Source organism: Agromyces sp. NPDC058126, from assembly GCF_042884595.1.
Lineage (GTDB): Bacteria > Actinomycetota > Actinomycetes > Actinomycetales > Microbacteriaceae > Agromyces.
The window spans coordinates 180,303-294,135 of the sequence record NZ_JBHVTS010000005.1 but is presented as its reverse complement, the minus strand read 5'-3'; the positions used below and the strand labels follow the sequence as shown (position 1 = coordinate 294,135).

The following is a 113,833-nucleotide window of genomic DNA, read 5'->3' as shown; positions in this document are numbered from 1 at the left end:
TTCCGGGCGAAGCGGGACGAGATCTCCCGGCAGATCACCGCGTTGGAGGACCGAGACACGTCGCGGTTCCTGTACGGGTCGCTCCAGCTCTACGGAACGGTGAACCCGCCGCTGGCCGCGGCCGCCGAGGAGCTGCTCGAGACCATCCCCCCGCAGGCGCCGAGCACCCAGACCGTCACGGCCGGGGCATTCGCCGACGCGGCCCGTGCGGAGTTCGAGCGCTACCGCGCCGTGTACCCGGAGTTCCCGGTCCGCGTCGAGGTACGCGACGACATCTCCGAGCTGATGGTGTCGTTCGGCCGCCTGCTCATCCCCGAGTCCGCCGCCTTCCGCGCCGACCGCGTCGAGCCTTTGCTGCACCACGAGGTCGGCACCCACGTGGTCACCTACCAGAACGGCGCCCGGCAGCCGCTGACGCTGTTGACCATCGGCCTGCCCGGCTACGACGAGACCCAGGAGGGCCTCGCCGTGCTCGCCGAGTACCTGACCGGCGGGCTGGACCCTCGGCGGCTGCGCGTGCTCGCGGCGCGAGTGGTCGCCGTCGGCGAGATGCTCGCCGGCGCCGGCTTCGTGGACATCTTCGAGTCGCTGCGCACCGACCACCGCATACCGGCACGGACCGCGTGGTCCATCGCCATCCGGGTCGTCGTCGGGGGCGGATCGGTCAAGGACGCGATCTACCTGCGCGGGATCACACGCATCCTCGACGCTCTCGCCGAGGGCAGCCGCCTCGAGGCCCTGCTCGTCGGCAAGCTCGCGCTGGACCACATCTCCCTCGTGCAGGACCTGCTCGACCGCGAGGTGCTCCACGCCCCGTGGGTTCGGCCGCGCTGGCTGGATGTGCCCGGCGCACAAGAACGACTGGAGCGGCTGCGGGAAGGCGCGAAGGTCACCGACCTCTACGAGGGAGGCATCGCAGCATGAGGATCGCATTCCTCGTCAACGACGTCGACACCGAGGTGGACGAGTACACGACCACCCGACTCGCTCGGGCCGCCGCCAGGGCCGGGCACGAGACCTGGTACATCGGCGTCGGCGACGTCGAGCTCGGCAGCAACGACGGGCTGTTCGCGGCCACGGCTCGCACCGCGACATGGAAGAGCGACGACACCCTCGCGAGCTTCATGGAGCGGATCAAGGCACGCGACGCCGAGCGGATCGTCGTGGACGAGCTGGATGCACTCGTCCTGCGCAACGAGTCGATCGACGATCTGCAGGAGCGCCCCTGGGCCAGCCCGATGGGCGTGGTGTTCGGGCAGATGATCGCGGAGCGAGGCGTGACGGTGGTCAACGACCCGAACACCCTCCATCGAGCGACCAGCAAGCTCTACCTGGAGGAGTTCCCCGAGAAGATCCGGCCACGGTCGCTGGTGACACGAGATCCGGAGGCGATCGAGCGGTTCGTCGACGAGGTCGGCCATTGCGTCGTCAAACCGCTGTACGGGGCCAAGGGCCGCAACGTCTTCATGATCGACGGCCCGGGAGAGACCAACCTCGCACAGATGACGGAGGCGGTATTCCAGGACGGCTACGCCATCATCCAGGAGTTCATCGACGGAGCGAAAGACGGCGATGCCCGGATCTTCCTGTTGGAGGGCCGCATCCTCGAGCGCGACGGCAGGCCGGCCGCATTCCGACGCGTGCCCTCCGGCAACGACCCGCGCGCCAACATCAGCACCGGCGGTCGGTCGGTGCCCCTGGAGGTCGGTGCGGCCGAGCTCGGCATCGTCGAGGCGATGGGCGACAAGCTCGTCGCCGACGGCATGTTCCTCGTGGGCATCGACGTGATCGGCAGCCAGGTGGTGGAGATCAACGCGGAGAGTCCCGGCGGGTTCCAGAGCATCGAGCGGCTCTACGACATCGACATCGCCGAGACCGTCATCGAAGCCCTGGAGCGCCGCGCGAGCCCGGGGTCCTGAGCCGGAGGCCGCGGACGCCCGATAATGAAGCATGTCCTCCTCCATCGAACGCCAGTCGAATCCGACTGCCTGGGCCGCGTTCTGGTTCGCGCTGGCCGGCCTCGTGCTCATGCCCATCCCGCTGTTCATCGGGCTGATCCTCGGCGGCGCCCTCTCGATCGTCGCCGCGATCCTCGCCGTGATCGGCCTCCTCAAGGGGCTCGCGCGGGGCGGCAAGGGCATCGCACCCGTCGTGTTCGCGGCGATCTTCATCGCGCTCACGTGGGGTGGCATCTCGGTCGGGGGCGGCACCGTCTGGTAGGTCGGCCTCAGTCGACGTGCGGCGGCCCCGCCGCCACCCGCTCGCGGGAGTACTGCTCGACGCGGTCGGCGGGCACCGACCAGTCGGTGTCGAGCCACCAGGTCGCCCCGGCCTCGGCCCATGGGCGCACCACGGCGGCGTCCGCGACCGGGTCGAGCCCCGCCGTGGTGCCCTCCTGCACCCAGTCGAACGGTTCGTCGGCGACGCCGAGCCGCTCGCGCTCGGCCTTGAGCCAGGCCATCGCCTCGGCGCCGATCTCGGGCGTGAAGAACTCGCGCTGCGCGTCAGGGCCGACCGCTCCCCCGCCGGGCGGGGCGAAGTTCGGCAGCCAGCCGTCGAGCCGCGCGACGCGACGCATCGACTTCGGCCGCGGCCAGACCCCGACGGCCCAGATCGGAATGCGCGGCTGCACTGGCGGCGGCGGCAGCATCATGTCTGCTCGGCGCACCGTGTAGTGCGGCCCGTCGTGCTCGAACGGCTCGCCGCGCCAGAGCTTCGGCAGCAGTTCGAGCGACTCGTCGAGCAGTTCGGCCCGCACGCGCCGGCCCGGGTCGTGCTCGAAGATCCAGAAGCGCTCTTCGGCCGTCTCGGGCACGCCGAGGCCGACCGAGAGCGTCACCCGCCCGCCCGAGAGCCGATCGACGGTCATCGTCTGGCCGGCGAGCTCCCACGGGCGGCGCCGCGGCACCGGCGTGAGCATCGTGCCGAGCCGGATCGACGAGGTGCGCATGGCCGCCGCGGCGAGCACCGACCACGGGTCGGTCGCCCAGATGCCCTCCCAGACGAAGAAGCCGTGCCAGCCGTGCTGCTCGGCGAGCTCGGCGAGTTCGACGGCGACCTCGGGATCACTGCCGGGGTAGATGAATCCGTAGCGCATGGCGGCGACGTTACGCCGGACGTCCGACAAGAGTGCTGAAATCCCGAGCCCCGCACGGTAAGGTAAGCCTAACCTGCCGAACTTCTCCACCCGAAGGACCGAAATGTCGAGCGTCTCCACCACCGTCGCCCCGAGCTCCGCCGCCCAGCACGACCAGGCCGAACCGCTCGACGTGGCCGCGCTCGTGCGCGCCGCCTCCGCCGACGACCACCGCGCCACCGAGTCGCGCGGCTTCATCACCGAGCTCATGGGCGGCGAGCTGACGCTCGACGACTACACCCGCTACCTCGCGCAGTTCGCCTGGGTCTACGAAGCACTCGAGGCACGAGGCATCCGCGACGGCGACCCCATCGTCTTCGACCCCGAGCTCGCCCGCATGGCGGCCATCGAGTCCGACCTCGCGGCGCTCGGCGCCGCCGACTGGCGCGAGACGCACCCGGCGCTGCCGGCCACCGCCGAGTACGCCGCGCACCTGCGCAGCCTCGCCGACGACGACGTGCGCTACCTCGCGCACCACTACACGCGCTACCTCGGCGACCTCTCCGGCGGCCAGGCCATCGCACGCCTCGTCGCACACCACTACGGCGCGACGCCCGAGCAGCTCGCGTTCTACCGCTTCGACATCGCCGCCGACGAGGGCGTCGTGCGATACAAGCGCGGCTACCGCGAGGCCATGAACGCCCTCGCGCTCGAGCCTGCACAGGTTGACGCGCTCATCGACGAGGTGCGCAACTCCTTCCGCCTGAACGGTGCCATCTTCGACGCACTCGCGGCCTGAGCCTCCGCCGCGCCCTGCACGGGCGGCGGCGATCACTCCACGGAGTGAGCGGAGGGTCATCCTGCAGTGGGATGCCGCGCCCAGCGCGCGCTCGGTAAACTGCAACGAAATCCCCCGCCGCCTGCTGACCACGCACGTGTCTCGAGACACGGCGGGTCCGACGACTGGAGCCACCGCACATGGTCCACACCGCACTCATCCCCTGGCTCGATCCTGAGACGATCATCGCCGGGGCGGGCCCCTGGGCCCTGCTCGTCGTGTGCGGCATCATCTTCGCCGAGACGGGCCTGCTCGTCGGCTTCCTGCTGCCGGGCGACACCCTGCTCGTCATCTCGGGCCTGCTCTCGCACCCGCTGCCCGGCTCACCCGACGGCGTCTTCGGCATCAGCGTGTGGTGGGTGGCGCTGCTCATCGGTCTCGCCGCCTTCCTCGGCGGCGAGGTGGGCTACTACATCGGGCACAAGGCCGGCCCGACGATCTTCGAGCGGAAGGAGTCAGGCCTGTTCAGCGTCAAGAACGTTGAACGCACCAACGCCTTCTTCGAGCGCTTCGGCGGCCTCACGATCATCCTCGCCCGCTTCGTGCCGATCGTGCGCACCTTCGCGCCGGTCGCCGCGGGCGTGGGTCACATGCCCAAGGGCAAGTACACCCTCTACAACTTCATCGGCGCGGTGCTCTGGGGCTTCGGCCTCACGATGTTCGGCTACGCGATCGGCTTCATCCCATTCGTCGCCGACCTCGTGAAGGAGTACATCGACCTGATCCTGCTCGCCGCCGTCGGCGGCACGGCGCTCGTCACGCTCTGGCACTACCTCAGCGAGCGCCGCAAGGCGAAGAAGGCGGCCGCCGCCGGTGAAGACGTCATCACCGACGAAGAGGAGGCCGAGCACCTCGTACTCGACGCCGACGTCTTCGAGCGCGGCCCCAAGCACGACGAGCACTGAGCGTCGAAGACTCGAGGATGCCCCGGGGCCGCCGTCTGCGGCAGCCCCGGGGCATCCGTCATCTCGGCCCGGCCCCGGCCGCCCCGCCGAGCGCCCGCCCGCCCGCCTCGGGCGCAGCACCAGGCGTGTTGCTCGGCGAGCTTCGACGGATCGCGGGAGGATCTGTGCACACACGCCGGGAGCCACCCCTTCCCTGACCGAGACCGATCGCGCAGTCCGTCGGCCCGGGAGTAGAGTGTGGCCGATCGCCGCATCCTGAGGAATGCTCGATGACGAGCGAAGGCGCGCGTTCGAGGAGGTCGGCGTGATGAGCGGTTTCCAGGATGTCGATCGGCGGGTCCTCCCGATTCCCGACCCACCCGTGCCCGACGTGGCCGTGGTGGACGCGAAGGACCCACGGGCGGTGTTCCCGGCGATCGAGCCGCTTCGACCGCCGGCCGGCGCACCGAACGTCCTCGTGATCCTCCTCGACGACGTCGGCTTCGGCGCGTCGTCGGCATTCGGCGGACCATGCCGGACACCGACTGCCGAGCGACTCGCAAGCGAGGGCCTGCGATTCAACCGCTTCCACACGACGGCGCTGTGCGCACCCACGCGGAGCGCCCTGCTGACCGGTCGGAATCACCACAATGCGGGCATGGGCTCGATCCCGGACCTCGCGACCTCGGCGCCCGGCTACAGCTCGGTGCGTCCCAAGTCGGTCGCACCGGTGGCCGAGACGCTGAGGATGAACGGCTACTCCACGGCGCAGTTCGGCAAGTGCCATGAGGTGCCGATGTGGGAGTCGAGTCCGATGGGGCCCTTCGACCACTGGCCCACGGGAAGCGGATTCGAGCACTTCTTCGGATTCATCGGCGGCGAGACGAACCAGTGGCTTCCGGCGCTGTGGGAGGGTACGACACCGGTGGAACCCGACAGAAGTCCGACCGAGGGGTATCACCTCACCGAGGACCTCACGGATCGCGCGATCGGATGGATCCGGGAACAGAAGTCGTTGATGCCCGACAAGCCGTTCTTCGTGTACTTCGCGCCAGGTGCCACCCATGCGCCGCACCACGTCCCGAAGGAGTGGGCCGACGCGTACCGCGGCGAGTTCGACGACGGCTGGGACGCCTTACGGGAACGGACCTTGCAGCGGCAGCGGGAACTCGGCGTCGTGCCGTCCGACTGCGAACTGACCGTCCGGCATGACGAGATCCCGGCGTGGGAGGCGACCCCGGAAGCGCTCCGGCCCGTGCTCTCCCGTCAAATGGAGGTGTACGCGGGCTTCCTGGAGCACACCGACCATCACGTCGGCCGACTCCTCGACGATCTCGACGATCTCGGTGTGCTCGACGACACGCTCGTGTTCTACATCGTCGGCGACAACGGGGCGAGCGGCGAGGGCACCCCGAACGGCACGTTCAACGAGCTGTTGGTCTTCAACGGCGCCTTCCAGCTGGAGACGCCCGAGTTCATGGCCGAGCGCATCGACGAGTTCGGCGGCCCCGAGGCGTTCAATCACTACGCCGTCGGATGGGCGCACGCCATGGACACCCCGTACCAGTGGACGAAGCAGGTCGCGTCGCACTGGGGCGGGACGAGAACCGGAATGATCGTGCGCTGGCCGAACGGGTTCGAGGCCAAGGACGAGGTGCGGAGCCAGTTCCACCACGTCATCGACGTCGCGCCGACGATCCTCGACGCGGCCGGGCTCCCGGAGCCCTCCTCGGTCAACGGGATCGCACAACTCCCGATGGACGGCGTGAGCATGCGCTACGCCTTCGACGACGGCGCCGCCGCCGACCAGCGGACGACCCAGTACTTCGAGATGTTCTGCAACCGAGGCCTCTACCACCACGGCTGGACGGCGGTCACCCGGCACTCGACACCGTGGGTGACCGCGCCGATGCCGGCGCTCGACGACGACGTCTGGGAGCTCTACGACACGGACGATTGGAGCCAGGCACGAGATCTCGCGGCGTCCCGTCCCGACAAGCTCGACGAGCTGAAGGCGCTCTGGCTCGAGATCGCCCGGAAGAACCACGTGCTCCCGTTGGACGATCGACGGATCGAGCGGTTCGACGCCGGCATGGCGGGCCGACCCCAACTGGTGCGAGGCAACCGGCAGATGCTCTCCGGCGGAATGCGGAGGTTGAGCGAAGGCTCCGTGCTGAACATCAAGAACGTCTCGCATGCGGTGACTGCGGAGGTCGACGTGCCGACGACAGGTGCGAACGGCGTCGTCATCGCACAGGGCGGGGCCTTCGGCGGATGGTCGCTGTATGCGGTCGACGGAACGCCGAGGTACTGCTACAACCTGATGGGCCTCCGGCGTTTCGTCATCTCAGCTTCCGAGACCCTCGCCCCGGGGGTGCGACAGCTCCGGGTGGAGTTCGACTACGACGGGGGCGGTCTCGGCAAGGGCGGCACCGTGCGCCTGTACCTCGACGGTGCGCCCGTCGGCGAGGGCAGGGTCGACGCGACCGTGCCGCTCATCTTCTCGGCCGACGAGACCGTCGACCTCGGGAGCGACACCGGTTCCCCGGTCAGCGTCGACTACACCAGCGCATCGAGCACATTCTCCGGCACTGTTCGATGGGTGCAGCTCGCCACCGGCAAGGACGCCGCGGACGTCGATCACCTGATCAGCGCCGACGAACGATACCGGATCTCCATCGCCCGCCAATGACCGATCCGCTCGTTCGAGCGGCGCGCCTCAGCAGTGCGAACCCTGCTCCTGTTCGGCGCGGCCGCCGGGCTCGAGCTGGAAGGTCGAGTGGGCGACGTCGAAGTGCTCGCTGAGGCATCCGCCGAGCTCGTCGAGCAGCGCACCCGTGCGCCCCGACTCGAAGACCTCGGGTTCGACCTCGACGTGCGCGGTGAACACCGGCTGCCCAGAGGTGATCTGCCACACGTGCACGTCGTGCACGGCGACCACGCCGGGGGTGCGGAGGATGTGCTCGCGGATCTCCGCGACATCCGTCTCGGCGGGCGCGCCCTCGCTGAGCACCCGCACGACGTCGCGCAGCAGTGACAGGGCGCGCGGCACGATGAGCACCGCGATGCCGAGCGAGGCGATCGGGTCGGCCGCGCTCCATCCGGTGAGCAGGATGACGATCGCGGCGACGATCACGAGTGCCGAGCCGATCGTGTCGCCGAGCACCTCGAGGTAGGCGCCGCGCAGGTTGATCGAGTCCTTCGCGCCGCCACGCAGCACGAGCATCGCGGCGATGTTCGCGGCCAGACCGACGACGGCGATGACGAGCATCAGGCCGCCCTGCACCTCGTGCGCCTCGCCCTCGGCCCCCGTCACGAGCCGGCCGATCGCACCGATCGTGACGCTCACCGCCACGACGATCAGGATGACGCCGTTGATGAGCGCGCCGAACACCTCGGCCCGCCGGAACCCGTAGGTCTGCCGGTCGGTCGCGGGCCGGGCCGCGACGAAGGCGGCGACGAGCGCGACGACGAGGCCGATGAGGTCGCTCGTCATGTGCCCGGCGTCGGCGAGCAGGGCCAGCGAACCGCTCACGATGCCGCCGACGACCTGCACCACGACGAATGCGCCGATGATCGCGATCGCGATCCAGAGTCGGGTGCGGTTCGCGGTCGCGGCGTGGTCGTGGGAGTGATCGTGTGCCATGTCCCTCCCAGCGTAGGTCGGGTGGAGGGCGGTTCGGGTCGATTCGCCCCAATCAGGAATGAGTCGCGTTCTCATCGGCATGGCAGCAGAAGCGGCCCGGCGAACGCGCTCCCGGGGTCGCGGCACCCGAGCCGCCGGCCCTAGGCTGCGGGGCATGCCGTCGCGTCGAACGCTCGCCATCGCCCTCGCCATCGGATGCCTCGCGGCCGCGCTCTCCGGATGCGCTGCGGACCCCGGCCCGAGCGTCGGGACTTCGACCGACGCGTCAGTCTCGACCGACCAGGCCGCCGCCGCGGCGCCGCAGTCGCCCTCTGAGCGCTGCGGCGACACCGGCATCGATTCCACCGCGATGTGGCTGCCCGTCGGCGATGCGCGCTTCGACGTCGGCGTCGCGGGCGAGGGCACGACCACCGCGATCTTCGCGCACCAGCGCAACCAGGACGAGTGCGGATTCTGGCCCTACGCCTCGACGCTCGCCGAGCAGGGCGTGCAGGTGGTGCTCGTGAACTCCTGCGGCTACGGCGAGACCGAGTGCCCCCGCGACGCGAACCACGTCGTCGACGCGGGCGCCGACGCGATCCTCGCCGCCGCCGACTGGGCGCGCGAGCAAGGCGCCGAACGCGTCGTCGTCGTGGGCGCCTCGATGGGCGGCACGGCGGCGATCGTCGCGGGCGGACGCGACGGCGGCACCGGCCTGCTCGACGGGGTCGTCGACTTGTCAGGACCGATCGCGTTCCGCGGCTACGACTCGATGGGCGACGCGCCCGACCTCACCGCGCCGCTCCTCCTCGCCGTCGCGCCCGGCGACACCTCGGTCGACGTCGGCGAGCTGCAGCAGCTCGCCGACGCGACCGCGAGCGACGACATCACCATCGTCGCCGATGGCGTGGGTCACGGATGGGCGATGCTCACCACGGGCACCGCGTTCAACGACTTCGCCGACCGGGTGGCGGCGTTCGTGACCGGGTGAGTGCGCGGACTACTCGGCCGCGGCCCCGACTCGTTCGGCGATCCGCTCGAGCTCGGGGATGAGCGCCTCGAAGGCGCGCGCCCGATGGCTGATCGCGTTCTTCTGCTCGGGGAGCAGCTCGGCCGCCGTGACCTCGTACCCCTCGGGCTCGAACACGGGGTCGTAGCCGAACCCGTGCGATCCGCGCGGCTCGTAGGCGAGCGCGCCGCGCCAGAGCCCCTCGGCGACGAACTCCTCGTCGGCCGGCTCACCGGCCGACGCCGCGCCGGTGAGCGCCGCGGGCACGACCACCGCGATCGTGCAGTGGAACGCCGCCCCGCGGTTCGGCCGGCGCACGTCGCCGAGCTGCGCGAGCAGCAGCTTCACGTTCTCGACGTCGCCCGCCGAGTGCCCGGCCCAGCGCGCCGAGAAGATGCCGGGCGCCCCGCCCATGACGTCGACCGCGATGCCCGAGTCGTCGGCGAGCGCGATGCGACCGGTGTGGGCCGCTGCCGCGCGCGCCTTGATGAGTGCGTTCGCGGCGAAGCTCGTGCCGTCCTCGACGGGCGAGGGTCCGTCGTAGGGCAGCACGGTGATGCCGGGCATCTGCTCGCCCAGGATGCGCTGGAACTCGGCGACCTTGTGCGCGTTGTGGGTCGCGAGCACGACCTCGAGCGCGGCGGCCTCGCCGGCGCCCGACGCCGCCACGCTCACTCCCCCGCCGCGAGCGACGCGGCGAGTGCGGCGCGCTGCAGCTCGGTGAGCGACGCGGTACCGGCGAGCGCGAGGTCGAGCAGCGAGTCGAGTTCGCGCCGGTCGAACGGCGCACCCTCGGCGGTGCCCTGCACCTCGACGAAGAGTCCGCGGCCGGTGGCGACGACGTTCATGTCGGTCTCGGCGCGCACGTCTTCGACGTAGGCGAGGTCGAGCATCGGCGTGCCGTCGATGATGCCGACCGAGACCGCCGAGACGGTGTCGATGAGCGGGGTCGACTTCTGGCCGATGAACTTCTGGCCGCGGGCCCACTCGATCGCGTCGGCCATCGCGACGTACGCGCCGGTGATCGCCGCCGTGCGGGTGCCGCCGTCGGCCTGCAGCACGTCGCAGTCGATCTGGAGGGTGTTCTCACCGAGCGCCTTCATGTCGACCACGGCGCGGAGGCTGCGGCCGATGAGGCGGCTGATCTCGTGCGTGCGTCCGCCGATGCGGCCCTTCACGCTCTCGCGGTCGTTGCGCGTGTTCGTCGCGCGCGGCAGCATCGCGTACTCGGCGGTGACCCAGCCCTTGCCCTTGCCGTTGAGCCAGCGCGGCACGCCGTTCGTGAAGCTCGCCGTGCAGAGCACCTTGGTGCCCCCGAACGAGATGAGCGCGCTGCCCTCGGCGTGGGCGCTCCAGCCGCGCTCGATGGTCACCTCGCGCAGCTGGTCGGGGGTGCGCCCGTCGGCACGGACGATCGCGGCGGCGGATGCCTCGGTCATAGGTTCTCCTGTCGAAGCTGTTCTCGGTCTGGGATGGTGACCGCACCCGTCTGCACGAGCTCGACGCTCGGGATCTCGGGGGCGATGAGTCGGTGGGCGAGGTCGAGGAAGGCGCTCGTCGAGCGGCCGGTCGCCTCGTAGCGGTAGCTCGGCGGCTCGGGAGCGCGGCGCTCCATGCCGCCGCTCACGAGCACGCGGTACACGTCGTTCGCGGTCTCGACATCGCTCGAGACGAGGGTGACCCCCTCGCCCATGACGTACGAGATGGCGCCCTTGAGGAACGGGTAGTGGGTGCAGCCGAGCACGAGGGTGTCGATGTCGGCCCGGCGCAGCGGCGCGAGGTACTCCTCGGCCACGGCGAGCAGCTCGTCGCCGGTCGTGACGCCGGCTTCGACGAACTCGACGAAGCGCGGGCAGGCCTGCGAGAAGAGCTCGAGGTGGGGCGCTGCCGCGAAGGCGTCGTCGTAGGCGCGCGACGAGACCGTGCCCTGGGTGCCGATGACGCCGACCCGGCCGGTCTTGGTCGCCGCGACGGCACGGCGCACCGCAGGCTGGATCACCTCGACGACGGGTACGTCGTACCGCTCGCGGGCGTCGCGCAGCATGGCCGCCGAGGCCGTGTTGCAGGCGATCACGAGCATCTTCACGCCCTGCGCGACGAGGTCGTCGAGCACGGCGAGGGCGTAGCCGCGGACGTCGGCGATCTTCTTCGGCCCGTAGGGCGAGTGCTCGAGATCGCCGATGTAGAGGATCGACTCGTTCGGCAGCTGGTCTTTGACGGCACGGGCGACGGTGAGTCCACCGACCCCCGAGTCGAAGATTCCGATCGGTGCATCCGTCACGAGGTTCAAGCTTAGGCGAGTCCGCGGCACGCGGTGGCGGCACACCGCCGCCGGAACCGGCCGCCCCAGTAGGCTCGAGTGCGTGACCGGCTCAGCTGCCCTCTTCACCGACCGCTACGAACTGACGATGGTCGATGCCGCCCTGCGCGACGGCACCGCCCACCGTGAGAGCCTCTTCGAGGCGTTCGCCAGACGCCTGCCCGACGGCCGCCGCTACGGCGTCGTCGCCGGCATCGGGCGCCTGCTCGAACTCGTGCAGCGCTTCCGCTTCGAGGATCCCGAGCTCCAGTGGCTCCAGGAGCACGACGTGGTGCGGCCGGCGACGATCGACTGGCTCTCCGACTACCGCTTCGCGGGCGACATCTGGGGGTACCGCGAGGGCGAGGCGTACTTCCCGGGCTCGCCGCTCCTGACCATCCAGGCGAGCTTCGCCGAGGCGGTCATGCTCGAGACCATCGTGCTCTCGACCCTCAACTACGACTCCTCGGTCGCGAGCGCCGCCGCCCGCATGGTCTCCGTGGCGCTCGGCCGCCCGATCTCGGAGATGGGCTCGCGCCGCACCAGCGAGCGCGCCGCGATCGCCGCCGCCCGCGCCGCGTACATCGCCGGTTTCGATGCGACGTCGAACCTCGAGGCGGGGCGCACCTGGGGCATCCCGACGATGGGCACCGCCGCGCACGCCTTCACCCTGCTGCACGACAGCGAGGAGGACGCGTTCCGCGCCCAGGTCGCGGCGTTCGGTCCGAAGACCACGCTGCTCGTCGACACCTACGACATCACCCGCGGCGTCGAGCTCGCCGTGAAGGTCGCCGGCCCCGAGCTCGGCGCCGTCCGCATCGACTCTGGCGACCTGCCCACCGTCGTCGCCGCGGTACGCGAACAGCTCGACGCGCTCGGCGCCGTCGACACGCGCATCACCGTCACGAGCGACCTCGACGAGTTCACGATCGCCGGGCTGTCGGGCGCCCCGGTCGACGCGTACGGCGTGGGCACGGCGGTCGTCACCGGATCCGGGTTCCCCGCGGCCGGCATGGTCTACAAGCTCGTCGCCCGACGCGACGATGCCGGCGCGTGGATCCCGGTCGCGAAGGCGTCGACCCAGAAGGCCAGTGTGGGCGGCCGCAAGAACGCGGCCCGCCGTCTCGACGCCACCCGCACCGCCCGCGAGGAGCTCGTGTTCGTCGGCGACGGCCCCGGCGGCGAGGCCGAGTTCGACGCCGGCGACAAGCTGCGCCCCTTGATGGTGCAGCTCGTCTCGAAGGGCGAGGTCGACCCGGCGTTCCTCGGCACCGCCGGCACCGCCGCCGCCCGCGCCCACCGCGCCGAGGTCATGCAGGAGCTGCCGATCGAGGCGTTCCGGCTCGGTCGCGGCGAGCCGGTGATCCCGACGACGTACCGCTGAGACGCGGGCCCACTCGGCGGAGCGTCGAGGCGGACTACTGCGACTTCATCCGCTCGTAGATCTCTTTGCAGCTCGGGCAGACCGGGAACTTCTCGGGGTCGCGGCCCGGGGTCCACTTCTTGCCGCAGAGCGCCTTCACGGGCTTGCCCGTGAGCGCCGACTCGAGGATCTTGTCCTTCTGGACGTAGTGCGAGAAGCGCTCGTGATCGCCCGGCTCGATGGCCTCTTCGTTGAGGAGCTTCTCGAGTTCGCGGTCGAGGACGTCGGTGCCGCCACCCGGCTGACCGGGGTCGGCGATGCTCGCGCGCACGGTGTGGATCATGCGCTCGATTCTACGCGTCGATCACAAGGTCGTCGCCGCCCCGCCACGACGCACGGCTCACGCGCGGATCGCGGCGGCGATCATCTCGGGCCCGCGGGCGTCGAACACGCGCCCGCCCCACCAGACGCCCACGACGAGCACCACGAGACCGAGCCCGACGCCGGAGGCGAAGGCGGCCGCGTGCCATCCGGGGTCGACGAGGATGCCGAGCGCGGCGAAGATCGCGGCCGGCGCTGCGACGAGCACCGAGGCGAACATCGTGAGCGACTGCACGAGCGCGGTGATGCCGCCCGTCGACTGCGGCTGCTGGAACGGGCTGTCGCCGGGCTTCACCGCCGGGTACGGGAACCGCGCCGAGGTGATCGAGCCGACGCCGAGGCCCGCGAGCAGCAGCGCCGTGCTCACGCCGAGCAGCGACGGCAGCAGCCGCCAGTCGTTCAGGACGAAGACCGTGACCGCGCTGCCGAGCCCGATCACGAGCACGCCGGCGACGAGCACCGGCACCAGTCGTCCGAGTCGGTCGGCGTTGCCGCGAACGCCCGAGGTGATGTGCAGCCAGATCGCGGTCGAGTCGTACGCGGTGTCGTTGTGCAGGCTCCAGCCGAGGAACAGGCACATCAGCGGCACCGGGATGAGCCCGAGGTACTGCATCGGCACCCCGGCGACGCCGAGCGGCACCATGACGAGCACGGGCACGATCGGCACCATCACGATCGACACCCAGTAGCGCGCGTCGCGGAACCAGTACGTGAAGCTGCGCGCCGCGACGGCACCGGTCGCGCCATGCGGCATCCGGTCGAACCAGCCGAGCCCGCGGTAGCTCTTCGCCGAGGCCTCGCGACCGGGGGTCACGAGCATCTTCGCGACGAGCGACTGCCAGGCGAGCCAGATCAGAGCGAGCGTGGCGACGGCGATCAGCAGTTCGAGGATGGCCGGCCCCCACGCGCCGGCGGCCGCGTCACCGGGCACCGCGAAGACGGCGCCGAACGGGGTCCAGCCGAGGATGTCGCCGAGGACGCCGAGGATCTCGAGCCCCGAGTTCGCCCAGTCGAGCGTGACGAGCACGACGATGATCGGCGACAGCATGACGATGAGCAGCAGGCCGATGACCCCCATCAGCTCACGTGAACGCCGCGTCGAGAGCAGGAACGAGGCGAGCGCCGTCGTCACCCGGGCGAGCAGCAGGCAGGTGGCGAAGGCGAGCGCCGCGGAGATGAGCGCGAGGAGCGTCTCGGCGACGCCGCGCGACCAGGTGACGACCGTGCCGAGGAGCACGATCGCGAGCACGAGCGCGGGGATGCCGATGAGCCCCGCGACCGCGAGCGACAAGGCCAGGGTGCGGTCGGGCAGGCCGAAGAAGGCGAATCGACGCGGGTCCATCGTGTCTTCCGTGCCGAACACGAGCGGGAACACGATGAAGCCGAGCACGGTCGCGGCGCCGGCGACCACCAGCACGTCGCGGATGACCGCCACGTCTTCAACCAGGCGCAGCCCGACGAGGGAGAGGAAGAGCAGCAGCGCGAGACCCAGTCCGTAGACGAGGCCGAGCACGATGCCGACCACTTGCCAGGTGCTGCGGCGGAAGATGTTCGCCAGCAGGCGCAGTTTCAGTCGGAGAAACTGTGCAACCATTCCATGCCTTCCGCTGCCTTGCGCCCGCCCGCGAGCTCGACGAATCGGTCTTCGAGGGTGTGGCCCGCACGAACCTCGTCGAGGGTGCCCGCCGCGAGCACCCGGCCGGCGACGATGATCGCGGCCGAGTCGCAGACGCGCTCGATCAGGTCCATGCCGTGGCTCGAGAGCACGACGGTGCCGCCGCCGGCGACGTAGCGCTCGAGGATCTCAGTGAGGTTCGCCGCCGACACCGGGTCGACCGACTCGAAGGGTTCGTCGAGCACGAGCAGTCGCGGCGAGTGGATCATGGCGCACGCGAGCGCGATCTTCTTGGTCATGCCCGCCGAGTAATCGGCGACGAGCCGGTCGACGGCGTCGTCGAGGCCGAAGGCCGAGATGAGGTCGGCGCTGCGCTCGCGCACGGTGCGGTTGTCGAGCCCGCGCAGCACGCCCGAGTAGTAGAGGAGCTGCGCGCCCGTCAGCCGGTCGAACAGCCGCAGTCGGTCGGGCAGCACGCCGGTCGCGCGCTTGGCGGCGTGCGGGTCGGCCCATGCGTCGATGTCGTGGATGCGGACGGTGCCGGCATCGGGCCGCAGGAGCCCCGTGATCATCGAGAGCGTCGTCGTCTTGCCGGCGCCGTTCGGCCCGACGATGCCGAAGAACGAGCCGGCGCGCACGTCGAGGCTGATGCCGTCGACGGCGGTGTTCTCGCCGAAGCGCTTCACGAGCCCGGTGATCGAGAGCACGTTCGGCGTGCCGGCCGCCGGCGCCGGGCGTGCGACGCGCAGGGTGCGCTTCTTGCGAGGGGCCGCATTCTTCTTCGCGGGGATCACGGCGACCGACTGCGCCGCGATGAGCGGTGCGGATGCCTCGATCGCCGACGTGTCGTCGACCGGCGTCGCGTCGGCCGGGGCCGGTTCGGTCACCGTCTCCGCCTCGACGGGCTCGGCCTCGACGACCGGCTCAGCCTCGACGACCGGCTCAGCCTCAGCCACCGGCTCAGCCTCGGCCAGCGGCTCAGCATCGGCCTCGACGGCCGGCTCGGCCTCGTCGGGCGTGGCGGTCTCGGCCTGCGCGGCCTCGCTCGCGGCGACTGCGGCCGCGGCGGCGCGGACCTCGGCGACCGGGGTGCGTCGATCGGTGGTGGTCTCGTCGATCTCGTCACGGCCGGGCTCGTCGCGCTCGGCGACGACGGGCGGCTCGCTCGTCGCCGCGGGGAGCGTCTGGTCGGCCGGCTTGCGCGGGGCCCGCTCGGCCGCCGTGGTCTCGGTGGTGATCGACGCGGCGACGCGCTGCTGCGCCTGGCGCTGCGCACTGGCCGCGGCGGTCGCCCGGCTGCGGTCGCCCGGCGTGCTCGCCAAGCTCTTCGCGGCCGAGTCGCGCGGCGTGCGCGCGGCCTTCGCTCCGGCGCCGCGCACCGTCCGCGCAGCAGAGGACGCGGCGTTCGACGCGCCGGTGCGCTTCGAGTCGACGGCGTCTGCGACGACACCCTGTTCTGCCGCCTCGGCCGCGGCGGCCGCCTTGTTCGCACGGCGGGTCGCGGCAGCCTTCTTCGCGGCGGCCGATCGGGCGGCCGCACGTTCGGCGGGCGTCATCGTCTTCGCGGATTTCGCGGTGCTCTTTCGGGCATTCGAAGCATCGCTGCTCGAGGCCCCCGGCACGGTTCCGCTCTTTCGAGGCGCCCCCGCACCGGTGCCTTCGGCAGCTTCGTCGTCGTGATCGGAGCGCGAAACGGAAGTCACCCAGCCAACCTACCAATGACCGCCCGTCCAGCGCGCCTCGAGGGCCGGATCGGCTGACTGTGGATTCCCTGTGCGTCATATCACGATCGCACTACGACCGGCGCCCTCGAATGGCGACGCGGGAGCGCCCCCGGATACGCTGGGTTGCGGCATAACGGCGTGTCCACATGTGAACTTCCGGATGAACTCCGGGCGAACTCCGTAGAACGAAGTCGCCCGGTGGGGGCATCCGACCCACCGAAGGAGATGCAGTGACCACCCAGATCGTGATTCTCGCGGCCGGCATGGGAAGCCGGCTCGGGCGATCCCTCCCCAAGCCCCTGACCGAACTCAGCGACGGCCGCACCATCATGCGCCAGCAGTTCGACAACGTCGAGCACGCGTTCGGCGCGAACGCCAACGTGACGATCGTCGTCGGCTACAAGCTCGAGCACATCATCGAGGCGTTCCCGCAGGCGTCCTTCGTCTACAACGAGGAGTACGACCAGACGAACACCTCGAAGTCGCTCATGCGCGCCCTCGCGGCCTCGCAGTCGGGCGGCGTCCTGTGGATGAACGGCGACGTCGTGTTCGACCCCGCCATCCTCGACCGCGCGCTCCCCTTCATCGCACGCGACCAGTCGTTCGTGACGGTGAACACGGCCAAGGTCTCCGACGAAGAGGTGAAGTACACGACGAGCGCCGAGGGCTACATCAAGGAGCTCTCGAAGACCGTCAAGGGCGGTCTCGGCGAGGCCGTCGGCATCAACTACATCTCCGGTCGCGACAAGGCCACGTTCCTCGCGCACCTGCAGCGGGTCGGCGACCAGGACTACTTCGAGCGCGGCCTCGAGCTCGCGATCGAGAACAACGGCCTCCTCGTCGAGCCGATGGACGTCTCCGACCTCTACGCGGTCGAGATCGACTTCGCCGAAGACCTGGAGCGTGCGAACCACTTCGTGTGACCTGCACTGCACAGCGCAAGAGTCGAAGGGCGGATGCCACGTGGCATCCGCCCTTCGTCGTCTCACCGCGCAGGCGCGCGACCGCGTCAGCGCAGCGTGCGCGCGACCCCCGCCCGCGACAGCGAGGCGGCGATGACCCTGCCCAGCCAGGTGAACAGCACCGGGCTGAGCGCGAACATGGCGATGTAGAGCACCCAGAACCACGGCGCGTAGTGCTCGGGGCCGAGGGCGATGAAGGTGCCCACGGCGAGGATGATGCCCGACCCGCCCGCGGCCACGTAGTAGAGCCAGGGCGACCAGTTCTTGTAGCGGGTGAGGAAGAAGGGCAGCTCGAGCAGCGCGCCGACGAGGAGGCCGGTGCCGAGGAAGCGCAGGATCCACTGCGGGGCGAAGGCCGCGCCGACGAGGCCGGCGATGAACCCGGTGAGGATGCCGACGCCGGGTCGCTTGAGGAGCGCCAGCGCGACCGCGCTCGGCAGGAAGTGCGTGCCGATCGTGATGCCGTACAGCATCGGCGCGATGCCGGCGATGAGGCCCGCGAAGTAACCCGAACCGGCGGCCACGAGCCCTCCCCCGACGCCGATCGCGGCACAGCTGAGAATGACGCGGGTGCTGGTGCGATGCACGGGGCGCTCGATTCCTTCCGGGTCGGGCTCGGCACGTCGCCACCCGTCTGCATCAAATCTACCCCGGAGAGCCATCTACGATGAGAGACGTGATGAGCACAGCATCGGTGTCGTACCGAGACGCGCATCCGCTGCAGCGGACGCCGCTCGCGCGATACCGGCATGCGCTGTGGCTGCTCACGACCCGCGACCTCAAGGTCCGCTACTCGACCTCGGCGCTCGGCTACGTCTGGTCGGTGCTCGACCCGCTCGTGATGGCGGGCATCTACTGGTTCGTCTTCACCCAGGTGTTCAACAAGGGCGTCGGCACCGATCCGTACATCGTGTTCCTGCTGTCGGCGCTCCTGCCGTGGATGTGGTTCAACGGCGCCGTCTCAGACTCGACCCGTGCGTTCCTGAAGGACGCGAAGCTCGTGCGCTCGACCATGATCCCCCGCACGATCTGGGTGAACCGCATCGTGCTGTCGAAGGGCATCGAGTTCCTGTTCGCGCTGCCCGTGCTCGCCCTCTTCGCGATCGTGTTCCGGGCCGAGCTCAACTGGCAGGTCGTCTACTTCCCGCTGGCGGTGCTGCTGCAGGCGGTGCTGACCGCCGGCGTCTGCCTCATCGTCGCCCCGCTGGTCGTGTTCTTCCGCGACCTCGAGCGGGCGGTGAAGCTCGTGCTCCGCTTCCTCTTCTACGCGACCCCGATCATCTACGCCTCGACCGACCTGCCCGAGGGCATGCAGTTCTGGGCGGCGTTCAACCCGCTGTCGGGCATCTTCTCGCTCTACCGCGCTGCGTTCTTCCCCGAACAGCTCATCTGGTTCGAAGTGGCCGTCGCCGCCGTGATGTCGCTCGGCTTCCTCGCCCTCGGGCTCTGGGTCTTCCGCCTGTCCGAACGACAGGTGCTGAAGGAGATCTGATGACCGAGGCATCCGTTCGCGATGACGTCGCCCAGGGCGGCGCCGAGTCGTTCGACATCCGGGTCGAGGGACTCGGCGTGCGTTTCCGCCGCAACCGCCGCGGCCGCCGCTCCTTCAAGGACCTCCTCGCCGGCCGCCGCCGCCGCACCCGGCCCGGCGAGTTCTGGGCGCTGCGCGACGTCTCGTTCGACGTGCGCCAGGGCGAGGCCATCGGCGTCGTGGGCCGCAACGGCCAGGGCAAGTCCACCCTGCTGAAGCTCGTCGCCGGGGTCATGCTGCCCGATGAGGGCTCGGTGACCGTCGCCGGCGGCGTCGCCCCGCTCATCGAGATTACGGGCGGATTCGTCGACGACCTCACCGTTCGCGACAACGTCTACTTGACCGCCGGCCTGCACGGCATGTCACGGGCGCAGATCGACGCGCGGTTCGACGAGATCATCGGCTTCGCCGAGATCGGCGACTTCCTCGACACGCCCTACAAGCACCTCTCGAGCGGCATGAAGGTGCGCATCGCGTTCGCCGTGATCTCACAGCTCGAAGAGCCGATCATGCTGGTCGACGAGGTGCTCGCCGTCGGCGACAAGGCGTTCCGCGAGAAGTGCTACGAGCGCATCGACGAGCTGCTCGCCGGCGGTCGCACGCTGTTCTTCGTCTCGCACAACGAACGCGACCTGCGCCGCTTCTGCACGCGCGGCCTGTACCTCGACAAGGGCGCGCTCACCTTCGACGGGCCGATCGGCGAGGTGCTCGAGCGATACAACCGCGACTACGGCACCGGCAAGTAGGGCCTACCCAGTCACGGCGTCTAGGATCGTCGCCATGTCCGACCGCGTGCATTCGATCACCTCGATGGGCCAGCACGACCCGCGCGAGGGCGCCGAGTCGCCGACCGGCGCCGACGCCGACGCGGGGCGCGCCCACGGCGTCGAACGCGCGATCGACCGCGCCCTCGCGATCCAGCGTCCGATCGTCGTCGCGCACCTCCGCAGCATCCGTCGCCGCTCGCCCGGCGCGACACCCGAGCAGCTCGTGCGCATCCTCGAGCGCCGATACCTCGCCGCGGTCACGACCGGCGGCGCCGCCGTCGGGGCGACCGCCGTCGTGCCCGGCATCGGCACCGGGGTCACGCTCGCCCTCTCGGGCGTCGAGACGGCGGGATTCCTCGAGGCGACCGCCCTGTTCGCGCAGTCCGTCGCCGAGGTGCACGGCATCCACGTCGAGAACCCCGAGCGCGCCAGGGCGCTCGTGATGACCCTCATGCTCGGCCAGGAGGGCAGCGACCTCGTGCGCCAGTTCGCCGGCCAGGCGACCGGGTCGGGCATCGCGCGCAACGCCTACTGGGGCGAGCTCATCACCAACAGCCTGCCGAAGGCCGTCATGGGCACCGTCGTCGACCGGCTGCGTTCGGTGTTCATCAAGCAGTTCGCAGTGAAGGGCGGCGTCGGCATCGTCGGCAAGGCGATCCCGTTCGGCATCGGCGCCGCGATCGGCGGCATCGGCAACCACGTGCTCGGCCGGCGCGTGCTGACGCAGTCGCGGCTGGCCTTCGGCGCGGCACCCGGCGTACTCCCGGCCGAGCTCGAGCCCCGCGGCGACGAGAACGTCGTCACGGCGACCGGCAAGCGGCTGGCGCGCACGGCCGGCGTGGTCGGCGGTGCCGTCGGACGGGCAGCGAAGCGCCCGTTCGCGAGGCTCACGGCCGGGCGCGAGGCGATCGACCCGGCCGGCCCGGGTGACGTCGACGACGGCACGGCCGCTGCCGCTGCCGCTGCCGCTGCCGACGAGACGGATGCCTCGCCGCCGACCGCGCCCTGAGACTCCCGCGCGGCGTCCGCGCCCGATCGGCCGATGCGCACGCGCGCTGCGCGAGCCGGTGGCTCGCTAGACGAGCTCCTCGTCGTCGGTCTCGCCCGTCTCGTCGTGCTCGTCGACCTCGCCGTCGCCGGCGTGCAGGGCCGCGAAACGATCCCACTCGGCCATGAGGTGGTCGATCGCCGCATGGAAGCGCGCCGTCGTGACGCCGGGCGTCGTGTCGCCGAAGTACCGCTCGACCCAGTAGCCCAGCCGAGCCAGCGCCTCGGCGTCGTGCGCGACCTCGTCGACCCGGGCGACGAGCGCCTCACCGTCTCCGGCGACGAGCCACTCGCACGCCTGCAGGTAGCCGCCCGTATCGATCTGGGCGGCGGGGTTCGCCGGGCGCGTGATCAGCAGCGGCTTGCCCGCCGCGAGCCGGTCGTAGACCATGGCCGAGATGTCGACGATCGCGACGTCCGCCGCGGCGAGCTGCCAGCCGAGCTTGGGGCCGTCGTCGAAGACGTGCTGCGCGCTCGGGTCGGCGGCGTTCGCCTGCTCGATCGCCTGGATGATGCGCTTGTTCGCGGCCGCGTAGGCCTCGTCGACGACGCCCGAGCGCGGGTGCGGCCGGTAGATGACCCGGTGCCGCCCGGTCGCGAGCAGGCCCTCGACGAGCGCAACGCCGTGCGAGGCGATCGAGCCGTAGGCGGCCGCGTCGCGGTCGCCCTCCCAGGTCGGCGCGTACAGCACGACCTCGCGCTCGTCGGGCGTGTACGGCAGCGGGGTGCCGTCGAGGTAGTGGTCGGCCTGCGGACGCCCGATCGGGATCGCCCGCTTGTCGAAGTCGTAGTCCCACAGCACCTTGTCGAGCCGGGTCCGTGCCGCGTCGCCCGCGATCAGGGCGTAGTCGTACGCCTTGAACTGGTTCGTGGTCATGTACATCTTGTCGGACTCGCCGTGGTTGATGAACACGTGCCAGCGGCGCCCGTAGCGCATCATCTGGAAGTTCTTCGCGTTCTGGTTCACGTAGAGGATGACGTGGAGGTCCTGCTCGTGGATCACCCGTTCGAGGTCGGCGACGCGACGCACGTACGCGACCGGCAGCGGCGACTCGTCGAGCAGCTTCAGCGCGGCGCCCGACGCTCGGCTGAGCACCAGCACGGGGTGCGTCTCGGCGAGTTCGGCGAGCGGCGCGTACCACTGGCGCAGTTGGTACAGGTTGACCTTGCCGTCGGCGAAGTACACGCCGATCTTGAATCGGTGCGGCTCGAGCGGCGCCCGCTCGGCGAGCTTCGCCTTCAGCGCGCGCTGCGCACGCCGCGACCACATGATGTCCTTGGCGAGCTTCACTGCGCGTCGCGCGTCTTTCCTCAATCCCACCGTCCAAGGGTAGCGAGGTCTGACTGAACGGATGCCGCAGGGCGGGCGCCGGCCCGAAGCGATCACCGATCGTGACGAACTGAGGTCAGACGACCGGCGGACGCCCCGCACGGGTCATCCGCCAGACGGTGCGCCACCGCATCGGACGACGCTCGCCGGGCGACTCACGCCACCCGGCCCGCCAGCCCGCGAACCAGGCCTTGAGCGCGGCGGGCTGCCGCACCCAGCGCAGCACCTGGATCGCCGTCCACGAGCCGACGTAGAACGGCACGAGGAGCGCCGGCAGGTTGCGGCGGGCGAGCCACACCCGGTTGCGGGCATTCAGGCGGAAGTAGTACGAGTGCCGCGCGGGGTCGATGACGGGGTGCGCGGCCTCGAGCGATCCCTCGTACCAGGCGATGCGCCCCGTGTCCCACACACGCCAGGCGAGCTCGATGCCCTCGTGCGCGTAGAAGAACGGGTCGGCCCAACCGCCGGCCTCGTCGAACGCGTCGCGCGGCATCAGCACCGCGCCCTCCCAGCACGAGAAGACCGGGCTCGAGTGCGCCGGGTCGCCCTTGCGGATGCGCGGGATCCAGCGGCGGGGCGACGTGAGACCCGTCGGATCGACGACGCGCGGCTGGACGAGCCCGAGCTCGGGGCGCTCACGGAGCAGGCGGACGCCGTCGACGAGGAACGTGGTGCTCGGCAGGAACGCGTCGTCGTCGAGGAAGAACAGCACCTCCCCCGACACGTCGGGCACGCCCGCGTTGCGGCCCGCGGGGATGCCGAGGTTCTCGGGCAGATGACGGGTGCGGACCGCCGCGGGCAGCGGGGGCTCGGCGGTCGCCGGATCGAAGCCGTTGCCGACGACCACGACGTCGGTCGCGACGCCCTGCTGCGCGAGCACGCTGCGGATGCCCCGCGCGAGCTCGTCGGGGCGCTTGCCCATCGTGAGCACCACCACACCGACGTGCGGAGCGGGGCTCACCTCAGGATCGGACACGACGGGACGCCATGATCGCGACGAAATGCCCGATCACGGCCAGCACGGCGAGCGGGAGGAGGGCGGCGACGACGACGCGGTCGACGAGCGGCTGCCCCGCGACGAGCCCGACGAGGGCGGCGGCGAAGGCGATGAGCGTGAGCTCGACCGAGTGGTACAGCCGGTGGAACGGCAGGAACCGGGCCGCCTTGCGCAGCTTCGCGACGAGGCCGCCGCGCGGCGCGGTCTCGCCGTGCGTGTCGGCGAGCTTCGCGAGCCCGGCGTTCGCACGGGCGACGTGCACCATGTCGTTGAGCGCCTTGTTGAGGACGATCACGAGGGCGAGGAGCGCACCGATCGTCGTCCAGAGGAAGTCGGCGGGGAACTCGAGCGGGTACGCGGCCGCACGGAGGCCGAGCGCGAGCGGGATCAGCGCCTCGGTCGTGTAGTGCCCGACCTTGTCGAGGAAGACGCCGGCCGGCGAGGAGGTGCGCCGCCAGCGGGCGACCTCGCCGTCGCAGCAGTCGACCAGCATCTGCAGCTGGCCCAGCACGACCGCGAGGAGCGCGCCCCAGATGCCCGGGATGAGGAGCGCGGCGGCCGTCGACCAGCCGACGAGGATCATGAGCCCCGTGACGCCGTTCGCCGAGATCGGCGTCTTCAGGAGCAGCCACGTCAGGTAGATCGAGAACCGGCGCAGGTACAGCGACGCCGTCCAGTGCTCGGCGTTGCGGCGACCGCGCACCTCGGGCGGCTGGGCGACGGCGCGCAGCTCGGCGATGCTCGCCGGCCGCACCGTCACCGGTCGGGCGTCAGACATCGTGCTCACCTTCCCGTGTGACGTGCGATGTTGCTGGTCAGCGAGAGATAGCCGAGCACGAAGCCGATGCCCCACGTGACATGTATGCACGGCAACACTACGAGAAACCATGCGGCCGTGCTCGCACCGCGCCCGCGTGCGGCCGAGAACGTGGCCACGGCGACGAACAACAGGTAGACGAGCGGCGCGACGAAGCCGAGGAGGAGCCACGGCGTCGCGCCGAGCAGCGCCTGCACGATGCCGCCGAGCCCGAGCAGGAGGCCGAGCGTCACGCCGACGACCATCGCGGGCGGGATGAAGTAGCGGATGCCGTTCGACGCGGGGAACCGCCGGGCGAGCTCGCCCCGCCAGAGCCCGGTCGAGAACATCTGCCGGGCGAGCCGGGCGACGCTCGATCGCGGGCGGTAGGTCACCGCGAGCTCGGGCGTGAACCAGACGGTGCCGCCCGTCTCGCGCAGGCGCCGGTTGAGCTCCCAGTCTTGGCCGCGCTTGATCGACTCGTCGAAGAGGCCGACGCGTTCGAGCGCCTCGCGCCGGAACACGCCCAGGTAGACCGTCTCTGCGGGCCCCTCGGCGCCGCCGATGTGGAACGCCGAGCCGCCGAGGCCGACCTTCGTCGTGTACGCGAGCGCGACGGCACGTTCGAACGGCGTCTCGCCGCGGGCGTCCATGATGCCGCCGACGTTGTCGGCGCCCGTGCGCTCGAGCGTCTCGACAGCGATGCGCGCGTAGTCGTGCGGCAGCATCGAGTGCGAGTCGACGCGAACGACGACCGGGTAGCGTGCGGCACGGATGCCGATGTTGAGCCCCGCGGGCGTCGACCCGACCGCGTTCTCGAGCACGTGGACGCGCTCGTCGCGCGACGCGAGATCGGTGACGAGCTCGTTCGTGCCGTCGATCGACGGGCCGAGGGCGATGAGCACCTCGACGGGACCCGAATAGTCTTGCGCGAGGATCGACTCGACCGCCTGGCGCACGTGCGCGACGTCGTTGAGCACGGGCATGACGTACGACACGCCGACGAGCGACGACGGGGTCGTCTCGGGGTGGTGCTCGGGCATGTTCCTCACTCGCGCTCGGGTCGATCGAGCCTAGCAGCCGTGCCCGCGCGGGCGGCATTCGCGGAGACGCCGAACGGGGCCGGATCGCATTCGATCCGGCCCCGCCTCGTGGCATCCGTGCCGTTCAGGCTCAGCCCTCGTACGTGTCGAGGGTGACCTCGACCGTCTGGGTCTCGCCGTCGCGGATGACCGTCAGCTCGGCCTTCGAACCGCCCGCGAGCGCTCGGACCTGCGCGGTGAGGTCGGTCTGATCGGTGATCGGCGTGCCGTTGAACTCGGTGACGACGTCGCCGACCTCGAGGCCGGCCTTCTCGGCCGCGCCGCCCGGGGTGACGTCGGTGATGAGCGCGCCGACGGTGGTGCTCTTCTCGTCGGACTCGGCCGAGGTGACCGTCGCGCCGAGCAGGCCGTGCGAGGCCGAGCCGTCCTCGATGATCTCGTTGGCGATGCGCTCGGCGAGGTTCGACGGCACGGCGAAGCCGACGCCGATGTTGCCCGCCTCGGCCGACTCGCCGGCCGAGAGGATCGCGACGTTCACGCCGATGAGCTTGCCCTGCGCGTCGAGCAGCGCGCCGCCCGAGTTGCCGGGGTTGATCGCCGCGTCGGTCTGGATGACCGGCAGCGAGACGCGTCCGGCGTTCGCGCTCGGCTGCTGGGTCTGGCCGCCGCCCTCCTCGGGGATGTCGAAGAAGAAGTCGAACGGGCTGTCGCCCTCGCCCTGCTGGCCGCTGTCGCCCTCACCCGATCCCTCGTCGCCCTGGGCGTCGTCGGGGGTCGCGGGCGCCGCCGAGGAGGCGACGTCGATCGAGCGGTTGAGCGCGCTCACGATGCCGTTCGTCACGGTGCCCGAGAGGCCGAGCGGTGCGCCGATCGCGATCGCGGTGTCGCCGACGTTGAGTTCGTCGGAGTCGGCGAACTCGAGCGGCGTGAGGCCCGAGGCGTCGACCAGCTTGATGACCGCGAGGTCGGAGAGCGGGTCGGTGCCGACGAGCTCGGCCTCGTAGAGGTGGCCGTCGTTCGTCTTCACCTGGATGGTCGGGTCTCCGGTCGCGCCGTCGAGGGTCACCACGTGGGTGTTCGTCAGCACGTAGCCGTCCTCGGAGAGGATGATGCCCGAACCGGTGCCGGCGCCCTCGTTGCCCGCGACCGAGATGGTCACGACGCTCGGGCTCGCCTTCGCGGCGACGGCGGTGACCGCGGTCACCTGGTCGGTGTCGTTCACGACGATGTTCTGCGCGGTGCCCGAGCTCGAGGTCGAGGTCGCGTTCTGGTTGTTCGAGACGAGGGCCGTGATGCCCGCACCCGAGGCGCCGCCGATGAGGGCGGCCGCGACGATCGCGGCGGCGACGCCGAGGCCGACGCGGCGCGGCTTCTGGGCCGGTGCGGCGGATGCCTCGGGGCCGGTGCCGTAGGGCGGCACGCCGGCGAGCGGGGTGGTCGGCTGGGTCGCGCCGGGCTGCGGGCCGCCGAAGGCCGGCGGGACCTGCCCGGGGACCGGCACGGTGGGTGCCGTCGCGGGGGCAGCGGGGGCGGGCGCTGCGGCCTGCTTGGTGTACTGCGGCGCGTGGTACGGCTGCGGGGCCTGACCCGGCTCGTAGACGGTCCCGGTCGCGGCCGGAGCCGGAGCCGCCGGGGCGGCGGGTGCCGGGGCGGCGGGTGCCGCCGGCGCAGCAGTGGGAGCCTCGGCAGCAGAAGCCGCAGCAGCAGGAGCCTCGACCGCGGAGGTCGCAGCGGCGGGTGCCGCAGCGGCGGGTGCCGCAGCGGCGGGTGCCGGGGCGGCGGGTGCGGCGGCGGCCGCGGGTGCGGCCGGGGCCGCAGCCTCGGGCGCCTCGGCGATGGTCTCGGTGGTGGCCGTTTCGGCGGCAGTGCTCGCGGCGGCGGTCGTCTCGGTGGTGCTGGCCTCGGGAGCCGTGGGCTCCGCGGTGACCTCGGCTTCGCGGGCCTCGCCCTGTGCGCCGTCAGTCGTGTCGGTCATGTCTGCTCCTTCCAAAGCGATGCCAGCATCCCGCGCCAAGCTGTGGACCGGATCGGCGGAGTCTATGACGTTGCTATCACCGAGCAGTGATTCGCCCGAACACCACGATCCGGGCGGCGACGCCCTGCGTCAGCGTACCGTCCAGGCCTTCGCGTACGGTGTGAGCATGAGCGACTTCTCCCCCGCGTCGGGCCTCAGTCCGTGGCAGCGCACGGCCGCCGGAGCGGGCCTGCTCGGCGCCGACGGACGGGTCGCGGCGACGATCTTCGCCGAGATGAGCGCCCTCGCGACGCGGACGGGTGCGATCAACCTCGGGCAGGGCTTCCCCGACGAGGACGGCCCCGCCGAGGTGCTCGAGGCGGCTCGCGCCGCGATCGCCGCGGGCGTGAACCAGTACCCGCCCGGGCTCGGCCATCCGGTGCTCCGCGAGGCGATCGCCGCCCACCAGGCCCACTGGTACGGGCTCGCGTTCGACGCGGCATCCGAGGTGCTCGTGACGGCGGGCGCGACCGAGGCGCTCGCCGCGACGCTGCTCGCCTTCGTCGACGCCGGCGACGAGGTCGTCACCTTCGAGCCCTACTACGACGCCTATGCGGCGCTCATCGCCCGGGCTGGCGGCGTGCACCGCACCGTGCCCCTGCACTGGGCGGCCGACGAAGGGGGCGACGGCGGGGCATCGTGGCAGGTCGATCTCGACGAGCTGCGCCGGGCGGTCACCGATCGCACGCGACTCATCATCGTCAACTCGCCGCACAACCCGACCGGCGCGGTCTTCGACGACGGGGTGCTCACCGCGATCGTCGAGCTCGCCGAGCGCCACGACGCGCTCATCGTGACCGACGAGGTCTACGAGCACCTCGCGTTCGACGCGCCCCACCGGCCGATCGCGACGCTGCCGGGGGCGCGCGAGCGCACGATCTCGATCTCCTCGGGCGGCAAGACCTTCTCGACCACCGGGTGGAAGGTGGGCTGGCTCACCGCTCCGGCGCCGCTCGTCACCGCCGTGCTCGCGGTCAAGCAGTACCTCACCTACGTCAACGGCGCGCCGTTCCAGCCGGCGATCGCGACCGGCCTGGGCCTGCCCGACGCCTTCTTCACGGGCGCGGCTGCGACCCTCGCCGCGAAGCGCGACGTGCTCACCGCGGGGCTCGTCGAGGCCGGGTTCACCGTCGCACGCCCGCAGGCGGGCTACTTCATCGTCGCGGATGCCACGCCGCTCGGCTTCTCGGACGCGGCCGAGCTGTGCCGGCGGCTGCCCGAGCTCGCGGGGGTCGTCGGCGTGCCGGTGTCGGCGTTCGTGCACGCCGACCGGCACGATGCCTACCGCAGCCTGGTGCGCTTCGCGTTCTGCAAGCGCATGCCCGTGCTCGCGGAGGCGTCGACGCGCCTCGCGGCGCTCGGCACCGCACCACGGCCGGTCGAGTAGCGAAGCGTATCGAGACCCGATCGGCGGTCAGCGCCGCACGACCCCGTAGCGACGCAACGAGAGCGCGGGGTTCGTGCGCCGCACCGCGGCGATCCGCTCGCGCGAGACCCACGCGACGGCGATGTCGGGCTGCTCGCCGAGCGTCGCGAGCTCGACCCCCATCGGGTCGACGACGAGGCTGCGCCCGACCGCGACCGGCGGCGTCTGGTCGGCTGCGGCGAGGTAGACCGTGTTCTCGATCGCACGCGCCAGCGCGAGCGTGCGCCAGTGGTGCTCCTTCAGCGGGCCGCGCACCCACTCGGCGGGCACGAGCACGAGGTCGGCACCGGCATCCACGATGACCCGGGTGACCTCGGGGAACCGCAGGTCGTAGCAGGTCTGCATGCCCACCGAGACGCCGTCGACCGTGAAGATCTCGGGCTCGTCGAGCGCCCCCGCGGCGACCCGGTCCGACTCGCGCTGCCCGAACGCGTCGTACAGGTGCTGCTTGCGGTAGCGGGCGACGAGACGCCCGCCGTCGTCCAGGGCGACAAGGGTGTTCGAGAAGCGCGCCTCATCACCGGGGATCCGCTCGAGCACGCCCGCGACGAGATGCACGCCGAGCTCGCCGGCGAGCGCACCGAGCGCGCGCACGAAGCCGTCGTCGAGCGGCTCGGCCGCGTCGGCCATCTCCTGCCCGAGCTCGGGCGTGAAGAACATCGAGTACTCGGGGAACACGACGAGCCGCGCTCCCCGCGCCACTGCGAGGCGGGCGAGCCGTTCGATCTCGCCGAGGTTCTCCGCGGCATCCGCGCGCGGTGCGAACTGCGCGATCGCGATCGCGAGTTCGTCGCCGTCGGATACCTCGCCGTGCTGCGCCTCGACCTCGAAGCCCCGTTCGCCCTCTGCCATGCCACCAGCGTAGGCCGCCGCCGCCGTGCCGGGTACGTGCGTTGCGACGCGGAGCACGGCCGCGGTCACTCGGCCGGCGCTCGTCGGTCTCAGCGGCGCGCGCGGCGCTCGACGACTCCCCTGAGCCGTTCGAGTGCCGGGAGCGCTGCGGCGAGCGCGTCGCGCTCGGCGGGTTCGAGCTCGGCGAGCGCGTCGCCGACGATCACCGCGCTCGCCTCGTCGAAGCGAACGAGCAGCTCGAGGGCCCGCGTCGTCGCGCGGACCTCGACGCGCCGGCCGTCGCCCGCCTGCGCGACCCGCTCGACGAGCCCGGCCGACTCCATCGACCTGAGGAGGTTGCTCACCGTCGAGCGGCTGAGGCCGAGCTGCTCGGCCAACTCGCCCGGCGAGGAGCGAACCCCGCCGGGAATCGCCCGCAGCACCTCGATCTGCGCATCCGGGATGTCGGGCAGCCCCTCGGCGGCGCGCGCCGCCGCGAGCAGCGCGCGCCGCAACGGCGAGACCACCAGATTGAGCCGCGCGAGCGCCGGTGTCGGCGTCGCTAGGGGTGCTGGGGTCTCGGGCTGGGTCACCGGCATCCGGTCAGTCTGCCACCGCGCCGTGCTCGACGGAGGCCGACAGCGAGGCGCGCTCGTTGAGCGTGGACGGGTGGAAGCCCGCGGTGCGCTTGTAGTCGTCGGCGATCTGCTGCAGCTCGTGGGCCGGGATCACGTCGTCGACGTCGGCGAAGCCGTCCGGTGCTCGGTCGTACGCGAGCTGCATGACCCGCTCGGGGCCGAGCTGCCGCGTCATCTCGAGCAGGCGCGCAGTCGCCGGCCGACGGACGGCGTCGTAGGCGTCGAGCGCCGTGCGGATCGCAGCGGTGGTCGCGTTCGAACCGGCGGACGCCTCGAGCGCGGCGATCTCGGTCGCGAGGTGGAAGGCGAGGGTACGCGCATCGAGAATCGCCTGGGATGCCCCGTTCGACCCGTTCGGGTACATCGCGTGCGCCGCATCGCCGAGCAGCACGGAGCTGCCGAAGCGCCAACCCGGCAGCGCCTCGCGATCGACCATCGGATACTCGAGGATCTGGTCGGCGGCGGCGATCGTCGCGGGCACGTCGAGCCAGTCGAACGTCCACGCGTCGAAGAGTTGGACGATGGGCGCCGGGTCGATCGGCTGGTTCCAGTCGGCGAGCTCGCTGGTGCCCTCGAGCGCGCGCCGCTCGGCGATGAAGTTGAGTCGGAGGGATCCGGGCGCATCACCGTCGGCCGGCGCGAGCGGGTAGGCGACGAACTTCTGCTCACCGTCGCCCGCCATGATCATCGTGCGCCCGTCGAGGTAGGAGGGCACCGTGGCCGTGCCCCGCCAGAGCACGAGTCCCGACCAGACGGGCGCGCCGTCCTCGGGGTACTCCTGTGCGCGGAGCGCAGAGTGGATGCCGTCGGCGGCGACGAGCACGTCGGCTGCGACCTCGAACTCCTCGCCGTTCGCCCGGGCGAAGCGCGCGTGCTCCTGGTGCTCGCCGTGCTCGACCGCGGTGAGACGGCTGTCGAGGCGGATGGCGCCGGCGCCGAGGCGGCGGCGGACCTCGTCGACGAGGAGCATCTGGAACTCGCCGCGGTGCACCGAGAGCTGCGGCCAGCTGTAGCCGGCGTCGGTGCCGCGCGGCTCGGACCAGATCGGCTGGCCGAACCGGTTGTAGTACGAGAGGCGACTCGGCTTCACCGCGATGCGCTCGACGGCCTCGGCGAGCCCGAGCTCGGTGAGTTCGCGCACCGCGTGCGGCAGGAGGTTGATGCCCACCCCGAGCGGGCGCAGCTCGCCGACGCGCTCGTAGACCTCGATGTCGGTGAACCCGGCCCGATGCAGGCTGAGCGCGGTGGCGAGTCCGCCGATGCCGGCCCCGGCGATGACGATCTTCAACATGTCCTCCTTGTCATGTTCGATCGGGTCGCGATCGACAGGGATAGTTTTGTCGCAAAACTATTTCTCGTCAAGGCCGACTTCGGAAGGGCCCACCGCGATCTGCCGCTTACGCCTCCTGACCGAAGAACGCGGCGATTCGCCGCTGCCAGGCTACGAGCACCCGAGGGGGTCGCGCGGGCCCATGGTTGCCGGCGCGAGCGGCGTCTGCGCGGTCGGGGCCGCCGGCCTGCGCGGAGCGACCATGGCGGGACTCGCCCTGATGGCCGGCCCCTCGTTCCGCATGGCCGGGAACACTACGGACCCGGTGGGTCGCTGCGTGCAGGGTGTCGATGAGCGGGCGCCTATCAGCCATCGTCGTCGTTCCTCTCCAGTAGCCTTCTCTATCACTGATAGGCAAGGACTCTATCACTGCTCGAGAGCTGATTCTCGATCGTTGATAGAGTGACCGCGGAGGTGCCCCGATGGCGTTGGACAGGCCGCAGATCGTCGCCGAGGCGATCGCATTGCTCGACGCCGACGGACTGGACGGCGTGACCTTGCGCAAGCTCGCAGCCAGGCTCGGCGTGCAGCAGCCGACGCTCTACTGGCACCTGCCCAACAAGGCCGCACTGATCACCGCGATCGCCGACGCCATCCTCGAGGAGCAGTTTCCCGAGATGCTGCCGCCGGGGCCCGAGGAGCCGTGGCAGAAGTGGCTGGTCGGCCTGGCCGTGCGGCTGCGCAGCGCCCTCCTGGCCCATCCCGACGGCGCGCGGATCATCTCGACCTCGCAGCTCTCCCTGAGAATGGCCGCGATCTCCGAACTCGCGATCAGCACGCTGGTGGATCGTGACGTCCCCCTGCGGCAGGCCCGCCTGATCGTCCTGACCGTGGAGCACTTCACCGTGGGGCACGTGCTCGAGGAGCAGAGCGGTCGCCCCGCCGCCGACGCCGTGCAGGACTTCGACCTCGAGGCCTTCACTCGAGCCCACCCCACCGTCGTCGCCGGGATCGCCGAGTACTTCCAGGACGGCCGTACGCCCGACGACCTGTTCCGCGACTGCCTCGGCGTGATCATCGACGGCGCGGCGGCGGCCGCCGGCCGCACGGCCTGAGCGCCTGGAGACCGGGCAGCAGTGCGGGGCCAGTCGCCTCCGTAACGCCCGCTTGGACGGGCCCGTTCCGCGTCGTGGGAGTGTTTTCGGGTTTGGGGTCCTTCATGTCATTGAGCGGCATCACTCGCGTTCAGTCGTGATGCATCCTCCCGGTTGAGGTGTCATTGCCACTCGGGCGTGCGCCTCGCCGGCGGCCGAGCCACCCCCTGTGACGGAACAAGGCGTAGGCAGCGAGATCGAGGACGATCATCGCGACACCCACCGCCAACCAGCCGAACTCCCACTGCACCAAGGGCAGGTTCTTGAAGTTCATGCCGTAGATTCCGCCGATCACAGTCGGGATGGCCAGCAGGGCGGCGAACGCGGAGATGGTGCGCATGTCCTGGTTCTGCCGGGTTGAGACATTGCTCTCGTGGCTCGTGACTGCCGCGTCGAGGGCGGCGTGCTCGGCGCCGGCGAGCTTGGCCACGCCGTCCAAGTCGTGCTCGAGGTGCGTGAAGTACGGGCCCAGCTCAGGGCCCATCAGGTCTTCGATCTCACCCCTGCACGACATGATCGCCTCGGAGAGGCCCGACACAGCACGGTCGATTCGCCCGATGCGTTGCCTGAGGCGATAGATGCGCCGGTAGTCCTCGTGTATCCGGCTGTCGAACACCTCCTCCTCGACCTCTTCGAGTTCGCGCTCGACCTCGGCGCCGAGCTCGACGAAGTCGCGCACGACCGCGTCGATGATGCGATAAACCGCCGAGATCGGCGAGGTGACCGGCACGAGACCGTCTGACCGAAGCAGTTCGTCGAGATCGCGGAGCTCGTCTGCAGGGCCCTGCTGGACGACCAGACAATCGCGGTCGTTGAAGACCACGACGATGTCCGAATGCGTGGCCGGATCGGTGCCACTCCAATTCACATCCCAGAGGGTGAGGTGGAGGTGCTCCGCGAGCCGCTCGAGCTTCGGCTCCTGTCGACCTTCAGCCAGGTCGTCGACGATCAAGGGGTGCAGGCCGAACTGCTCCGCGAGCCGCTCGAGCTCGCCCGCGTCGGGGTTGACGGATCTCGCCCAGACGCCGGAGTTCGTGCGCGTGTCAGTCATCGCCGACCTCGTCTCTGCACCCGCGGTGCCACCAGCCACGCTATGCGCGCACGCCGAGTCCGTACACGGGGTTGCCCTCGCCGCTCGATCGGGCTAGCCGGGGCATGACCCTCAGGTCACCGGTTCCGCTTCGTACGGGGCCACATGTCCCGCTCCAGCAGGTTGACCCAGCGCGCGGAAGGTCCAGCCTGCCTCCCGGTATGCGACGGCGTCGAGAGCGTGGCGCCCATCGACAATTCGACGACGGTTGACGAGTGCCCCGATCTCGTCGGGGTCGGCCCGGCCGAACTCCTCCCACTCGGTGAGGAGAGCGACGACGTCTGCATCGGTCACAGCTTCTCTCAGCGATCCGGCGTAGTCGAGGTCGGGGTAGGTGCGGTGGGCGTTCTCGTTCGCCTCAGGGTCGTAGACGACCACGATCGCACCCTCGAGCGCAAGCATGCGGGCCACGTCGAGTGCCGGGGCGTCGCGCACATCGTCCGAGTTCGGTTTGAACGCCGCACCGAGTGCCGCCACTCGCGCTCCTTGCAGGTCGCCGCCTGCGAGGTCCCGGACGAGGTCGACGAATCGGAGCCTGCGGCGCGTATTGATGTCGTCGATTTCGTGCAGGAACGCGACGGCTCGGCCCACGCCGAGCTCTTCGGCGCGGTGCGCGAACGCGCGGAGGTCCTTCGGTAGGCACCCACCGCCGAAGCCGAGGCCAGGTTTGAGGAATCGACCTCCGATACGTTCGTCGTACGAGAGGGCTTCGGCGAGCACGTCGACGTCGGCACCGGTGGCTTCGCAGACTTCCGCCATCGCGTTGATGTAGGAGATCTTCGTGGCGAGGAACGAGTTCGCTGCGACCTTGACGAGCTCTGCCGTGGCGAGGTCCGCCACGACGAGCGGCGTCCCGCGTCGAAGAATCGGGGCGTAGACCGCCCGGAGCTGGCGCTCCGCCCACCCTGATGCGACCCCGAAGACCAGTCGGTCGGGATGCAGGGTGTCGTCGACGGCGAAACCTTCGCGGAGGAACTCGGGGTTCCAGGCCAGTTCAAGGGCATCCCCGATCGGTGCTCGGGCCGTCACCATGGCGGTGAGGCGTTCGGCCGTGCCGATCGGCACGGTGGATTTGCCGACGAGGAGCGCTTTGCGATGGGCGCGGGAGGCGAGTGCCTCGAATGCGCGCTCGACGAAGGTCAGGTCGGCGGCGTTCGAGTCGATCGACTGGGGTGTCCCGACGCAGATGAAATGGACGTCGCCGAAGCGCACCGCTTGGTCGAAGTCGGTCGTGAACGCCAGTCGGCCTGCGTGGAGCATTTCAGAGAGCTGCTCTTGAAGTCCAGGTTCGAAGAAGGGCACATGGCCGGACGTCAGTTCGTCGATCTTCTCCTGGTCGACGTCGACGCCGAGCACGTCGAATCCGAGCGCGGCCATGCAGACGGCGTGGGTGGCGCCGAGGTATCCGACGCCGAGCACGGTGATCCTCGGATGGTCGACGACGGGGTCGAGCGTGGTCTCGGGACTTCGGGTGGTGAACATGTGTTCCTCCTCGGGTTGGTGCGCCGGTTCAGGTTCGTCGTGATGCGCGCAGGTCATTCCTCCTGGCATTCGACGTTGCTGAGTTCGGCGCCCGGCCCTGACACCGTGTTGTCACAGGTCAAGACGTTGGCGCGCTCGGGCTGGAGCGAGAACCCCAGTCCGGCGTCCGAGAGACTTGCGGCGTTGCCGCGAAAGATGTTGTTGGTTCCCCAGCCGTCCACGATCTCGTGCGTCTGGAACCCGTCGCCAGGCGACTGCTCGGCGGTGTTGCCCTCGATGAGCCAGCCGTTGCCCTTCACGTCGACCAAGGAATCGGCTTTGTGGATCGCCGCGCCGTCGAGGTTGTTGTCGCGAAGGATGCCGTCGGAGGTTCCCTCCTTGATGTCGACGCTTTCCGAGGTGGTATTCGAGATATCGTTGCCCTCGATCAGATTCCGGTCGCTGGGGTCGGGCTCACATTTGCTGATGTCGCACCAGTTCGATTCGGCGGTGCCGATGTAGATGCCCTCACCGAACTTCGGCTTCCGCAGGCCGGTGTCGCTGATCGTGTTGTCCAGCAGTTGGTTGTCGCTGCTTCCGGCGCGCAGGTGGATCCCCTCGTCGCCGATGTCGGAGACGTCGAGGCCGCGGATCACCGAGTCCGTGGTGGCATCCACCATCACGCCCTTCTGTCCGTTCTGCACGCTGAAGCCGTCGAGCACCCAGTGGGCGGCACCGTCGAGGTGGACGACGTAGCCGTCGTCGGTCGACGCTCCGTCGAGGATGCTGTCGGAAGTGCCGCACAGGGTGATCGGGGCCTCAGACTCTCCGTCGGCGGTCATCCGGAAGTGGCCTTCGTACCGGCCCGGCGCCAATTCGATGACATCGCCGGGTCGGGCGTTCTCGAGCGCGGTTCGAAGCTCGTCTTCGTCGCTCACGCTGATGTTCGCGTCGGCACACGCAGCGCCGCTGCGCGCCTGCGTCGCGGATCCATCCACCGCGCCGCCCCCGGCTCCTCCCGCTCCACCACGGTCGGCGGTCGCCCATCCGATCGAGACAGCAGCAGCGATGATCACCGCGACTCCGGCGGCTGCCATCGCGAAGAGCGCGGGCCGGCCGAACCGCGACGCTTTCCGCGCCGGGGCATGGGCCGCCGTTCGCGTGCACTTCATCGGGTACTCCCCCGCAGTTCGTCGACCGAGACGATCCCGGCTGTGAGCTCGGTGAGCGGGCGGCGTTCGGCCTCGCGGTTCGCGCGCCCGCGGTACTGGCGGAATCCGGCGACGATCGTCAACAGGAGCAGCGCGCCCAGCGCAGTCCAGACGATCGTCAGCGGCTGCGCGATCGCACGGACGACGGAGGTCGGCGTGACTCGTTGCTCCCACTGGTCGGCATCGTTGCGGGCGAAGTATCCGCCGGCTGCCGCATCGAGGAACGGCGCGCTGCCGTCTCCGGCGACCGTATTGCCGGTCACTCGTACGCCGGTCGCCGTCCCGGCCAGGGTGACGGCATGATTCGTGATCCCGGTGAACTCGTTGTTCTCGATCACCGCGGTCGCGTTCTCCACCCGAATGCCGGTGTCCACCGATTCGATTCGGTTGTCGTGAATGGTGCTCTCCACTCCTCCACGGACCGCGATCGCCTGCCTGGACTGACCGTCGAACCGATTTGCAGCGATGTTCACGCGAGAGGAACCATGGGCGAGGGCAATGCCCACGACGTTCCCGCTGAACTTCGAGTCAACGAGCGCGATGTCGTCACCCCCGTCGATCCTGATGCCGTATCCGGCATTGTTCCCGACGGTGCCGTCCTGTACGCGAATCTCGCCGGACTCGACAGCGGGCGAACCGGAGGCGCTCGGGCCCAGTGCCAGCGCCCGTGCGTCGATGGACACTCCGTTTCGGCCGTTCGTCGACGCCGTCACGTTCTTCAGCGCGATCCCCGAACAGGAACGCTCGATGACCAGTCCGTCGACCGCATTGCCAGTCGATGCCGAGGACTCGATCGTCGTTTCGGTGACGGAGCGGTTCAGGACGATGCCGTCGACCAGACTGTCCTGCACGCGAAGTCCGGTCATCGCGAGCTTGGTCGCCCTCGAGACGAAGAGCCCGAACGCGTTTCCGGTGAGGCCGACGTCGGCGACGGTACCGCTGACGGCGCCGGGCGGTGTCGCCCCCACAGTCAGCGCCGCGAGGTCCTCAGCGGAGAGCAGCGGCGTTCCCGAAGCTTCATCCTCCGAGCCTGCCGGCTCCCCGGGTGAGAGTGCCTCCGTTCCGGTGAGGGCGAGCCCGCCAGTCTCGCCGCTCCAGAACCCGAGATTCTGGAATGACGCGCCGTTCAGATCGACTGTCCCGCCAACGACGCGGATGTAGGCGCGCCCGTCGGAGGTGACCGTGTCAGGCGCTCCATTCGCCGGATCGAAGCTCGTGATTGTGACTGGTGCGTCGGCCGACCCCACGGCGATGAATGCGCCGCCGAGGGTGATGATCGAGATGAATCGATCGGGCGCGCTGACGAGCGAGACCACCCCGCCAGGCGTGCTCAGATCGAGGCCGGCGCCGGCGAGCGCCACGATGTTCTCATCGACGCGGGCGGATCCGTCATCGGCGACGGTGACACTCGCCGGTGAGATGGTCGCGAGCTCCGGCAACGTGTACGGGGCGTCTCGCGGCGGCAGCACGAGCGTCGGCGCCGGTGTCGTGGGCACCCGGTAGGGCCCGTCGAGCCAGGTCATCCTCGACGGCGCCGTGGCCGCGGCCCGTCGGACCAGGTCGAGTCGGCCGCGCTCGGCTGCCACGATCGTTGGCTCGCGCTCGGGATCGCCGGGATATGCCCGGCCCTGGGCTGGGTCGTCGGATGCGACGCCGTAACCCGCGGTCGTCTCTCGCCCGCCGGGTTGGTCGTTGAAGGCAATGCCTGCGGCGATCGCCACAGCGACGATCAGCACGCCGAGGGCGACGGTCGCGGTGAAAGTGCGGAGCGCGCTCATCGGACGGCCCCCTCACGCTGTCTCGCTTCGACGGGCGCGGAAGCTCGGCGCTCGATGGAGTCTGCCGCCTGCCCCTCGCCACCGACCTGGCCGGCGCGTCGAGTGAGCCAGCCCTGCTTGTTCATCGTGATGAACGCCAGCATCTTGATCGGCAGTGCGATGAAGATCACCGTGAGCGCCACGAGCGGAAGGAGCACGAGATCCTTTGGATTTCGCTTCAGGTGGGAGAAGCCGCGGATGCCTCGTCCGAGCAACAGCCAGGACGCCGCCGCCGCGATGCCCAACGGCGTCGGCTCGAGCCTGGCGAACAGGAGGTAGAACAGCGTCATACCCATGGTCACGGGCGTCAGGATGATCTGCAGCACGGTCACCTGCGTCACGAATGGCACTCGCCACAGCCACCCCGTAGCGGCCGCGGTCAGGTAGCAGCGGTAGGAGTTCCGGCTCCACCGGACACGCTGGCGGACGAAGGCACGCATCGTGTCAGGGAACATCGACAACGCGCGGGCGCTCGACTGGTGCACCGTCTTCCAGCCCGAGGCGATGATGAGCCAGGTGAGGCGGCCGTCGTCACCGGCGACGCAGCGGCGGCCGAGGAAGAACTCGTTCTCGAGTGCCTCCAGCACCGGCATCACCGCCGAACGCCGGTAGACCGCGGTACGGCCGGACAGGCAGGGAACCGCGCCCGCTCGTCCCATCGCCGGGACGTAGTCGTAGTACCGCAGATCGACGAGCCAATCCGCGATCCGGCGCCAGACGCTGGTACCGCGTTGGTAGACGTTCTGATGGGTTCCGACGCCGCCGACCTCAGGATCGACGAACGGCATCTGCACGTTTCGGAGCAGGCCCGCCGTCCATCGGGTGTCGGAGTCGGTGAGGACGAGCAGTTCGTGTCGCGCCAGGCGGATTCCTGCGCCCAGCGCCGAGCGCTTGCCCACGTGGTGGAAGAGGACCGGCCTGACCCGCGGATCGCCCAGCGCGACGATGCGGTCGTATGCCTCGAGGTCGTCGACATCGAGCACGATGATGATCTCGTCGGGCTGTTGCGATCGCCACGACTGGAGGCACTCCATCATGATGTCGGGGTCTTCATGGAAGGAGGGCACGACGACGGAGGTGCTCGCACGGTGATCACTCAGAATCGGGCCGGCCCTGTGCGAGAGCACGAACCGGTAGAGCCAGAGCGCCCACACGATGGTTCCCGCGATCGCGACCGGGAAGTAGGGCGAGAGCGAGTCGAAGAAGTCGTGGATGGCGCCCCAGTCGATCGTCGAGACGAACTGCTCGAACCAGTCGATGAGGTCGTCGATCGCAGATGCGCCACTCGCTCGATCGAACGCTGTGACCGGTACTTCGTCAATGTTCGTCACGGGGTTTCTCGCCTCCCGGTAAGCGATCGGATCGTCGATCCGATCACGGTTGAGCGTGAAACGGGTCCTCGACGCCGCATTGTGGTTTTCGGGTTCAGTGCGGTGCCGAATAAGTCATCAACGCTAGGCCGCGCTGGTCGCCGCTGCAGGGGGGTTGAGGCGGTGGGGGCGGCGACGTACCCTCAGGACACTCATCGGCTCGACCTCACCGACTGCCCCGGACCGATCCCCGCGGATTCTGCACGCACACGCCGGGCTACCCACTGTCCTCAACTGATCGAGAATCCCGTGCTGGTCTGCCCATTCGGAGGAGTTTCGAGCCGCCCGAGCTGAACGCGCTGGTGCCCATGGGTGCGGCCTTCGGGGACGGCCGGCACTGCGTGGACGATCTGGAATCGCCACCGTCGCGCTTCGAATCCAGACCTGAAACGGCTGGAAGGCGACTGGCAGCGAACTGGGACTTGCTGGGAAACGGGGACAACCCTCGGCCTTCTCGGCGGTCAGTTGCCCGCGGTAGCTCGGGCACACGAATTCGGCCCCGAGGATCCCGGCTGAGTCCTCCCACCGCACGAGGTCACGCCACGCCGAGATGACTGGGACGCCCAGCACCTCTCCGTCGTTCGCAACCCCCTCGCCACCGCGAGGGCGCGCGAGGATCATTGGGAGCATGCAAGCCCACCCAACCAACCACAGCGAGAACTCCCGAGAAGTCACCCAGCCCGTGTACCGGGTGAACTTCTGGGTTCAGCCGGCGGGCCTCGGATGGAACCTCGAGGCCTGGTACCTGACCGACTGCCCTTCCGTGCACGAGGCGATCGACTGGGCAGAGGCGAACGCGCACGCCCGACCGTACGAGCTCTTCGCCGAGAGCTCCGACAACGAACGCACCGAACCGCAAACGGCCCCGCTCGTTCGCCTCGCCGGCCGGAATCCCAATGACGGCCTGCCCGGCTTCTCCATCATCAAGGGACTCGACTGACCGCTCCTCATCTCGATGGGGCAGTGTCGAGTTGCTCCGGGATGCGTTCGCACCTCCCCGAGGGCGAGTACAGGTGCCGGCGCTGCAAGATGATCATGGTGGATTTCCGCTCTGAGAACGAGCGGGCCCGGGCATCGGTCGATCCACGGAAACCCGGGCCCAGCCCCCTGAGCAGGCTGGCCGTCGACTCTCTTCCTGGGGGAGGTTCCCCGCAGTCGGGTCGACTGCGGCCCGAGTCTTCGGCCAGCCTGCCGTCGGGACTCCCCTCGCCGCCCGACAGCACTATTGAACGTGGAGTGCCGCTCCTTCCGCGCCCCTTGACAACACGGCATCGGCGACACCGCCGATTCAGCCCGCTTTCGCCCTACCGAATCCATTCCGGGCGTATCGTCGGTGCATGGGGACTCTCTACTACGGCGATTCCCAGACGCCCATCGGGATCGAGGATCGGACCCTCGCGCACCTCAAGATAGTGCTCGTGACGAAGCTTCGCCGTGGTGAGAGCTTCACACTCTCCTGGCGACACAGCGACGACGAAGCACGGGGACGGTCGACGATCTGGCTGCATCCCACGATCCCGCTGAGATTCGTGTTCGACGAACCCGAACGGCCGGAGTTGAACGCGAAGTGGATCAACGAACTGATGCGATCCGCCAATTCGACCGGCGGAGTCCAGCTCATTCCCGAGCAACTCGATACGTCACCAATCGCGACCCTGCCCGAGCAGCCGGTCAGCGTCGGTGCCGATGTGCAGGAAGTCGCCGGATCCAAGCGCAAGGAGTAGAGCGGTCTCGGTCTGGGTGGTGGCATTTCGTGTTCATGCCGGAAGACCAGGTTGAGCGCCGATCGTCGAAGCTTCCGGAAATGCCGAAGGCCCGGAATCTGAACGATTCCGGGCCTTCATCTGTTGCGGGGGCAGGATTTGAACCTACGACCTCTGGGTTATGAGCCCAGCGAGCTACCGAGCTGCTCCACCCCGCGTCACAAGGAAGAGTCTACACGGCGTCGGGGGCCGCCCGAACCAGACGACGCTCGTGGGCATCGGGGCGAGGGTCACGGCGGGATCCGCGCGCGTACGCGTCACGTGGCGGAGCCGTCTCCGGGAAAGACAAAAGGCTCCTGATCGGGTGAAACACCTGATCAGGAGCCTTTCTTTGTTGCGGGGGCAGGATTTGAACCTACGACCTCTGGGTTATGAGCCCAGCGAGCTACCGAGCTGCTCCACCCCGCGGCACAAGAGAAAACATTAGCACGGGATGCCGCCTCGGTCCAATCGAGCCACTCTCCAGACCTGCCGATGGTCGCACCGAACCTCGCCCGACGATCGACCCGCCGAACGTGCACCATGTGCACACTCCCGCGATTCCGTTGGAGATCTCCACAGCCAGCAACGGGCTTCGCTCGTGGCATCCGCGAACCTTTGTTAAGACTCTTTCTTTTCAATCGCCGGGCTTGGTACCGTCACGCAACCGCCGTGACCGCGGCGACCGGGACCACGATCGATGAGGATTCCATGTCACCACTCCCCCTGCTCCGCGGGGCGGCCGTCGCCGTCGCCGCCACCGCGCTCATCGCCACCGCCGCGACCGCGCCCGCCGCCGCCCATCCGCACCATCAGCCCGAGGGGCCGAGCGAGATCAACGGCTACCGCAGCGTCGGCTACCTGATGGCCGACACCCCGATCACGCGCGACTTCCAGATCGCCGACCTGCTGAAGAACGGTGCCATCGAAGACGTCACGCACATCAACTACGCCTTCGGCAACGTCACCGAGAACCTCGTCTGCGAGATCACCGACGTGCCGGGTGAGGGCGACGCGTACAACGACTACCTCCGCCTCGTCTCACCGCAGGACTCGGTCGACGGCAAGCGCGACCAGAAGAACAAGCACCAGCGCCTCGCCGGCAACTTCAACCAGCTGAAGAAGCTCAAGCAGGTGAGCCCCGACACCAAGGTGCTCGTCTCGCTCGGCGGCTGGACCTGGTCCGACCACTTCTCGGCCGCCGCGGCGACCGCCGAGAGCCGCGAGAAGCTCGTCACCTCGTGCCTCGACATCTACCTCAAGGGCAACCTGCCGAAGGTCGGCGGACTCGGCGGCGAGGGGGTCGCCGCCGGCATCTTCGACGGCATCGACGTCGACTGGGAGTGGCCGGTCAACGGCGGGGAGACCGCCAACGCCTCCCCCGCCGACCGCGAGAACTTCCTCGCGCTGATGGAGGAGTTCCGCCGCCAGCTCGACGAGTACGGCGCCGAGACCGGTGAGGACTACCTGCTCACGGCATTCGCGCCCGCCGGCGGGTGGAACACGAACGCCGGCGGATGGACCGACCCGCGCCTGTTCGAGGTCGTCGACTTCCTGAACATCCAGGGCTACGACTACGCCGGCGGATGGACCGGCAACACCGGCCACCAGGGCAACCTCCACCCCGACGGCACCAACAACTGGGGCCTCGCGCTCGACAACGCCGTCGGCCTCTACACCGCCGCCGGAGCCCGGCCCGACCAGCTGAACATCGGCATCCCCGCCTACGGCCAGGGCTGGACGAACGTCACCGTCGGCGACCGCGCCGGCTGGACGCCCGACCCCGCCGTGACGTCGATCGGCACGAAGCCCTACTACGAGATCCGCTCGATCGGCACGGGCTACTACGACCCCGCGATCGGCGCATCGTGGCGCTACGACGCCGTGACCGGTCAGTGGTGGAGCCTCGACGACCCGAAGTCGGTGAAGCAGAAGGCCGAGTGGCTCGCCTCGCAGGGCTTCGGCGGCGCGATGTGGTGGGACCTCTCGGGCGACTACCGCAACGAGCTCGGCTCGACCCTCGGCGACACGCTGCGCGCCGCCGACGAGGGCCCGCTCGGCTGACCTGCCGCGAGAACGACGGATGCCTCGGAGCGGACTCGCTCCGAGGCATCCGTGCCGTTTCGGGTTCGTGGTCTCGAACGCGCCGCTACCCGGCCGACGGGGTGCGCGCGACGAGCTCGTACGACAGCGGCAGCCAGCGCTCGGCCGGCCAGCCGTACATGCCCTCGCCGAGCTCGACCGTGGCGGGGAACACCTTCCACGGCACCGAGTAGTGCTCGGTGAACGTCTCGAGCTCGAGCCCCGCGTCGCGGAGCGCGCCGAGCACCTCGTCGATCGGGTGCGCCCACTCCCAGGTGCGGGCGTTCTCGAGGCGCGCCTCGGGGTCGGCGTAGTCGCCGGGATCGTCGAGGACCTCGGGCTTCTCGCTCTGGTACGCGTAGCGGATCGACGGCAGGCCGTCGGGTCCGTCGTCGCCGTCGAAGACCATCGCGGTCGGATGCCCCTCCGCGAAGTAGAGGCGACCGCCGGGCTTCAGGTACCAGGCGACGATCCGCGCCCACTCGGCGATGTCGGGCAGCCAGTTGATGGTGCCCCACGTCACGAACACGAGGTCGAACGACTCGGGCTCGGGCAGCATGTGCCGGGCGTCGTACACGTTCGCCTCGATGAAGCGGGCGCGATCGGCGACCCCGATCTCTGCGGCCATGCGCCGCGCCTCGGCCACGGCCGCGGGCGAGAAGTCGATGCCGATCACGCTCGCCCCGCGGTTCACGAGCGAGAGCGAGTCGGAGCCGAAATGGCACTGCAGGTGCAGCACGCGCACGCCCTCGAGCCCGTCGGGGTAGAGGCGTTCGACGCCGGCGCGCGAGATCGGGTCGAGCACTCCCCCGCCCGCACGCAGCGGCGCCTGGTCGTAGAACGTGCTCGCGAGGTGCACGCCGACGCGCTCGTCCCAACCGGCGCGGTTGTCGTCGAGCCAGTCGCCGTCACGCAGGTCGACGCTCATTCGCCGCCGGACTCGTCGGTGCCGCCCGTACCGCCCTCGGTGTCGTTGGTGAGCGCGATCATCTTCGAGATCGTGTCGGCGAGCTTCGCATCGGCGGCGCCGTAGGCCACCCAGTCGCCCTCGGCGAGTGCGGCCTGCTTGTCCTTCAGGGCCTGGGCGGCCTGGTTGAGCAGGGCCTGCATCTCGTCGCTCGGCGTCTCGGGCGAGGTCGGCGAACCGCCGTCGCCCTCCTCGGGCGTCGGGGTCGTGCCCGGCTCCACCTCGTTGTCGCCCGCCGACGCACCCGAGTCGCCGCCGAAGAGCACGTCGAGCGCCTGGTCGAGCGTGTCCTGGAAGGCGATCTGGTCGCCGAAGGCGACGAGCACCTTCTGCAGCAGCGGGTAGCTCGTGTCACCCGTCGACTTCACGTAGACCGGTTGCACATAGAGGAGGCCGCCGCCGACCGGGACGGTGAGCAGGTTGCCGTTGATGACGTCGGACTGGCCCTGCTTCAGCAGGTTGAGCGACTGCGAGACGCTCGGATCGGAGTTGAACTTCGCCTGCACCTGGCCGGGACCGGGCACGTTGTCGTCCTCGGGAAGGGTGAGCAGCCTGAGCTTGCCGTACCCGTCGGACCGTTCGCCGTCGGTGGCCCCGGCGTCGGAGTCGACGGCGAGGTAGCCGCGCAGGACGTTGCGGCTCTGGTCGCCTCGCGCCTCGGGGATGAACGTCGAGTACAGCGAGTACGCGGGCGCGTCCTGCCCGGGCATCTGCATCGTCAGGTAGTACGGCGGCTGGAGGAGCGTCGTGTTCGCGCCCGCCGTCGGGTCCTTCGGGGTCGTCCACGCGTCTTCGCGCGAGTAGAACGGGCTCGCCTCGGTCACGTGGTAGCGGCCGAGCACGGCGCGCTGCACCTTGAACAGGTCGGAGGGGTAGCGCACGTGGCTCATGAGCTCGCCCGACATCTTGCTCATCGGCTCGATCGTCGACGGGAAGATCTTCTGCCAGGTCTGGAGGATCGGGTCCTCGTCGTCCCACGCGTAGAGCGTCACCGTGCCGTCGTAGGCGTCGACCGTGGCCTTCACCGAGTTGCGGATGTAGTTGATCTCGTCGAACGCGAGCGCGGGCGCGAGCCCCTCGCTGTCGGCGATCGCCTCGCTCATGCTGACCTTGTTCGAGTACGGGTACTGGTCGGAGAGCGTGTAGCCGTCGACGATCCAGACGAGACGGTCGCCGACGATCGACGGGTAGGTCTCGGAGTCGAGCGTCAGGTACGGGGCGACCTTCTGCACGCGCTGGACCGGGTCGCGGTCGTAGAGGATCTGCGAGTCGTCGGTCACCTGGTCGGAGAGGAAGATCTGCTCGGACTGGAATTTCAGCGCGTAGACGAGCTTCGTGAAGATGTTGTCGAGCTTCGGCCCGCCGTCGCCCGAGAAGGTGGTCTGCGTCTGCTCCTCGTTGTCGCTGCCGGCCGGGTAGTCGAGCTCGATGGGCTCGCTGTCCTTCGGGGCGCCGACGATCGAGTACTGCGGCGAGCTCTCGCCGAAGTACACGCGCGGCTCGAACTCGCCGAGCGAGCCCGCCTGCGGGATGCCCGACTCGAGGAAGACGGGCTGCCCGTCGACCGAGCGCTGGTTGCCCGCCGCGGCGACGAGGCCGTAGCCGTGGGTGTAGACGAGGTGCGAGTTGAACCAGGTCTCGGCGTCGCCGAGGCCCGAGAGCTTGACGTCGCGCACCGCGACCACCGTGTCCTGCGTGGTGCCGTCGACCTCGTAGCGGTCGACGTCGAGCTGCTTCGGGAACTGGTAGTACTGCCGGAACTGCTCGAGCTGCGAGAACGCGGGCGAGATCACGAGCGGGTCCATCAGGCGGATGTTCGCGGTCGTCTCGGCGTCGGAGCGGAGCGCGCCGGGTTCGGCGTCGGTCGTCGCCTCGAAGGGGATCTCCTCGACGTCGGCGACGCCGTACGCGTCGCGCGTGAGGTCGATGTTGCGCTGGATGAAGGGCGCCTCGAGCGACTTCGCGTTCGGGTCGACCTGGAAGCGCTGCACCACCCACGGGTAGAGCGTGCCGATGAGCAGGCTCGTCACGATGAGGAGCGCCGTGCCGACGAGCGGCAGCCGCCAGCGGCCCATCACGGCGGTCACGAAGAAGAGGATCGCGACGACGACGGCGATGCCGGCGAGGATGCCGCGGCCTGGGATCGTGGCGTACACGTCGGTGTAGGCGGCACCGGTGATGAGCGAGCTGTTCTCGGTGACCGTCGCGTACTGGTCGAGCCAGATGCTGATGCCCTGCAGCAGCAGGTAGAGGCCCGCGGTCACGGCGATCTGGATGCGCGCCGACTTCGAGATGACGACCTCGCGGCCGCTCACGCGGATCGCGCCGTACAGGTAGTTCGTCGCGACGACGAGGAGGACCGAGAGCAGCACGACCGCCGAGGCGAAGCCGACGATGCTGCGGTAGAAGGGCAGCTCGAACACGAAGAAGCCGACGTCGAAGCCGAACTGCGGGTCGGTCTGGCCGAACGGGGTGCGGTTCAGCCACGCGAGCGTGACCTCCCAGCGGCTCGACGCCGAGACGCCGGCGAAGACGCCGAGCACCACGGGGATGCCGTACATCGCGAGCCGGCGGAGGGGCTCGAACACCTCCTGGTAGCGGTCGAGCTGGGAGTTGAGCTTCGCGTAGACCGGGCGCGTGCGGTAGGCGATCTGGATCGAACCCCAGATCGGCAGCGCCATCGCGAAGAACCCGATGAGGAACAGCGAGACCCGCGCGATCCACTCGGTGGTCAGCACCGAGAGGAATCCGAGTTGCTGGAACCAGAGCACGTCGGTGTAGAGGCCCGCGAACACGAAGAACGCGATGACGAGGACGGCCACCACCCCGATCGTGATCGCGATCGGGGCACGACGACGCGGGACCCTCGGTTCTTGCGGCTGTGCTGACACTCTCGGCCTCATGTTCGGTCGGGATGGGATCGAGACTCCATCCTAGAGTCGCGATGCTTGGAATCTGCTGGTCAGGAGGCGTCGCACGACGGGTAGGTCCCCGTCAGCTCGCCGTCGCCGAGGTCCTCGACGATCGTGCGCGCCTGGTCGAGCGTCGACACGGCGAACACGGTCATGCCGTCGGGCACGTTGCCGACGACCTCGTCGCAGTTCGACTCGGGCGCGAGGAACCAGTCGGCGTCGGCGCCGTCGGCGCCCCAGAGCTTCTGGCGGATGCCGCCGATCGCCCCCACGGCGCCCGCCGAGTCGATCGTGCCGGTGCCCGCGACGATCTCACCGCCGGTCATCGCGCCGGGGGTGAGCTCGTCGACGATGCCGAGCGCGAACATCATGCCGGCGCTCGGGCCGCCGACGTTGTCGAGCTGCAGTTCGACGTCGATCGGGAACTCGTAGTGCATGCGCACGCCGACGCCGAGCACGGCCGTGCCGTCGCGGTCGACCGGCGTGACCTCGACGGTCTCGCGCACGCCGTCGCGTTCGATCTCGATCGACGCCGGGGCATCCGTGCCGTGCTCGCGGACCGCCGCCTGCAGCTCGCCGATCGAGTTCACCGGCGTGCCGTCGAGCGAGACGACGACGTCGCCCTCCTCGAGCACGCCGTCGGCGGGCGAGCCCTCGAGCAGGCCCACGATCGTCACCTCGCGCGGGAACTCGTAGCCGAGCTCGACGAGGGCCGCGGCGATCGCGTCCTGCTGCGAGTCGACCATCGCCGCCTCGTTCTGCGCGTCGCGGTCCTCGTTGCTGACGCCGGGCGGGAAGACGGCCTCCATCGGCATGACGGTGCGGGTGGGGTCGCCCCACGCCCAGAGCACCTCGAGCCAGTTCGGCGTGTTGCCGGGCCGCCCGACGACCGAGACCGTGAGCAGGTTGAGCTCGCCCTCGGTCGGGTACGTCGTCTCGTCGGGGATCTCGATCAGCGGCACCTCGTCGCCGTCGGCGTTCTCGGCGACGCCGAGGGTGTCGTAGACGGGGCCCGGCTGCTCGATCACGTACGGCGAAGGCAGCAGGCCGAACACGATCGCGATGACCGTGGCGACGATGACGGCGGTCCATCCGATGCGCTCGCGCCGCGAGCGCCGACCCCGATCGGCGGGCGCCGGCGAGTCATCGGTGAAGAGGGCCATCGGGCAGTCCTTTCGCGGCGTTCGCGACGAGGGGCCGGTCGTACGCGGCGACGGGCCGGGGTGGTGGGGCGGGCCGAGCCGGCGCTGTTCGCGAAGGGCGGACACCCGGATTGCAAGCCTAGGCCATTTCCCAGACGCGACGCCGGATGCCCGCGTTACGGTTGAAGAGACGAGAGCTGGAGGTGGCGCACGTGGCCGATCAACAGGGCGAACCCGGCGACCGGAACCCCGAGGACGAGTTCCGCGACATGCTGCGCGAACTGCTGTCGGGTGCCGGTGGCATCGACCCGTCGAGCCTCGCGGGCGCCGCGGGCCTGCCGAACGACCCGGCGAGCGTCGCCGCGCTGTTCGGCCAGTTGCAGCAGGCGATGAACCGCAGCGGCGACGGCATCGACTGGAGCGTCGCGACCCGCCAGGGCGAGGAGCGCGCGGCGACCGGCCAGACGCAGATCTCCGACGCCGACCGGGCCCGGTTCGACCAGGCCTTCCAGGTCGCGTCGCTCTGGCTCGACGAGGCCGTCGATTTCTCCGCCCCGCCGCAGACGCCCGAGGTGATCACCCGGCGCGCGTGGGTCGCGGCGACCATGCCCATCTGGACCCAGCTCGCCGAGCCCGTCGCCCTCTCGATCTCCGACGCGCTCACCCGCGTGATGCTCGAGCAGGCTCCCGAAGAGATGCGCGGCATGATCGAGAACGCGAGCAAGATGCTCCGCGGCATCGGCGGCGCGCTCTTCGCGATGCAGCTCGGGCAGGTCGTCGGCCAGCTCTCGACCGAGGTCGTCTCGGGCGGCGACATCGGCATCCCCCTCCTCGACGACTCGCGCGCGGCGATCCTCCCGCAGAACGCCGCGGTGTTCGGCGAGGGCCTCGACATCCCGGCCGACCAGGTCGAGCTCTACCTCGCCGTGCGCGAGCTCGCCCACGCCCGCCTCTTCCGCCACGCGCGGTGGCTGCGACTCCACCTCATCACCGCGATCACCGCGTTCGCGCGCGGCATCGACATCGACACCGAGCGCCTCGAAGAGCTCGCCGAGGGATTCGACCCGTCGAACACCGACGAGCTCCGCCAGGCGGTCGTCGGCGGCACGCTGATCCGGCCGAAGAGCGAGGCCCAGCAGGCGGCGCTCGGCCGGCTCGAGACGATGCTCGCGCTCGTCGAGGGCTGGGTCGACCAGGTCACGGCGGATGCCACGGGCCGGCTGCCGCGCACCGATGCGATCGCCGAGTCGATCCGACGCCGTCGCGCCTCCGGCGGACCGGCCGAGTCGGCGTTCGCCACGCTCGTCGGACTCGAGCTCCGCCCGCGCCGTCTCCGCGAGGCGGCGGCGATGTGGAGCGCAGTGACCGAGGCCGTCGGCGTCGAGGCGCGCGACGCGCTCTGGGCGCACCCCGACCTGCTGCCGACCTCGGCCGACCTCGACGACCCGAGCGCACTCATCGCCCGCCTGACCGGCACCGACACGGCCGAGACCGAGGCCGACGACGAGTTCGACCAGGCGCTCGAGCAGCTGCTGCGCGGCGAGACGCCGGCGGGCCCCGGCGAGGACGGCGAGACCCCGACGAGCTGACGCCCGCGCGGCGCGCTGCGCGCTGGCCCGTCGGCGCGCCGACATCCGGTGGCGCGCCATTTCGCCACGGTCTGCGCCGGTACTTCTGGTGCGGACGGCACCGAAGTGGCGCCCACAGGCGCGACGGGTCGGGACCCTGTGGAGGGATTCCGACGCCGGGCGCCGCAGTGCGCGATGCTCACGGCATGTCACCGCGCATCGATCCGGCACTCCCCCTCGTCTGGCGTTCGCCCAGCGAGTTGCAGCTCGGCGGCGAGGTGCCGCGCGTCGTCATCCGCGACCCCGGTCCGCTCGAGACCGGGCTCCTCACCGCGCTGCGGCACGGCGCGAGTCTCGGGACCCTCCGCACGATCGGCCGCGGATTGGGCGGCACGCCCGCCGAGATCGAACGACTGCTCGCGAAGCTCGGCCCGGTGCTCGAGCCCGAGACCGACGCCGAGGCGGGGGCGGCTCTCGACGACCGGCCCCCGGTGCTGCTCGACACCGACGGGACGTTCGGCGCCCTCCTCGAACGGCGCCTCGTCGAGCTCGGGCACCGGGTCGTCGCCGTCGACGCGGTCGAGACGGGCGCGACGCCCGCCCCCGGCCTCGTCGTGATCGCGGCGCACTGGGTGATCCCTCCGGCCCGTCACCTGCCCTGGCTGCGCGCCGACGTGCCGCACCTCGCGGTCGTCGACGACGAGTCGGGCTGGCGCATCGGCCCGCTCGTCGAACCCGGTCTCGGCCCGTGCCTCCGCTGCCTCGAACTGGCCCGCCGCGACCGGGACCCGGCGTGGCCCGTCATCGCCGCGCAGCTCGCCGGGCGCCAGGCACCGCCCGCGGCACGCGGCATCCGCGCCCTCGTCGATGCCGCGACGGCCGCGGCCGCCGCTGTCGACGACCGGCTGCGCTTCGGCGAGACGCCCCTCGCGGGGCGGAGCCTCAGCCTCGCGACCGCTGGCGGCTCGCAGACGGCGAGCCACCGGCCGCACCCCGAGTGCGGTTGTCGAGCTCCTGGAGGAAGCGCGACGGCTCCCGCTCTCCGCGCTGCCCGTCGCCCAGGCGCGACCAGCTCAGCTCGAGGCGATGCCGTGCCCGCGTGAGTCCGACGTACAGCAGGCGGCGCTCCTCGTCGATGGCGTCGAAGCCCTTCGCGTAGCTGATCGGCAGCATGCCCTCGGTGAGGCCGACGAGGAAGACCTCGTCCCACTCGAGGCCCTTCGCCGAGTGCAGGGTCGCGAGCGTCACCACCGCGAGCGCGGGCTCGTGCTGCGCCTCGGCTCGCGCCCGCAGATCGTCGGCGAACTGCCGGAAGCTCGTGCCCTCGGGAGCGTCGTCGACGAGGCGCGCGATCGCGTTGAGCGACTCCCAGCGGTTGCGCACCGCCCCCGGCCCCTCGGGCGCCTGCACGCTCCAGCCGAGCGAGCGCAGTACGTCGCTCACCGACTTGAACAGCGGCTCGCCGGAGATCGTGAGCGCCGCGGCCCGCAGGGCGTGCACCGCCTCGCGCACCTCGGGCTGGTCGAAGAAGCGGGCGGCGCCGCGCACCCGCGAACCCACGCCCACCTCGTCGAGCGCACGCTCGAGGATCGCCGACTGCGAGTTCACGCGCATCAGCACCGCGATGTCCTCGGGCGCGACGCCCGCGTCGATGCGATCCCGGATGCGGGTCGCCACGCCCCGGGCCTCGGCGAGGTCGGAGGCGTACTCCGTGAGCGCCGGCTCGGGCGCCCGGTCGCCGGGCATCGCCGAGACGAGGCGCAGCGCGCCCTCGCGGCCGCGCATGAGCCGGTTCGCGGTGTCGACGATCTGCCCCGTCGAACGGTAGTTGCGTTCGAGTCGCACGACCGTCGCCTCGGCGTAGCGCCGCTCGAATCCGAGCAGGTAGCTCGAGTTCGCCCCGGCGAAGGAGTAGATGGTCTGGCTCGCGTCGCCGACGACGCAGAGCTCGCTGCGGTCGCCGAGCCAGAGTTCGAGCAGCTGCTGCTGCGCAGGCGAGACATCCTGGTACTCGTCGACGATGAAGTGGCGGTAGCTCTCGCGCACCTGCATCGCGACGGATGGCTCGGACTCGATCATGCCCGCGGTGGCGAGGAGCACGTCCTCGAAGTCGAGCATGCGCCGCTCGTCCTTCACATGCTCGTACGACTCGACGAGCTCGAGGAACTGCTCCGCCGTGAGCCGCCCGGGCGCACCGCGCATCGCGAGCCGCGCCGCGTACGACTCGGGCCCCTTGACGCTCACCTTGCGCCACTCGATCTCGGCCGCGACGTCGCGCAGCGTCGCCACGTCGACCTTGAGCTTCACCCGCTCGGCGGCCTGACCGAGCAGCCGGCCCTTGTAGTCGAGCACACGCGGCGCCGGACCGCCGACGACGATCGGCCAGAAGTGGTTGAGCTGCGCGAGCGCCGCCGCGTGGAACGTGCGGGCCCGAACGGCCCCCGCCCCGAGCGCGCCGAGCCGCGCGCGGAGCTCCGCGGCGGCGCGCGAGGTGAACGTGAGCGCCATCACGCGTGCCGGGTCGTACGCGCCCGAGGCCACGCCGTACGCGATGCGGTGCGTGATCGCGCGGGTCTTTCCGGTGCCCGCACCCGCGAGCACGCAGACCGGCCCGTGCAGCGCCTCGGCGACGACGCGCTGCTCGGCGTCGAGCCCGTCGAGGAGCGGGTCGCCCGTCGTGACGCCGGGGTCGGCGGCGACCTGCGCGCTCGTCTCGGCGCCCGTCACGAGCCCGACCATGCGGGCGAGCGATCGGGCGCCACGACGGGCCCCCCGTACCAGCCTTCGATGAGCCAGCGGGCGATCGAGGTCTCGCCCGGCAGCGTCACGCCGCCCCACGACTCGGCCAGCTCCTCGCGGCTGAACCAGCGCAGTTCGAGGATCTCCTCGCCGTCGGGCCTCGCGGTCGCGGGGTCGACCCCGGGTGCGAGCCGCGCATGGAATCCGAGCATGAGGCTCGCCGGGAACGGCCACGGCTGCGATCCCCGGTACTCGACCCGGTCGACGGCGAGTCCCGCCTCCTCGTGAATCTCGCGCACGACCGCGTCCTCGAGGGACTCGCCCGGTTCGACGAACCCCGCGAGCAGCGAGAAGCGCCGCTGCTCCCACAGGGCGTTCGATCCGAGCAGCAGCCGGTCGTCGTCGTCGGTGACGACCACGATCACGGCCGGGTCGGTGCGCGGGAACAGCATCGCGGCATCCTGATCGCAGCGCCGGGCCCACCCGGCCTGCACGGGCGTCGTCGTCGCGCCGCACCGTGGGCAGAAGCCGTGGGCGGCGTGCCAGTTCGCGAGTGCGAGCGCCTCGACGAAGAGCCCGGTGTGGAGCTCGTCGAGCCGGGTCGCCGCGGCGCGGAGTCCGACCCACCGCGCCGCCTCGGGCTCGACGGCCGCGGCGGTCTCGTCGTCGACCACGCGCAGTTCGTAGGTGAAGGCAGGGTCGTCACCGCGCCCGAGGTAGGCGCGCAGCATCCCCGCGGGCGCGTCGGCCGGGTGGCGGAGCCCGAGGGCCGGTGCCGAGCCGTCGACCTGCTCGGCCATGAGCGCGCGGTCGCCGTGCACGAGCAGCACCCGCGATGCCGGGTCGGCGTCGAACGCGTCGAAGATCACCGGATCGGCGCGCCGCTCGGCGTCGCGATCGATCACGGCCCGCGCGAACGGTGGAGTCGGGCCCTCGTCGTTCACTGCGCCCCTCTCGCTGATGGATGCGGAGTCGGCGGGAAGGTGTGGCGGTCGCCCGTCGCCGGGAGATGCCTGCTTAAGCTGAATGCCATGGCCAGACCCCCTCTCACTCTAGCCGCGTTGGCCACGGCGGCGGTGCCCGGACTCGAGGTCAGCGCCGCCCGGGCGCACACGCGGCGCAGCCACGGGGCCTTCGACGCCGTCGAGTTCCGCACCACCGACGATCGCCACCTCATCATCAGGGTCCCGCGATCGCAGGCCGCCGAATCCGAGCAGTCGGCCGACCTCGTGGCGCTGCGCGCCCTGACGCCGGGCATTCGCAGCCGCCTCGACTTCGCCGTGCCGTCGTTCATCGGCCAGGCGCCCATCGACGGCACGCGCGCGGTGGTCACCGAGTTCATCCCCGGGGTCGTCTCGACCGCCGACGAGCTGACCGCGCACGAGCGGCTCGCCGAATCGGTCGGGCTCGCGATCGCCGCGATCCACTCGCTGCCCGCCGGGTTCGTCGGCGACGCCGGCCTCGCCCGGCAGGATGCCACGGAGACCCGCGAATCGGTCGTCACCCTCATCGGCCGGGCCGCCGACACCGGTCGCCTGCCCGCCGCGCTCCTGCGGCGCTGGGAGGAGGCCACCGACGACGACACGCTCTGGCGCTTCCGCCCGACCGTCGTGCACGGCACCCTCACGGCCGACTCGATCCTGAACGACGGCGAGACCGTGACCGGGGTGCTCGGCTGGTCGGGCCTCGCCGAGGGCGACCCCGCTCGCGACCTGCATTGGCTGCTGACCTCCCGCGGCGCCGCGGCCGAGCGCGCGCTCGGCGCGTACATCGCCGCGCGCGAGGGCGGCGCCGACGCACACCTTCCGCAGCGCGCCCTGCTCTACGGCGAGCTCGAACTCGCGCGGTGGCTGCTGCACGGCATCGACGAGCGCGACGACGCCATCGTCGAGGACGCCGTCGGCCTCCTCGACGGGCTCGTCGAGAGCGTGCACGATCATTCGAGCGAGTCGCTGTCGCCCGAGACGGGGCCGATCCTCGCCGTCGGCGAGGTCGAGCGGCTGCTCGACGAGACCCCGCTCGACCGGCTTCCCGCCGAGCGCGGCGGCGTCATGCTCACCGACAGCTACGACTTCTCGGAGCTCGATCGGCACGAGGCCCGTTTGAACGACGCGCCCCCGATGGATGCCACGGCGCCCATCCCGCTCGACCTCAGCGACTGGGGCGACGCCGCACCCGACGACGACTCGGGCAGGGCGCCCGGCGATCACCTCCGCGGCGACGACGGCTCGACCGGCGTGCGCTCGGGCGACGTCACCGACGACCAGGCCCGACGCAACTCCGCCTCGTCGTAGATCCGGTCGGGCCTGATCACCCGATCGTCCTCGACGAAGTAGAAGACGGCGTCGACGACGGCCGGGTCGACACCGGCCCAGCTCGCGTACGCGAGTCGGTAGAGGGCGAGCTGGGTCTGCTTGAGCTCGAGGTCGCGCGCGTCGCGCGGCGCCTTGCCCGTCTTCCAGTCGACGACCTGCACCCGGATGCCTCGGGCGCCGAGCTCCGACTCGGGGGCGATGTCGTAGACGGCGTCGAGCTTGCAGACGAACACGTTGCCGCCGATCGGCAGGTGGAGCTCGAGTTCGACGGCGGCGGGCCGGCGGTCGCCCCACTCCGAGGCGGCGAAGGTCGCCTGCAGCGCGCGCAGGCGTTCGGGTGCGACGTCGCCGTTCGCCGGGTCGACGGCGACCGCGTCGTCGGAGTCGAACCCGTCGGCATCGAGCTGTCCGTCGAGGTCGTGGATTCCGTCGAGTCCATCGATCCCGTCGAGGCCGTCGGCGGCGCCGATCGGGGCGAGTCCGTCGAGTCCGTCGAAGGCGTCGGCCGGGTCGAGCGAACGCTGCTCGACCCACTCGTGGAAGAGCGTGCCGATGCGCGTCGCCCGGAACGGACGCTGGGGCATCGGGCGCCGGAGCGCCGCGGCGACCGCGAGCGGATCGTCGACGTAGTCCTTGAACCGCGACGCGGGCACGCGCACCGGGATCTCGGGCGCCTCGGCCGGCTCGTGACGGCGGCGGCGCTCCTCGAGCAGCAGTCGGAGCTCGTCGGACAGGCGCGGACCGATGCCCGCGCCGCTCGGCCGCAGTGCGGCGGCGCGCACGGCGTCGGCCGCGGCCTCCACCGCTGCGCGCCGGTGACCGAGCGGATCGAGCGGCCAGCTGACGCGTTCGGCGGTGCCGGTGCGCGGGTTCTCGTCGTGCTCGGGCGCACCCGGCAGGACGTCGATCGACACGACGCCCGCCTGCACGAGCTCGCGGAGGAACGGGCTCGGCTGCCGCGGCGCCTTCTGGGTCGACCACCACGAGCCGCTGAGCAGGAGCTCGGTGCGCGCCCTCGTCAACGCCACGTAGGCGAGCCGGCGCTCCTCCTCAGCGTGGCGCTCGCGGTTCTCGTCGGCGAAAGCCGAGACCGCAGCATCGAACTCGGCCTGGCTCTGCACGCCCCGCCACTGCAGTTCGGGGAGCTCGTCGGCGTCGCCCTTGAACTCGTTGGGCAGCTCGCCGAACGAGAGCCACCCTTTCGTCGAGCGTGGCTTCGACGGCACCTCCGCGTCGACCATGCGCGGAATCGCCACGACGTCCCACTCGAGCCCCTTCGAGCCGTGGATCGACAGCACCTGCACCGCGCCCGGTTCGGGTTCGTCCTGACGGGGCGAGAGCCGGTCGCGCTGCTCGGCCTCGGTGAGCCAGGTGAGGAACGCCCCGAGCGTCGGCTGCTCGCTCATCTCGACGAATCCGACGAGCAGTTCGTCGAACGCCTCGAGGCTCGGCGCGCCGAGCGGTTGTGCGGCGTTCGCCGCGACCTCGAGGTCGAGCAGCAGCTCCTGCTGCACGAGGCTCACGAAGTCGATGAGCCCGAGGCCGGCTCGCCGCCGGAGCGCCTGCAACTGGGCGCCCGCGCGGCGCATGCGCGCGAGCCCCGTCTCACTGAAGCCGCGGAGCGCGGAGTGCTCGTCGGGGGCGGTGAGGAGGAAGTCGAGGGCGTCGACGATCGACGGCGACTCGTCGACCGCGATCGAGGTGCGCAGGCCCCGCCGCACCTCGTCGGCCAGGCGCCGGCTCGCGAGGTCGCGGTCGGCGAGCCACTTCGCGAGCGAGCGCAGGGCGTCGAGATCGGCCGGGCCGATGCGCCAGCGCGCGCCGCCGAGCACCCGCACGAGCTCCGACCCCGCCGAGGGGTCGTGCACCACGCGGAGGACGCAGACGAGGTCGGCGATGACCGGCTGGTCGAGCAGCCCCGCCATGCCGAGCACGTGCACCGGCACTCCCCTTGCGCGCAGCGCCTCGGTGAAGACGTCGACGTTGGCGAAGGTGCGGCAGAGCAGCGCCCCGCTCGCCCCCTCGCCGCCGCGGCCGAGTCGCCGGGCGAACCATTCGGCGACCCTCGCCGCCTCGTCGTCGATGGTCTCGCTCCAGCTCACGTCGAGGCGGCCCGGCCCGGCGAACGGCGACGCACTGAGCGGCGCCTTCGGGATGCCGGCGTCGAGCGGCGCGATGAGCGCGTTCGCGGCGTCGAGCACGATGCGCGGGTTGCGCCAGCTCGTCGACAGGTCGTACACCGCCGCTTCGCCGCCCGTGGCGAAGTCGCGCCCGAAGCGCGCGAGGTTCGCGGCGCTCGCCCCGCGCCAGCCGTAGATCGACTGGTCGGGGTCGCCGACTGCCATCACCGCGTGGCCGCCGAACAGCACCGACAGCAGGCGCGTCTGCACGACGCTCGTGTCCTGGTACTCGTCGAGGAGGACCGTGCGGTAGCGCTCGCGGTGCGCGGCGACGACCTCGGGGTGCCGCTCGCAGATCGCGAGCGCGAGCGAGACCTGGTCGGAGAACTCGACGAAGCCGCGCTGCTGCTTGATCGTCGCGTACGCGTCGGCGAGCTCGAGGAGGGGCGGCAACGCGCCGACCACGCCGAGCGCATCGACGAAGGAGGCGAAGTCGGTGCGCTTGCGCGGCGCCTCGATCGGGAGCCCCTCCATCTGCAGGAAGTCGCGCACCATGACGCGCACGTCACGGCTCTCCGCCACGTTCTCGGCGAGCGCCCGGCTGAGGCCGAGCACGGCGCCGGTGACCTTCTCGAGCGAGGCGTCGAGCTCGACCAGCCGGGGGTCGGCCGAGGCCGCGACGACCGAACGCGCGAGCTGCCAGGCGGCGGCCTCCCCGAGCACCGAGGCGTCGGGCTCGCGCCCGATGAGCATCGCGTGCTCGCGGTAGATCGAGCTCGCGAAGGCGTTGTAGGTGCCGACCGCGGCCGACTCGATCGGGTCGAGCTCGACGGCGGCGATGCCCTCGTCGACGAGCTGAGCGACCCGCTCGCGGACGCGCTCGGCCAGTTCGCCTGCGGCCTTGCGGGTGAAGGTGAGCCCGAGCACCTCGGGCACCTCGACGTGCCCGTTCGCGAGCAGCCAGACCACGCGGTTCGCCATCGTCTCGGTCTTGCCGCTCCCGGCGCCGGCCACGACGATGCTCTGGCCGCGCGGGTCGGCCTCGATGACGGCGCGCTGCTCGGGCGTCGGCGCGTGCAGGCCGAGCCGGGTGGCGATCTCGAGCGCGCTCAGCACGGCGCCGCTCATGCCGACACCGCCGGCACGAGGTGGACCCGATACTGCCAGGCGCCGAAGCGCGACCCGAAGCCGAGCTCGGCAGGTCCGTCGAACGCGGCGCCGGCCATCGTCTGCGCGACCGCCTCGAGTCGCTCGCGGAAGAGCGCCTCGGCCTCGTCGTCGAACGGCTGCTGCGCCCGTTCGGTGTACGCGTTGCCCGAGGCGGGCTTCGCGAGGTAGACGAGCTTCGCTCCGCCGAGCGTGCCCCGGTTCGGCACCGCACCGGCCCGCGCCGCCAGCTGGTAGGCGGCGAGCTGCGGGTGCGCGGCGGTCTGGGCCGCCGTCGGCGGGGTGCGCCCGGTCTTCAGGTCGACGATCACCGTCGTGCCGTCGGCTGACGCCTCGACCCGGTCGATCGTGCCCGTGATGCGCACCCGGCCGAGCTCGAGGGTGAAGCGCCCCTCGGCCTCGAGCAGCACCTTGCCGTCGTCGGCGAAGCCCGCGAGGTAGCCGGCCGCGCCCTCGGCCATGCGTCGCGCGCCGCGTCGCTCGCGCTCGGCGACCCACCCGGCCTCGAATCGGACCTCGCGCAGGCGCTCTTCGACTCCGGCCCACAGCGTCTCGATGCTCGTGTCGCCGTCGTCGCGCGCGCCGGCCTCCTCGACGACGGCGTGCACGATCGTGCCGATCGACGCGGCGATGCCCGACGGCGGCGACGCCACGTGGTCGATGAACCAGCCGAGCGGCGACTCCTCCACGCGATCGATCTGCGACGGCGAGACGGCGACGACCGCGTCGGGCTCGCCGACGAGGTCGACGAGGGGCGCGATCGTCGAGGGCGCCGCGAGCCCGTACCAGTCGTCGGGATGCGCGCCGGGCACGCCGGCTTCGGCGAGCAGCGCGAGCGCGGCCGGTGCCTCGCCCGCGGGCGAGCCGATCGTCTCGCGGCGGAGCGCTCCCACGAGACCTCGCAGGTGCAGCGGTCGACCGCGCGGCGCCCGCAGTCGGTCGGGCGCGTAGCCCATCAGCATCGAGGGCTGTTCGTCGTCGTTCGCGGTGCAGCTGAGCACGAGCTGGCGTTCGGCGCGCGAAGCCGCGAGCGCGAACAGGCGCAGTTCGTCGCTGCGCACGGCGACGCGCGCCTCGGGCACCGACTCGACCGTCGGCAGCGGCGCCCCCGCCCGCACGGCCGCGGCGGTGCGCGCGAGGAGTCCGGCGTGCAGCAGGGTGCCGCGGGGTCGGAGGTTCGGCCACACCCCGTCTTGCAGGCCCGCCACGACGACGACCGCGAACGAGCGCCCGATGAGCGCCGGCGGAGTCGTCACGAGCACCGTCTCGGCGCTGCGCTGCGGCGCGAGCGAGTCTTCGGGGAGCTCGCTCGCGAACACCTCGTCGACGAAGCGCACGGCGGGCGCATCGGGCTCGCGTTCGACGAAGCGCTGCGCGGCGGCGAAGAGCGCCACGGCGGCGTCGAGCGAGCGATTCGCCTCATCGGCGAGCACGCCCGTGCCGGCCGCCTGCGCACCCCACTCGGCGGCGAGCCCGCTGCCCTCCCACAGCGCCCAGAGCAGTTCTTCGACGGTGCGTCCGCGCACGGCCTCGGCGCGGGCCGAGGCGACCAGCTTCGCGAGGCGTGCGGCACGCCGGGCCGGCGCGGCGTCGATCGACTCGAACCCGCCGGGGGCGCCGAGCGCCTCGACGAGCAGTTCGTCGCCCGTGCGGTCGCCGCCGTTCGCGAGCTCCTCGTGGCGGAGGGCGAGCCGCAGCCGTCGGAGGCCGACCCCGTCGAGCCGCCCGATCGGCCCGGTGAGCAGCGAGACCGCGAGTTCGGCGGTGAGCGGTTCGCGCTCGAGCACGAGCGAGGCGGCCGTGAGCAGCGCCGCCGCGGCCGGGGCGTCGCGCAGGGCGGTGCGGGCGGCGCTGCCCGCGGTCGGCACCTCGGCGAGCGCGAGCCCGCGCTCGAAGGCGGGCACGTCGCCGCCGGAGCGCAGGACGACGGCCATCTCGGACCAGGGCACCCCGTCGAGCAGGTGGCGTTCGCGGAGGACGGCGGCGACCGCACGGCACTCGGCCGCGTGCGAAGCTGCCTCGACGCCGACGACGGCGGCGAGCGGCGGTCGCGCGCCGGGGGCCGAGTCTGGCTGCCCGGAAAGCGCCGAGGCCTCGGCCGCGGCATCCTGCCCGCGCTCGGCCGCCGATGCCCCGGCGACCGTGGCGACGCGATGCGCACCGCCGAGCGCCGCACCGATGTGCGCCGTCGCGGACTGCACGACCGCGCGGAGCTCGGCCGTGCCTCGGTGCACGACGGGCAGCACGTGACGCTCGACCGGGGCGCCGTCGAGCACGTTCGAGAGCGCGCCGAGCAGTTCGGGGCGTCCGCCGCGGAAGCCGTTGCTCGCGACGTCGGGGTCGCCGATCGCGATCACCTGGACGCCGCGCGCGGCGAACGCCCCGAGGAGCGCCGCGGTCGCCTCGGTCGCCTCCTGCGCGTCGTCGACGACGATGAGCCGCAGGCGTGCGAGCAGGCCGAGGGCGGCCGCGGCGTCGGCGTCGTCGGGGCTCCGGCGCACGACGGCCGCCGCGAACGCCGCGAGTTCGGCTGAGTCGAACTGGTTCGGTCGCAGCTGGGCCTTCACCTCGTCGTACTCGGCGAGGAAGTCGGCGGCCGCGACCCACTCGGGGCGCTCGCAGCGCTCGCCGAGCCGGGCGAGCGCCTCGGCGTCGACGCCGTGCTCGACGGCGCGCATGAGCAGGTCGCGCAGCTCGGTGCGGAACCCGCGGAGCACGCGCACCTCGGGCGTCAGCGGGTCGGGCCACTCGGGGCCGAACCCGTCGCGGATGCCGCCGTCGAGGAGCTCGCCGACGATGTGGTCATGCTCGGCCCCGGTGAGCAGGGTCACCGAGGTGCCCGTGTACGCGCGCACGAGCTGGAAGGCGATCGAGTTGGCGGTGCGGGCGAGCGGGCCGCGCGTCGTGAGGGCGAGCCGCACGGCGAGCGCGTCGCGGAGCGCGGTCGCCGCGGTGCGCGTCGCCGAGACGACGAGCACCTCGTCGCTCGAGTGGCCGAGGCGTTCGATGCGGTCGGCGACGAGCTCGATCGCGAGGCTCGTCTTGCCGCTGCCGGGAGCGCCGAACACCGCCGCGTGACCGCCACCCGAGAGGTTGCGGACGAGGTCTGGAACGGTTCGGGTGCCCTGCATGTCGGCAACGTTAACCCGTTCCGCCGACAGTGAACGCGAACGGCTCGGCACGGCACGATGTGTAGGGTTTGAGACACGAGCAGAAAGGCGCACCGTGGACGTTCGCATCGGCATCCAGAACTCCCCCCGTGAACTCGGGTTCGAGACTTCGCAGTCGGCCGCAGAGGTCGAGCAGGCGGTCGCGGCGGCCCTCGCCGGGCAGTCACCGCTCCTGAAGCTCGCCGACGACAAGGGCACCGTCTTCGTCGTCCCCGCCGCAGCGCTCGCCTACGTCGAGATCGGCTCGGAGGAGTCGCGTCGCGTCGGTTTCGTCGCCTGACGATGGAGCTCCTCTTCGTCACGCTCGGCGGCGCCATCCTCGGCCTCGCGGCGCACTTCGCGTTCCCGTACCGCCAGATGCGCGGCGTCGCGCTCGTGCCGTCGATCGGCGCGGCCGTCGCCGCGGTCGTGTGGGTCGCGCTGACGTGGCTCGGCTGGGCGTGGGACGGCGGGTGGATCTGGGTCGTCGCGCTCGTCGCCTCCGGTCTCGCATCGGCGGCAGCCGGGTTCCTCATCGGGCCGGGCCGTCAGAAGGCGGATGCCGCGCTCTTCGAGCGCCTCTCCCGACCGGGCGTCAGCCGCGCCTGACCGGCGTCGGCGAACCGCCGCGGGCGGCGAGCCCGACGTGCTGCGTCCGCGCGCCGCGGCGCCTCAGGCTGTGAGGCCGAGCGCGTCCATGCGTCGCGTGTGGTCGGCGATCAGCTCGGTGAAGACCGGTTCGACCCGTTCACCGGCGGTGCGGTCTGCCGAGTCGGAGGCCCGAAGGGCGGAGCGGGCGATGAGCAGTGTGTCGCCGACGATGCTGCGACCCCACAGGGCGAGGCGGTCGGCGAGGCCGGGCTCCGCCTCGATCGCGGCGAGCAGCTCGGCTTCGAGCACCTCGCCGATGCCGCCGCCCCCGAGGATTCCGCGGACCCGCGCGCGGAGCGCCGTCGGCAGCCCCTCCGCGAGGCGCGAGAAGTAGTCGTCGAGCATGCCCGAGGTCACGTGCACGCCGAGCAGCAGCTCGGGCCAGTCGGCGCCGGCCGTCGACTCGCCGAGCCGATCGGTCGCCGGCGCGAACGGCACCATGACCGCCTCGGGTTCGACCCCGAGGTGCCGCAGTTCGGCGATGAGCTCGTGGTGCCGCCGCAGGGCGACGCCCGCTGCGGCGCTCAGTCCCTCCTTCGAGCGCATCGACGGTGCGCCGATGACGGCGGTCGAGAGGCTCTCGAAGAACTCGAGCTGGATGTACGCGGCCTGCCCGAGGAACGGAACCGGCTCGGGCACGAGCTCGGTGAAGTCGACCTTGGTGACCTCCGTCGGGGCGACCCGGGGTCGCAGCCGCGGAAGCTCGGGGCGCGCACCGCGCCTGCTGGACCAGAACACCACGAGGACAGCCTATCCGAGGCGCACAGGCACACTCCGATAGGGTGTAAGGGCATGCGGACATCGGAGCCGCGGCCGTGCGCCCGGGGTTGAAGTCGAGGCGCACCTCACGACCTTCATTCTCGAAGCACGACCGACAGGCAGATTTGTGACCACTTTCACCGACCTCGGCATCGCGTCCGACATCGTCGACGCCCTGACCGGGAAGGGCATCGTCGATGCCTTCCCCATCCAGGAGCAGACCATCCCCCTCGCCCTCTCGGGCCAGGACATCATCGGCCAGGCCAAGACCGGCACGGGCAAGACCTTCGGGTTCGGCCTCCCGCTGATCCAGCGCCTCGGCGACGACCCCGCTCCCGGCGTGAAGGCGCTCGTCGTCGTGCCGACCCGCGAGCTCGCGGTGCAGGTCTCCGAAGACCTCGAGCTGGCGACCTCGAACCGTCCCACCAAGATCGTCTCGATCTACGGCGGCAAGGCGTACGAGGGCCAGATCGAGCAGATCAAGGCGGGCGCGCAGATCGTCGTCGGCACCCCCGGTCGCCTCCTCGACCTGGCGAGCCAGCGTCTCCTCAACCTCGGCGAGGTGCAGGAGATCGTGCTCGACGAGGCCGACAAGATGCTCGACCTCGGCTTCCTCTCCGACATCGAGAAGATCTTCTCGAAGGTGCCGGCCGTGCGGCACACCATGCTCTTCTCGGCGACCATGCCCGGGCCGATCGTGGCGCTCGCCCGCCGCTTCATGTCGAAGCCGATCCACATCCGTGCGAACGACCCCGACGAGGGCCTCACGCAGGCGAACATCAAGCACCTCGTGTACCGCGCGCACTCGCTCGACAAGGACGAGGTGATCGCGCGCATCCTCCAGGCCGACGGTCGCGGCAAGACGGTCATCTTCACCCGCACGAAGCGCGCGGCGGCCAAGCTCGTCGAGGAGCTCAACGACCGCGGCTTCAACGCCGCGGCCGTGCACGGCGACCTGAACCAGGACCAGCGCGAGCGCGCGATGGCCGCGTTCAAGGCCGGCAAGAAAGACGTGCTCATCGCCACGGATGTCGCGGCGCGCGGCATCGACGTCGACGACGTCACGCACGTGATCAACCACACCATCCCCGACGACGACAAGACCTACCTGCACCGCGCGGGCCGCACGGGCCGTGCGGGCAAGACCGGCATCGCCGTCACGTTCGTCGACTGGGACGACCTGCACAAGTGGGCGCTCATCAACCGCGCCCTCGAGTTCGGCCAGCCCGAGCCGACCGAGACCTACTCGTCGAGCCCGCACCTGTTCAGCGACCTCGACATCCCCGCGGGCACCAAGGGCCGTCTGAAGCCGGCCGCCCCTGCGGCGAGCGCGACGCGCTCGAGCACCGCCGGTCGCAGCGAGCGCGGCGGCCGTCGCGAAGGCGACGGCGAGCGCCGCGAGGGCGACGGCGAGCGCTCCCCGCGCACCCGCAACCGCCGCCGCACGCGCGCCGGCGAGCCCACGGGCGAGTCGACCCCGGCACAGGCCGACGGCTCGGTCGAGGCTCCCGCCGTGAAGGAGCCGGGCACCGGCACCCACGACGGCAAGGGCCACGAGCACCACGACGGCAAGCCGGCCCCGCGCCGCCGCCGCCGTCGCGGCGGAGCCGGGCGCAGCGGTGCGGCCGGTTCGGCCCCCGTGGCGCCGCAGGCCTAGGCCGCCGCGCCCCGGCCGGGCTCACACCTTCGACAGGACGAGCGCGTCAGCACCCCGCAATACGGAGGTGCCGACGCGCTCGTCCTGTCGATGCCGGGGGTCGCCGCCTACGGGGCCCGAACAACCGGCGGCAGCACCGGCGCCGTGCCGCGCCCCTCGGCGAGGAGGCGCGCGACGACGTCGGGCGCCGTGCGGCACTCGCCGAGCCGATTCGTCTTGCCGGTGCCGTGGTAGTCGCTCGACCCGGTGATCGCGAGCCCGAACCGCGCGGCGAGCTCGCGCAGCCGGGGCTTCGCGGCCTCCTGGTTCTCGGGGTGGTCGACCTCGAGCCCGAAGAGCCCCGCATCGACGAGCTTCGCGAGGCGCTCGGGCGGCACGATCCGCTCGGCGCCGCGGGTGCCGGGGTGCGCGAGCACCGGGACCCCGCCGGCCTCGCGGATGAGGCGGACGCCGGTGAGCGGGTCGGGCGCGTAGTGCGGCTGGGCGTAGCCGGCCCGCGGGTGCAGGATCCCGGAGAACGCGGCCGACCGCGTCTCGACGAGCCCGCGGGCCACGAGCGCGTCGGCGATGTGCGGGCGGCCGATCGTCGCGCCCTCGGCGGTCTGCGCCAGCACGTCGTCCCAGCTGAGGTCGTAGTCGCGGCCGATGCGGCGCACGATCTGCTCGGCGCGCGTCATGCGGGACTCGCGGATGCGCGCGGTCTCGGCGAGCAGCGACTCGTCGAGCGGGTCGATGAGGTAGCCGAGCAGGTGCACGCTCGAGAAGCCCTCGCGCGTCGACAGCTCCATGCCGGGGATGAGGGCGACGCCCGTCTCGGCGACCGCGGCCGAAGCCTCGGCCCAGCCGCTCGTCGAGTCGTGGTCGGTGAGCGCGATGCCCCAGAGCCCGGCCGCGGCGGCCTGCCGCATGAGTTCGGCCGGCGCCTCGGTTCCGTCCGACACGGTCGTGTGCGTGTGCAGGTCGGCTTCGCCTGGTGCGGCGGGGGCGTCTGACATCCCCCAATGCTATCGACGCCCGGCCCGTGCGCCGGGCTCGCGGCATTCACCGGGCGTTCCCAGTGTCGGTGCACCTAGTGTGGATGGAATGCTCCCCCGCATCCTCGGCTGGGTCGTCGTACTCGGCACCGCCGTCGCAGCTCTCGTCCTTGTCTGGCCGCAGGCGTTCGGCCTGCAGAACCAGTGGATCGCGGCGCATGTGGTCGCCCTCCGCGGGGTCGCCGCAGTCTGCGGCCTGGTCGTCGCGGCGATCTTCGCGCTCCTCGCGATCCCCCGCCGCACGCGCAGCTTCGCGGTCGCGATGGCGGTCGTCTTCGCGCTCTTCGCGGGCGGCAACGTCGCGGTGCTCGCGATGCGCGGCGCAGGCAGCGTGGATGCCACGGGCGCCGTGCCGCCCGATTCGGTCACCGTGCTGGCGTGGAACACGCTCGGCGAGGTGCCCGATGCGAGCACCATCGCGGGCCTCGCCCTCGACGAGGGTGCCGACGTCGTCGTGCTGCCCGAGACGACCGACCCGCTCGGCGAGGAGGTCGCGATCGCGATGCGCGAGGGCGGATCGCCGATGTGGGTGCACACGCTCGCCTACGACGACGTGGCGAAAGCCAGGTCGACGACACTGCTCATCAGTCCCGAGCTCGGCGACTACGAGGTGGTCTCGGCCGAGGCGCCCGGGCCGCCCGGCAACACGAACACGCTGCCGAGCGTCGTGGCCGACCCCGTCTCGGGCGACGGCCCGCGCATCGTCGCCGTGCACGCGGTCGCACCGATCCGCTGGGAGCTGCGCAACTGGCGCAGCGACCTCGACTGGCTCGCCGAGCAGTGCACGGGCGAGAACGTGATCATGGCGGGCGACTTCAACGCGACGGTCGACCACTTCGCCGGTCGCGGCATCGACGGCGGCGACCTCGGGCGGTGCCGGGATGCCGCGGTCGCGGCCCGTTCCGCGGCGCTCGGCACCTGGCCGGCCAGCGCGCCAGAGCTGCTCGGCAGCCCGATCGACCACGTTCTGGCGACGCCCGACTGGACGGTGGAGCGCTTCGAGGTGATCGGCAGCCTCGACGACGCGGGCAGCGACCACCGCCCGATCGCGGCGACCCTCGTGCGGGCGGGCTGAGGCACCCGCGCGGTTGCGCCCGCGGCGGTTCGGCTCGCATCGGGCGGTGCGAGAATGGAGCCATGGCGAACTCGAGCGACACCTCCACCACTGAGACCGCGGCTCCGGCCACCACGAACGGCGACGACGCCGGCCGCAACGCGAACCGGTCGACGACGCCGGGCTCGGAAGGATTCAAGAACTTCATCGGCACCGGCTGGGCCGAGCGCGACGAGACGCTGCCGCAGGCCAGGCCGCAGGCCGCGAACGCCGCCGAGCGTCGCGCCAAGGTCTCCGCGGCGTTCCCGGGCCAGCGCCTCGTCATCCCCGCGGGCGACATGAAGCAGCGTGCGAACGACACCGACTACCCGTACCGCGCGCACTCGGCGTTCGCGCACCTCACGGGCTGGGGCTCCGACTCCGAACCGGGCGCGCTGCTCGTGCTCGAGCCGACCGGCGGCGCCGGTCACGAGGCGACCCTCTACTTCCGCGAGCGCGCGGGCCGCGACTCCGAGGAGTTCTACGCCAACGCCGCGATCGGCGAGTTCTGGATCGGCCCCCGCCCCTCCCTCGCGCACGTCGCGGCCGACCTCGCGGTCGCCACCCGTGACATCCGCGACTTCGATGCCGTGATCGACGCCGTCGACACCGCGACGCTCGTCATCCGCGAGGCCGACGCCGCCGTGACCGAGCGCGTCGACCACGCCCGCATCCGCTTCGCCGCCGAGCGCGTGCTCAGCGAGAACGCGCAGGATGCGGCGTTCTCGCTCGAGGTCGGCAGTGACCACGAGCCCGACGGCGAGCTCGCGCGCGTCGTGAGCGAGCTGCGCCTCGTGAAGGACGACTACGAGATCGCCGAGATGCGCGCCGCGATCGACGCGACCGAGCGCGGCTTCGGCGAGGTGCTCGCCGAGCTCCCCCGCATCACCGCCGAGGTGCGCGGCGAGCGCGTCATCGAGGGCGTCTTCGCGACCCGCGCCCGCCTCGACGGCAACGACGTCGGCTACGGCTCGATCGCGGCGGCCGGCCCGCACGCGACGATCCTGCACTGGACCCGCAACGACGGCCCCGTCGTGCCCGGCGACCTCGTGCTGCTCGACGCCGGCGTCGAGATGGACTCGTACTACACGGCCGACATCACCCGCACCTTCCCGGTGAACGGCACCTTCTCGCCCGTGCAGCGGCAGGTGTACGAGGCCGTGCTCGAGGCGGCCGACGCCGCGTTCGCGATCGTGAAGCCGGGCATCGTGTTCCGCGAGGTGCACGCCGCCGCGATGGCGGTCATCGCCCGCAAGACGGCCGAGTGGGGCTTCCTGCCGGTGTCGGCGGAGGAGTCGCTCCTGCCCGATAACCAGTTCCACCGCCGCTACATGGTGCACGGCACGAGCCACCACCTCGGCCTCGACGTGCACGACTGCGCGCAGGCACGGCGCGAGTTCTACATGGACGGCGTGATCGAGGCCGGCATGATCTTCACGATCGAGCCGGGCCTGTACTTCCAGCCCGACGACCTCACGGTTCCGGCCGAGTTCCGCGGCATCGGCGTGCGCATCGAGGACGACATCCTCGTCACCGCCGACGGCGCCGAGAACCTCTCGGTGCGGATCCCCCGCACGGTCGACGCCGTCGAGGCGTGGGTGCAGGGCGCCCGCGGCTGATCGCGTGCCGCCGCCGTCTCAGGCGGCCGGGTCCGCCGTGCGCGCCGCACGGCGGGCCCGCCACCATGCCCAGAAGCGGGCGAGCTGACGCTTCGTGAACGCCGCGAGGCGCTTCGCCCACGCGAACTCGGTGCCGAGGATCGCGAGCCCGAGGAACACGACGAGCCAGCCCGGCCCGGGCAGCGGCACGAGCAGCAGCCCGCCGACGGCAATCATGCCGCCGAGCACGCCGACGGCGACCCGGTACGCGCGGCGCAGCGCGGGCCGGCCCTCGATGCGGTGGCGGATGCCTCGGAGGAACCGCCGCAGCGGCCGGTCGCCCCGCTCGCCGTCGGCGATCTCCCGCTCGATCTCGCGTTCGAGGCCCGTCGGTCGCTCGTGCGTCTCGCCGCTCGTCATGGCGACACGATATATCGCGAGTCTGGGATTCTGCCGGGGCCTCACGACCGCCCGGGCGACGATTCGTCGGTCGGTCCGGGCTGACCTCCGCATCGACACGCCGCCGAATGGGGTGGTCCCTCCGGCGAGTCCGCACGGCGATCAGCCAGGAGCGACGGCGCGGGGCATCGCCCGGAGTGGTTCGGTCGGGCGGCTACGCCTGGTCGCCGCCGCCGGCGGCGCGACCGTCGCGCTGCTCGGCCTCCCGCGCCTCGCGGGCGGCGCGGCGTGCCGCGTCCTGCGCCTCGCCGTAGGTGAGCCCGCGGGGCGCCTCCTCGGCAGGGGCAGCGGGGGCGGATGCCTCGTCGGCGCCCTCGTGCTCTGCGGGAACCGCCTCGGGGGCGGCCGGCACCACCGGAGGCGCGGGCGGCGCGGCGACGGGGGCCTGCCCCGGCGCCGGCGGGAACACCTGGCCCGAGGTGCCGAGCACCGTGCGGGCGCGCGACACGTGCGCGGGCTCGGCGATGATCGCGTAGCGGGTGGCGAGCACCTGCATGACCGAGGTGAAGTCGCGACGTCGGCGGTTCACCGAATACGAGACGACGCTGAAGATCATGCCGAAGCCGGCGCCGATGAGCACCGCCGCGCCGAGGATGCCGAGCGAGGCGCCCGACGGGGCGAAGATGAAGAACAGCAGTCCGAGGAAGAGGCCGAACCAGGCGCCCGACAGCGCACCGGCCCCAGCCGCGCGGCTCCAGGTGAGCTTGCCGGTGATGCGCTCGACGCTCGTGAGGTCGGTGCCGACGATCGCCAGCTCCTTCACGGGGAACTCGGCCTTCGAGAGCCGGTCGACCGCGGCCTGCGCCTCGGCGTAGCTCTCAAAGCTCGCGACCGTCTCGCCCTTCGGCAGCGTCGGGAACTCGCGGCCGGCACGGCCACCGTACGGCGTCTGGTTGCTCACCGGGCCATTCTCCCATGCCCGCACGCGGCAGGGCCGGAATGAGGCCCGCGACGAGGCATCCGGGGGCTAAGTTGGAAGCGTGAGCGCCACGAGAGTCTTCGTCGCCCGACTCGCCGGGTGCGCCGTCTTCGACCCCGCCGGCGATCGGGTCGGCAAGGTGCGCGACGTCCTCGTCGTGTACCGCAAGAGCGACCCTCCGCGCGTCGTCGGCCTCATCGTCGAGATCCCCGGCAAGCGGCGCGTGTTCGTCTCGATCGGGCGCGTCACCTCGATCGGCGGGGGCCAGATCATCACGACCGGCCTCATCAACCTGCGCCGCTTCGAGCAGCGCGGCGGCGAGGTGCGCGTCATCGCCGAGATGCTCGGCCGCAAGGTGCTCTTCAACGACGGCTCGGGCACGGCGACCATCGAGGACGTCGCGATCGAGGAGCAGGAGCCCGGCGAGTGGGAGGTCGACCAGCTCTTCGTGCGCCGGCCCAAGGGCGCCTCGCCGTTCTCGAAGGGGCAGTCGGCCTACGTCACCTGGCGCGAGGTGCGCGAGCAGCTCGCCACCGGTGAGGCGCAGTCGGCCGAGCAGCTCATCGCGACCTACTCCGAGCTGAAGCCGGCCGACCTCGCGTCGACCCTGCTCGACCTTCCGGCGCAGCGGCGCCAGGAGGTCGCCGAGGAGCTCCCCGACGACCGGCTCGCCGACGTGCTCGAGGAGATGCCCGAGTCCGACCAGGTCGTGATCCTCGCGGGCCTCGGCGACGACCGCGCCGCCGACGTGCTCGACCACATGCAGCCCGACGACGCCGCCGACCTCATCGCCCAGCTCCCCGAGGAGCGCGGCGAGCACCTCCTCGAGCTCATGGAGCCCGAAGAGGCCGAGGACGTCCGGTTCCTGCTCTCCTACGGTCCCGACACCGCGGGCGGCCTCATGACCACCGAGCCGATCATCGTGTCGGCCGACGCGACGGTCGCCGAGGGCCTCGCGCTCATCCGCCGCCACGACCTGCCTCCGGCGCTCGGCGCCGCGGTCTGCGTGACGCTGCCGCCGTACGAGCCGCCCACGGGCCGGTTCCTCGGCATCGTGCATTTCCAGCGGATGCTCCGGTACCCGCCCCACGAGCGCCTCGGCACCCTGATCGACCAGGGCCTCGAGCCGGTGCGGGCCGACACCTCGGCCGCCGAGGTGAGCCGCATCCTCGCGAGCTACGACCTGGTGTCGGTGCCGGTCGTCGACGAGAAACATCGACTCGTCGGGGTGGTGACGATTGACGACGTGCTCGACTACCTGTTGCCCGATGACTGGCGAAGTCACCCCGAGGAGGACGAGCTCGCCAAGCGCAGTACCGCGCGGGCGCAGCTGACGACGGGAAGCATCCCGATCCCATACGGAAGGAGGGGAGCAGATGGCACGCGCTGAGTCGGAGGACCGTCGATTCGACACACCGAAGGGCATTCGCCGCACCGCTCCCTTCCGCGGAGGCTCGGGCGACAGCGATCGCTTCGGCCGCTTCACCGAATGGGTCGCTCGCGGCATGGGCACGCCCGCCTTCCTCGTCGGGCTCTCGGTGTTCGCGATCGGCTGGATGGCGTGGAACACCTTCGCACCCGAACCGTGGCGATTCGACTCGATCGCGATCGGCTTCACGGCGCTCACCCTCGTGCTCTCGCTGCAGGCGTCGTACGCGGCCCCGCTCATCCTGCTCGCGCAGAACCGGCAGGACGACCGCGACCGCGTGCAGATCGAGCAGGACCGCCAGCGCGCCGAACGCAACCTCGCCGACACCGAGTACCTCGCCCGCGAGGTCGTGGCGCTGCGCCTCGCGGTGAAGGACCTGGCGTCGAAGGAGTTCATCCGCGCCGAGCTCCGCGCGATGCTCGAGGAGCTCGACCGTCGCGACGAGGAGGAGGCCGAGCATGCCGGCTGAGCCCGGCGGCCCCGGCGAGCCCGGCGCGACGAACGAGACCGTCGCGCCCGCCTCCCCCGCGACGCCCCTCGAACAGGCCGTGCTGCGCGCCCTCGCGTCGGTCATCGACCCCGAGATCCGCAAGCCCATCACCGAGCTCGACATGGTCGATCGCGTCGTCGAGGCGGGCGAGGGCCGGGTCGAGGTCGGCATCCGTCTCACGATCGTCGGATGCCCCGCCTCCGACCGGATCGAACGCGACGTGCGGCAGGCCGCCGAGTCGGCCGCGGGGGCGGGCAACGCCGCCGTCGAGCTCTCGGTGATGACCCCCGAGCAGCGCGCCGCGCTCACCGAACGGCTCCGAGGCGGTCGGGCCGCGCGCACCAACCCGTTCGGCCCCGGTTCCCTGACGCGCGTCATCGCCGTGACGAGCGGCAAGGGCGGCGTCGGCAAGTCGACCGTCACGGCGAACCTCGCGGTGGCGCTCGCCGCCCGCGGCCTCGCGGTCGGCCTCGTCGACGCCGACGTGCACGGCTTCTCGATCCCAGGGCTGCTGGGGCTCGTCGACGACGACGGCCTCGCCGCCCGCCCCACGCGCGTCGACGAGATGATCCTCCCGCCCGTCGCGCACGGGGTGAAGGTGATCTCGATCGGCATGTTCGTCGAGCCGACCGCCCCCGGCGGACGCGCGTCGTCGACGGCGGTCGCCTGGCGCGGGCCGATGCTCCACCGCACCCTCTCGCAGTTCCTCACCGACGTGTACTTCGGCGACCTCGACGTGCTGCTCGTCGACCTGCCGCCCGGCACGGGCGACGTCGCGATCTCGCTCGGGCAGCTGCTGCCGAACGCCGAGGTCGTCGTCGTGACGACGCCGCAGGCGGCCGCGGCCGACGTCGCCGAGCGCTCGGGCGTCGTCGCACGCCAGACGGGGCAGCGCATCGTCGGCGTGGTCGAGAACATGGCGGCGCTCGTGCAGCCCGACGGCACGCTGCTCGAGCTGTTCGGCTCGGGCGGCGGCGAACTCGTCGCCGAACGCCTTTCGCAGGGTGCCGACGGCGCCGCGGGTGAGCCCGTGCCGCTCCTCGCGAGCGTGCCGCTCAGCATGGCGCTGCGCCAGGGCGGCGACTCGGGCGTGCCCGTCGTCGTGGCCTCCCCCGACGATCCGGCAGCACGCGCGATCGAACAGGTCGCCGCGAGGCTCTCCGCGATGCCGCGTTCACTCGCGGGGCGCCGGCTCGACGTCTCGGTGCGGTGAGTCGGATGCCACGTGCCGATGCCGCTCGGCGGCGCGCGTGGCTCGGAACGGGGGCGCCCTCGACGCTCGCGGCGGCGGTCGCCGCGTCGGCGGCGACGCTGGCGCTGCTCGCGGCGTGCAGCGCACCCGCCTCGCCCACCCACCCCGCCCAGGGGCCGCTGCCCGACGGGCTGACCGTCGGCGTGCAGCAGGGGCGGCTCGACGTCGAGGCGCGGCGGCTCGTGGTGCACCTCGAGAACGGCGGCTCGTCGCCGGTGACGATCGAGCGGGTCGAGGTCGTGCTGCCCGAGCTCGGCGCCGAGCTCGTCTACGCCGACGAGGTCGAGCTGACGGCCGACGACGCGATCGACCTCCGCCTGGAGCTGCCGGCGCCGGGCTGCGCGGGAGACGCGGACGGCGCGGCGAGCGACGCCGAGCCCGTGGTGCGACTCGAGGGGCGCGGCAGCGCGAGCGGCACCGCGTTCGCGGGCGAGCTCGCACCCGACGACCCGTTCGAGACCCTGCCCCGCATCGCCGCCGCCGACTGCCTCGAGGCCTCGGTCGCGGAGGTCGCCGCGATCACCATGCCCGAGCACCTGCGCCTCGAGGGCTCGGGCGCGGCGCAGCGCGCGTGGATCGACGTCGCCGTCACTCCTGAGCCGTCGGGCGACGGCTCGCTCGCGGTCGGGCTCGTGCGGGGCTCGACGCTCCTCGGCAACGAGGCGGGGACCGATTGGCCCCTCGACCTCGAGATCGCCCCGGGCGAGGCCCCGTCGGTCGTGCCGCTCGCCGTGCGCCCCGCACGGTGCGACCCGCACGTGCTCGCCGACGACAAGCGCGGCACCATCCTCGCCTTCGTCGTCGAGACCGGCGACGGCCGATCGGGCATGATCGACCGGCCGTCCTCCGACACGCTGAAGGCCGAGCTCTACGACTACGTCACCGAGCGCTGCGAACTGCAGTAGCGCAGGCGATCGGGCGCGGGGTCGGCGACGTGAGCCCCGGGCGGAACCGCCCGCGCGACCTCATCCGACCGCGGGCGGCTCGACCACGCGGGCCAGGAGCTCGACGAGCAGCCGCTCGGTGAGCGGCCCCGGCAGCGCCTCGACGAGTGCGAGCACCGGGGCGAGCCGGTCGGGCAGGGCTCCCTCGCCGCCGAGGAGGCCGGCCGCCCCGAGGATCGCGGCCGCGGTGTCGGAGTCGAGTCCGCCGTCGACACCGGCGAGCGCGTCGAGCCCGGACGGACCGCCCTCGCTCCCGAAGCCCGGCAGCGCCTCGACGAGGCCGGCGAGCGCGGCGCCGCCGTCGATCTGCGGGATGCCCCGCACCTCGTCGGCCGCGACCACGAGCGCCGCGGCGAGCTCGGGCAGCACCCGCTCGGTGACCGGCGTCACGGTGAGGTGCGTCGTGTGGGGCAGCCGGGTGCCGTCAGACTGGGCGAGCCCGGGCTGCAGCTGCAGCTGCCAACCGGCCGAGCGCGCGGCATCCGCCCAGTGATGGGGATCGACGCGGGAGCCCTCGGGGACCTCCTCGTCGGTGGCGACGGCGAGCAGCGGGCCGGTCGCCGAGCCCACGACGCGGAGGCCCTCGATCTCGTCGATCGTGGCGCGCAGCGCCGCGGTCGCGCGCGCCGCCTGCGCCGTGAGCTCGGTGAAGCCCGGCTCGCCGAGCGCCTCGATGATCGCCCAGGCCGCCGCGAGCGGGCCGGCCGGCTTGGAGCCGGTCATCGTCGGGTTCACGACGGGGTAGCCGGGCCATCCGGTCGTGGCGAAGTACTGGTGCCGCTGCCGATCGCGACCGCGGGTCAGCAGCACCGACGCCCCCTTGGGTGCGTAGCCGTACTTGTGCAGGTCGGCCGAGAGGCTCGTCACCCCGGGCACCGAGAGGTTCCACGCGGGCAGGGGCTCGGGCCAGAACGCGAGGGCGAAACCGCCGATGCAGGCGTCGACGTGCAGCGCGATGCCCCGCTCGGCGGTGATCGCCGCGACATCCGCGATGGGGTCGAGGCTCGCGAACGGGTACGACGGGGCGCTGAGCACGACGAGGGCGACGTCGTCGCCGAGCCGCTCCTCGATCGCGGCCGGGGCGAGCGTGCCCGTCGCGAGGTCGACCGGCACGAGGTCGAGTTCGAGGCCGAAGTAGTGCGCCGCCTTGTGGAACGCCGCGTGCACCGTCACCGGGGCGACGAGGCGGGGCACCCGCGGCGAGCCGAGCCGGGCCGCGCGCCACGCGTCGCGGGCCGACTTCACGGCGAGCAGGCAGCTCTCGGTGCCGCCCGAGGTGACCGAGCCGACGACGACATCGCCTCCGGGCACGCCGTGCTCGCCGCCGAGCACGCGGCGGGCGAAGCCGACGACGCCACGCTCCATCGCGGCGACCGAGACGAACGTCGTCGGGTCGAGTCCGTTGACCGGCTGCACGCGCCGGGCGGCCTCGGCGGCGAGCTCGTCGAGCGCCGACAGCCCCGAGTCGTACACGTACGAGAGCACCCGCCCGCCGTGGGTCGGCGCATCGGCCGAGCGCAGCGCGTCGAGCTCGTCGAGAATGTCGGATGCCTCGCGGCGGAACCCGTTCATCGGGTGCTCCCATCGGTGGTGCTCGGGGCGCCCTGCGCCCCGGGGGTGTTCGGGTGGCCGGGTTCGCCCGGTCGTTCGCCGACGATCGGGGCGACGTCGATGTCGCTCCGCCGCAGCGGGTAGCGGCGCAGCACGACGACGCTCGCGCCGACGAGGAGCGCGGGCACGAGGCTGAACGAGAGCGCGATGCCGGCGATCGCGGCGGGCGACTGCTCGACCGTCTCGGCGCCGGTCGACTCGAGGTAGCCGGTCGCGGCGAGCATGAGCGTGAGCAGGGTCGCGCCGAGCGCCATGCCGGCGGTCTCCCCCGCCGTCCACACGCCGCCGAAGCTGCCGGCCCGTTCGCGGCCCGTCATGCGGGCGTCGTGCGAGATGACGTCGGGCAGCATCGCCATCGGCAGCGACTGCATGCCCGCGTACGCGGCGCCGGCGACGGCGACGGGCAGGTACACCCACGGCCCCGGCAGCCAGACGATCAGCACCATGGCGAGCGTGGCCGCCGCGAACACGAGGCTCGCGATGCGGAACGCCCGCTCCTTGCCGATCCTGCGGGCGAGCACGCCCCACGCGGGGGCGACGAGCAGCGCGGGCGCGATCAGCGCCACGAACAGCAGCGTCACCGCCGCCTCCGACTCGAGCACCCAGGTCGCGACGAACTGCGCTCCGGCGAGCATGAGCCCCGTCGCGAGCCCCTGCAGCACGAAGACCGCGAGCAGCACCCGGAACGGCAGGCTCCGGCGCAGTGCGCGGAAGCCCTCGCGGTAGCCGTCGACGGCCGGCTCAGCAGCCGTCGACCCCGCCGGGGCGGGTGCGTCGGCGCGGCGGAGGCCCGTGGCATCCGACCGCTTCGCCGTGCCCGCGGCGATCAGCATGCCCACGCCGATGACGACACCCGCGACGATCGCCATCACGAGGTAGCCCGTGACCTCGTCGTCGAACGCACGACGGATCTCGGGGCCGCCGGCGCCGAACAGCAGGATCGCGAGGGTCAGCACCACGACGCGCCAGGTCAGCAGCCGCGTGCGCTCGTCGTAGTCGGGGGTGAGCTCGGCGGGCAGGGCGATGTAGGGCACCTGGAACAGGCTGAAGGCGGTCGCGGTGGCGAGGAACGCGATGAAGACCCACGCGCCGGATGCCGCGGCGCCGACGCCCGGGGGCACGGCGAAGGTGAGCGCGAAGCCGACGGGCAGCGCGAGCGCCCCGACGAGCATGCCCGTGCGACGCGTGCCGCTGCGGAGGAGCGCACGGTCGCTGCGGGCGCCGATCCACGGGTCGATGACGACGTCCCAGACCTTGGCCGCCGTGACGACGAGACCGGCGATGAGCGCGCTCACGCCGAGCGTGTCGGTCAGGTAGTACACGAGGACGAGTCCGGGCAGCGTCGCGAAGCCACCGGTGCCGAGCGATCCGATCGCGTAGCGGGCCACGACGCCGCGGGACAGGGGACGCTCCGCTGCGGTCATGGAGGCAGTGTACTCACTCGGCTGACGACTGGGTCAATTGTCCTAGACTGTGCGCATGCGCGCCCAGACCGCCCCCGCCGACCTGTACCGCAGCCTGACCGACGACGTCGTCGCCTCGGGCTCCGAGACCACCGCCGTGCCGACCCCCTCGACCGGTGAGACCCTGCACGAACTGCCCCGTTCGAGCGCCGCCGACGTGCACGACGCGATCGCGCGGGCCCGCCTCGCCCAGCTCTCGTGGGCGCGGGCCGGCTTCGCCGCCCGCCGCCGCATCCTGCTCGCCGCGCACGACCTCATCCTCGAGCGCCGCGAAGAGCTGCTCGATCTCATCCAGCTCGAGAGCGGCAAGACCCGCGGGCAGGGCTTCGAGGAGATCTACCAGGCCGTCTCAGTCACGCGCTACAACGCCATCGCCGCCCGCAGGGTGCTGCGCGGCCGCGCCGCGCGCTCCGGGGTGCCGACCGTCGCCACGACCCGCGTGCGCTTCGCGCCCAAGGGCGTCGCGGGCGTCATCACCCCCTGGAACTACGCGCTGAGCCTCGCCGCGATGGACGTCGTGCCCGCGCTCGCGGCCGGCTGCGCCGTGGTGCAGAAGGCCGACGACCAGGGCGCACTGTCGATCCTCGCGCTGCGGCGCGCCTTCATCGACGCCGGAGTGCCCGAGGCGCTGTGGGCCGTCGTCACCGGCGACGCCGCCGAGGTGGGCGAGGCCCTCACCGACGAGGCCGACTACATCTGCTTCACCGGCTCGACCGCGACGGGCCGCAAGATCGCCGAGAAGGCCGGACGACGTCTCGTCGGCGCCTCGCTCGAGCTCGGCGGCAAGAACCCGCTGCTCGTGCTCGACGACGCCGACCCCGCCGAGGCCGCCGCGAACGCCGCCCACGCCTGCTTCTCGGCGATGGGGCAGCTGTGCGTCTCGATCGAGCGCATCTACGTCGACCAGAAGATCGCGGGCGAGTTCCAGCGGGCGATCGTCGAGCGCCTGCGCAGCGCGAAGCTGGGTGCAGGGCTCGGCTTCGGTGCCGACTTCGGCTCGCTCGCGAGCGCGGCCCAGCTCGCCCGCGTCGAGGCGCACCTCGCCGACGCGATCGCGAAGGGGGCGACGGTGCTCGTCGGCGGCACGGCCCGCCCCGACCTCGGGCCGTGGGTATTCGAGCCGACGATCCTCACGGGCGTCACCCCCGAGATGGACGTCTACGCCGAGGAGACGTTCGGCGCGATCGCGTCGCTCTACCTCGTCTCGGGCGACGACGAGGCGGTGCTCGCCGCGAACGCGAGCCAGTACGGGCTCAACGCCGCCGTGTTCACCGGCTCGACCCGTCGCGGGCAGCGCGTCGCCGACGCCCTCGCCGCCGGCAGCGTGAACATCAACGAGGGCTACCGGGGCGCGTTCGCCTCGGTCGCGGCACCGATGGGCGGCGTCAAGCAGTCGGGGGTCGGTCGTCGAAACGGGGACGCCGGGCTGCTGCGCTTCGTCGAGCCGGTCACGATCTCGCAGGCGACGGGCCTGCTGCAGCTCCCGCGCACGTCCGCCGAGTACGAGGCGCAGGCGCCGCTCCTCCTGCTGCTCGCGCGGGCGCTGAAGGCCATCCGCCGCGCCTGACGCGCACGGCTACGCCGAGTCGGCCGACGTCGCGACGAAGCGCGGCGGCCGGCTCAGGTGGCTTCGGAGTCGAACGGCGCCGGCTCGCCGGCGCCGAGCGACTCGCGCTTGCGCTTGCGCTGCAGGTAGGCCGAGTTCTCGTTGACTCCGGCGCGCGCGACCACCGGCGCGGCAGTCGCCTCCTCGGCGAACGGGTCGACGTCGGTGAGGGCTTCGCGGATGATGCGGCGGGGGTCATACTGACGCGGGTCGAGCTTCTTCCAGTCGACGTCGTCGAAGTCGGGACCCATCTCCTCGCGCATGCGGTCCTTCGCACCGCTCGCCATGTCGCGGAGCGAGCGCACGAGCCGCCCGAGCTGCGCGGCGTAGTGCGGCAGCCGTTCAGGCCCCAGCAGGAAGACGGCGATCACCCCGATGATGAGGAGCTTCTCGAACGTCAGACCGAACATGCCTACAGGATAGTCGGCGGCGAGGCATGCGAACGCCACCCGCCGCGGCCCGTAGGCTTGGGTGCTGAGAGTAGCCACCAGGGAGCCGCCACGTGTCCGATCACGACCTGAACTGGAAGTACGCCGACGAGTCCGTCGTCGAGTCCGAGCCGATCGTCAAGGCCCGTCAGCAGTCCCTCGAGCTCGGGGTCGATCCCGTCTCCCCCGCGGTCGGCGCGCAGCTCGCCGTCGTCGCGGCCGCATCACGCGCGAGTTCGATCATCGAGGTCGGCACCGGCGTCGGGGTCTCGGGCCTCTGGATGCTGCAGGCGGCCCGCCACGCGCTGCTCACCTCGATCGACACCGAGAACGAGTACCAGCAGCATGCCCGCCAGCACTTCGCCGACGCCGGCGTCGCGGCGGCGCGCGTGCGCCTCATCGCCGGGCGTGCGAGCGAGGTGCTCCCGCGCATGAACGAGAGCTCCTACGACATCGTCTTCATCGATGCGGATGCCCCGTCGGTGATCGAGTACGCCGAGCACGGCCTGCGCCTCGCGAAGCCCGGCGGCAGCGTGCTCGTGGCCCGCGCACTGTGGAAGGGCCGGGTCGCCGACCCCGCCAAGCGCGACGAGGCGGCGAGCGCGTTCCGCACGCTGATCTCCGAGCTCGCCCCGTCGACGGCGGTGGCGACGGCGATCTCGCCCGCGGGCGAGGGCCTGCTCCAGATCGTCAAACTCGGCGCCTGACCCGCCCGCCCGCCCGCCCGCCGAGCGATTCGTTAAACGACTCGAGCCCCGAGAACGTCCTCGGGGCTCGCCGTCGTAGTGCGTGTGACTCAGGCAGGGTTCACGACGCCGCCGAGGACGTCGTAGAGCTCCTTGGCCTCAGCGTCGTTCACCGAGACGACAAGACGACCGCCACCTTCGAGCGGCACGCGCACGATGATGAGTCGACCCTCCTTCACAGCCTCCATAGGCCCGTCTCCGGTGCGTGGCTTCATGGCCGCCATTGAGCTCCCCTTTCGTGGCTGAGATTCCATTATCGGCCATCTGCGGCGGTGCTGGGAAATCACCCCGAAAATGTGGATAACCCGTCGGGGGTATTCGCACGCCGTCCGCCGGCCGGACTCCGGGCGTTCACCGCCGCGTTCACGGCTCGGAAGTCAGGATTCCTGCCCGATCAGGGCGGGGTCCAGTCGTAGGCGTCGATGCGCCAGACGAGCGCGATCCACGCGTATTGCAGCGCAATGAAGAGCAACACGATCGACCAGCGGTACCACCGGGCGCGCGGAACGGCGAGCGCCCCGACGATCGGGAACATCGGCGAGACGATGCGGAATGTCGACGACTGCGGGAAGAACACCGCGAGCAGGTACAGCGCGTAGCTCGCGAGCCAGAATCGGATGTCGACGCCGAGGCGACGGACCGCCGGGAGGAACAGCACGACCACGAAGGTCGCGACCACCACGACGACGGCCCCGATGCCGAACCACGCGGGCAGCCCCACCCAGTTCGCCCACCACGCGCCGCCCTGGAACCAGGCGGCGAACGGCACGAGCTCCTGGTAGCCGATGTACCCGGCCCGCCACGCGAGCTCGGTCGCGGTGTACCCGTCGGGGACCCCCGTGGCCGCCCACACGACGAGCGGCCAGGCGAATCCGACGACGGCGGTGAAGAGACCGACGCCGATCACGACGAGCTGCTCGCGCACCAGGAACGGGTCACGGGCGCGATGCCACCAACGCCAGACGAAGTGCAGTCCGAGCGTGAGGGCGAAGGCGAGCGCCCCGGGCCGAGTGAACGCCCACGCCGCGACGACGGGCACGAGCCATCCGTAGCGCCGATCGACGAGCAGCAGCAGCGCGAGCGCGACCCACAGGAACCCGAGCGACTCGGCGTAGCCGAACTGCATGATCGGCGAGACCGGCGCGATCGCGAACAGGACCACGGCGAAGAGGGCGCGGTCGGGTTCGAGGAACCGCGACATCAGGCGGTGGAAGACGAGCGCGGCAGCGAGGCCCGCGAGCACGGCGATGCCGACCGAGGCCACGTTCCACGGCACCCCGAACCAGGTGACGACGCCCGTGAGCTGCGGGAAGACCGGCATGAACGCCCAGGCGTTCTCGCCGATGTGACCGCTGTCGCCGACCGGCAGCTCGCGGGGGTAGCCGACGATCCAGATGATCTCGTACCAGCGGGCGTCCCAGATGTTCGCGAAGTCGAAGTAGCCGGGCTGGGCGCCGGTCCAGGCGTTCGGCCCCTGGCGCCCGGCGACGTCGAGCACGATGAGCGTGGTCAGCACGCGCGCCGCGAGGTAGACGACGGCGACCTTCGCCCACCAGGGCGCGAGACGCCACCGCACTCGCGGCGACCACCTCGTGACACGCCCCGGATCGGGATCGCGCACCTCGGCCGGAGCACTCATGCGACGGTCAGACGACACCCGTGAGCCAGTCGCGCAGTGCCCGCTCGGTCCCCCAGATCTGGGAGAGCGCGACGCGCTCGTCGTCGGCGTGCGCCTTCAGCGGGTCGCCCGGGCCGAAGTTCACGGCGGGGATGCCGAGGGCGCTGAATCGGGCGACGTCGGTCCAGCCGTACTTGGGCCGCGCCTCGGCGCCGACCGCGGCGACGAACTGCTGCGCGAGCGGGGCGTCGAGACCCGGGCGGGCGCCCTCGGCGCTGTCGACGATCTCGACGTCGAAACCGTCGAACACCCCGCGGACCAGCTCGGACGCCTCGGCGACGCTGCGGCTCGGCGCGAAGCGGTAGTTCACGGTGAGCACCGCCTCGTCGGGGATGACGTTGCCCGCGATGCCGCCGCGCACGAGCACCGCGTTCAGCCCCTCGCGGTAGGCGAGCCCGTCGACCTCGACGGTCTCGGCCTCGTACTCGGCGAGGCGCGTGAGCGCCGGCGCGAGCTTGTGGATGGCGTTGTCGCCGACCCAGCTGCGCGCCGAGTGCGCCCGGAGGCCCGTGGTGCGCACCTCGGCGCGGAGGGTGCCGTTGCAGCCGCCCTCGACCTGCCCGTTCGAAGGCTCGCCGAGGATGGCGAAGTCGCCCGCGAACAGCTCGGGCCGGTTGCGCGAGAGTCGGCCGAGTCCGTTGAGCGAGGCGGCGACCTCCTCGTGGTCGTACCACATCCAGGTGAGGTCGACGATGGGCTCGGTGAGCTCGAGCGCGAGCTTGAGCTGCACGGCGACGCCGGCCTTCATGTCGACCGTGCCGCGCCCCCATAGGTACTCCACGCCGTCGATCGTCTCGAATCGGGTGGGCACGTTGCCGTTGATCGGCACGGTGTCGATGTGGCCGGCGATCACCACCCGGCGGTCGCGGCCGAGGTTCGTTCGCGCCACGATCGTGTCGCCGTCGCGGATGACCTCGAGGTGGGACGCCCCGACGAGCGCCTGCTCGATGAGGTCGGCCAGCAGCCGCTCTTCGCCCGATTCGCTCGGGATGTCGCAGATCGCCTGCGTGATGGCGACGGCGTCGGCGGTGAGGTCGAGCGAGAGCGGGGCGGCGGCGGGCATTCCACGAGTCTATTCACGTGGGATGCCCGCCGCCCGGCGCGGCGTCGCCGAGCGTCGTTCGCGCGGCCCGCTCAGCTCGCCGCTGCGAGCCGGCGGGCGTCGGCGATGAGGGCGATGGCGGTGAGCGCCTGCCCGAGGCCGAGGTGGACGACGAAGGCGAGCCACGCCGACTCGTCGAGCCCCGCGTCGCCGACGAGCACGACCCCGACCACGGTCATCGGCCAGCTCGCGGTGAGGAACGGCAGGGCGCGCGCCGGACCGTGCCAGTGCCCGACGGCGAGGATGCCGACGGCCGCGAGCCAGAAGGCGCCGAGGGTGAGCGGCGAGATGACGTGCTCGGCCTGTTCGACCACGACCTGCGGCAACAGGGGGCCGACCGCGAGGAACGCCGTCGCGCCGACGAGCGCGGCGAACGCGACGGCGCCGACGGCGCGCCAGACCCGGCCGGGACCGAAGGCGCCGCCGCGCAGGGCGAGGCCGATCACGATCGCGAGGCTCGCCGAGTAGGCGACCGAGGCGACGTCGTCACCGAGGTAGGCGTCGCCGTCGGTGGGCCAGGGCAGCGCGGTGAACAGCGCGAACAGCCCGAGCAGCACGAGCGCCGCAGCGCCGGCGAGACGGATCTGCGGCGCACTCAGGCGCCGCTGGGGTCGGGCCGCGGCGGGCCGGGCCGGCATCGGGGGCGCGTCGGTGCGCGCGGTGGGCGGGGTCTGTACGGTCGACATGCTTCGAGGCCTTTCGGATGCATCGTGGCGCGCCGGGTTCGACGCCCTCCGAGCCTCGCGGCCGACCGTCCCGGGCCTCCAGAGCGCCGGCGCCCTCGATCCGCCCGACGATGTCCCGCCCGATTCGGGACATCCGCCCGGAGACAGACGCCGCACTCCCTGCCACGATGGAGCCATGCGCCCGGCCCGAGCCCTGCCCGCAGCGCGTGCGACCGCGGTCGCCGCGTTCACGATGGTGCTCGTGTGCGCCGTCGCGGCGCTCGTGCTCGACTACCTGACGTTCCGCACCGGGCAGGAGATTCCCGCCGCCCCGGGCTGGGTCGCCGCCTGGCGGGGGCTCGTGCTCGGCGCCACGGGCGCACTGCTGCTCGCACGGCTGTCGTGGCATCCGGTGCCCGTGCTGCTCACCGCCGGCGGGCTGCTGGCGGCGATCGACGGCCTCGCGCTCGCCTGGCTCAACCACGGCGTGTTGCTCTGGCCCGATGCGCCCCTGCTCGCCGAGTCGTTCGTGTTCACGCAGCGCCTCTCGGTCGCCGCGTACCTCGCGCTGCCGCTCGCGCTGCTCGTGTTCCCCGACGGCCGGTTCCCGCGGGGGCCGTTGCGGCTCCTGGCGATCGCGACGGCCGCGCTCAACGCGCTCATCGTCGTGGTCGACCTCGCGATGCCGTGGCGGGTCGCTCGCGCCGTGTTCGGCGACCCCGACCTCCGCCTGCTGCGGTGGGCGACGGGCGATTGGGGCGTGGCGCTGCCGCCGGCCGTCTGGCAGGGCATCGGCGCGATCTGGATGCCGACGATCCTCGTGAGCGTCGTGCTCACCGCGGTCGTGCTGCTCGGTCGACTGGTCGGCGCCGATGCCGAGCTGCGCCGCCAGATCAAGTGGATCGTGTGGGCCGGCCTCGTCTACGCCGCCCTGTTCGTGGTCTCGGCGCTCGCGCTGCCCTACTACCTCGGGCAGGCGACGATCATCGTCGGCACCGCGGTCATCTGCGCGGCGATCATCATCGCCGTGACCCGCCGCGGCCTCTACCGCATCGACCGGCTGCTCAGCTGGACGGTGGTGTACGGGCTCGTCGCCGTCTCGGTCGTCGTGGTCGACGTGCTGCTCGTCGCGGCGATCGGCGGGATGGTCGGCCACCAGGTGCTCGCGGGCGCCGCCATGCTCATCGTGCTGCTCGCCTACCTTCCGCTCCGCGACCGGGTGCTCGGCCTCGCGAACCGGCTCGTGAACGGGCGCCGCGGCGACCCCTACGGCGTCGTCTCGACGCTGGCCGCCCGCCTCGAGGAGGCCGAGGAGCCGGGCGATCAGCTGCACTCGCTCGCCGCCTCCATCGCGGCCGCCTTCGCGTCGCCGTACGTCGGCGTCGAGGTCGAGGCCCCCGACGGCGGCAACCTGATCGCGCGGCACGGCACGCCCGACGGCGAGGTCGAGTCGATCCCCCTCGTGTACCGCGGCGAGCGCATCGGGCGGCTCGAGATGGCCCCGGGTCGTCGGGCCCGCCTCTCCCCCGGCGACGAGCGACTGCTCGCCGACCTCGTGCGCCACGCGACCTCGGCCGTGCGGGCGAGCACCCTGAGCACCGCGCTGCAGCAGATCCGCGTCGAACTCGTGAACGCCCGCGAGGACGAGCGCAGGCGCATGCGGCGCGAGCTCCACGACGGGCTCGGCCCCGAGCTCGCCGGGGTGCAGCTGCGCATCGAGGCCGCCCGCAACGTCGGCGCGGCCGACCCCGCCGAGGCCGACCGGCTGCTCGCCTCGGCGGCCGACGACCTGAAGCAGGCCGTCGGCGAGATCCGCCGGCTCGCTCACGACCTGCGTCCACCGAGCCTCGACGACGTGGGCCTCGCCGGCGCGATCGAGCAGCTGTGCCGCCGCTTCGGCGGCGAGTTCGAGGTCACCGCGACGAGCGAGCTGCCCGAACGCCTGCCCGCCGCGGTCGAGGTCGCCGCGTACCGCATCGTCGCCGAGGCGCTCGTGAACGTGCAGCGCCACGCGCAGGCGCGGCGCGCTCGGGTGCGGCTCTCGAGCGACCACGGCCGCCTGGTCGTCGAGGTCGACGACGACGGCCGCGGAGTCGCCCCCGAGGCGCCGGCGGGGGTCGGGCTGCTCTCGATGCGCGAACGCGCGGTCGAACTCGGCGGCACGCTCGAGGTCACCGATCGCGCGGGCGGCGGCACCGTCGTGCGCGCCGCACTCCCCCTGCCCGACCCCGTCGTCGAATCCGAGGTGAACGCCGATGTCTGAACCCGCACTCGAGACACCGCCCGACGACGTGCCCGCCATCCGGGTGCTGCTCGTCGACGACCACCCCGTCTACCGCGACGGCCTCGCCGTGCTGCTTCGCTCGATCGACGGGCTCGACGTCGTCGGCACGGCCGCCGACGGGCTGGAGGCGGTCGCCGCCGCGGAGGCGCTCTCGCCCGACGTCATCGTGATGGACGTGCAGATGCCGCGACTGGACGGGATCGAGGCCACGCGCCGCATCGCGGCGAGGCATCCCGACGTCGGCATCATCGTGCTCACGATGTCGGAGGCCGACGAGACCGTGTTCGACGCGATGCGCGCCGGCGCCCGCGGCTACCTGCTCAAGGGCTCGGGCCAGGACGACATCTCGCGGGCGATCCGCGCCGTCGCGGGCGGCGACGCCATCTTCGGCCCGCGCATCGCCGCACGTGTCGCCGAGTTCTTCGCGCGGCCGCCCGCCGCGGCCGATTCCGTCGCGTTCCCGCAGCTCACCGGTCGCGAACGCGAGATCCTCGAGCTCGTCGCCGCCGGCCGCTCGAACGGCGACATCGCCGAGCACCTCTTCCTCTCGCCGAAGACCGTGCGCAACAACGTGTCGAACATCTTCGCGAAGCTGCAGGTCTCCGGCCGGGCCGAGGCCGTCATCGCGGCGCGGGACGCGGGGCTGGGGCGCGGGAGCGACGGGACGACGGCGTAGCCGGTCGCCGCCGATCGGCTCGGAGAAGCCGGAGGCCCGTTCGGTGTTGCATAGACTTCCACCTATGGATGCAGCGGCCGCGCGCCGACCGGACGGGACGACGGAGATCTCGGCGTTGATCACCGAGCCGACGCGCGCACGCGCACTCCGGATGATCCTCGCGGACCCCGAGCCTCGACGGAATCGCGCGCACCCTCCTCGCCGGCTGAGCCACCGAGGCGGCCGCGCCGAGAAGTCGGCGGCGCGGGCGGGGCTCGGCCCGGGGAGCGATCCCACGGGATACTGTGTCCTTGCTCCAACGCACCGGGGAGGGTCATGCAGGACGCACGTGAGCACGCCCAGAGGGTCACCCTCGCCCAGGTCGCCGACCGCGCCGGGGTGAGCCTGAAGACGGCGTCGCGCGCGCTCGGCGGAGAACAGTACGTGAGCCACGAGACGCTCACGAAGGTCCTCGCCGCGGCGAACGCCCTGGGCTATCGACGCAATGCGGCCGCGAGCCTGCTCGCGAGCGGGCACCTCGCGGAGTCGATCGGTCTCATCGCCGGCGACTTCACCAATCCCTTCTACTCCGCGCTGGCGCAGAGCGTCGAAGAGGACATCCGGCAGCAGGGCATGCACCTGTCCGTCGCCACGTCGTGGGAGTCCGCGGAGCAGGAGCGCCGCATCATCGACGACCTCGCCAGCCGCCAGGCCAAGGCCCTCGTGGTCGTCTCGGCGATGTCGGATCATGCCGACTACGCGCAGGTGCAGGCCCGCGGCGTCCCGGTCGTCTTCGTCGATCGTCCCGCGGTCGGTCTCGACGCCGATTCCGTCGTCTTCGACAACCGGATGGGCGGCCGCCTCGCTGCCCGGCACCTCCTCGACCTCGGCCACACGCGGATCGCCTTCGTCGGCGACTACGCGTGGCTCCCCACGTATCGGGAACGGCTCGAGGGCATGGCCTCAGTCCTCGACGAAGCGGCCTCGTCCTGGCGCGACCTCCTGCGCGATGACGCGCACGATGTCGCCTCGTCCCGCGCACTCACCCGCGAGCTGCTCGCGCTCCCCGAGCCGCCGACGGCGATCGTCGCGGGCAACAACCGGATCCTCCTCGGCGTCCTCGAGGAGCTGTCCACGACGAGCATGGATGACGCTCCCGCCGTCATCGGCATCGACGAACCCGAGTGGGCCCGCGTCATGGGGATCACCACCGTCGCGGGCGACGTCGAGGCGGTCGGGCACCACGCCGCCCGCCTGGCCCTCGCGCGACTCAGCGACCGTACTCGACCCGTGGAGCACGTCGTGCTCCCGATGCGCCTCACTCCGCGACGATCGACGGCGAGACGAGCCTCCGGCTCGGAGTCGCCGCGCGCCGAGTAGACGCGTCGACGGCGAACGCGGCCCCGATCATCGGCGCCTCATGGTCGAGCTCCGCCCGGAGGACGGGGAATCCGGCGCGCGCGAGTCCGGCGGAGAGCGGCGGCTCGAGGAGGTCCCATGATCGGGCGATGGTGCCGCCGACGATGAGCGCATCGGCGCCGAACTGCGCGAGCCGGCCGTCGAGCGCCCGGCCGAGGAACGAGAAGGCATCGTCGAGCACCTCGCGCGCGATCGGGTCGCCCCCGCGCGCGAGCTCGGCGATCTCCTTGACGTCGGGCACCGTCGGAGCGTTCGGAGCACTCCGCGTCCGCTCGGCGTAGGCGGCCCTGATCGCCCGCCGCGACATCCGCGCCTCGATGCGCTGCCCCTCGAACTCGACCAGGTGGAGCTCGCCCTCCGGCGCAGCACCATCGGTGCGCTCACCGTCGACCACCCAACCCGAACCCACGCCGGTCCCGAGCGTGACGCAGCAGAATCTCGACAGGCCGCGCGCCGCGCCGGCCGCATACTCGCCGAGGGCGAACGCGTCCGCGTCGTTCACGAACGTGAGCGAGTTCGGGTCCGCATCGAGGTCGTCCGCGAGTCGTGCGCGCAGATCGACCCCGTACAGCGAGTCGAACTTGCCCACATCGGAGTACCGCGCGATGCCCGCGGCGAAGTCGAACGGGCCGGGGACCGCGACCGCCCATCGCCCGTCGTGGTCGGATCCGAGTGTTCGGGCCGCGGCGGCGATGTGCTCGAGGATCGCATCGGCATGGCCGCCCGAGTTCAGCGGGCTGCTCAGGTAGGTGCCGTCGACGATCGCGCGGGCGGTCGTGTCGACGACGGCGACGGCGACGTGGGTTCCGCCGAGCTCGATGGTCGGCACCCGGTTGGGATTCACGGTGTTCTCTCCGTCCGGGAGCCCGTTGCTCCATGGGCTCCCCTGGTCTCAGCAAGCCCGAACCGGTCGACGGCGCGACCGGTTCGGGCGGAAGGGTGTGCGGCGGGCCGGCGCGAGGGCCGACCCGCCGAACGATCACGTCGCGTGCACGCAGGCCTCCTCCCGGCCCCCGACGCCTCCGGCGTCACAGCGGCCGACCGTCATCGCTTCGCCTTCGCGTCGACCAGGCCGTCGTACGCCCCGACGAGGCGGGACAGCGCAGCCACGACCTCGTCGTGGGTGCTCGTGTCCGGATCGAGCTCGTCGGCCGCGGCGATCGCGTTCTGGAGCTTGCGATAGGACACGGGTGTGACCGCGTCGGCCTCGATCGCCCCGGCCTTCTCGCGCACGTCGGCGAGCTGCTTGACGACCTTCCACTGCAGGTGGCCGGCCGCGGCCTTCAGCACGCGCAGCGCCTCCGCGACCTCAGCGGTCGTCGCGGCGGCAGCCGCATCGACGCGCTTCGCCGTGTCGAGCGCCCGCGTGAAGACGGCGAAGTCCATCGCGAGGTACCAGCCCGCATCGGCGGCGAGGGTCGAGTAGTTCGCGATCGCCGAGTGCAGCGCCGACTTGTCGACGGCGTACTCGAGCGAGAACCAGTCGAGGTTCCCGACGTAGGGCTGGGTCGCCGTCGGCGTGCTCAGGAGTGCGAAGTAGAGCGCGTGATCGCCGGTGATCTCGGACGGGAGCGCGACGGTCGCCGTGCCGTACGTGCCCCAGTTCGAGCCGGTCGGCTGCAGCGGGACGGTGACGAACGGTTCACCGGACATCTCGTCGAGGTAGACGGCGAGCCGGCCGTCGGCCACCTTGGTCGACGGGGCGTCGTAGCGCACGCTGAGCTTCGTCGCGCTGCGCTCCCCGAGGTCGACGTCGCGGTAGCGGATCCATGCGCCGTTCTTCGTGCCGGCGACCTGGCCGCCCACCGATCCGGCCTCGGTCTTGAGGTCGGCACCCGAGTAGTCGGTTCCGTCCACGAGCCCCGTGCCCGCGGCGTTCAGCATGCCGTAGCCGGTGCGGATCGATTCGAACTGCACCGTCTTCGAGGTCGCGACCGCATCGGCGGCGGCACGGAACTGGAACCAGTCGACGTTCGCGATCCAGCTCTGGCCCGAGGCGAGGGGCCCGGTGAAGACGAAGTACACGTCGTTCACGCCGCCGAGCTTCGCGATCTCCTCGGCGGTGAACGTGTGCGTGAGCGCCGTGTAGTTCGCCCAGCCGTTCGTCGTCGGCAGCGGGACCCTGGTCACGAGCGGACCGGTCGCCGAGCCGGTGCGGATCTCGACGGCGGAGTTCGCCGACGCGGAGCCGGGATTGTGCGCGTAGTCGATCACGACCGAGGCGAGCGGGGACTCGGAGAAGTCGAGCCCGCGGAAGGCGAGCCATGCCCCCGGCGAGACCCCGCCGACGTTCGTCCCGCTGCCGCCGGCCTCGGTCTTGAGCGACCCGCCGGACCACTGGTCGTAGGCCTCGGCCTGCAGCATCCGGTAGCTGTCGCCGCCGATCGCGAGGCGGTCGGCGGCCGCCCGCAGGAGCGCGAGGGCCGTGGAGAGCGTGCGCTCCGAGGACGCCTCGTCGTCGAGGGCCGACGTCGCCTCCGCCACTGCGGACTCGAGCGCCGCGAACGTCGCCGCGGAGTAGCCGTCGGCCGTCAGGAGGCGCGCGTCGTCGTACAGGGCCTGCAGCTCGGCGCGCGTGCCCGACGACGGCGAGACCGTGAACGGGTCGAGCGAGGTCGTCCCGGCACCGGTCACCTGGGCCGCCGTGGCGCCGTCGAGTGCGGAGTCGTCGAGGAGCACCGTGAAGCTCGAGCTCGTCGAGCGCTCGAGCTTGCCCTTGAACGTGACCTGCGCCGTCGTGTCGCTCATCCGCTGGACGGTGGCCGTCACGCCCGGGTCGAGACCCGGGAACGCGACGGCGCCCTTCGAGAGCGCCGGGCGGTTCTTGCCGGCGAACGTCGCACCCCCGCTGAGCGTGAGGTCGATCGTGCCCCGCACGGCCCCCTTCGCGTCCGCGGTGAGCGTCGTCGTGCTGGGCGTGAGGCGGTGGCCGGCGAAGCGGACCTTGAGCGCGAGTTCCCGCTCGGCCGCGCCGGGAACGGTGCCGGAGAAGGCGCCGGGCGCGATCGTGACGACGAGGTCGTCGGTCGAGTCGTCGACGAGATGCCGGGCGGCCTCGCCGGACAGGGTCAGGTCGAGCGTCTCGCTCCCCGACTTCGTCGCCACGAGCTCGAGCCCCTTCGGCAGGCCGGTCGCCTCGACCTGCGAGGACAGCTCGGAACCGACCTCACCGGTGAACGTCGCCCCGCTGACCTGCACGGAGATCGCGTCGTCGATCGAGCCGTCGTTCGCCGCGGACTCCTCGAACACCTGCGAGGTCGTGGAGACCGCGTCCTCCGGGTGGTAGAGCGCGCTGCTGACGTGGTCGTTGAGGGAGTCGGCCGCGACGCCGTCGGCGCCCCACGACGACGGGTCGGAGCCCATCGTGAAGTGCAGCACGCCGCCGGCGTTCATCTCCGCGGCGGTGAGCCAGGTGCGGTCCAACGGCCGGCCGTTGAGCGTCGCGCTCTGGATGTAGTGGTTCGTCGCGCTGACGCCGGGTGCCTCGACGACGAAGTCCCTGCCGCCGGGGTAGTGGATCGTCGTGCGGTCGAAGATCGGCGTCGTGATCTCGAACGAGTCGCCGCCCGCCACGACGGGGTAGAGGCCGATCGCGCTCGAGACGAAGTATCCCGACATGGTCCCGGCGTCGTTATCCATCGTCTGGAGCAGACCCTTGGGATCGTTCTGGAACACCATGCGTTTCGACGGCGTCGTGCCGCTGCCGTCGGCGGTGTAGCGCACGCACACGGGCTCGGTGACCGCCCGGTACGTCCAGTCCTGCGTGCGCGCGGGCTGTCCCACGTAGTTGTAGAGGAACGGCGCGTGCACGGAGATCTCGTTGGCGAACAGATGGAGGTTGCGCGTGCAGTCGTCGGGAGCCTGGTCGCCGAAGAAGTAGCTCACGGCCTTCGCGGCGTCGGACTTGCCGCCCATGAGGTCGACCATGCCGCCGAGGTCCTGGGCGTCGTACCAGTTGTACTGCCACAGCGTGCCCTGGTAGAGCCCGCTGCTCCAGCTCTCGGGGTTCTTCCGCGTGAAGCCCGCCGATGCGTCGTTGCTCGAGCGGGGCATCAGGAGGCCGACCTCGTCGACGCCCTCGGCGACGCCGGTGGCGGCCTTGGCGTTGGCGTCGTCCTTCAGGGCGTCCTCATCGAAGGCCTTCGCCCAGCGCGCGCCCTCGGCCCGGTAGTGCTCGGCGTCGGCCGTCTCGCCGAGCGCGTCGGCGATCACCGACAGGCCGTAGGCATCGTAGGAGTATCCGAGGAGGCCGCCGCTGACGGAGTTGAGGTTCGTGAGGCTCGCGGAGCTGCCGGTCTGCGCGACGAGCGCGGGATAGGCCCGTTCGAGCCCCTGCAGCTGGACGCCCTTCGAGATCGCGTCCGCCACGACGACGGGAGCGCGCTCCCACCGCACCGTCGGCACGGACTGCACGAGGCCCCCGACCGAGCCCTTGCCGCTCGTCGCGACGCTCGCGTAGAGGTCGACGAGCGACTGCACGACGTCGCGATAGACGTCGGGGTACACCGAGGCCACTGCCGCGTACTTGTGGAAGTCGTCCCACAGCGACCACGAGTCGTAGTGCGTGTAGCCCGAAGCCGGGTAGATGACGCCGTCGGCGCCCCGATACGTCCCGTCGGTCGAAGTCGCGTTCATCGGCGTGTTCGCGAGCCGGTAGAGGTGCGTGTAGAACTGGACCCTCAGGTCGCCCGTCGGGTCGTTCGTCGCGGTGGCGTCGACGTCGACCTTGCCGAGCCGCTCGTTCCACGCGTCCTTCGTCGCGGCGCGGATCTCATCGAAGGTCTTCCCGCCGACCTCGACGGCGGCGTCGCGTGCGGCCTGCTCCGCGCTCACCGGGGAGAGCGTGACCCTGAGCCCCACCGGCTCGCCCGCGTCGGCGTCGAAGTTGAGCACGACGCCGATGTCCGTGCCGTCCTGCGTGGTCGCGCTGGAGCTGAGTCCGGAGCTCCCCCACGTCTGCACGGAGGACGTCGGGACGGTGGTCTCGGCGTAGTAGAAGAGCTTGTACGCCGAGTTGTAGAAGAAGCCGGTGAAGGAGCCGGAGATCGTCGTGTTGCCGTCCGCGCTCGTCCCGACCACGAGGTCGGTGGCCTTGCGACCGTTGCCGGTGTGCTTGAGGTCGACGACGAGCGAGGCGTGGCCTCCGTCGTCGAAGGCGTAGTCGTGCACGCCCGTGCGCGTGGCGGCCGTCACCCGGGCGTCGATCTTCTTGCCCGACTCGTCGAGGCCGACCCGGTAGAAGCCGGCCGTCGCCGATTCGTCCTTGGCCCCGTCGCTCGTGCGGATCGCCTTGTCGTAGCTGCTCGTCGACGGCCGGGACGTGTAGCTCTGATAGGTGGGCACGACGAGCACGTCGCCCGCGCCGCCTCCGCCGCCGACGCCGTCGAGTGCGATGTTCGTGAAGCCTCGGAGGCTCTCGGCCGTGTACTCGTAGCCCACGTGGTTGCCGGGGGTCGTCGTCGGGGTGACCGTCGCCAGTCCGTACGGGGCGAAGGCCCCGGGGCCGTCCTGGCCGTGGTCGCCCTCGGTCCCGATGAACGGGTTCACGTACTGGGTGTAATCGGTCGGGCCGGTCGCGGCCTGGGCGGCATTCGCCGGCCCGGCCAGCGGCAGGAGGGCCGACGCCAGCAGCGCGAGCGCGGTCGGGATGGCGGTGAGTCGTGGGCGGGGGGCGCGGATCGACGGGCCGGGGTCCACCCGGGCCGCGTCCTGATAAGACAGCGCTGTCATACGGTGGACGGTAGCACGCTCGGCCGCGCGCGTCCAAACCCCGCATCCGACGCCCGCTCGCGCGCAGCCCGGCCGAGACCGCGCGTCACACGGGGCCGCCCCTCGATACCCTTGAAGCATGCCCGCGAACGACACCGTCTCCAGCCCTGCCCGTACCGCCTCCGCCGCCGGGCTCACCACGATCGCCGGCGACGGCACGGTGCTCGACGCGTGGTTCCCCGCGCCGCGACTCGGCTCAGAGGCATCCCCGCTCGCCGCCGAGCACGCCGCGCTCGCCGGCGACGACTCACGGCGCAACGTGCGCGTCGAGCAGCTCGAGCTCACGATCGACCTCGACGCGGCGCCGGCCGGCACGGCCGACGCGTACCTCCGCCTCCACGTGCTCTCGCACCTGCTCGCGGCGCCGAACACGGTGAACCTCGACGGCGTCTTCGGCCACCTGCCGGCGGTCGTGTGGACGAACGCGGGCCCGGTGCATCCCGCCGACTTCGACCGGCTGCGCCCCGCGCTGCAGCGCGCGGGCATCCACGCGACCGGGCTCGACAAGTTCCCGCGCCTGCTCGACTACGTCACTCCCGAGCGGGTGCGCATCGCGGATGCCTCGCGCGTGCGCCTCGGCGCGCACCTCGCGCCCGGCACCACCGTGATGCACGAGGGCTTCGTCAACTTCAACGCCGGCACGCTCGGCACCTCGATGGTCGAGGGCCGCATCTCGCAGGGCGTCGTCGTCGGCGACGGCAGCGACATCGGCGGCGGCGCCTCGATCATGGGCACCCTCTCGGGCGGCGGCACCCAGCGCGTCGAGATCGGCGAGCGGGCGCTGCTCGGCGCCAACTCGGGCATCGGCATCTCGATCGGCGACGACTCCGTCGTCGAGGCGGGCCTCTACGTCACCGCCGGCACGAAGGTCGTCCTCCTCGGCGGACCCGACGGGCGACCCCGCGCGGTCAAGGCCGTCGAGCTGTCGGGGGTGCCGAACCTGCTCTTCCGCCGCAACTCGCTGAACGGGCAGGTCGAGGCGCTGAGCCGTACGGGCGAGGGCGTGACGCTCAACGCGGCGCTGCACGCGTAACGGTTCGGATGCAGCTCGGCACTTCGCATCGGCATCGCACGATCGGCGACCCGCCGCTCGGCTAGTGTGGTGCTTCCGAGGCCGCCGCGTGGCGGCCTCGCATGCACCTCACGAAGGAGTGACGTGGGTACCGACGCCCCGAGGACCCGCCGCCATCGCGGCCTGAGCTTTCTCATCGGCCTGCTGATCACCGTGCTGGTGCTCGGCGTCGTGGGCGCGGGGCTCGGCTGGTGGATGGTGCAGCGTTCGTTCCCGACGACGAGCGGACGCGTCGACGTCCCCGGGCTCACCGCGAGCGTCACGGTGTATCGCGACGACGCCGGAATCCCCCAGCTCGTCGCCGAGACGAGCCGCGACCTCTTCTTCGCGCAGGGCTACGTGCACGCGCAGGATCGCTTCTGGGAGATGGACTTCCGCCGCCACGTGACGGCGGGCCGCCTCGCCGAGATGTTCGGCGAATCGCAGGTCGGCACCGACACCTTCATCCGGACCCTGAACTGGCGGGGCATCGCCGAGCAGGAGTACGAGCAGCTCGACGAGGAGTCACGCGCCTACTACGAGGCGTACGCCGAGGGCGTGAACGCGTACCTCGACGAGCGCAGCGGCGCCGACCTCTCGCTCGAGTACGCCGTGCTCGGCCTCCAGAACGGCGCCTACTCCCCCGAGCCGTGGACGCCCGTCGACTCGATCGCCTGGCTCAAGGCGATGGCGTGGGACCTCCGCTCGAACCTCGGCGACGAGATCGATCGGGCGCTCCTCGCCTCGGAGCTGCCCACAGAAGAGGTCGCGCGCCTCCACCCCGACTTCCCGTGGGGCAGGATGCCGACGATCGTCGGGGGCCCGATCGCCGCGGCACCGGCGGCCGCCTCGGTCACCCCGCTCGACGAGTCGGGCGAACCGGTCGCCGAGGCACCGTCGGGCGGCGAGGCGGACGCCTCGGCGCCCGAGCACCTCGCGGCGCTCACCTCGCTCGCGCAGACGATCGACGGCATCCCCGAGCTCCTCGGCCCCGAGGGCGGCGACCTCGGCTCCAACTCGTGGGTCGTCTCCGGCGCCCTCACCGAGAGCGGCAAGCCGCTGCTCGCGAACGACCCGCACCTCGGCCCGGCGATGCCGTCGATCTGGGCGCAGATGGGCCTGCACTGCGCGGTGGTGAACGACGCCTGTCCGTTCGATGTCGCCGGCTATTCGTTCTCGGGGCTGCCGGGCATCGTGATCGGCCACAACGAGCGCATCGCGTGGGGCTTCACCAATCTCGGCCCCGATGTCGCCGACCTCTACCTCGAACGGATCGAGGGCGACGCGTACGAACTCGACGGCGCGATGGTGCCGCTCACGATCCGCGAAGAGGTCATCGAGGTCGCGGGCGGCGACCCCGTCACGATCACGGTGCGCTCGACCGGTCGGGGGCCGATCGTCACCGACATCGGCTCCGACTTCACCGCCGTCGCCGCGGCCTCCCCCGCAGCGTCCGGCGCTCCCGAGGGCGAGTACCAGGTCTCCCTGCAATGGACGGCGCTCACCCCGGGCACCACCGCCCAGGCGATCTTCGCGCTCGACCGCGCGCGAGACTGGGAGGGGTTCCGCCACGCGGCCTCGCTCTTCGACGTGCCGTCGCAGAACCTGATCTACGCCGACGACGCGGGCACCATCGGCTACCAGGCGCCTGGCAAGATCCCCGTGCGCAAGTCGGGCGACGGCACCGTGCCGATGCCGGGCTGGACGAGCGAGAACGGCTGGTCGGGCATGGTGCCGTTCGACCAGTTGCCGAGCGTGCAGAACCCGCCCGCGGGTTACATCGTGACGGCGAACAACGCCGCGGCGGGCCCGAAGGGCCCCCTGCTCACGATGGACTGGGACTACGGCTACCGCGCGGCCGGCATCGACAAGCTGATCCGCGAGCGACTCGACGCCGGCGAGAAGCTCACGGCCGACGATCTCCTCGCCATGCAGCTCGACACGAGCGACATGAACGCGCAGCAGTTCCTGCCGTTCATCACCGAACTCGCGGCCGGCCTCGACGGCGACGCCGCGCGCGGCGCGGCCCTGCTCGACGGCTGGGACGCGAAGGCCGACGCCGACAGCGCCCAAGCCGCCTACTTCGCCGTGTTCTGGCGCACGCTGCTCGACGACATGTTCGGCGGGCTGCCCGACGAGAGCCGCCCCCAGGGCGGCGACCGCTGGTTCAGCGTCGTCGGCACGCTGCTCGGCGAACCCGAGAACGCCTGGTGGGGCGACGGCGGACGCGACGCGGCCATCACCAGCGCGCTCGACGCGGCGTGGGGCGAGGCATCCGAGCTCATGGGCGGCGACGCCGCCTCATGGACCTGGGGCGAGCTGCACACCCTCACCCTCACCAACCAGAGCTTCGGCGAGTCGGGCATCGGCCCCATCGAGTGGCTCTTCAACCGCGGGCCGTACGAGCTCGGCGGCGGATCGGCCGTCGTCAACGCGATCGGCTGGGACGCGAGTCTCGGCTACGGCGTGGACTGGGTGCCGTCGATGCGCATGGTGGTCGATCTCGACGACCTCGACGAATCGCGCTGGATCAACCTCACCGGCGCATCGGGGCATGCCTTCAACCCGCACTACGACGACCAGGCGCCGCTCTGGCAGCGCGGCGAGACCCGGCCGTGGCCGTTCACCCTCGACGCCGTCGCGGAGGCCGCGCACGACACGCTCGTGCTGCGGCCGGCCGGCTGAGACGGGTCACCCCAGGCGCACGCACGCGAACGGCCCCGATTCCGAGGAATCGGGGCCGTTCGGGCGGTGCGGTCGCTCGGCGCGCGCCGGGCTCAGACGCCCGGGTAGTGCCGTTCGGGCTCACCCGTGTAGAGCTGCTGCGGGCGACCGATCTTCGTCTGCGGGTCGAGGTTCATCTCGCGCCAGTGCGCGATCCAGCCGGGCAGGCGGCCGATCGCGAAGAGCACGGTGAACATGCGCGTCGGGAAGCCCATCGCCTTGTAGATGACGCCGGTGTAGAAGTCGACGTTCGGGTAGAGGCGGCGCTCCTTGAAGTAGTCGTCCTCCAGCGCGAACTGCTCGAGCTCCTTGGCGATGTCGAGCAGCGGGTCGTTGACCCCCAGGCTCTCGAGCACCGCGTCGGCCGACTGCTTCACGATCTTCGCGCGCGGGTCGTAGTTCTTGTAGACGCGGTGTCCGAAGCCCATGAGCTTCACGCCGTCTTCCTTGTTCTTCACGCGCTCGACGAAGCGGCCGACACCCTCGCCCGAGTCCTGGATACGCGCGAGCATCTGCAGCACGGCCTCGTTCGCGCCGCCGTGCAGCGGGCCCGAGAGCGCCTGGATGCCGGCGGAGATCGACGAGTACAGGTTGGCGCCGGTCGAGCCGACGAGGCGGACCGTCGAGGTCGACGCGTTCTGCTCGTGGTCCTCGTGCAGGATGAGCAGGCGATCGAGCGCCTTCGCCAGCGTCGGGTCGATGTGATACGGCTCGGCCATGTTGCCGAAGTTCAGGCGCAGGAAGTTCGGCACGAAGTCGAGCGAGTTGTCGGGATAGAGGAACGCCTGCCCGAGGCTCTTCTTGTGCGCGTACGCGGCGATGACCGGCAGCTTCGCGAGCAGGCGCAGCGTCGTCAGCTCGACGTGGTCGGGGTCGTGCGGGTCGGACGAGTCCTCGTAGTAGGTCGACAGGGCCGCGACCGCACTCGAGAGCACCGACATGGGGTGCGCGGTGTGCGGCAGTGCCGAGAAGAAGCGCTTGAGGTCTTCGTGCAGCAGGGTGTGGCGGCGGACCTTCTCGTCGAACTCGGCGAGCTGGTCGGCGCTCGGCAGTTCGCCGTAGATGAGCAGCCACGCGACCTCGAGGAAGGTCGAGTGCTCGGCGAGCTCCTCGATCGGGTAGCCGCGGTAGCGGAGGATGCCCTGTTCGCCGTCGATGTAGGTGATCGCCGACCGAGTCGATGCGGTGTTGACGAACCCGTAGTCGAGACCGGTGAGGCCGGTCTGCCGGGTCAGCGTCGAGAGGTCGAGGCTGGAATTGCCCTCGACGGCGCGTCGAACCGGGAACTCGGCGGTCCCGCCGGGGAAGCTGAGGGTTGCGGTCTCGGGGTTCTGCCCCGCCGCGGGGTTCACGACGTCGCTCACGGCGCCTCCTGTGATCGTCACTTGCGCGGTCACCTGCTTTCAGGGCCGTCGGCGTAGGGTCGGCTGCGGCCCGACCTACAGCCTAGACGTGCTCGGGGCACACTGTCGCATCCACCAAGAGATCCTTGTATACATTGGTTGGTCGTCACAGCGACCGGATGCCTCGTGGTGACCGGAGGCTACGAGCCCGCGGCCGCTCGCAGGCGCTCGGCGGCGGCGGCGATGCGCTCGTCGCTCGCCGTGAGCGAGAGCCGGATGTGCTCGGGGTAATGGACCCCGTAGAAGTGCCCCGGCCCGCCGATGATGCCGAGATCGGCGAGACGGCCGATCGACTCCCAGGCGTCGCGGCCCTCGGTCGCCCAGAGGTAGAGCCCCGCCTCGCTGCGGTCGATGCGGAACCCGGCCGCCTCGAGCGCCGGCAGCAGCAACTCGCGACGGGCGCGGTAGCGCGCCTTCTGCTCGGCGACATGGGCATCGTCGCGGAGCGCGGCGATCATCGCCTGCTGGAGCGGCTGCGCGAGCATGAGCCCGGCGTGCTTGCGCACGTTCGTGAGCCGGCCGACCACCGTGCGGCAGCCCGCGAGGAACGCGGTGCGGTACCCCGCCATGTTCGACTGCTTCGAGAGCGAGTACGCGACGAGCGTGTTGCGCCGGCTGTCGCCCACGACCCGGGGGTCGAGCAGGCTCGGCACCGGGGCATCCGCCCAGTCGCCCGCCCAGCCGAGCTCGGCGTAGCACTCGTCGCCGACGATGACCGCGTCGAGCTCGAGGGCCCGCTCGCGCGCCGCCCGCAGCTCGTCGATCGACAGCACGCGGCCGTCGGGGTTGCCCGGGCTGTTCAGCCACACGAGCTTCGTGGCCTCGGGCCACTCGGCGGGGTCGTCGCTCGCCATCGCGGTCGCCCCCGCGAGCACCGCGCCCATCTCGTAGCTCGGGTACGCCGCCTTCGGGTGCACCACGACATCGCCCTCGCCGAGCCCGAGCAGGAACGGCAGCAGCGCCACGAGCTCCTTCGAACCGACCGTCGGCAGCACGTTCTCGCGACCGAGCCCGGTGACGCCGCGGCGTCGCGCGAACCAGGCGACGATCTCGTCGCGCAGCTCGTCGGTGCCGACCGTCTGCGGGTAGGCGTGGGCGTCGCTCGCGGCGGCGAGCGCCTCGCGCACGACGGCGGGCGTCTCGTCGACGGGCGAACCGATCGATAGGTCGACGACACCGCCCGCGTGCGCCGCGGCTCGCGCGCGGTACGGGACCATGAGGTCCCACGGGTAGTCGGGCAGCTCGCGCCCAGCCACGGTCAGTGGCCCTGCGGCGGGAGGGCGGCGATGATCGGGTGGTCCATCGCGATGACCCCGACCTTCGCGGCGCCGCCGGGCGAGCCGACGGCCTCGACGGTCGCGGTCGAGATCTCGAAGAACTCGACGTTCGCCTTGTAGTAGTCGGCCCACTCGTCGGGCAGGTCGTCTTCGTAGTAGATCGCCTCGACCGGGCACACCGGCTCGCACGCACCGCAGTCGACGCACTCGTCGGGGTGGATGTAGAGCGAGCGCTCACCCTCGTAGATGCAGTCGACCGGGCACTCGTCGATGCAGGCGCGGTCCTTCACATCGACGCACGGGAGGGCGATGACATAGGTCACGGTGGTTCGTGCTCCTTCGGAGAGGCGGGGACTTCAGTCTATGCGTGCGCGTCGGCCGCCGCGCGCGAGCGGGCACGCGAGGGCAGCTCGGGCCAGGCGACGATGAGCACGCCGATCAGCGCCGGCGCGACCGCCCAGACGGTGCCGGCGAGGTCGCCCGCGACGAGCACCGAGCCGCCGGGGCCCGGAAGCGTGAGGACGGCCACGATGACGACGATGCCGGCCGCGGTCGCGGCGGCGGTCGCTCGCCCGTGCGTCAGGAGGCGGACGCCGAGGATCAGGGCGGCGACGCCGACGAGCGCCGCGATGAGGCCCCACGGGATCGCGACCTCGCCGATGCGGAGCACGTGACGATGGCCGACCGTCGCGACCGCCCCGTAGACGACACCCACCACCGCCGCGATCAGCAGGCCGCCGATCCGGCTGGCGAGCGAGAGGCCGCCGGCCTCCGTGTGGTCGCTCACGGTGCCGTGGTGACCGTGTAGGAGACCGTCTCGCCGTCGGCGGCGAGGAGCACGAGGTACGTGCCGTTCGAGTACACGAGCGCGTCGGCGCCGCTGCCCGGGAGTTCCGTGTTCTTCGTGAAGCCCGCACCCTCGAGCTTCGCGACCGCGTCGGCGGTCGGATCGGCGGCGGTCGTCGTGATCATCACGATCCAGCCGTCGGCGCCGCCCGTGCCCGCACCGAGCGCGATCGTGCCGTCGACGAGGGGGATCTCGGACGGGAAGTCGCTGGGCAGCTCGCCGTCGAGGCTGACCTCGCCACCCGTCGCGTCTTCGATCGCGCCCTCGACGCCGTTGTTCACGAGGTCTTCGATCGGGTTGGCGCAGCCGGTGAAGAGGGCGGCGGACAGCGCGGCGATCGCGACGGCCGCGGCGGCCCGGCGTGCAGTGACGAGGCTCCTGGACATGGCCCCGAGTCTACCGGGGCGTGCTGCGGGCTCGACCGGTGCCGTAGCGTGGAGCCGACACCGCCCGACGGAGAGGATCGACGACGATGACCGATGGCACGAGCCCCGTGACGGCCGAGCAGCCCGAGGTGCGCGTCGAGCGCGACGGACCGTTCGCGATCGTCACCATCGACCGCCCCGCGGCCCTCAACGCGCTCTCTCCCGCCGTGCTCGCCGCCCTCGCCGACGCCTTCGCCGGCCTCGCCGGCGAGGGCCCCGCGGTCCGGGGCGTGCTGCTCACGGGTGCCGGCGGACGAGCCTTCGTCGCGGGGGCCGACCTGCGCGCGCTGGCCGGCCGCACGCCGGCTGAGGGCGAGGAGGCGGCCGACGCCGGCCACCGCGCCGCCGCCATGATCGAGTCGCTGCCCGCGCCGGTGATCGCGTGCGTCGACGGCTTCGCCCTCGGCGGCGGACTCGAGCTCGCGCTCGCGTGCGACTTCATCTACGCCACGGACGCCTCGTCGTTCGGCCAGCCCGAGGTCAAGCTCGGACTCATCCCCGGCTTCGGCGGCACGGTGCGACTCCCCCGCGCGGTCGGGCTCGCGCTCGCGAAGGAGCTGATCTACACCGGCCGCCGCATCGGCATCGAGGAGGCCGTCGCCGCCGGTCTCGTCGCCCGCCGCTTCGCCGATCGCGAGGCGCTGTTCGCGGGTGCCCGCGAGATGCTCGAGCTCATCGCCCAGAACGCCGCGCCCGCGGTCGGGCTCGCCAAGCGCGTGCTCGTGGATGCCACGGGGCAGCCCACGGCGACCGCCACACTGCTCGAGATCGAGGCCTTCGGCGACGCGTTCCGCACCGACGACATGCGCGAGGGCGTAGCCGCCTTCCTCGAGAAGCGCGAACCCCGCTTCACGGGCGCCTAGGCCCGAGACGGAGCGAGCCCGCCGAGACCTCGCGGGGTCTCGACGGGCTCGTCGATCAGAGGGTCGGCCGAGACTCAGCCGACGTGGGCGGCCAACCAGGCGAAGCCGTCGAACCGCACGCCGTCGCTGCCGAACATCTCGAGGTGGAGGTGCGGGCCCGTCGACTGGCCGGTCGTGCCCACGAGGCCGATCTGCTGACCGGCGGTGACGCGCTGGCCTTCCGAGACCGTGAGCGAGCCGAACTGCATGTGCCCGTACGAGCTCGTGACGACCTGGCCGCCGATGTTGTGCTGGACCTCGACGTTCACGCCGAGGCCCCCGCCGTTCTCGGTCGCCAGCACGACGACGCCGTCGGCGATCGACACCACCGGGGTGCCGTCGCCCGGGTTGAAGTCGACGCCGTCGTGGTTCGTCGAGCAGCCACCGCAGGGTGCTTCGCGCGGGCCGAAGCCGGAGCTGCGCCGGTCGGGGTTCTGCACCGGCCAGACGACGGCGCCGGTCTCGACGAGCGAGACGGCGCCGACACTGGCGACCTGGGAGACGATGGGCGGCGGCGCCTCGTGCACGTCGTAGGCCTCGGAGGCGAGGGTCGACTCGACCGCATCGCTGCCGACCTCGACGGTCTGCGGGGTGAAGCTCACCGTGTCTTCGACGGGGGCGTACACCGAGGCGCGCTGCTCGACGTCGGTCGCGGTGATCGCGAGTGCGGGCACGCTCGTGGCGACGATCATGCCGCCGGTGAAGGCCATGGCGATCACCGAGAAGGTCTGGCGGGCGCTGAACCGGGGAAGAACGCGTCGGCGACGGGGGGTCGTCGTCGGGGTGGAGTCGGGGGTGGTGGCCGCGCGGCGGCCGCGTTGGGGGAAGGAAGTCATCACAGGTTACGTATGAGGGGGTCGGGTTTCGTGGCGAAACTGGTTCGAGATCGAGACAATCTCATGTACCGTACGCAGCGATTCTGGGAGAAAGCTCCGATACGCATGCATGAAAGCCGGGCATCCCACCAACGCGAAACGCGGATGCCACGGGGGCGACCCCGTGGCATCCGCGTTGCAGCTGCGTCGTGCGCGGCCGATCAGCCCTGCTTCTTCAGACGCGAGGTGATGCGCGCACGCGCCGTCGCGTCGAGCTCGACCTTGCGGATGCGCACCGCCGTCGGCGTGACCTCGACGCACTCGTCCTCGCGGGCGAACTCGAGGCACTCCTCCAGCGAGAGCTGGCGCGAGGGCGTCATCGACTCGAAGGTGTCGGCCGTCGACGAACGCATGTTCGTGAGCTTCTTCTCCTTCGTGATGTTGACGTCCATGTCGTCGGCGCGCGAGTTCTCACCGATGACCATGCCCTCGTAGACCTCTTCGGTCGGGTTCACGAAGAAGGTCATGCGCTCCTGCAGGGCGATGATGGCGAACGGCGTGACGACGCCCGAACGGTCGGCGACGATCGAGCCGTTGTTGCGGGTGACGATCTGGCCGGCCCACGCGTCGTAGCCGTGCGAGATCGCGTTCGCGATGCCCGTGCCGCGGGTCGTGGTCATGAACTCGGTGCGGAAGCCGATGAGGCCGCGGCTCGGAACGATGAACTCCATGCGGACCCAGCCGGTGCCGTGGTTCGACATGTTGTCCATGCGGCCCTTGCGGGCGGCGAGCAGCTGGGTGATCGCGCCGAGGTACTCCTCGGGGGCGTCGATCGTGAGGTGCTCGAAGGGCTCGTGCGTCTTGCCGTCGACCTGCTTCGTGACCACCTGGGGCTTGCCCACGGTGAGCTCGTAGCCCTCACGACGCATCTGCTCGACGAGGATCGCGAGGGCGAGCTCGCCGCGGCCCTGCACCTCCCACGCGTCGGGGCGGCCGATGTCGACGATCTTCAGCGAGACGTTGCCGACGAGCTCGCGGTCGAGGCGGTCCTTCACCATGCGTGCCGTGAGCTTGTGGCCCTTGACCTTGCCGACGAGCGGCGAGGTGTTCGTGCCGATCGTCATCGAGATGGCGGGCTCGTCGACCGCGATGACCGGGAGCGGGCGGACGTCCTCAGGGTCGGCGAGGGTGTCGCCGATCATGATGTCCTCGAAGCCCGCGACCACGGCGATGTCGCCGGGGCCGGCGCTCTCGGCCGGGTAGCGGTCGAGCGCCTTGGTGAGGAAGAGCTCGGTCACGCGCACGTTCTGCACGGAACCGTCGTGCCGGACCCAGGCGACCGTCTGGCCCTTCTTGATGGTGCCCTGGTGCACGCGGAGGAGCGCGAGACGACCGAGGAACGGCGAGGCGTCGAGGTTCGTCACGTGCGCCTGCAGGGGGTGCTCGTCGTCGTAGGTCGGCGCGGGGATGTGCTTGAGGATCGCCTCGAAGAGCGGCTCGAGGTCGCCGTTGTCGGGCAGTTCGCCGTTCTCGGGCTTCGTGTGGCTCGCGGCGCCGTTGCGGCCCGAGGCGTAGACCACCGGCACGTCGAGGATGGCGTCGAGGTCGAGGTCGGGCACGTCGTCGGCGAGGTCGGAGGCGAGACCGAGCAGGAGGTCCTGGCTCTCGGCGACGACCTCGTCGATGCGCGCGTCGGGGCGGTCGGTCTTGTTGACGAGGAGGATGACCGGCATGCGGGCCTCGAGCGCCTTGCGGAGCACGAAGCGGGTCTGCGGCAGCGGGCCCTCGCTCGCGTCGACGAGGAGCACGACGCCGTCGACCATCGACAGGCCGCGCTCGACCTCGCCGCCGAAGTCGGCGTGGCCCGGGGTGTCGATGACGTTGATCGTGATGGGCTCGCCGCCCGCGTGCTCGCCGTTGTACGTGATCGCCGTGTTCTTGGCGAGGATCGTGATGCCCTTCTCGCGCTCGAGCTCGTTCGAGTCCATCGCGCGCTCCTCGATGTGCGCGTGCGCGTCGAAGGAGTTCGTCTGGTTGAGCATCGCGTCGACGAGCGTCGTCTTGCCGTGGTCGACGTGCGCGACGATTGCGACGTTGCGCAGGGAGTTACGGGTGGCGTTCGCCATGGATGGGTTCCTCGCGGTGAGGCATCCGGTCTGATCGACCACCCGGAAACGGGCTCGGCCGGGCGCCGCGGATGCGCTGGATGGGAGTCTGTGGGAGCGCGGACGACCGTGAATCGACGGTTCGCGCCAAGCAATCCTACCGTGCGCACCCGGGTGAATGCCGAACGCCCGGCATCCGTGGGTCGGATGCCGGGCGTTCTGGACGTGCGGAGCTACGCCCCGAGCTTGATGTTCGCGCCCGGGATCGCCGCGAGCAGGTCGCGGGTGTACTGCTCCTTGGGGTTGTCGAACACCTCGTCGGTGGTCGCCGCCTCGACGATGCGACCCTTCTGCATCACGCAGACGTTGTCGGCGATGACGCGCACGACCGCGAGGTCGTGGGTGATGAAGAGGTACGTCAGGTTGAGCTCGGCCTGCAGCTCGGCGAGCAGACGCAGGATCTGCGCCTGCACGAGCACGTCGAGTGCGGAGACCGCCTCGTCGAGGATGACGATCTCGGGCTTGAGCGCGAGCGCACGCGCGATGGCGATGCGCTGGCGCTGGCCGCCCGAGAGCTCGTTCGGGTAGCGGCTCACCAGCGTGCGCGGCAGCGACACCTGGTCGAGCAGCTCGAACACGCGGTCGCGACGCGACTTGGCCGTGCCGATCTTGTGCGTCGTGAGCGGCTCGGCGATCGTGTTGCCGATGTTGCGCAGCGGGTTCAGCGAGCCGTACGGGTCCTGGAAGACCGGCTGCATGCGGCTGCGGAGACCGAACATCTCCTTGCTGCTCACGCTCGCGAGATCGTGACCGCCGACGACGATCTTGCCGCTCGTCGCGTCCTCCAGCTTCAGGAGCATCTTCGCGACGGTCGACTTGCCCGAACCGGACTCGCCCACGAGCGCCATGGTGGTGCCCTTGGGGATCTGGAACGAGACGTCGTCGACCGCGGTGAAGTCGCCCGAACCGCGGATCTTGAAGACCTTCGTGAGGTTCTCGACCACGATCGCCGGCGGCTGCGACGCCGCGGCCTCGAGCGCCTCGGCGCGGGCCTCGGCCGTCGCGAGCAGGTCGATCGTGTCACCGGCCGCCGCCGAGGCGTCGGCCGCGATGGAGGACTCGGCCGCCGCGATGCTGCCCGTCGCCTGGATCCGCCGCGAGGCGAGGCTCGGGGCGGCGGCGACGAGGCGCTGCGTGTACGGGTGCTGCGGGTTCTGCAGGATCTGCGCGGACGGGCCCGACTCGACGACCTGGCCCTTGTACATGACGAGGAGCTGCTCGGCGCGCTCGGCCGCGAGGCCGAGGTCGTGCGTGATGAACAGCAGCGTCGTGCCGAGTTCGCGGGTGAGCGACTCGAGGTGGTCGAGGATGACCCGCTGCACCGTCACGTCGAGCGCCGAGGTGGGCTCGTCGGCGATCAGGAGCTGCGGGTTCGCCGCGAGGCCCATGCCGATGAGCACACGCTGGCGCATGCCGCCCGAGAACTGGTGCGGGAACTGCTTGAGGCGCCGGTCGGCGTCGTGCAGGCCGGCCTCCTTCAGCACCTGGATCGCGCGCTGCTTGACCTCCTTGCGGCCGCTGGCGATGCCGTTCGCACGGATCGCCTCCTCGACCTGGAAGCCGATCGACCACACGGGGTTCAGGTTCGACATCGGGTCCTGGGGGACGAACCCGATCTTGCGACCGCGGATCTCCTCCATCTCCTTCTGCGGAGCCTTGGCCAGGTCCTGCCCGTCGAGCAGGATCTGCCCGCCCGAGATGTGGCCGGTGCCCGGGAGCAGGTTGATGATCGCGTGCGCGGTCGTCGACTTGCCCGAGCCCGACTCGCCGACGATCGCGAGGCTGGAGCCGCGCTCGAGCGTGAAGCTCACACCGCGGACCGCCTGCACGAGGCCGGTCTGGGTGCGGAATGCGACCTCGAGGTCTTTGACTTGGAGCAGGGGGGTGCTCATCGCTGTGCCCTCGCCTTCGGGTCGAGTGCGTCTCGAATGACTTCACCGAGCATGATGAACGAGAACACGGTCAGGGAAAGCGCGATCGACGGGTAGATCAGCACCTGCGGAGCGGTGCGGAGCGTCGTCTGCGCCTGGGCGATGTCATTGCCCCACGACATGATGCTCGAGGGGAGCCCCACGCCGAGGAACGAGAGCGACGCCTCGGCGACGATCGCACCCGCGAGCGAGATCGTCGCGATCACGATGACCGGCGCGATCGAGTTCGGCACGACGTGGGCCCACATGATCTTGAACCGCGACACGCCGATCGCCGTGGCGGCGGTGACGAAGTCGGAGTTCTTGACCCGCAGGATCTCGGATCTCAGCACACGTGCTGTCGCGGGCCAGGCGAAGATGCCGATCGCGAGGGAGATGACCCACACGTTGCGGTAGTTCGCGAGCACCGACATGATGACGACGGCGGCGAGGATGTAGGGGATCGAGAAGAAGATGTCGCCGAGGCGCGAGAGCACTCCGTCGACCCAGCCGCCGTAGTAGCCCGCGAACGCACCGAAGAGCACGCCGAGGGTGAACACGAGGACGGTCACGATGATGCCGACCGCCAGCGAGGTGCCGGCGCCGTAGACGATGCGCGCGAACACGTCGCAACCCTGGCGGGTGAACCCGAGCGGGTGCCCGGGGACGGGGGCGCCGTTGCTGTTCGCGAGCAGGCAGCCCTCGCTGGGCGACTCGTTCGTGAACAGGCCCGGGAAGAGCGCCACGAAGACGATGAGCAGGATCAGCGCGGACGAGATCCAGAACATCGGACGACGACGCAGGTCGGCCCAGGCGTCGATCCAGAGGTTCGACGGCTTGCCCTCGGCCTTGATGGAGTCGATGGCTTCGAGCGGCGTCTCCTCGAGCGGAGCGACGTAGTGCTCGATGCGGGGTTTCGATGAAGACGTGTCAGGCATAGCGGATCCTCGGGTCGAGCACGGCGTACAGAAGGTCGATCAGGAGGTTCACGATGAGGTAGAGGAGCACCATGATCGTCACGAAGGACACGACCGTGGGGCCTTCGCCTCGGATGACCGCCTGATAGAGGGTGCGACCGACGCCGGGCACGTTGAAGATGCCCTCCGTGATGGTCGCGCCCACGAGCAGCGTGCCGAAGTCGGTGCCGAGGTAGGTGACCACCGGGATCAGCGAGTTGCGGAGGATGTGCACGGGGACGACGCGTCGTCGCGTGAGCCCCTTGCTGTACGCGGTACGGACGAAGTCGAGGCCGGAGGTCTCGATGACCGAGGAACGCGTCAATCGCACGATCTGGGCGAAGCTGATCGTCGCGAGCACGATGGCCGGCAGGATCAGGTCTTCGAGCGGGGCTCCGGTGCCGACGGTCGGACTGAACCAGCCCCACTGGATGCCCATGAAGTACTGGGCGACGAAGGCGATCACGAAGATCGGCAGCGAGATGAGCACGAGGCTCACCGCGAGGCCGGTCGCATCGAAGATGCCGCCCTTGCGCAGACCGCTGATGAGGCCGACGGTGATGCCGGCGACCATCTCGAAGAAGATCGCGAGGAGGGCGAGGCGGATCGTCACCGGGAAGGTGCGTGCGAGCACCTCATTGACCGGCTGACCAGAGTAGGTCACGCCGAAGTCGCCCTGGAAGATCCCGAGCAGGTAGTAGAAGTACTGCACGATGAACGGATCGTTCAGGTGGTACTGCTCGCGGATCTGGTCGATCACGCCGGGGGCCGGCGGACGGTCGCCGTAGAGCGCCGCGATCGGGTCGCCCGGCATGGCGAAGACCATGAAGTAGATGAGGAAGGTGGCTCCGAGGAGCACGGGGATGATTTGGAGGAGGCGCTTTCCGGTGTACCAGAGCATCAGCGCTCCTCAGGGTGTAGTGCTGAGAGCATTTTGGGCCGCAATCACAGAATCGATCGGATATCAGCATGATGTCCGGGGCGTTGCCGCCCCGGACATCATGCTAGACGGGATTATAGGCGAGGTGACGCCTTAGATTATCCCTTGGTGATCTGAGTGTAGAGCGGGACCGAGTCCCAGCCGAACACCACGTTGTCGACCGTGTCGGCGGAAACGCCGGTCACGTTCGAGTACCACAGCGGGATCGCGGGCAGGTCCTTCAGCAGGACTTCCTGAGCCTGCTGGTAGATCGCGGTCGCGTCCTCGACCGAAGCGGCGACAGCGCCCTCCTTGAGGAGGTTGTCGAACTCTTCGCTGGAGTAGTCCTCGTAGTTCGATCCGGCACCGGTCTGGTAGAGCGGGGCGAGGAAGTTGTACATCGAGGGGTAGTCGCCCTGCCAGCCGGCGCGCGTGCCACCGGTCAGCTTGTCGTTGGTGCGGTCGTCGAGGGCCGCAGCGAACGTCGGGTAGGGCTTGCCAACGGCCTGGATGCCGAGGGTGTTGGCGATCGAGTTCACGACCGCGTCGACCCAGGCCTGGTGGCCGCCGTCGGCGTTGTACGCGAGGTCGAAGACGGTGTCGCCGTACGGGGCGATCGCGTCGGCCTCGGCCCAGAGCTTCTTGGCCTCGTCCGGGTTGAACTCGAGGACCTCAGCGCCCTCGAGCTTGTCGGTCCAGCCCGCGATGACCGGCGAGGTGTAGTCGGTCGCCGGGGTACGGGTGCCCTGGAAGATCACGTCGGTGATCTCGTCGCGGTTGATCGCCATCGAGATGGCGGCGCGACGGAGCTCGCCCTCTTCGCCGCTCCAGTGCTCGAGGTAGTACGGCATGTTGAAGCCCTGGAAGATGGCTGCCGGCTGGTTGACCGCGCGGTCGCCGAACTCGTCCTCGTAGGTCTCGAACGCCGAGTCGGGCACGGCGTCGAGGACGTCGAGGTTGCCCGCCTGGACGTCGGCGTAGGCCGAGTCCTGCGAGGCGTAGAAGACGATCGAGAGGCCGCCGTTGGCGGGCTTGCGAACGCCGTCGTAGTCGGGGTTGGTCACGAGGTCGATGCGCTCCTCGTGAACCCAGGCGCCCTCTTCGGCCAGCATGTACGGGCCGTTGCCGATGGGGTTCTCGCCGAAGGCCTCCATGTCGTCGAAGGCGACCTCGGGCAGCGGCGAGTAGGCCGAGTAGCCCAGACGCAGCGGCCAGTCGGCCTCGGGCGCGGTGAGGGTGACCTCGAAGGTCAGGTCGTCGACGACCTTGAGACCCGTGAGCTCCGAGTCGGCCTCGTAGGAGAAGCCCTCGATGTTGTCGAAGAAGTACGACGAGCCCTGCGCGTTGCTGAAGAGCGCGCCGTAGTTCCACGCGTCGACGAACGAGTTCGCGGTGACGTCGGAGCCGTCGGTGAAGGTCTGGCCTTCCTTCAGCTTGACCGTCCAGTGCTGCGAGTCCTCGGACTCGATCGACTCGGCGACGTCGTTCTCGATCTCACCTTCGGCGGTGTACGAAACGAGGCCCGCGAAGAGCGACGTGATGATCTTGCCGCCACCGGTCTCGGTGGTGTTGGTCGGGATCAGCGGGTTCTGCGGCTCGGAGCCGTTCGTCGTGATGATCGCGTCAGGGTCACCGGCGGGCGAGGTGGCCTCGGTTCCGCCGCCGCTCGTGCAACCGGTGAGCACCAGTGCGCCGGCTGCAGCAAGAGCAATGGCTGCAACGCCGATTCTCTTGATCTTCAATGTTCCTCCTGTGAGATGTGCGCGGGGGCAGAGCGGCTCGTGACCGCACTGTGCGCTTCGTGGTGCAAGACTACGAATCGTTCCCTGAGAAGCAAAGTCGAGACGGAAACCGTTACCGATGCGCAACCTAGTGTCATCGGGAGCGACACGGAACGCCGTGATCACGCACGATCGTTGCGCGAGAGCCCCGCATGCGAGGATTGCAGCATGCCCGATGCACGACGACTGCGAATCGAGCTCGCGATCGTGCTCGGCCTCTCGCTGGGCGCATCGGCCGTGTACTCGATCGTCTCGATCATCGCGCGGGTCACCGACGACCGCCCGCTGGCCGAGCAGTCGGCCGCGATCAACCAGTCGCGGGCGAGCCGCGAGTGGCTCGACCTCACCTACCAGTTCCTCGACGTGTTCTTCGGTCTCTTCGTCGTGGCGCTCGTGCTCTACCTGCTCTGGCGGCCCGGTGGAAGTCCCTTCCGACGCATCGGCCTCGACTTCACGAGACCGGGTCGCGACGTGGCATCCGGCCTCGCGCTCGTCGCCGTCATCGGTGTGCCCGGGCTCGCGCTCTACGCGATCGGGCGAGCCGCGGGCGTGACCGTCACCGTCGTGCCGTCACCGCTCGACACCCACTGGTGGACGATCCCGATCCTCGTGCTCGCGGCGCTGAAGGCGGCGCTCGTCGAGGAGGTGATCGTCGTCGGGTACCTCTTCACGCGCCTCCGCGAACTCGGCGTCGGCCCGTGGGCGACGATCGTCTCGAGCGCGCTGCTGCGCGGCACGTACCACCTGTACCAGGGCTTCGGGCCGTTCGTCGGAAACGCCCTGATGGGCGTCGTGTTCGGCTGGTGCTACCAGCGCTGGGGGCGCACGATGCCTCTCGTCGTCGCGCACTGGGTGCTCGACATGGTGTCGTTCATCGGCTATCCCCTGGCGGTCGCGTGGTGGCCGACGCTCTTCGCGCCCCCGGCGGAGTGATCCCCGACCTCGCGGTGAGGAGCAGGCGGATGCCCCGCGCGAGCCGTCGGCGCGGCCGACGCCGGTAGGCGACGAGGTGCCGGGCGTCCGCCGCGGGACGGGCGGGCGGCTCGGGCGAGGGGCGCTCGACCGCGACCACGACCGCGGCCGCGACCGTGTCGGCGCGCGGCGGCTCCGTCGGCGTCGGCGTCTCGACGTCGAGGTCGCCGCCGAGATGCAGGGCCCGACGGCTCGGCGTGCAGACCACGCCGAGGTAGCCGCCGCGGGCGAAGTCCATGACCTCCTGGGCGTGGCGCATGGCCTGGGCCGATTCGGCGACGCTCCCCCGGCGGCGCAGGCGCTGCTCGAGCCCGGCCGTGTCGGCCGTCGCGATGCTCACGGCGATGAAGGTCACGATGAACGCGATTCCCGCGATCACGTCGATGCTCGGCATACCGCACCTCCTCGTGCGAACGGTCGTCGGAAACCGCCACCGGCGAGATTTCCGAGTGAACCTCAGTGTACTCCCGGGGGAAGCCCACGGGGTCGCCCTGATCCGTCGATCCTCCACGCTCGCGAGCATGGAGGCACCCTCGACCCGAGGGCCTCTCGCCGGCATCGCCGGGATCGACCGATGGAACGGAACCATGCACCTCGCCGCAGCTTTCGCCGCGGGCCACCTCGCGGCCCGCGCAACCGACCGCCGCTTCCGCACGACCGAGACGGAGATCCGCGAAGCGCAGGAGCGCGTCGCGGCCCGCCGCGCCGAACTCGTCGCCGCGCAGAGCGCCCGGCGCGGCTACGCGGAACGCGGTCGCCATGCGGCACCGCGCCCCGCGTAGTCGTGGTCGTCGTCAGCCGCCGATCTTCTCCCCGGCGGGGCTCAGCACCCACCAGACGCCGTTGACGCCCTGGCCGTTCGTGTCGCCCTCGGCGCTGTCGCCGGCGAAGGTGTAGAGCGGCCAGCCGTCGAGGGTCAGCTGCATCGAACCGTCGACGCCGGTGATGGTGCCGATCTCTCCCGTGACGCCCTCGACCTCGGGGGTGTCGCTGTCGGTCGTCACGGCGGGCCAGTTCGTGGCGCACTGCCCCTCGCAGCTGCTCGCGTCGCCGCCCTGGGTGTCGGTGTCGAACATGTAGACGGTCATGCCCTCCCCGTCGACGACGATCTCGCCGAGGTCGGAGTCGGCGGTGGTGAGGAGCGCTCCCGACGTGGCGGCCCCGGTGTCGGGCGCCTCGGTCTCGGTCGAGGTCCCACCGCCGTAGCCGGTGTCGCCCGAGTCGCCCGAGCCCGGCGCCGAGCAGCCCGCCAGGGCGACGACGAGCCCCAACGCGGCCAGTCCTGTGGTGATGCGCAGCTTCATGCGAAGTCCTTCTCTCATCCGATCGGCCGCGAATGCGGCCTCTCCAGAAGCACGAGACGGAACCCGGAATCGTTCACCGCCGGTGCGACGTGCTCCGACCGGTGCGCCGGATCACTCGAAGGCGCTCCGCATGAGCACCTCGCCGCTGCCGATCGCACGGATCTCGAGCGAGGCGATGTCGTCGACGTCGAGCGCAGCTCCAGCCGACAGGCGTGCGGCGGTGCCGGGGCTCGCACGCCAGGTCGAGACATCCGTGCGCTCGCCGTCGCGGCCCACGACCACCAGCGCGTACGGCCAGCCCTCCGGCGGGGCATCGGATGCCTCGGCGTCGGCGTACCGGCAGTCGAGCTCGATCCTCGTGCCCCAGTCGACCTGGGTGAGCGTCGCCGTCGCGGAGAGCGGCACCTCGGCGACGGACTCGAACGCCACCGACTCGCCGGCGATCGGCGACCGGGCGATCCCGAGCGGCACGGCGATCGCGGCGACGACGAGCACGGCCGCCGCGGCGGACGCGATCCACCAGGTGCGGGCCCGTCGTCGACGACGATGGGCCTCCAGTCGGACCACGTCGAGGAGGTCGTCGCGCGGGGCCGCGACCGGTTCGGCGTCACCGTCCCCCAGGAGGGCGTAGGCGCGCTCGGGGTCGAGCCGCGTGAGCAGCCCGGGCATCGGGGCGAGCTCGGCGACAGCGCGCCGGCACCGTTCGCAGCCCTCGAGGTGCTGCTCGTACTCGGCGCGCTCGGCAGGCGACAGCGCGCCCAGCACGTAGGCCGAGTCCCAGTCCGCGAAGCGCGCGTGATCCGGGTTCATCGCGTCACCCCTTTCTCCTGCAGCGCCAGCCGCAGCGCCCGAAGCCCGTAATGCAGCCGGGACTTCACCGTACCCTCAGGGATGCCGAGCCGACGCGCGACCTCGGCGACGCTGCATCCGCCGTAGTAGGCGTGCACGATCACCGCGCGGTGCTCGAGGCTCAGCGTCACCAGCGCCTCTTCGACCAGCAGGCTCTCGAACAGCGCGTCGGTCGCGTCGTCGGCGAGCCGCTCTGGCGTCTCGGCGACCCCGATCTCGTGCCGCCGGCGGGCGCTGCGCGCCTCGTCGATGACGAGGTTGCGGGCCACCGTGATCATCCACGATCGCGTGGAGGCCGGCTCCTGGGCCAGGATGCGGGGGCTCCGCCAGGCGCGCAGCAGCGTCTCCTG

General features: G+C 71.3%; 95 protein-coding genes and 2 tRNA genes (2 of these 97 only partly in view). 38 read left to right on the top strand and 59 right to left on the bottom strand.

Annotated features, from left to right (window positions below):
* The 3 genes in view from ACFVTR_RS16280 to ACFVTR_RS16270 are tightly spaced (at most 35 nt apart) and all read left to right on the top strand, a layout consistent with a single transcriptional unit that may run on beyond the window.
* Window positions 1–924, top strand: partial view of a flavohemoglobin expression-modulating QEGLA motif protein gene (locus tag ACFVTR_RS16280; protein WP_387038975.1) — the 3' portion only. 258 nt of this gene lie to the left of the window's left edge; 924 of the gene's 1,182 nt are visible here — the last part of the coding sequence; its start codon lies beyond the left edge, outside the window; its stop codon occupies window positions 922–924.
* A 35-nt stretch (window positions 925–959) separates the two neighbouring features.
* Entirely contained in the window at window positions 960–1,919 is a 960-nt protein-coding gene (locus ACFVTR_RS16275; RefSeq protein WP_387038972.1) for a glutathione synthase, read from the top strand.
* Window positions 1,920–1,950: 31 nt separating this feature from the next.
* Window positions 1,951–2,220 carry a hypothetical protein gene (locus tag ACFVTR_RS16270; protein ID WP_387038970.1) on the top strand — a complete coding sequence of 90 codons (270 nt, stop codon included), beginning with the start codon at window positions 1,951–1,953 and terminating at the stop codon, window positions 2,218–2,220.
* 7 nt (window positions 2,221–2,227) lie between these two features.
* Here ACFVTR_RS16270 and ACFVTR_RS16265 read toward each other — a convergent pair whose 3' ends face one another.
* Window positions 2,228–3,097: an LLM class flavin-dependent oxidoreductase gene (locus tag ACFVTR_RS16265; protein ID WP_387038968.1), complete on the bottom strand. Its 870-nt coding sequence runs from the start codon at window positions 3,095–3,097 to the stop codon at window positions 2,228–2,230.
* Between the two features lie 103 nt (window positions 3,098–3,200).
* Here ACFVTR_RS16265 and ACFVTR_RS16260 point away from each other — a divergent pair, with 103 nt between their 5' ends.
* From ACFVTR_RS16260 to ACFVTR_RS16250, 3 genes are all read left to right on the top strand, one after another.
* Window positions 3,201–3,875 carry a heme oxygenase (biliverdin-producing) gene (locus ACFVTR_RS16260; protein WP_387038966.1) on the top strand — a complete coding sequence of 225 codons (675 nt, stop codon included), beginning with the start codon at window positions 3,201–3,203 and terminating at the stop codon, window positions 3,873–3,875.
* Between the two features lie 179 nt (window positions 3,876–4,054).
* Window positions 4,055–4,819 (top strand): DedA family protein, encoded by a 765-nt coding sequence (locus ACFVTR_RS16255; RefSeq protein WP_387038964.1) that lies wholly within the window; start codon window positions 4,055–4,057, stop codon window positions 4,817–4,819.
* 307 nt (window positions 4,820–5,126) lie between these two features.
* Complete coding sequence (locus ACFVTR_RS16250; protein ID WP_387038961.1) at window positions 5,127–7,490, top strand: arylsulfatase; 2,364 nt, start codon at window positions 5,127–5,129, stop codon at window positions 7,488–7,490.
* A gap of 27 nt (window positions 7,491–7,517) precedes the next feature.
* Here ACFVTR_RS16250 and ACFVTR_RS16245 read toward each other — a convergent pair whose 3' ends face one another.
* Entirely contained in the window at window positions 7,518–8,444 is a 927-nt protein-coding gene (locus ACFVTR_RS16245; protein WP_387038958.1) for a cation diffusion facilitator family transporter, read from the bottom strand.
* 154 nt (window positions 8,445–8,598) lie between these two features.
* Between ACFVTR_RS16245 and ACFVTR_RS16240 the strand changes: the two genes are divergently transcribed.
* The gene (locus ACFVTR_RS16240) at window positions 8,599–9,414 is read left to right on the top strand and encodes an alpha/beta hydrolase family protein (RefSeq protein ID WP_387038957.1); all 816 of its coding nucleotides are present in this window, start codon (window positions 8,599–8,601) and stop codon (window positions 9,412–9,414) included.
* 9 nt (window positions 9,415–9,423) lie between these two features.
* On the opposite strand, the gene rdgB is transcribed toward ACFVTR_RS16240, so the two are convergent.
* From rdgB to murI, 3 genes are read right to left on the bottom strand one after another with little or no spacing between them, the layout of a single operon-like run.
* Window positions 9,424–10,101, bottom strand: coding sequence for an RdgB/HAM1 family non-canonical purine NTP pyrophosphatase (rdgB, locus tag ACFVTR_RS16235; RefSeq protein ID WP_387038955.1), 678 nt, complete (start codon window positions 10,099–10,101; stop codon window positions 9,424–9,426).
* 2 nt (window positions 10,102–10,103) lie between these two features.
* Complete coding sequence (rph, locus tag ACFVTR_RS16230; protein WP_376947598.1) at window positions 10,104–10,871, bottom strand: ribonuclease PH; 768 nt, start codon at window positions 10,869–10,871, stop codon at window positions 10,104–10,106.
* On the bottom strand, window positions 10,868–11,713 hold the full coding sequence (murI, locus tag ACFVTR_RS16225) for a glutamate racemase (RefSeq protein ID WP_376947596.1): 846 nt from the start codon (window positions 11,711–11,713) through the stop codon (window positions 10,868–10,870). The genes rph and murI overlap by 4 nt, the downstream gene beginning before the upstream one ends.
* Window positions 11,714–11,795: 82 nt before the next feature.
* Between murI and ACFVTR_RS16220 the strand changes: the two genes are divergently transcribed.
* Complete coding sequence (locus ACFVTR_RS16220; protein WP_387038952.1) at window positions 11,796–13,115, top strand: nicotinate phosphoribosyltransferase; 1,320 nt, start codon at window positions 11,796–11,798, stop codon at window positions 13,113–13,115.
* A gap of 34 nt (window positions 13,116–13,149) precedes the next feature.
* Here ACFVTR_RS16220 and ACFVTR_RS16215 read toward each other — a convergent pair whose 3' ends face one another.
* From ACFVTR_RS16215 to ACFVTR_RS16205, 3 genes are read right to left on the bottom strand one after another with little or no spacing between them, the layout of a single operon-like run.
* Window positions 13,150–13,437: a DUF3039 domain-containing protein gene (locus ACFVTR_RS16215; RefSeq protein ID WP_387038950.1), complete on the bottom strand. Its 288-nt coding sequence runs from the start codon at window positions 13,435–13,437 to the stop codon at window positions 13,150–13,152.
* Window positions 13,438–13,494: 57 nt separating this feature from the next.
* A complete protein-coding gene (locus ACFVTR_RS16210) occupies window positions 13,495–15,069 on the bottom strand; it encodes a hypothetical protein (RefSeq protein ID WP_387038948.1) in 1,575 nt (524 codons plus the stop codon).
* The gene (locus tag ACFVTR_RS16205; protein ID WP_387038945.1) at window positions 15,045–16,646 is read right to left on the bottom strand and encodes an ATP-binding cassette domain-containing protein; all 1,602 of its coding nucleotides are present in this window, start codon (window positions 16,644–16,646) and stop codon (window positions 15,045–15,047) included. The genes ACFVTR_RS16210 and ACFVTR_RS16205 overlap by 25 nt, the downstream gene beginning before the upstream one ends.
* Window positions 16,647–17,044: 398 nt before the next feature.
* Here ACFVTR_RS16205 and ACFVTR_RS16200 point away from each other — a divergent pair, with 398 nt between their 5' ends.
* Complete coding sequence (locus ACFVTR_RS16200) at window positions 17,045–17,737, top strand: NTP transferase domain-containing protein (RefSeq protein ID WP_376947586.1); 693 nt, start codon at window positions 17,045–17,047, stop codon at window positions 17,735–17,737.
* Window positions 17,738–17,823: 86 nt separating this feature from the next.
* Here the strand turns inward: ACFVTR_RS16200 and ACFVTR_RS16195 are convergent, their stop codons facing one another.
* Complete coding sequence (locus ACFVTR_RS16195) at window positions 17,824–18,363, bottom strand: ECF transporter S component (RefSeq protein WP_387038943.1); 540 nt, start codon at window positions 18,361–18,363, stop codon at window positions 17,824–17,826.
* A gap of 92 nt (window positions 18,364–18,455) precedes the next feature.
* Here ACFVTR_RS16195 and ACFVTR_RS16190 point away from each other — a divergent pair, with 92 nt between their 5' ends.
* The 3 genes from ACFVTR_RS16190 to ACFVTR_RS16180 are packed head-to-tail and all read left to right on the top strand — an operon-like array spanning window position 18,456 to window position 21,083.
* Complete coding sequence (locus ACFVTR_RS16190; RefSeq protein WP_387039163.1) at window positions 18,456–19,268, top strand: ABC transporter permease; 813 nt, start codon at window positions 18,456–18,458, stop codon at window positions 19,266–19,268.
* On the top strand, window positions 19,268–20,053 hold the full coding sequence (locus ACFVTR_RS16185) for an ABC transporter ATP-binding protein (RefSeq protein WP_387038941.1): 786 nt from the start codon (window positions 19,268–19,270) through the stop codon (window positions 20,051–20,053). Before ACFVTR_RS16190 ends, ACFVTR_RS16185 begins: the two co-directional genes overlap by 1 nt.
* A gap of 34 nt (window positions 20,054–20,087) precedes the next feature.
* Window positions 20,088–21,083, top strand: a complete 996-nt coding sequence (locus ACFVTR_RS16180) for a hypothetical protein (RefSeq protein WP_387038939.1) — start codon at window positions 20,088–20,090, stop codon at window positions 21,081–21,083.
* 66 nt (window positions 21,084–21,149) lie between these two features.
* Here ACFVTR_RS16180 and ACFVTR_RS16175 read toward each other — a convergent pair whose 3' ends face one another.
* The 5 genes from ACFVTR_RS16175 to ACFVTR_RS16155 all read right to left on the bottom strand — a co-directional run bounded on the left by ACFVTR_RS16175 (window position 21,150) and on the right by ACFVTR_RS16155 (window position 27,262).
* Window positions 21,150–22,442 carry a CDP-glycerol glycerophosphotransferase family protein gene (locus ACFVTR_RS16175; protein WP_387038937.1) on the bottom strand — a complete coding sequence of 431 codons (1,293 nt, stop codon included), beginning with the start codon at window positions 22,440–22,442 and terminating at the stop codon, window positions 21,150–21,152.
* Between the two features lie 85 nt (window positions 22,443–22,527).
* Complete coding sequence (locus ACFVTR_RS16170; RefSeq protein WP_387039161.1) at window positions 22,528–23,373, bottom strand: glycosyltransferase family 2 protein; 846 nt, start codon at window positions 23,371–23,373, stop codon at window positions 22,528–22,530.
* A gap of 40 nt (window positions 23,374–23,413) precedes the next feature.
* Window positions 23,414–24,226, bottom strand: a complete 813-nt coding sequence (locus ACFVTR_RS16165) for a CDP-alcohol phosphatidyltransferase family protein (protein WP_387038935.1) — start codon at window positions 24,224–24,226, stop codon at window positions 23,414–23,416.
* A gap of 5 nt (window positions 24,227–24,231) precedes the next feature.
* Window positions 24,232–25,287 carry a glycosyltransferase family 2 protein gene (locus tag ACFVTR_RS16160; protein ID WP_376947570.1) on the bottom strand — a complete coding sequence of 352 codons (1,056 nt, stop codon included), beginning with the start codon at window positions 25,285–25,287 and terminating at the stop codon, window positions 24,232–24,234.
* Window positions 25,288–25,417: 130 nt separating this feature from the next.
* On the bottom strand, window positions 25,418–27,262 hold the full coding sequence (locus tag ACFVTR_RS16155) for a S1C family serine protease (RefSeq protein ID WP_387038933.1): 1,845 nt from the start codon (window positions 27,260–27,262) through the stop codon (window positions 25,418–25,420).
* 166 nt (window positions 27,263–27,428) lie between these two features.
* Here ACFVTR_RS16155 and ACFVTR_RS16150 point away from each other — a divergent pair, with 166 nt between their 5' ends.
* The gene (locus tag ACFVTR_RS16150) at window positions 27,429–28,688 is read left to right on the top strand and encodes an aminotransferase class I/II-fold pyridoxal phosphate-dependent enzyme (protein WP_387038932.1); all 1,260 of its coding nucleotides are present in this window, start codon (window positions 27,429–27,431) and stop codon (window positions 28,686–28,688) included.
* A 27-nt stretch (window positions 28,689–28,715) separates the two neighbouring features.
* Here the strand turns inward: ACFVTR_RS16150 and ACFVTR_RS16145 are convergent, their stop codons facing one another.
* From ACFVTR_RS16145 to ACFVTR_RS16135, 3 genes are all read right to left on the bottom strand, one after another.
* Complete coding sequence (locus ACFVTR_RS16145) at window positions 28,716–29,579, bottom strand: carbon-nitrogen hydrolase family protein (RefSeq protein ID WP_387038931.1); 864 nt, start codon at window positions 29,577–29,579, stop codon at window positions 28,716–28,718.
* 89 nt (window positions 29,580–29,668) lie between these two features.
* On the bottom strand, window positions 29,669–30,157 hold the full coding sequence (locus ACFVTR_RS16140; protein ID WP_387038929.1) for a MarR family winged helix-turn-helix transcriptional regulator: 489 nt from the start codon (window positions 30,155–30,157) through the stop codon (window positions 29,669–29,671).
* Between the two features lie 4 nt (window positions 30,158–30,161).
* Window positions 30,162–31,487, bottom strand: coding sequence for a flavin-dependent oxidoreductase (locus tag ACFVTR_RS16135; protein ID WP_387038927.1), 1,326 nt, complete (start codon window positions 31,485–31,487; stop codon window positions 30,162–30,164).
* 461 nt (window positions 31,488–31,948) lie between these two features.
* Here ACFVTR_RS16135 and ACFVTR_RS16130 point away from each other — a divergent pair, with 461 nt between their 5' ends.
* Entirely contained in the window at window positions 31,949–32,581 is a 633-nt protein-coding gene (locus ACFVTR_RS16130; RefSeq protein ID WP_387038926.1) for a TetR/AcrR family transcriptional regulator C-terminal domain-containing protein, read from the top strand.
* Window positions 32,582–32,711: 130 nt separating this feature from the next.
* Here the strand turns inward: ACFVTR_RS16130 and ACFVTR_RS16125 are convergent, their stop codons facing one another.
* The 5 genes from ACFVTR_RS16125 to ACFVTR_RS16105 form a co-directional block, all read right to left on the bottom strand.
* Window positions 32,712–33,671, bottom strand: a complete 960-nt coding sequence (locus ACFVTR_RS16125) for a CorA family divalent cation transporter (protein ID WP_387038923.1) — start codon at window positions 33,669–33,671, stop codon at window positions 32,712–32,714.
* Between the two features lie 111 nt (window positions 33,672–33,782).
* The gene (locus ACFVTR_RS16120; RefSeq protein ID WP_387038921.1) at window positions 33,783–35,192 is read right to left on the bottom strand and encodes a UDP-glucose dehydrogenase family protein; all 1,410 of its coding nucleotides are present in this window, start codon (window positions 35,190–35,192) and stop codon (window positions 33,783–33,785) included.
* A gap of 53 nt (window positions 35,193–35,245) precedes the next feature.
* Window positions 35,246–36,343, bottom strand: coding sequence for a nitrous oxide reductase family maturation protein NosD (locus tag ACFVTR_RS16115; protein ID WP_387038919.1), 1,098 nt, complete (start codon window positions 36,341–36,343; stop codon window positions 35,246–35,248).
* Window positions 36,340–38,160 carry a right-handed parallel beta-helix repeat-containing protein gene (locus tag ACFVTR_RS16110; protein WP_387038918.1) on the bottom strand — a complete coding sequence of 607 codons (1,821 nt, stop codon included), beginning with the start codon at window positions 38,158–38,160 and terminating at the stop codon, window positions 36,340–36,342. Before ACFVTR_RS16110 ends, ACFVTR_RS16115 begins: the two co-directional genes overlap by 4 nt.
* The gene (locus tag ACFVTR_RS16105) at window positions 38,157–39,266 is read right to left on the bottom strand and encodes a glycosyltransferase (protein WP_387039160.1); all 1,110 of its coding nucleotides are present in this window, start codon (window positions 39,264–39,266) and stop codon (window positions 38,157–38,159) included. Before ACFVTR_RS16105 ends, ACFVTR_RS16110 begins: the two co-directional genes overlap by 4 nt.
* A 931-nt stretch (window positions 39,267–40,197) precedes the next feature.
* On the opposite strand from ACFVTR_RS16105, the gene ACFVTR_RS16100 reads away from it, so the two are divergent.
* Together ACFVTR_RS16100 and ACFVTR_RS16095 are read left to right on the top strand one after the other, a co-directional pair.
* Window positions 40,198–40,509, top strand: coding sequence for a hypothetical protein (locus ACFVTR_RS16100; protein WP_387038917.1), 312 nt, complete (start codon window positions 40,198–40,200; stop codon window positions 40,507–40,509).
* A 397-nt stretch (window positions 40,510–40,906) separates the two neighbouring features.
* Entirely contained in the window at window positions 40,907–41,293 is a 387-nt protein-coding gene (locus ACFVTR_RS16095) for a hypothetical protein (RefSeq protein WP_387038915.1), read from the top strand.
* A 123-nt stretch (window positions 41,294–41,416) separates the two neighbouring features.
* Here ACFVTR_RS16095 and ACFVTR_RS16090 read toward each other — a convergent pair.
* Both ACFVTR_RS16090 and ACFVTR_RS16085 read right to left on the bottom strand, forming a co-directional pair.
* Window positions 41,417–41,490: transfer RNA gene (locus ACFVTR_RS16090), tRNA-Met, on the bottom strand.
* Window positions 41,491–41,666: 176 nt separating this feature from the next.
* Window positions 41,667–41,740, bottom strand: a tRNA-Met gene (locus tag ACFVTR_RS16085).
* 282 nt (window positions 41,741–42,022) lie between these two features.
* On the opposite strand from ACFVTR_RS16085, the gene ACFVTR_RS16080 reads away from it, so the two are divergent.
* On the top strand, window positions 42,023–43,375 hold the full coding sequence (locus ACFVTR_RS16080) for a glycoside hydrolase family 18 protein (RefSeq protein ID WP_387038914.1): 1,353 nt from the start codon (window positions 42,023–42,025) through the stop codon (window positions 43,373–43,375).
* Between the two features lie 85 nt (window positions 43,376–43,460).
* On the opposite strand, the gene ACFVTR_RS16075 is transcribed toward ACFVTR_RS16080, so the two are convergent.
* Genes ACFVTR_RS16075 through ACFVTR_RS16065 form a run of 3 tightly spaced genes read right to left on the bottom strand, consistent with a single transcriptional unit; the run spans window position 43,461 to window position 48,435 of the window.
* Complete coding sequence (locus ACFVTR_RS16075) at window positions 43,461–44,321, bottom strand: class I SAM-dependent methyltransferase (protein WP_387038912.1); 861 nt, start codon at window positions 44,319–44,321, stop codon at window positions 43,461–43,463.
* A complete protein-coding gene (locus ACFVTR_RS16070) occupies window positions 44,318–47,263 on the bottom strand; it encodes a UPF0182 family protein (protein WP_387038909.1) in 2,946 nt (981 codons plus the stop codon). The genes ACFVTR_RS16075 and ACFVTR_RS16070 overlap by 4 nt, the downstream gene beginning before the upstream one ends.
* Window positions 47,264–47,322: 59 nt before the next feature.
* On the bottom strand, window positions 47,323–48,435 hold the full coding sequence (locus ACFVTR_RS16065) for a PDZ domain-containing protein (RefSeq protein ID WP_387038906.1): 1,113 nt from the start codon (window positions 48,433–48,435) through the stop codon (window positions 47,323–47,325).
* 191 nt (window positions 48,436–48,626) lie between these two features.
* On the opposite strand from ACFVTR_RS16065, the gene ACFVTR_RS16060 reads away from it, so the two are divergent.
* On the top strand, window positions 48,627–50,003 hold the full coding sequence (locus tag ACFVTR_RS16060; RefSeq protein ID WP_387038904.1) for a zinc-dependent metalloprotease: 1,377 nt from the start codon (window positions 48,627–48,629) through the stop codon (window positions 50,001–50,003).
* 921 nt (window positions 50,004–50,924) lie between these two features.
* Here ACFVTR_RS16060 and ACFVTR_RS16055 read toward each other — a convergent pair.
* Together ACFVTR_RS16055 and nudC are read right to left on the bottom strand one after the other, a co-directional pair.
* Window positions 50,925–52,721 carry an ATP-dependent helicase gene (locus ACFVTR_RS16055; RefSeq protein WP_387038902.1) on the bottom strand — a complete coding sequence of 599 codons (1,797 nt, stop codon included), beginning with the start codon at window positions 52,719–52,721 and terminating at the stop codon, window positions 50,925–50,927.
* Window positions 52,706–53,665: an NAD(+) diphosphatase gene (gene nudC, locus ACFVTR_RS16050; protein WP_387038901.1), complete on the bottom strand. Its 960-nt coding sequence runs from the start codon at window positions 53,663–53,665 to the stop codon at window positions 52,706–52,708. Before nudC ends, ACFVTR_RS16055 begins: the two co-directional genes overlap by 16 nt.
* A gap of 87 nt (window positions 53,666–53,752) precedes the next feature.
* Here nudC and ACFVTR_RS16045 point away from each other — a divergent pair, with 87 nt between their 5' ends.
* Complete coding sequence (locus ACFVTR_RS16045; RefSeq protein WP_387038899.1) at window positions 53,753–55,015, top strand: phosphotransferase; 1,263 nt, start codon at window positions 53,753–53,755, stop codon at window positions 55,013–55,015.
* Here the strand turns inward: ACFVTR_RS16045 and ACFVTR_RS16040 are convergent.
* Complete coding sequence (locus ACFVTR_RS16040; RefSeq protein ID WP_387038897.1) at window positions 54,928–58,284, bottom strand: UvrD-helicase domain-containing protein; 3,357 nt, start codon at window positions 58,282–58,284, stop codon at window positions 54,928–54,930. The two genes, ACFVTR_RS16045 and ACFVTR_RS16040, sit on opposite strands and share 88 nt — an antisense overlap.
* Window positions 58,281–61,454 (bottom strand): PD-(D/E)XK nuclease family protein, encoded by a 3,174-nt coding sequence (locus tag ACFVTR_RS16035; protein ID WP_387038895.1) that lies wholly within the window; start codon window positions 61,452–61,454, stop codon window positions 58,281–58,283. The genes ACFVTR_RS16040 and ACFVTR_RS16035 overlap by 4 nt, the downstream gene beginning before the upstream one ends.
* Before the next feature lie 94 nt (window positions 61,455–61,548).
* Between ACFVTR_RS16035 and ACFVTR_RS16030 the strand changes: the two genes are divergently transcribed.
* Both ACFVTR_RS16030 and ACFVTR_RS16025 read left to right on the top strand, forming a co-directional pair.
* A complete protein-coding gene (locus ACFVTR_RS16030) occupies window positions 61,549–61,773 on the top strand; it encodes a DUF3107 domain-containing protein (RefSeq protein WP_026378876.1) in 225 nt (74 codons plus the stop codon).
* 2 nt (window positions 61,774–61,775) lie between these two features.
* Complete coding sequence (locus tag ACFVTR_RS16025; protein ID WP_376947528.1) at window positions 61,776–62,081, top strand: hypothetical protein; 306 nt, start codon at window positions 61,776–61,778, stop codon at window positions 62,079–62,081.
* Between the two features lie 63 nt (window positions 62,082–62,144).
* Here the strand turns inward: ACFVTR_RS16025 and ACFVTR_RS16020 are convergent, their stop codons facing one another.
* Window positions 62,145–62,864 carry a ferritin-like fold-containing protein gene (locus ACFVTR_RS16020; RefSeq protein ID WP_387038892.1) on the bottom strand — a complete coding sequence of 240 codons (720 nt, stop codon included), beginning with the start codon at window positions 62,862–62,864 and terminating at the stop codon, window positions 62,145–62,147.
* Window positions 62,865–63,009: 145 nt separating this feature from the next.
* Here ACFVTR_RS16020 and ACFVTR_RS16015 point away from each other — a divergent pair, with 145 nt between their 5' ends.
* Window positions 63,010–64,539, top strand: coding sequence for a DEAD/DEAH box helicase (locus tag ACFVTR_RS16015; RefSeq protein ID WP_387038890.1), 1,530 nt, complete (start codon window positions 63,010–63,012; stop codon window positions 64,537–64,539).
* Between the two features lie 107 nt (window positions 64,540–64,646).
* Here ACFVTR_RS16015 and ACFVTR_RS16010 read toward each other — a convergent pair whose 3' ends face one another.
* Entirely contained in the window at window positions 64,647–65,534 is an 888-nt protein-coding gene (locus ACFVTR_RS16010; RefSeq protein ID WP_387038889.1) for a PHP domain-containing protein, read from the bottom strand.
* Window positions 65,535–65,622: 88 nt separating this feature from the next.
* Here ACFVTR_RS16010 and ACFVTR_RS16005 point away from each other — a divergent pair, with 88 nt between their 5' ends.
* A complete protein-coding gene (locus ACFVTR_RS16005; protein ID WP_387038887.1) occupies window positions 65,623–66,648 on the top strand; it encodes an endonuclease/exonuclease/phosphatase family protein in 1,026 nt (341 codons plus the stop codon).
* Between the two features lie 62 nt (window positions 66,649–66,710).
* Window positions 66,711–68,285, top strand: a complete 1,575-nt coding sequence (locus tag ACFVTR_RS16000; protein ID WP_387038885.1) for an aminopeptidase P family protein — start codon at window positions 66,711–66,713, stop codon at window positions 68,283–68,285.
* Between the two features lie 18 nt (window positions 68,286–68,303).
* Here ACFVTR_RS16000 and ACFVTR_RS15995 read toward each other — a convergent pair whose 3' ends face one another.
* Together ACFVTR_RS15995 and ACFVTR_RS15990 are read right to left on the bottom strand one after the other, a co-directional pair.
* Complete coding sequence (locus ACFVTR_RS15995) at window positions 68,304–68,684, bottom strand: TIGR02611 family protein (RefSeq protein WP_387038884.1); 381 nt, start codon at window positions 68,682–68,684, stop codon at window positions 68,304–68,306.
* 193 nt (window positions 68,685–68,877) lie between these two features.
* A complete protein-coding gene (locus tag ACFVTR_RS15990) occupies window positions 68,878–69,624 on the bottom strand; it encodes a general stress protein (RefSeq protein ID WP_387038882.1) in 747 nt (248 codons plus the stop codon).
* A gap of 79 nt (window positions 69,625–69,703) precedes the next feature.
* On the opposite strand from ACFVTR_RS15990, the gene ACFVTR_RS15985 reads away from it, so the two are divergent.
* From ACFVTR_RS15985 to ACFVTR_RS15970, 4 genes are read left to right on the top strand one after another with little or no spacing between them, the layout of a single operon-like run.
* A complete protein-coding gene (locus tag ACFVTR_RS15985; protein ID WP_387038879.1) occupies window positions 69,704–71,032 on the top strand; it encodes a magnesium transporter MgtE N-terminal domain-containing protein in 1,329 nt (442 codons plus the stop codon).
* A complete protein-coding gene (locus ACFVTR_RS15980; RefSeq protein ID WP_376947509.1) occupies window positions 71,019–71,540 on the top strand; it encodes a DUF1003 domain-containing protein in 522 nt (173 codons plus the stop codon). Before ACFVTR_RS15985 ends, ACFVTR_RS15980 begins: the two co-directional genes overlap by 14 nt.
* Window positions 71,530–72,774 carry an Mrp/NBP35 family ATP-binding protein gene (locus tag ACFVTR_RS15975; RefSeq protein WP_387038878.1) on the top strand — a complete coding sequence of 415 codons (1,245 nt, stop codon included), beginning with the start codon at window positions 71,530–71,532 and terminating at the stop codon, window positions 72,772–72,774. Before ACFVTR_RS15980 ends, ACFVTR_RS15975 begins: the two co-directional genes overlap by 11 nt.
* Window positions 72,775–72,779: 5 nt before the next feature.
* On the top strand, window positions 72,780–73,718 hold the full coding sequence (locus ACFVTR_RS15970; protein WP_387038876.1) for a hypothetical protein: 939 nt from the start codon (window positions 72,780–72,782) through the stop codon (window positions 73,716–73,718).
* Between the two features lie 60 nt (window positions 73,719–73,778).
* Here ACFVTR_RS15970 and ACFVTR_RS15965 read toward each other — a convergent pair whose 3' ends face one another.
* Window positions 73,779–75,329, bottom strand: a complete 1,551-nt coding sequence (locus ACFVTR_RS15965) for a pyridoxal phosphate-dependent decarboxylase family protein (protein WP_387038875.1) — start codon at window positions 75,327–75,329, stop codon at window positions 73,779–73,781.
* Window positions 75,326–76,792, bottom strand: a complete 1,467-nt coding sequence (locus tag ACFVTR_RS15960; protein ID WP_387038873.1) for an MFS transporter — start codon at window positions 76,790–76,792, stop codon at window positions 75,326–75,328. Before ACFVTR_RS15960 ends, ACFVTR_RS15965 begins: the two co-directional genes overlap by 4 nt.
* Window positions 76,793–76,847: 55 nt before the next feature.
* Between ACFVTR_RS15960 and ACFVTR_RS15955 the strand changes: the two genes are divergently transcribed.
* Window positions 76,848–78,398 carry a succinic semialdehyde dehydrogenase gene (locus ACFVTR_RS15955; RefSeq protein ID WP_387038871.1) on the top strand — a complete coding sequence of 517 codons (1,551 nt, stop codon included), beginning with the start codon at window positions 76,848–76,850 and terminating at the stop codon, window positions 78,396–78,398.
* Window positions 78,399–78,451: 53 nt separating this feature from the next.
* Here ACFVTR_RS15955 and ACFVTR_RS15950 read toward each other — a convergent pair whose 3' ends face one another.
* Entirely contained in the window at window positions 78,452–78,847 is a 396-nt protein-coding gene (locus tag ACFVTR_RS15950; RefSeq protein ID WP_387038869.1) for a sec-independent translocase, read from the bottom strand.
* A 92-nt stretch (window positions 78,848–78,939) separates the two neighbouring features.
* Between ACFVTR_RS15950 and ACFVTR_RS15945 the strand changes: the two genes are divergently transcribed.
* On the top strand, window positions 78,940–79,572 hold the full coding sequence (locus ACFVTR_RS15945; protein WP_387038866.1) for an O-methyltransferase: 633 nt from the start codon (window positions 78,940–78,942) through the stop codon (window positions 79,570–79,572).
* 89 nt (window positions 79,573–79,661) lie between these two features.
* On the opposite strand, the gene ACFVTR_RS15940 is transcribed toward ACFVTR_RS15945, so the two are convergent.
* The 4 genes from ACFVTR_RS15940 to ACFVTR_RS15925 form a co-directional block, all read right to left on the bottom strand.
* Window positions 79,662–79,835: a DUF3117 domain-containing protein gene (locus tag ACFVTR_RS15940; protein ID WP_067875042.1), complete on the bottom strand. Its 174-nt coding sequence runs from the start codon at window positions 79,833–79,835 to the stop codon at window positions 79,662–79,664.
* Between the two features lie 170 nt (window positions 79,836–80,005).
* A complete protein-coding gene (locus ACFVTR_RS15935) occupies window positions 80,006–81,187 on the bottom strand; it encodes a hypothetical protein (RefSeq protein WP_387038864.1) in 1,182 nt (393 codons plus the stop codon).
* 70 nt (window positions 81,188–81,257) lie between these two features.
* Window positions 81,258–82,352 (bottom strand): succinyl-diaminopimelate desuccinylase, encoded by a 1,095-nt coding sequence (gene dapE / locus ACFVTR_RS15930; RefSeq protein WP_387038862.1) that lies wholly within the window; start codon window positions 82,350–82,352, stop codon window positions 81,258–81,260.
* Between the two features lie 71 nt (window positions 82,353–82,423).
* A complete protein-coding gene (locus ACFVTR_RS15925) occupies window positions 82,424–83,077 on the bottom strand; it encodes a hypothetical protein (protein WP_387038861.1) in 654 nt (217 codons plus the stop codon).
* A gap of 175 nt (window positions 83,078–83,252) precedes the next feature.
* Between ACFVTR_RS15925 and ACFVTR_RS15920 the strand changes: the two genes are divergently transcribed.
* The 3 genes from ACFVTR_RS15920 (at window position 83,253) to ACFVTR_RS15910 (ending at window position 87,375) form a co-directional block, all read left to right on the top strand.
* The gene (locus ACFVTR_RS15920) at window positions 83,253–85,319 is read left to right on the top strand and encodes a sensor histidine kinase (RefSeq protein ID WP_387038859.1); all 2,067 of its coding nucleotides are present in this window, start codon (window positions 83,253–83,255) and stop codon (window positions 85,317–85,319) included.
* Window positions 85,312–86,016 (top strand): response regulator, encoded by a 705-nt coding sequence (locus ACFVTR_RS15915; RefSeq protein WP_387038858.1) that lies wholly within the window; start codon window positions 85,312–85,314, stop codon window positions 86,014–86,016. Before ACFVTR_RS15920 ends, ACFVTR_RS15915 begins: the two co-directional genes overlap by 8 nt.
* Before the next feature lie 315 nt (window positions 86,017–86,331).
* On the top strand, window positions 86,332–87,375 hold the full coding sequence (locus ACFVTR_RS15910) for a LacI family DNA-binding transcriptional regulator (protein WP_387038856.1): 1,044 nt from the start codon (window positions 86,332–86,334) through the stop codon (window positions 87,373–87,375).
* Here the strand turns inward: ACFVTR_RS15910 and ACFVTR_RS15905 are convergent.
* Together ACFVTR_RS15905 and ACFVTR_RS15900 are read right to left on the bottom strand one after the other, a co-directional pair.
* Complete coding sequence (locus tag ACFVTR_RS15905; protein WP_387038854.1) at window positions 87,314–88,258, bottom strand: ROK family protein; 945 nt, start codon at window positions 88,256–88,258, stop codon at window positions 87,314–87,316. The genes ACFVTR_RS15910 and ACFVTR_RS15905 overlap by 62 nt on opposite strands.
* A 200-nt stretch (window positions 88,259–88,458) precedes the next feature.
* On the bottom strand, window positions 88,459–93,144 hold the full coding sequence (locus ACFVTR_RS15900) for a GH92 family glycosyl hydrolase (protein ID WP_387038853.1): 4,686 nt from the start codon (window positions 93,142–93,144) through the stop codon (window positions 88,459–88,461).
* Between the two features lie 118 nt (window positions 93,145–93,262).
* Between ACFVTR_RS15900 and dapD the strand changes: the two genes are divergently transcribed.
* Window positions 93,263–94,216 (top strand): 2,3,4,5-tetrahydropyridine-2,6-dicarboxylate N-succinyltransferase, encoded by a 954-nt coding sequence (dapD, locus tag ACFVTR_RS15895; RefSeq protein ID WP_387038851.1) that lies wholly within the window; start codon window positions 93,263–93,265, stop codon window positions 94,214–94,216.
* 123 nt (window positions 94,217–94,339) lie between these two features.
* Window positions 94,340–96,919 (top strand): penicillin acylase family protein, encoded by a 2,580-nt coding sequence (locus ACFVTR_RS15890; protein ID WP_387038849.1) that lies wholly within the window; start codon window positions 94,340–94,342, stop codon window positions 96,917–96,919.
* A gap of 92 nt (window positions 96,920–97,011) precedes the next feature.
* On the opposite strand, the gene ACFVTR_RS15885 is transcribed toward ACFVTR_RS15890, so the two are convergent.
* From ACFVTR_RS15885 to ACFVTR_RS15865, 5 genes are all read right to left on the bottom strand, one after another.
* On the bottom strand, window positions 97,012–98,322 hold the full coding sequence (locus ACFVTR_RS15885) for a citrate synthase (RefSeq protein WP_387038847.1): 1,311 nt from the start codon (window positions 98,320–98,322) through the stop codon (window positions 97,012–97,014).
* Window positions 98,323–98,501: 179 nt separating this feature from the next.
* Window positions 98,502–99,617, bottom strand: coding sequence for a succinyldiaminopimelate transaminase (gene dapC / locus ACFVTR_RS15880; protein WP_387038845.1), 1,116 nt, complete (start codon window positions 99,615–99,617; stop codon window positions 98,502–98,504).
* Window positions 99,618–99,619: 2 nt separating this feature from the next.
* Window positions 99,620–99,961: a ferredoxin gene (gene fdxA / locus ACFVTR_RS15875; protein WP_376947462.1), complete on the bottom strand. Its 342-nt coding sequence runs from the start codon at window positions 99,959–99,961 to the stop codon at window positions 99,620–99,622.
* A gap of 38 nt (window positions 99,962–99,999) precedes the next feature.
* The gene (locus tag ACFVTR_RS15870; RefSeq protein WP_387038843.1) at window positions 100,000–100,425 is read right to left on the bottom strand and encodes a hypothetical protein; all 426 of its coding nucleotides are present in this window, start codon (window positions 100,423–100,425) and stop codon (window positions 100,000–100,002) included.
* Window positions 100,422–100,871: a hypothetical protein gene (locus ACFVTR_RS15865; protein ID WP_387038840.1), complete on the bottom strand. Its 450-nt coding sequence runs from the start codon at window positions 100,869–100,871 to the stop codon at window positions 100,422–100,424. The genes ACFVTR_RS15870 and ACFVTR_RS15865 overlap by 4 nt, the downstream gene beginning before the upstream one ends.
* 86 nt (window positions 100,872–100,957) lie before the next feature.
* Here ACFVTR_RS15865 and ACFVTR_RS15860 point away from each other — a divergent pair, with 86 nt between their 5' ends.
* A complete protein-coding gene (locus ACFVTR_RS15860) occupies window positions 100,958–101,773 on the top strand; it encodes an enoyl-CoA hydratase/isomerase family protein (RefSeq protein WP_387038838.1) in 816 nt (271 codons plus the stop codon).
* A gap of 74 nt (window positions 101,774–101,847) precedes the next feature.
* On the opposite strand, the gene ACFVTR_RS15855 is transcribed toward ACFVTR_RS15860, so the two are convergent.
* The 6 genes from ACFVTR_RS15855 to ACFVTR_RS15830 all read right to left on the bottom strand — a co-directional run bounded on the left by ACFVTR_RS15855 (window position 101,848) and on the right by ACFVTR_RS15830 (window position 110,319).
* A complete protein-coding gene (locus ACFVTR_RS15855; protein WP_387038835.1) occupies window positions 101,848–102,648 on the bottom strand; it encodes a M23 family metallopeptidase in 801 nt (266 codons plus the stop codon).
* A 200-nt stretch (window positions 102,649–102,848) separates the two neighbouring features.
* Window positions 102,849–104,753 carry a translational GTPase TypA gene (typA, locus tag ACFVTR_RS15850; protein ID WP_387038834.1) on the bottom strand — a complete coding sequence of 635 codons (1,905 nt, stop codon included), beginning with the start codon at window positions 104,751–104,753 and terminating at the stop codon, window positions 102,849–102,851.
* 212 nt (window positions 104,754–104,965) lie between these two features.
* A complete protein-coding gene (locus tag ACFVTR_RS15845) occupies window positions 104,966–106,684 on the bottom strand; it encodes a dipeptide ABC transporter ATP-binding protein (protein ID WP_387038833.1) in 1,719 nt (572 codons plus the stop codon).
* Window positions 106,681–107,640: an ABC transporter permease gene (locus ACFVTR_RS15840; RefSeq protein WP_387038832.1), complete on the bottom strand. Its 960-nt coding sequence runs from the start codon at window positions 107,638–107,640 to the stop codon at window positions 106,681–106,683. The genes ACFVTR_RS15845 and ACFVTR_RS15840 overlap by 4 nt, the downstream gene beginning before the upstream one ends.
* Window positions 107,633–108,559, bottom strand: a complete 927-nt coding sequence (locus ACFVTR_RS15835; RefSeq protein WP_376947446.1) for an ABC transporter permease — start codon at window positions 108,557–108,559, stop codon at window positions 107,633–107,635. Before ACFVTR_RS15835 ends, ACFVTR_RS15840 begins: the two co-directional genes overlap by 8 nt.
* A gap of 137 nt (window positions 108,560–108,696) precedes the next feature.
* Entirely contained in the window at window positions 108,697–110,319 is a 1,623-nt protein-coding gene (locus ACFVTR_RS15830) for an ABC transporter substrate-binding protein (protein ID WP_387038831.1), read from the bottom strand.
* 207 nt (window positions 110,320–110,526) lie between these two features.
* Here ACFVTR_RS15830 and ACFVTR_RS15825 point away from each other — a divergent pair, with 207 nt between their 5' ends.
* On the top strand, window positions 110,527–111,291 hold the full coding sequence (locus ACFVTR_RS15825) for a CPBP family intramembrane glutamic endopeptidase (protein ID WP_387038829.1): 765 nt from the start codon (window positions 110,527–110,529) through the stop codon (window positions 111,289–111,291).
* Here ACFVTR_RS15825 and ACFVTR_RS15820 read toward each other — a convergent pair.
* On the bottom strand, window positions 111,230–111,724 hold the full coding sequence (locus ACFVTR_RS15820; protein WP_387038827.1) for a hypothetical protein: 495 nt from the start codon (window positions 111,722–111,724) through the stop codon (window positions 111,230–111,232). The genes ACFVTR_RS15825 and ACFVTR_RS15820 overlap by 62 nt on opposite strands.
* Window positions 111,725–111,851: 127 nt before the next feature.
* On the opposite strand from ACFVTR_RS15820, the gene ACFVTR_RS15815 reads away from it, so the two are divergent.
* Window positions 111,852–112,112 carry a hypothetical protein gene (locus ACFVTR_RS15815; RefSeq protein ID WP_387038825.1) on the top strand — a complete coding sequence of 87 codons (261 nt, stop codon included), beginning with the start codon at window positions 111,852–111,854 and terminating at the stop codon, window positions 112,110–112,112.
* A gap of 12 nt (window positions 112,113–112,124) precedes the next feature.
* On the opposite strand, the gene ACFVTR_RS15810 is transcribed toward ACFVTR_RS15815, so the two are convergent.
* The 3 genes from ACFVTR_RS15810 to ACFVTR_RS15800 all read right to left on the bottom strand — a co-directional run.
* Window positions 112,125–112,634, bottom strand: a complete 510-nt coding sequence (locus ACFVTR_RS15810; RefSeq protein WP_387038824.1) for a hypothetical protein — start codon at window positions 112,632–112,634, stop codon at window positions 112,125–112,127.
* 111 nt (window positions 112,635–112,745) lie between these two features.
* Window positions 112,746–113,444 (bottom strand): anti-sigma factor family protein, encoded by a 699-nt coding sequence (locus ACFVTR_RS15805; protein ID WP_387038823.1) that lies wholly within the window; start codon window positions 113,442–113,444, stop codon window positions 112,746–112,748.
* Window positions 113,441–113,833, bottom strand: the 3' portion of a protein-coding gene (locus tag ACFVTR_RS15800; RefSeq protein WP_376947432.1) for a sigma-70 family RNA polymerase sigma factor. 114 nt of this gene lie beyond the right edge of the window; only the last 393 of its 507 coding nucleotides appear in the window; its start codon lies off the right edge, out of view; its stop codon occupies window positions 113,441–113,443. The genes ACFVTR_RS15805 and ACFVTR_RS15800 overlap by 4 nt, the downstream gene beginning before the upstream one ends.

Bases quoted from the DNA above. Each gene is read 5' to 3' on its own strand.
- ACFVTR_RS16140 (WP_387038929.1), bottom strand. From the start codon at position 30,157: ATGCCGGTGACCCAGCCCGAGACCCCAGCACCCCTAGCGACGCCGACA.
- ACFVTR_RS15820 (WP_387038827.1), bottom strand. From the start codon at position 111,724: ATGCCGAGCATCGACGTGATCGCGGGAATCGCGTTCATCGTGACCTTC.
- ACFVTR_RS15950 (WP_387038869.1), bottom strand. From the start codon at position 78,847: ATGTTCGGTCTGACGTTCGAGAAGCTCCTCATCATCGGGGTGATCGCC.
- ACFVTR_RS16080 (WP_387038914.1), top strand. From the start codon at position 42,023: ATGTCACCACTCCCCCTGCTCCGCGGGGCGGCCGTCGCCGTCGCCGCC.
- ACFVTR_RS15970 (WP_387038876.1), top strand. From the start codon at position 72,780: ATGCCACGTGCCGATGCCGCTCGGCGGCGCGCGTGGCTCGGAACGGGG.
- ACFVTR_RS16190 (WP_387039163.1), top strand. From the start codon at position 18,456: ATGAGCACAGCATCGGTGTCGTACCGAGACGCGCATCCGCTGCAGCGG.
- ACFVTR_RS16055 (WP_387038902.1), bottom strand. From the start codon at position 52,721: ATGGTCGGGCTCGTGACGGGCGCCGAGACGAGCGCGCAGGTCGCCGCC.
- ACFVTR_RS16045 (WP_387038899.1), top strand. From the start codon at position 53,753: ATGGCCAGACCCCCTCTCACTCTAGCCGCGTTGGCCACGGCGGCGGTG.
- ACFVTR_RS15860 (WP_387038838.1), top strand. From the start codon at position 100,958: ATGACCGATGGCACGAGCCCCGTGACGGCCGAGCAGCCCGAGGTGCGC.
- ACFVTR_RS16240 (WP_387038957.1), top strand. From the start codon at position 8,599: ATGCCGTCGCGTCGAACGCTCGCCATCGCCCTCGCCATCGGATGCCTC.
- ACFVTR_RS16100 (WP_387038917.1), top strand. From the start codon at position 40,198: ATGCAAGCCCACCCAACCAACCACAGCGAGAACTCCCGAGAAGTCACC.
- ACFVTR_RS15815 (WP_387038825.1), top strand. From the start codon at position 111,852: ATGGAGGCACCCTCGACCCGAGGGCCTCTCGCCGGCATCGCCGGGATC.
- ACFVTR_RS16205 (WP_387038945.1), bottom strand. From the start codon at position 16,646: ATGACGCCCGCCGAACGTGCGGCCGCCCGATCGGCCGCCGCGAAGAAG.
- ACFVTR_RS15960 (WP_387038873.1), bottom strand. From the start codon at position 76,792: ATGACCGCAGCGGAGCGTCCCCTGTCCCGCGGCGTCGTGGCCCGCTAC.
- ACFVTR_RS15855 (WP_387038835.1), bottom strand. From the start codon at position 102,648: ATGACTTCCTTCCCCCAACGCGGCCGCCGCGCGGCCACCACCCCCGAC.
- ACFVTR_RS15920 (WP_387038859.1), top strand. From the start codon at position 83,253: ATGCGCCCGGCCCGAGCCCTGCCCGCAGCGCGTGCGACCGCGGTCGCC.
- ACFVTR_RS15975 (WP_387038878.1), top strand. From the start codon at position 71,530: ATGCCGGCTGAGCCCGGCGGCCCCGGCGAGCCCGGCGCGACGAACGAG.
- ACFVTR_RS15900 (WP_387038853.1), bottom strand. From the start codon at position 93,144: ATGACAGCGCTGTCTTATCAGGACGCGGCCCGGGTGGACCCCGGCCCG.
- ACFVTR_RS15825 (WP_387038829.1), top strand. From the start codon at position 110,527: ATGCCCGATGCACGACGACTGCGAATCGAGCTCGCGATCGTGCTCGGC.
- ACFVTR_RS16145 (WP_387038931.1), bottom strand. From the start codon at position 29,579: ATGGCAGAGGGCGAACGGGGCTTCGAGGTCGAGGCGCAGCACGGCGAG.
- ACFVTR_RS16070 (WP_387038909.1), bottom strand. From the start codon at position 47,263: ATGAGGCCGAGAGTGTCAGCACAGCCGCAAGAACCGAGGGTCCCGCGT.
- ACFVTR_RS16120 (WP_387038921.1), bottom strand. From the start codon at position 35,192: ATGTTCACCACCCGAAGTCCCGAGACCACGCTCGACCCCGTCGTCGAC.
- ACFVTR_RS16035 (WP_387038895.1), bottom strand. From the start codon at position 61,454: ATGCAGGGCACCCGAACCGTTCCAGACCTCGTCCGCAACCTCTCGGGT.
- ACFVTR_RS16130 (WP_387038926.1), top strand. From the start codon at position 31,949: ATGGCGTTGGACAGGCCGCAGATCGTCGCCGAGGCGATCGCATTGCTC.
- ACFVTR_RS16095 (WP_387038915.1), top strand. From the start codon at position 40,907: ATGGGGACTCTCTACTACGGCGATTCCCAGACGCCCATCGGGATCGAG.
- ACFVTR_RS16215 (WP_387038950.1), bottom strand. From the start codon at position 13,437: ATGATCCACACCGTGCGCGCGAGCATCGCCGACCCCGGTCAGCCGGGT.
- ACFVTR_RS15805 (WP_387038823.1), bottom strand. From the start codon at position 113,444: ATGAACCCGGATCACGCGCGCTTCGCGGACTGGGACTCGGCCTACGTG.
- ACFVTR_RS16040 (WP_387038897.1), bottom strand. From the start codon at position 58,284: ATGAGCGGCGCCGTGCTGAGCGCGCTCGAGATCGCCACCCGGCTCGGC.
- ACFVTR_RS15955 (WP_387038871.1), top strand. From the start codon at position 76,848: ATGCGCGCCCAGACCGCCCCCGCCGACCTGTACCGCAGCCTGACCGAC.
- ACFVTR_RS16255 (WP_387038964.1), top strand. From the start codon at position 4,055: ATGGTCCACACCGCACTCATCCCCTGGCTCGATCCTGAGACGATCATC.
- ACFVTR_RS16075 (WP_387038912.1), bottom strand. From the start codon at position 44,321: ATGAGCGTCGACCTGCGTGACGGCGACTGGCTCGACGACAACCGCGCC.
- ACFVTR_RS16180 (WP_387038939.1), top strand. From the start codon at position 20,088: ATGTCCGACCGCGTGCATTCGATCACCTCGATGGGCCAGCACGACCCG.
- ACFVTR_RS15915 (WP_387038858.1), top strand. From the start codon at position 85,312: ATGTCTGAACCCGCACTCGAGACACCGCCCGACGACGTGCCCGCCATC.
- ACFVTR_RS16185 (WP_387038941.1), top strand. From the start codon at position 19,268: ATGACCGAGGCATCCGTTCGCGATGACGTCGCCCAGGGCGGCGCCGAG.
- ACFVTR_RS15835 (WP_376947446.1), bottom strand. From the start codon at position 108,559: ATGCTCTGGTACACCGGAAAGCGCCTCCTCCAAATCATCCCCGTGCTC.
- ACFVTR_RS16170 (WP_387039161.1), bottom strand. From the start codon at position 23,373: ATGGGCAAGCGCCCCGACGAGCTCGCGCGGGGCATCCGCAGCGTGCTC.
- ACFVTR_RS15810 (WP_387038824.1), bottom strand. From the start codon at position 112,634: ATGAAGCTGCGCATCACCACAGGACTGGCCGCGTTGGGGCTCGTCGTC.
- dapE (WP_387038862.1), bottom strand. From the start codon at position 82,352: ATGCCCGCCGCCGCCCCGCTCTCGCTCGACCTCACCGCCGACGCCGTC.
- ACFVTR_RS16110 (WP_387038918.1), bottom strand. From the start codon at position 38,160: ATGAGCGCGCTCCGCACTTTCACCGCGACCGTCGCCCTCGGCGTGCTG.
- ACFVTR_RS15940 (WP_067875042.1), bottom strand. From the start codon at position 79,835: ATGGCGGCCATGAAGCCACGCACCGGAGACGGGCCTATGGAGGCTGTG.
- rph (WP_376947598.1), bottom strand. From the start codon at position 10,871: ATGACCGAGGCATCCGCCGCCGCGATCGTCCGTGCCGACGGGCGCACC.
- ACFVTR_RS16210 (WP_387038948.1), bottom strand. From the start codon at position 15,069: ATGGTTGCACAGTTTCTCCGACTGAAACTGCGCCTGCTGGCGAACATC.
- ACFVTR_RS15965 (WP_387038875.1), bottom strand. From the start codon at position 75,329: ATGAACGGGTTCCGCCGCGAGGCATCCGACATTCTCGACGAGCTCGAC.
- ACFVTR_RS16115 (WP_387038919.1), bottom strand. From the start codon at position 36,343: ATGAAGTGCACGCGAACGGCGGCCCATGCCCCGGCGCGGAAAGCGTCG.
- ACFVTR_RS15980 (WP_376947509.1), top strand. From the start codon at position 71,019: ATGGCACGCGCTGAGTCGGAGGACCGTCGATTCGACACACCGAAGGGC.
- ACFVTR_RS16125 (WP_387038923.1), bottom strand. From the start codon at position 33,671: ATGACTGACACGCGCACGAACTCCGGCGTCTGGGCGAGATCCGTCAAC.
- typA (WP_387038834.1), bottom strand. From the start codon at position 104,753: ATGGCGAACGCCACCCGTAACTCCCTGCGCAACGTCGCAATCGTCGCG.
- ACFVTR_RS16000 (WP_387038885.1), top strand. From the start codon at position 66,711: ATGGCGAACTCGAGCGACACCTCCACCACTGAGACCGCGGCTCCGGCC.
- ACFVTR_RS16135 (WP_387038927.1), bottom strand. From the start codon at position 31,487: ATGTTGAAGATCGTCATCGCCGGGGCCGGCATCGGCGGACTCGCCACC.
- ACFVTR_RS16150 (WP_387038932.1), top strand. From the start codon at position 27,429: ATGAGCGACTTCTCCCCCGCGTCGGGCCTCAGTCCGTGGCAGCGCACG.
- ACFVTR_RS15865 (WP_387038840.1), bottom strand. From the start codon at position 100,871: ATGTCCAGGAGCCTCGTCACTGCACGCCGGGCCGCCGCGGCCGTCGCG.
- ACFVTR_RS16260 (WP_387038966.1), top strand. From the start codon at position 3,201: ATGTCGAGCGTCTCCACCACCGTCGCCCCGAGCTCCGCCGCCCAGCAC.
- ACFVTR_RS16160 (WP_376947570.1), bottom strand. From the start codon at position 25,287: ATGCCCGAGCACCACCCCGAGACGACCCCGTCGTCGCTCGTCGGCGTG.
- ACFVTR_RS15925 (WP_387038861.1), bottom strand. From the start codon at position 83,077: ATGTCGACCGTACAGACCCCGCCCACCGCGCGCACCGACGCGCCCCCG.
- ACFVTR_RS15995 (WP_387038884.1), bottom strand. From the start codon at position 68,684: ATGACGAGCGGCGAGACGCACGAGCGACCGACGGGCCTCGAACGCGAG.
- ACFVTR_RS16065 (WP_387038906.1), bottom strand. From the start codon at position 48,435: ATGGCCCTCTTCACCGATGACTCGCCGGCGCCCGCCGATCGGGGTCGG.
- ACFVTR_RS16025 (WP_376947528.1), top strand. From the start codon at position 61,776: ATGGAGCTCCTCTTCGTCACGCTCGGCGGCGCCATCCTCGGCCTCGCG.
- ACFVTR_RS16270 (WP_387038970.1), top strand. From the start codon at position 1,951: ATGTCCTCCTCCATCGAACGCCAGTCGAATCCGACTGCCTGGGCCGCG.
- ACFVTR_RS15845 (WP_387038833.1), bottom strand. From the start codon at position 106,684: ATGAGCACCCCCCTGCTCCAAGTCAAAGACCTCGAGGTCGCATTCCGC.
- ACFVTR_RS16165 (WP_387038935.1), bottom strand. From the start codon at position 24,226: ATGTCTGACGCCCGACCGGTGACGGTGCGGCCGGCGAGCATCGCCGAG.
- ACFVTR_RS16005 (WP_387038887.1), top strand. From the start codon at position 65,623: ATGCTCCCCCGCATCCTCGGCTGGGTCGTCGTACTCGGCACCGCCGTC.
- ACFVTR_RS16245 (WP_387038958.1), bottom strand. From the start codon at position 8,444: ATGGCACACGATCACTCCCACGACCACGCCGCGACCGCGAACCGCACC.
- ACFVTR_RS16155 (WP_387038933.1), bottom strand. From the start codon at position 27,262: ATGACCGACACGACTGACGGCGCACAGGGCGAGGCCCGCGAAGCCGAG.
- dapD (WP_387038851.1), top strand. From the start codon at position 93,263: ATGCCCGCGAACGACACCGTCTCCAGCCCTGCCCGTACCGCCTCCGCC.
- ACFVTR_RS15910 (WP_387038856.1), top strand. From the start codon at position 86,332: ATGCAGGACGCACGTGAGCACGCCCAGAGGGTCACCCTCGCCCAGGTC.
- ACFVTR_RS15840 (WP_387038832.1), bottom strand. From the start codon at position 107,640: ATGCCTGACACGTCTTCATCGAAACCCCGCATCGAGCACTACGTCGCT.
- ACFVTR_RS16010 (WP_387038889.1), bottom strand. From the start codon at position 65,534: ATGTCAGACGCCCCCGCCGCACCAGGCGAAGCCGACCTGCACACGCAC.
- ACFVTR_RS16250 (WP_387038961.1), top strand. From the start codon at position 5,127: ATGAGCGGTTTCCAGGATGTCGATCGGCGGGTCCTCCCGATTCCCGAC.
- ACFVTR_RS16265 (WP_387038968.1), bottom strand. From the start codon at position 3,097: ATGCGCTACGGATTCATCTACCCCGGCAGTGATCCCGAGGTCGCCGTC.